Below are 115,343 nucleotides of genomic sequence, written 5' to 3' on the forward strand. Positions count from 1 at the left end.
TCTTTATCTGGTAAGTCAAATCCTGAACCGACGGAACCATCATTAAAGAATTCCGAATGCTTACAGGTTGGACATACATAATGCGGCGGCAGTGGATTTACTTCTGTAATCTCCGTCATTGTTGCAACTAATGATGAACCAACCGATCCACGTGAACCAACAAGATAACCATCATTAAGGGACTTTTTAACCAGTTTATGGGAGATCAAATAAATAACAGCAAACCCGTGCCCGATAATACTTTTTAATTCTTTTTCGAGCCTGGCTTCTACTATTTCCGGAAGCTCTTCACCATAGATACTGCGTGCCATTGCGTAACTCATTTCACGCATTTCTTCATCTGCACCTTCAATACGAGGTGTATATAGATCGTCTTTGATTGGCTTTATTACATCAATCATGTCTGCAATTTTATTTGTGTTGGTAACAACAATCTCTTTTGCCTTCTCTTTACCTAAAAATGAAAAGGCATCAAGCATTTCGTTTGTTGTCCTAAAATGAACATCGGGCAGTTCATGCCTGTTCAACGGGTTGGCCCCGCCTTGGGAATTAACTAATATTTTTCGATAGATTTTATCATTTTCATTTAAATAATGAACATTTCCTGTTGCCACAACTGGAATCCCCAATTTGTCACCAAGGGCAACAATCTTCCCAATGATATCTTCCATCGAATGCTCGTCACGTACCAATTCCATTTCAATTAGTGGGGCATTCACTTCTTTTGGCATGACTTCAAGATAGTCATAAAATCCTGCAAAGCTCTCTACCTCTTCAGGGGATTTTTGCATCATCCCTTCAAACACTTCACCTTTGTTACAACCGGACCCTACTAAAATTCCTTCACGGTACTTTTGCAGGACGGACCTTGGAAGTCTTGGCACTCTGTAAAAATACTCAATATGTGATATAGAGATTAATTTAAATAGGTTTTTTAAGCCTGCTTCTGTCTGAGCTAAAAGTGTACAGTGATAGGGACGGGCACGTTGATAGGCATTTCCTTTACCCATATTATCATTGAATTGATCATGGAACTCGATTCCCTTCTCCAAAGCATCTTTTAGCATTTTCAAAAGCAAATAACCAGTTGCTTCTGTATCATAAATGGCTCGGTGATGCTGGGTTAAATCAATATCAAATTTCTTAGCCAATGTATTTAAACGATGATTTTTAAGTTCAGGATATAAAAAGCGGCCCAGTTCTAATGTATCGATAACAGGATTTTTTGCTTTTTCCAAGCCGATTTGCTTATAGGCTACGTTTAAGAAGCCCATATCAAAGGAAGCGTTATGGGCAACTAATACCGCATCGCCAACCCAATCATAAAAATTCTTAATTACTTCAGAGATTTCTGGAGCGTCTTTTAGCATATCATCCGTTATACTTGTCAAATTAATAATCGTTGCTGACAGACGCCGATGCGGGTTAGCGAATGATTCAAACCTGTCAATGATCTCTCCATCTCTAATCTTAACGGCTGCGAGTTCAATAATGGTATCATATACTGCTGAAAGTCCTGTCGTTTCAACGTCAAATACCACAAATGTATCCTCGGCCAAGCATCGATGGGCATCATTATAAGCAATCGGCACCCCATCATCCACCAGGTTTACCTCTACGCCGTATAGGATTTTGATATCATTCTTTTTCCCTGCACCATATGCTTCAGGGAATGACTGGCCAACAGCATGATCGGTTACGGCAATTGCCTTGTGTCCCCACTTTTTCGCTTGGGCAATCAGGGTACTTACTGGGGTAACGGCATCCATTTGACTCATCGGAGTATGAAGATGAAGTTCAACTCGTTTTTCATCCTCTGGTTCAGTATCCTTTCGTCCCGCTGGTTTGATTTCATTAATATCATTACAAATCATTACAAGGTCACGGACAAATGTATCATTCTGAACACTTCCCCGAACCTTTACCCACATGCCTTTTTTGATAAATTGGAAAAGGGCTGCGTCTTCTTTATCACGAGAAAACATTTTAACAATAATGGAACTTGTATAATCTGTTATTTTAAAAGTTAATAGGGAACGGCCGCTCCTGAGCTCTCTTATCTCAGCATCAAAGATGTACCCCTGTACGACGACACGTCTTTCTTCATCGACAATATCAATCAAACTGCGAAGTTCACTATCATCCTTAATCGTTAGACCAATTTGAAGCGGTCCTGAAGGAGCCTCTCCTCCCGATTGACTCTTATCCGCTTCTTTCTTTTGCATTTCTACAACAGCCATTTTAGCACGTTCTTGATCTTCTTTTTGTTTTGCCAGTAAGAATTGCTGATACTCATCATTTTTCTCTTCATTTTTTAATTCGGTATCAATAGCCAGCATTGGAAAACCAAAGGACTGATAAATATCCCCAATGACAGGGCCATACTTTCTTTTTAAAGCAAGACCCTCCGCTTCGTTTCTAACAGACACAGTCAGTTTATTACCGCTGACTACTGGGATTTGTTCATTTAATAGCTTAACAAGCGGAGGTGAAATACCGTCAATTTGCTGGATACAATAGCTCCAGTAGTCTAGTAAAATTTGCGGTGTGACGGCTTGATTCGTTACTTGTATATTGTAGGAAATGGCTGCGATGCTGGAAAATGCTCTTTCAAGCTGTGTTGTAAACTTGAGATAAACATTGAATGGAAGTATTTTTTCAAATAGGAATTGAAAGTGCCACTTCCTCTCTTTCTTTTCAACAAGAAGCCTTTCAATTTGTGCATTTTGGAAATGTACTACTACAGCATCTTCTACTAATTGGAGCTGCTGGAGCAAGAGTTGGAATCGCTCTTTATTGCCTAAGGCATGTTCGCTCATCGTCTCTCTCCCATCTATATCAAACTATATTTATCTATTTCAAAATTTAATTATACCATAGCTGAACAGGAATCGTCTTATTTCGACAATAACGACAATTTCGCCATTCAATCCCATAAAAATAAGGACCGCAGCAGCGATCCCTATTATGGTAACAAATTAAATTGATCTTTTATAGGAAAAATCTTTGGATATCATTCCAGGTAACGACAAGCATTAGCAGCATGAGGAGCGCAAAACCGATAAAGTGGACCATTCCTTCTTTTTGTCGGTCAATTGGTTTCCCTCTCACCGCTTCCACTGCAAAGAACATTAACCTTCCGCCGTCCAAGGCTGGGATTGGCAATAAATTCATAATCCCTAAGTTAATACTTAAGATGCCAGCCCATTTCATTAAATAGTAAATTCCAGACTTCGCAACCTCATCCGTGGACTTATATATACCTACTGGACCTGACAACGCATCAATTGAGAATTGACCTGTCACTAATTTACCAAGCATGACGAATATTTGTTTTGTCCAGAAATAGGTTTCCGTAAATCCTGACTTTACCGCTTGGACAGGTGATTTTTCCACCGGGCTATAAACACCGATAATCCCCATTTTATCTCCGTCTACCGTCTTTTCTTCTGGAGTTACTTGAATGTCCTTCTCTGTACCATTTCGTGTGATAGAGAAATCAAGTTTTTGATTTGGATTTTTACGGATGATTTCAACTACATCTGTCCAACTTGAAATTTCCGACCCATTAATACTTTCTACAATATCCCCTTTTTGGAGACCTGCAGATTTAGCCGCCCCCTCAGGAGTAATCACACCCAGTTTAGGTTCATTTGAGGGCACACCTTGTAATAAAGCAATAATGATAAAAACAACGAATGCTAATACAAAGTTCATCATTGGTCCCGCGAAGATGGCCATAAATCTTTGTGGTAGAGTCTTAGAGCCGAATTGACGATCAATTGGGGCAATTTGTGATTCAATGCCATTTTCGACAATTACTGCTTTGGAATCAATCTTAAATGTCTGGAAACTTTCATTGTCATCTTCCGGATATCCCTTGATGACTAATTCCTTTTCAATATCCGCATATTCGACTTCCACAATCCGGCATTTAGGAAATTTTTCTTTATTATTTAAAATAATTTTATTGACCTTATTTTCTTGATCAAACATAAGTCCAATCCGGTGACCAGGCTTAATTTCGACCATTTCCGGATCTTCACCAGCCATGCGGACGAAGCCGCCGATTGGCAAGAGACGAATGGTATAGGTAGTTTCTCCCTTTTTATGAGTAAACACCTTTGGTCCCATTCCAATTGCAAACTCACGGCAGAGAATCCCCGCTCTTTTCGCAAAAACGAAATGACCTAATTCATGAAAGAAGACCAATGCGCCAAAAATTACAATGAAGGCAATAACTGTGCTCAAATGTAAAACCACCTTTTTTAGAGGATAGGGAAGTATCTTACCTATAGTAGTGAGTGTACAAATTGTCGTGTCTCTTTGTCAACCTCTTCGATAATAGCTAAACTTGGATTTTCTATAACATTATGTTTATTTAAAGCTTGCTCTATCAAATCCTCTATTTGCAAGAATCGGATTTCACCTTTTAAAAACTTAGCCACTGCTGCTTCGTTTGCTGCATTTAACACCGTTGGCATGGTGCCCCCTTTGTTACCAGCGTAATAGGCAAATTCAAGACAACGGAAGCGTTTTAAGTCCATCTCCTGAAAATGCAGTTTACCGATTTGGGCTAGATTTAAGCGATTCGCCGATTTAAGAGGAAGACGATCCGGGTATGTAAGTGCGAATTGAATCGGCACACGCATATCTGGTGTTCCTAGCTGAGCAATGATGCTCGAATCATGAAACTCAACCATTGAATGGATAATACTCTCTTTATGAAGCAGCACATCTATTTTTTCAAATGGGACTCCAAACAGCCAATGCGCTTCAATTACCTCGAGTCCTTTATTCATCATCGTTGCTGAATCAATGGTAATTTTCGCACCCATAGACCAGTTTGGATGGTTTAAGGCCTGTTCAACGGTAACATCCACTAATTCGGCACGGGTCCGGTCACGAAAACTGCCGCCGGAGGCTGTTAAAATTAATCGTTCAATATTTTTATCCATTTCTCCTTGCAGCGCTTGGAAAATGGCAGAATGTTCACTGTCAACGGGAAGAAGCGGTACATTATTCCTTTTAGCCGCTTCGATTACTAAATGTCCTGCAGTAACTAATGTTTCTTTATTAGCGATTGCAATGACTTTGCCGCATTCGATCGCTTGTAAGGTTGGATGCAGTCCTACACTGCCAAGAACAGCATTCACAAGGATATCCGACTTATCAAAAACTGCAACCTCAATTAACCCCTCATTGCCGAAAGTAAATCTAGTTCCAGGATATTCTGCTTTTAAGGCTTCACAATCACCTGAATCCTGTACGGAGACTAACAGTGGTTTAAATTCAATAATTAACTTTCGAGCCAATTCAATATTTCTTCCGACCGAAAATGCGGCTAATTTAAATTCTTCTGGGTGCTCACGGATAATATCGATCGTTTGAACCCCAATTGATCCAGTAGCACCTAATAAACTAATTGTTTTCAAGCAGTTCAACTCCTAATAAAAAAGCACAACCTTAACTCCAAAGATGGAATAGGTTTAATAATGGTAAAACAAATAATAGACTGTCAAAACGGTCTAGAATACCTCCATGTCCCGGGAGGATGTTGCCGGAATCTTTCACATTAAAATGCCGTTTAAATGCGGACTGTACGAGGTCGCCAATTTGTCCAAAAACAGAAAGCACAACGGTAATCCCCATAAGTGTCACTAAACCGACTGGGATGGTAGTGGAAAATAAAGAGAATAAGACTCCTACTATCACCGCACAAACCACACCGCCTAATGAACCCTCCACTGTTTTATTAGGACTAATTTCTGGCCAGAGTTTTTTCTTACCCATCGCTTTACCGACAAAATATGCACCAGAATCAGTTGCCCAAATGATAAATAGAGAATAAAAAACATAAACAAGCCCGGCCTCACGGGTTTCAATAAAAAAGTAAAACCCAATTCCGACATAAATGGCAGATAAAATGGAAAATGAAACTTCTTCAAAGGTAAAGCGATTTTTTGTTACAACTGTAAAGGCTAGTAACAATAAAATACAGATAATCGCGACCTCAGTTTTCGAATAAAAAAAACTAGAGAATACATGATGATATTGCTTAGGGAAAATAATCACCCAAAGAAATAAAAGTGATATTAGCCCATTTATAGAAAAGATATTCAACTTTTTCATTTTTAATAGTTCATACAGTCCAATTGTAGCAAGAAGGTACGTTAATAGAACAAATGGAAGTCCGCCATAAAATACAATTGGCAAAAATAATGCTGCTGCTACCACTGCTGTAATGATTCTTTGCTTCATCTACTAGTTCAACACCTTTTATGTTCTTAAGAGGGTAATATTTAAGGATTAATTCCGCCAAAACGGCGCTGGCGCTTTTGATAGGCTTCAACCGCCTCGAGGAAATATTCCTCATTAAAATCCGGCCACAATACTTCTGTAAACCAAAACTCAGAATAAGCTAACTGCCATAACATAAAGTTGCTTAAGCGGATTTCACCACTTGTCCGGATTAAAAGGTCCGGATCTTGAAACTCAGAACTCATTAAATAAGAAGAAAAGATATCTTCATTTAATTCCGTCTCCTTCAGTATGCCATTTTTATTATCAATTATGATTTGTTTTACAGCATCAAGAATTTCTGACCTGCTGCCATAATTTAAAGCAAAATTTAGAACAAGTCCTGTATTATTTTTTGTTTCTTCCGTCGCTCTCTCAATGGCATTGAGTGTATGCGGGGGCAATTGATCTTTATACCCCATCATTTTAACTTGAACATTATTCTCTATTAATTCAGGAAGAAAAGTACCTAAAAATTCTTCCGGAAGTTTCATAATATATTCCACTTCATTTTTCGGGCGTTTCCAGTTTTCAGTAGAAAAAGCATATAACGTTAAGGTCTTTATACCAAGTTTATTTGCCAGCATCGTTGTCTTACGGACAACTTTCATGCCTTCGTGATGACCTGCAATCCGCGGGAGTGCCCTCTTTTTTGCCCAGCGGCCATTACCATCCATTATAATGGCAACATGCTCAGGAACAGGTGATTCTTTTATTTCTTCTATTTTATCTCGGAGTGTGGAAGAGTTAGCCGGCTTCTTCCAAAGCCCAAATTTATTTAACATAACATTGCTCCTCAGGTTAATTAATCATTTCCTCCGATAATAAATCAGGTATTCACATATCAAATATGTAAAAGCATTTTAGGTTAGATAATATTATCATACCAAAAAAACTTATAGATATCTCTAAATATAACTTATGTAATATAACAGGAATTAAGAATAATGTTCATAAATATTAACGGTCAATCTAATCATCTAGGGTAATAGTGAAAAAACCCCCATGGATGAGGGTCTTTTAAATCAATTTCTCTAACAGAACGGTATTTGTTTTATTACACTTCTAAAATTTCTTTTTCTTTATCTTTTGTAATTTGATCAATTTTTTGAATGAATTCATCGGTAAGCTTCTGAATATCGTCAGAATAGCCGCGGAGCCCATCCTCTGTAATTTCACCGTTTTTCTCGAGTTTTTTCAAATCATCGTTACCGTCACGGCGAATGTTTCTGATCGCTACTTTTGCTTCTTCTGACTCTTTTTTCACTACTTTAACAAGTTCTTTCCGTCTTTCTTCAGTCAATTGTGGAATGGCAATACGGATAATGGAACCATCGTTTGAAGGATTTAATCCTAAGTCAGATTTCAAGATAGCTTTCTCGATATCACCAAGAATAGATTTATCATATGGTTGGATAACGAGTAAACGAGCTTCTGGAGTAGAGATTCCCGCAACTTGATTGACAGGTGTTGGCGCACCATAATAATCAACAGTGATTCGATCAAGCAATGAAGCACTAGCGCGGCCGGCACGAATGCTGGCAAGCTCACGAGTATATGATTGAACTGCTTTGGTCATACGATCTTTTGTTGCAGCAATGACTTGTTTCGGCATTTAGTTTTTCCCCCTAACAATTGTTCCGATTTTTTCACCCATAACGGCTCTTTTAATATTGCCTTGTTCCATAATTGAGAATACGATCAATGGAATATCGTTATCCATACATAATGATGAGGCAGTTGAATCCATAACGGCTAACCCTTCTTTAATAACATCTAAGAAGGTAAGGTCTTCATACTTAGTCGCATTAGGATCAATTCTTGGGTCTGCAGAATAAACACCATCGACATTATTTTTAGCCATTAAGATTACTTCCGCATCAATCTCGGCTGCCCTTAACGCCGCTGTTGTATCTGTTGAGAAATAAGGATTACCTGTACCCGCCGCAAAAATCACGACACGACTTTTTTCCAAGTGTCTCATGGCCTTGCGTCTGATGTACGGCTCAGCAACTTGACGCATTTCAATGGATGTTTGGACACGTGATTGAATTCCTAATTGCTCTAAACTATCCTGAAGCGCTAATGAATTCATCACGGTTGCTAGCATGCCCATATAATCAGCTGTGGCTCTGTCCATGCCCATTTCACTGCCGATTTTCCCGCGCCAAATATTACCTCCGCCAACGACGACAGCAACTTCAACGCCAAGCTCTGCTACTTCCTTTACCTGTTCAGCAATTGACTTAATTACAGAAGGTTTAATACCAAAACTGGACTCACCAGCAAGTGCTTCCCCACTTAATTTTAATACCACTCTTTTATACTTAGGACCGCTCATATAAACCTCCGTATCTTAAAAGCGCAAGCGCCTTGATTAGGCGCAGGAGCTAGATATATTTATTATATATTTCTCTTCAAAAATAGGGAACACGCCGTGTCCCCTATTTAAAACTTATTTCAGTAACATTCCCTTTAAGCTTTGGTTTTAAGGCTCGAGAATATTTGACTTATTTTTTATTTACTTGGTTCATAACTTCTTCTGCGAAGTTGTCTTCTTTCTTTTCAATACCTTCGCCTACTTCGTAACGTACGAATTCACGTACAGTTGCGCCCTTAGACTCAGCAAATTGACGCACCTTTTGATCAGGGTTTTTAACGAAAGTTTGATCAAGAAGACATACATCTTCAAAGTATTTTCCAAGACGGCCTTCAACCATTTTTGCTACGATGTTTTCTGGCTTGCCTTCGTTAAGCGCTTGTTGTGTTAACACTTGACGCTCATGCTCAACTTCCTCTTGAGAAACTTGGTCACGAGATACATATTTTGGTCTTAATGCAGTAATGTGCATAGAAATGTCTTTCGCAGCAGCTTCTTCAGTAGTTCCTTCAAGAACAGTTAGAACGCTGATACGGCCGCCCATGTGGATGTAAGCTCCAAATGCATCGTTGTCAGTCTTAGATGCAAGTGTAAAACGGCGAAGTGAAAGCTTTTCTCCGATTTTTGCGATTGCAGCGTTGATGTGGTCAGCAACAATTGCACCATTTTCCATTGTTTGAGCAGATGCTTCTTCAACAGTAGCTGGTTTGTTTTTTAGTAAGTGTTGTGCAAGCTCTTGTACTAAAGCTTGGAACGCTTCGTTTTTCGCAACGAAGTCTGTTTCAGAGTTAACTTCAAGGATAACCGCTTCGTTTCCTTGTGCAACAACTGAAGTTAAACCTTCAGCAGCAATACGGTCCGCTTTGTTAGCAGCCTTCGCAATACCCTTCTCACGTAAGAAATCGATTGCTTTGTCCATATCACCATCTGTTGCTGTAAGTGCTTTTTTACAGTCCATCATGCCTGCGCCTGTTTTTTCACGAAGTTCTTTTACCATTTGAGCAGTAACTGCCATTTTAAAATTCCTCCTTTTAATCTATGTACTATTTCTTATCTTTAGCCATTCAAACCTAAGATAAACATTTCTTAAAAAAAGGTGATAAAGGGTCTCCCTCTTATCACCTTTTTGAATAAGTCACTATCTTACGCTTCTTGTGCTACTTCTTCACCTTGTTTAGCTTCAAGGATCGCATCTGCCATTTTACCAGTTAATAGTTTAACCGCGCGGATAGCATCATCGTTAGCTGGGATAACAACATCGATTTCATCTGGATCACAGTTAGTATCAACAATACCTACGATAGGAATGTTTAACTTCTTAGCTTCTGCTACTGCGATACGCTCTTTACGAGGGTCGATGATGAATAGTGCATCAGGAAGTTGCTTCATGTCTTTGATTCCGCCTAGGAATTTCTCAAGACGCTCTTGTTCTTTCTTAAGTTGAACAACTTCTTTCTTAGGTAATACTTCGAAAGTACCGTCTTCTGACATTCTTTCGATATCTTTTAAGCGGCCAATACGCTTTTGAATTGTTTCGAAGTTTGTTAATGTACCACCTAACCAACGTTGGTTAACATAGTACATACCAGAACGAGCTGCTTCTTCTTTAACAGAATCTTGAGCTTGTTTCTTAGTACCTACAAAAAGAATAGTTCCGCCGTTACCAGCAAGATCTTTCACCCAGTTATAAGCTTCTTCAACCTTTTTAACTGTTTTTTGAAGGTCGATGATGTAGATGCCGTTACGCTCAGTGAAGATATATTTCTTCATCTTAGGGTTCCAACGGCGAGTTTGGTGTCCGAAATGTACACCAGCTTCAAGCAATTGCTTCATAGAAATTACTGACATGTGTTTTTTCCTCCTAGTGGTTTGTTTTCCTCCGCTCGTCTCATTTTTAAACAGAAACTGTCGTGACAGCACCATCCATTTAAATCAACAAGCGTGTGTATTAACACCATGAAATAATATAGCATAAGAAAATATAACAATCAAGAAATACTTTTAAAAAATAGGCACTATTAAATTAAGCTGTTGATTTCCGCTCCAGGCGCTCGCTTTCCGCGGGCGTGCCGGGGAGCCTCCTCGGCGCTTTAGCGCCTGCGGGGTCTCCCCTGTCCCGTACTCCCGCAGGAGTCGAGCGCCCTCCGCTTCAATCAACAGAGGTTTAAAACAAAAATGTCATTTTTAAAAGAGTCCAAAAAATAAATCCCCAATTCTCTCAAATTGGGGATGATCTGATATTAATGTGATCTTAATTTATCAAGCTCAACAAGAAACTTATCATTAAGTACCTTAATATACGTCCCTTTCATACCAAGAGAACGTGATTCTATTACCCCTGCACTTTCAAGCTTTCTTAGTGCATTTACAATGACTGAACGAGTGATACCAACGCGGTCAGCAATTTTTGAAGCAACCAACAATCCTTCTTGTCCGTTAAGCTCTTCAAAAATATGCTCAATCGCTTCTAATTCACTATAAGACAATGAACTAATTGCCATTTGAACGACAGCTTTACTTCTTGCTTCCTCTTCAATTTCTTCTGATTTTTCACGTAAAATTTCCATACCTACAACGGTTGCACCGTATTCGGCTAAAATTAAATCATCATCATGGAATTTTTCCTGCAGTCTGGCAAGAATTAAAGTACCAAGGCGTTCCCCGCCGCCGATAATTGGAACAATCGTAGTTAGACCTTCTTTGAATAAGTCTCTATTTTCAACAGGGAAAGCAGTATATGGGCTTTCAAGATCAAGGTTTGAAGAAGTCTCTTGAATATTAAACAACCCTTTTGAGTATTCCTCAGGAAATTGACGGTCCTCAAACATTTTCTTAATACGTTCATTTTCAATCTGCTGGTAAATCGAAAATCCTAAAAGCTTCCCGCGGCGGCTAACAATATATACATTAGCCTCAATTGTCTCACTTAACGTTTCCGACATTTCTTTGAAATTAACAGGCTTGCCTGCTGCCTTCTGTAGTAAAACATTAATACGTCTAGTTTTTGTAAGTAAATCCATCTGTTTCTTCCTCCTAGTAACTACAACCATTATTAAATTTTTTGTAATAATATACCGTCTATGAATAATTTAAGAATGGCGTCTCCTGAAAAATTCAAAAAATCAGCATTCCTAAAGAATGAATTGGCTTAGATCTTTATTTTTAGAAATTGCCCCAAGTTTTTCATCAACATATTGAGGGGTAATCGTTATTTTCTCCATCGTAATGTCCGGAGCTTCAAAGGATAAATCCTCTAATAGCTTTTCAAGGATTGTATGAAGACGTCTAGCCCCAATATTGTCAGTATTTTGGTTTACTTCGAATGCAACTTCAGCGATTCTACGAATAGCATCGTCAGAAAATTCAATTTGTATACCTTCAGTTTCCAATAATGCTTGATATTGTTTAATTAAGGCATTATCAGGTTCAATTAAAATTCTGAAGAAGTCATCCACCGTTAACTTTGTAAGTTCTACACGAATTGGAAAACGCCCTTGAAGTTCCGGAATTAAATCTGAAGGTTTTGCAATATGAAAAGCTCCTGCAGCAATAAATAAGATGTGATCTGTTTTAATGGAGCCATATTTTGTAACAACAGTTGAACCTTCTACCACTGGCAGAATATCCCGTTGAACACCTTCCCTTGAAACATCTGCTGATGATCCGCCGGAATTTTTGCTGGCAATTTTATCAATCTCATCAATAAAGATGATTCCAGTTTGTTCAGCGCGGTAAATAGCCTCTGATGAGACTTCATCCATATCGATCAACTTTGCAGCCTCTTCGCTTGTTAACACTTTTCTTGCTTCGCGGACGGTTAGTTTTCTCTTCTTACGTTTTTTCGGCATAAAGCTGCTTAACGCATCCTGCATATTCATGCCCATTTGTTCAATTCCAGAACCTTGAAGCATATCGAACATAGAAGGGGTTTGCTCTTCTACTTCTACCGTAACAATTTCTTCTTCTAATTGTCCTAAAGCGAGTTTCTCTCTAACAATCTTCCGTTTTTCCTGAACAGAAAAATCATCCTGTTGTGTTTCTGGTTCAGACGAAGTATTCCCGCCCCCAAATAACATTTCAAGTGGATTTTTATAGTTCGCTGCCTTTTTGGCTGATGGAACAAGTAAATCTACGAGCCTGCTATTAGCACTTTCTTCTGCTCGTTCCTTTACACTTTGCATACGGTCCTCTTTTACTAAACGAACAGATGTTTCAGCAAGGTCGCGGACCATTGATTCGACATCACGGCCTACATAGCCTACTTCGGTAAATTTAGTTGCTTCCACCTTAATAAAAGGAGCACCTACAAGTTTTGCCATTCTTCTGGCAATTTCCGTCTTACCTACGCCTGTTGGACCGATCATTAAAATGTTTTTTGGGATGATCTCTTCACGGAGTTTTTCACTTAAAAGACCCCTGCGATAACGGTTTCTCAAGGCAACAGCAACCGCTTTCTTAGCGTCCTTTTGTCCAATAATATATTGATCAAGTCTTTCAACTATTTGGCGGGGAGTTAAATCCGTCGTTTTAACCATTTTTTTGTCTCCTTCCAGTTACAGCTCTTCAACAATAATGTTGTGGTTTGTATATACACATATTTCCGCAGCTATTTCTAAAGAAGCTTTTGCAATTTCTTTTGCAGATAAATGTTCTCCTGCATATTTCTTTAATGAACGGCCAGCAGCTAGTGCGTAATTTCCGCCTGAGCCAATTGCGAGAATTCCATCATCAGGTTCAATTACTTCACCTGTCCCGGAAACTAGTAGAAGACTTTCGCGATTCATGACAATTAACATTGCTTCTAACTTGCGAAGCATCTTATCGTTTCTCCATTCTTTAGCAAGTTCGACTGCTGCTCTCTGGAGATTCCCGTTATATTCTTCTAGTTTTACTTCAAACAGTTCAAAAAGAGTAAACGCATCTGCTACTGAACCAGCGAAACCCGCCAATACTTTACCATTAAAGATCTTTCTTACTTTTCTAGCAGTGTGTTTCATCACAACCGCATTGCCAAATGTCACCTGACCATCACCGGACATGGAACATTCACCATTATGGTGGATTGCAAATATGGTAGTCGCATGGAATTGATTCATATTCTCTTTTCCTCCTTTTGGAGTTATTTCTGTTATAAATGCCAAGTGATATGTAATCTTGGGTCTTTGCCCTACTTATTCTTCCGATAATGAAATCCCTGAAATTAAGTGAAAAAAGGTTCAATTGTCATTCTGCGGAATTATCCGCCATTTGTAAACACCCTGTAATTATGTTTAATAAAACATTCACAAATCACATACCATTTAAATTGCAAGGGCTACTAAATCGTAACATACTTCTATAGCCCTTGCAACAATTTTACAAAACTTTCACAAAGTTCTGAATTGTTTCTAATGCACGGTTAGCATGCTGTAAATTCCGTTCTTGCTTTCCTTTTATTTTCACAGGTAATTCTGGGAATAAACCAAAATTCGCATTCATTGGCTGGAAATTATCAGGATTAGCTGAAGTGATATAACGGGCCATACCGCCAATCGCTGTTTCAGCAGGAAACTCTACGGTTTCTGATCCGGCAGATAGCCGAGCCGCATTAATCCCTGCTATTAAGCCGCTTGCCGCAGATTCCACATACCCCTCGACACCTGTCATTTGCCCGGCAAAAAATAGGTTTTCGTTATTTCTGAATTGGTATGTTGCCTTTAGAACCTTTGGTGAATTAATAAACGTGTTCCGGTGCATTACACCATACCGTACAATTTCAGCATTTTCAAGACCAGGAATTAAGCTGAAAACTTCCTTTTGTGCCCCCCACTTTAAATGTGTCTGAAAACCAACAATGTTATAAAGTGTACCGGCTGCATCATCTTGACGAAGCTGAACGACCGCATATGGTCTCTTCCCTGTTTTCGGATCTTCTAAACCAACTGGTTTTAGCGGTCCAAAAAGCATTGTCTTTTTTCCTCTAGCCGCCATAACTTCTATTGGCATACAGCCTTCAAAAAAGACTTCCTTTTCAAATTCTTTAGTCGGAGCCGTCTCAGCCGAAACTAGTGCCTCATAAAAAATGTTGAATTCTTCTTCAGTCATCGGACAATTTAAGTAAGCTGCTTCTCCCTTATCATAACGAGATTTTAAATAAACCTTGTCCATATTTATACTGTCTTTTTCTAAAATCGGTGCCGCTGCATCATAAAAGTACAGATAGTCTTCACCGGTTAAATTCTTTAGCTGGGCAGATAAGGCTTCACTGGTTAGCGGGCCTGTTGCAATGACAGTTATCCCCTCAGGAATTTCGGTAACTTCCTCATTATAAACTGTTACATTTTCATGATTTTTGACCATCTCTGTTACCTTTGCCGCAAATTCGTGACGATCTACTGCTAAAGCACCACCAGCAGGTACGGAACATGCATCAGCCGCTGCAATAATAACCGAATCAAGTTTTCTCATTTCTTCCTTAAGTACCCCTACTGCATTGGTTAAGTTATTAGCACGCAAGGAATTACTACAAACTAGCTCTGCGAATTTATCTGTGTGGTGAGCAGGGGTTTGTTTGACGGGGCGCATTTCAAAAAGATTTACCTTCACCCCACGTTTGGCTATTTGCCAAGCTGCTTCGCTCCCCGCTAAGCCAGCTCCAACTACATTTATCGTTATATCTTTCAATTAAGTACCTCCTCAATAACTTTCACTAATTATGCTTAATAACCATTTTGGATTAAAAAGTACTAAATATACCTTACCCTCAGAACAAGTCCATCTTGCATTGTACTATACGAATCAGGAACAAAAAAGTTTTTTGTTTTTAAGAAAAGCGGAAGGCGCCCGTTTATCGGCGACAAGCACAAGACGAGCCGGCCGAAAGGTTGTTTTTTAACCTTTTGGACGGATTGGCTTGTGACCTCGAGCCGATGGCGCCTGGAGCTAGACAATTCTCGAAATAGGGAAGCTGGACATTTTTCAAAGTCGATTAATATTTTTTACTTCACAATAAAAGAGTGGGTTATCCCCACTCTTAACTTTGCTGTTCTTCCTTGTAATCGCAATTCACACACTGAACTTGAATACCTTTTTTTAATTTCTTTTCAATCAGCATGCTGTCACATTTAGGACAAGGTCTTGGCAGCGGTTTATCCCATGAAATAAATTCACAAGAAGGATAATTCGTACAGCCATAGAATATTCTACGCTTCTTACTCTTTCGTTCAATAATCTGTCCTTCTTTACAGTTTGGACAAGTAACACCAATCTCTTTAACAATTGCTTTGGTATTTCTGCAATCAGGAAAATTACTGCATGCCATAAATTTACCATATCGGCCCATTTTAAATACCATTGGGTTGCCGCAGTTTTCACAATCCTCTCCGGCCGGCTCATCTTTGATTTCAACCGACTGCATTTCTTGCTCGGCTATTTTTAAATGGGTTTCGAAATCCCGGTAAAATTCATCAATTACTTGAACCCAGCGGACTTTTCCTTCTTCCACATTATCCAAACCCTGCTCCATTTTCGCAGTGAATTCTACATCAAGAATTTCCGGGAAAAATTCAACCATTAATTCGTGGACAATCTCACCGAGTTCTGTTGGAACAAAGCGCTTATTATCCAGTGCAACATAGCCCCTCTTTTGGATCGTATCCAAAGTTGGTGCATAGGTAGACGGGCGCCCGATACCCCGCTCTTCAAGAGTTTTGACCAGTCTTGCTTCCGTATAACGCGGCGGCGGCTGAGTGAAATGCTGTTTAGGATCAATATCCTTTTTAAACACTTCATCGCCTTCTTTAAGGTCTGGAAGCATTTTATTTGGACCATCCACCTGGTCATCCGTACCTTCCACATAAACCTTCATAAAGCCCGGAAACTTGATTTTAGAGCCGGTTGCCCGGAATATGACATTGCCATTTTGCAGATCAACGCTCATGGTATCCATAACTGCCTGTGCCATTTGACTGGCAAGGAACCGCTCCCAAATTAGCTTGTATAATCGAAACTGGTCCCGGGAGAGAAATGCTTTTAAACTGTTAGGATCCCGTAAGGTGCTTGTTGGACGAATCCCCTCATGAGCATCCTGCGCATTTGATTGTTTTTTTTCTTTTCTTTGCTCGTTCTTTAAATATTCTTCTCCGAATTCTTCTTTGATGTAGCTGGCTGCCTCACCTTGAGCAACTTCAGAAATCCTGGTAGAGTCTGTCCTCATATAGGTAATTAATCCGACTGTACCTTCCTTGCCAAGCTCTATCCCTTCATAAAGCTGCTGGGCAAGCATCATTGTTTTCCTTGCACGGAAATTTAACTTCCTTGCTGCTTCCTGTTGGAGAGAGGAAGTAATAAAAGGCGGTGCCGGATTTCTGCGGCGTTCCTTTTTAGTCACAGAGACGACCTTAAATTTATTATCTGCCATCTGTTTCAATACCGCTTGAACATCGGCTTCTGACTTTAATTCCACTTTTTCTTGTCCAGCTAAGGAATGGAAAGCTCCACTAAATTGGTCCTTGCCTTTTAAGAACTCACCCTCAATGGTCCAATATTCTTCCGGGTTAAAATCTTTGATTTCTTTTTCACGATCGATAATTAACCGGACAGCTACAGATTGAACGCGGCCCGCACTCAGCCCTTTTTTCACCTTTTTCCAGAAGAGCGGGCTAATGTTATAACCCACAAGCCTGTCTAAGATTCTCCGGGCCTGCTGGGCATCAACAAGGTCCATATTAATTGGACGAGGGTGTTTAAAGGACTCTTTAATGGCATCCTTTGTTATTTCATTGAAAACAACGCGGCAATCGGACTCGATATCCACATCTAAACTGTGCGCTAAATGCCAGGCAATTGCTTCCCCTTCGCGATCCGGGTCAGCTGCGAGATAAACTTTTTTAGCTTTTTTTGCAGCTGTTTTTAATTCCTTTAATACCGGGCCTTTCCCGCGAATCGTAATATATTTTGGTTCAAAGCTTTTTTCAACATCCACTCCCATTTGACTGCGCGGTAAGTCGCGTACGTGTCCCATCGAAGCTTTGACTTTATACTTATTTCCTAAATAACGTTCTATTGTTTTCGCTTTTGCTGGCGATTCAACAATTACTAGATATTCTGCTGCCATTCTAAATCCTCCTTAAGAGGGAAAGTGTGAAAGCGCCTTGAATACGGCAAAAGCCTGATTCTAAGATGCTTACCATTTGAGAAGTTTTCCTAAATTCCAGTTTATACACATTGAACCGGAGAAAATACTTTACAAAACTGCCAATCCCAAAATATTTAAACTATATGTTAATTTACATAGTATTTAAATTTTTTAATTCTATTCATTTTTTCATTAATCCGTTAAATAGTATTTTAACATCTGTTGGAAAATGTATAACATAATATAAATTTTTGCAACCTTTTTAAGGTAATTTCTCCATTTAATTAAAAATACCTGCAAAAAAAGTGCGTTTTAATTTTAAGTTTGTCTAACTTTTGGCTCATATTTTAATTCTTCTATGATGTCCTTCGCGCTTGTAATAAGTTTTGCCCCTTGCTGGATTAATTCATTCGTTCCACCCGAACAGGGATTAAAAATACTTCCAGGTAAGGAAAATACTTCACGTCCTTCATGAACAGCAAAGTTTGCAGTAATCAGTGAGCCGCTTTTCCGTTTTGCTTCTATAATAAATGTTCCTGCAGATAATCCGCTAATAATTCGATTCCTTGCGGGAAAATGCCATCTAAGCGGTTTGGTATCAGGGGGATATTCGGAGAGGACTAGCTGATGCTTAGTCATCGTTAGAGCAAGAGGAATGTTTTCCTTCGGATAGATATGGTATATACCGCCAGCAATGACTGCTATCGTTCTTCCGCCTAGTTTAATTGTTTCTTCATGGGCGAGGGCGTCTATCCCCTTAGCCAGTCCGCTGACAATCAAAATATCATGTTGGATTAACTCTGGAAAGAGGAGACGGATGGCATTTTTCCCGTATTGTGTTGCTTGCCGTGAACCAACTACTGCTAGTTTTGGTTCACTTGCCAATAGGGCTATGTCACCTCTTGCATACAATGCCCAAGGAGGCTGATAGATTTCTTTTAACGATTGTGGGTATTCTTTATCAAAAATGGTAATGACGGAAATGTCATTGGCTGGATATTGGCGGATTTGTTCGTGGATGAGTTCTGGATGAGAAGAATTGGCAGAGGTTACCTTAGAATCACTGCTTTGGTATGAGAGTAAGGGGTTTACGGCTAATTTGGAAATAGATTGGAGCATTGGATCTCTTTTTAATATTTTATAGACGTTTTCCCAGGTGATATTGGGGTAGTGCAGTAATTGAATAAATCTTTCTTTAAACTCATCCATAATAAAACCTCCAATTATTTTTTGTTTATGATAAATAGCCCCTCAAAAATATTGAGGGACTATATGACAGACTAAGGTGATATTTAGTGTCTAGCTACAGACGCCATCGGCTCGAGGTCACACGCCAATCCGACAAGAAGGTTAAAGAGCAACCTTCTTGCCAGCTCGTCTTGTGCTTGTCGCCGATAAACGGGCGTCTTCCGCTTTTCTTAGTGGGTTTTACACTTATCGTATAAACCTTTTTCTTTTAATACTTCAATTAAAGTTTCGCCCATTACGGAAGGAGTGTCGGCTACTTTAATGCCACATTCGTTCATGATGCGAATCTTTTCATCTGCTGTACCTTTTCCACCGGAAATGATGGCACCTGCGTGTCCCATTCTTTTTCCTGGAGGTGCAGTACGGCCGCCAATGAAGCCAACAACCGGCTTGGTCATGTTTGCTTTCACCCATTCGGCTGCCTCTTCCTCTGCAGTACCGCCGATTTCACCAATCATGATTACTGCATATGTTTCAGGATCTTCATTAAATGCTTTTAAAACATCGATGAAGTTTGTACCGTTCACTGGGTCTCCGCCAATTCCAACCGCAGTTGTTTGACCAATACCAGCTTGTGTTAATTGATGAACAGCTTCATATGTTAAGGTACCAGAACGGGAAACAACTCCAACATGGCCCTTTGTATGGATATATCCAGGCATGATGCCAATTTTACATTCATCAGCAGTAATGACACCAGGGCAGTTAGGACCTACTAAACGAGTCTTTTTGCCTTCCATGTAACGTTTAACCTTTACCATATCTAAGACTGGAATATGCTCTGTAATACAAATAACAAGATCTAGGTCTGCATCGACTGCTTCAATAATAGAATCAGCTGCAAATGGAGCAGGAACATAGATAACAGAAGCATTTGCACCTGTCGCATCAACAGCGTCTCTAACCGTGTTAAATACAGGCACGCCTTCCACTTCTTGACCAGCTTTTCCTGGTGAGGTTCCGCCGACAATCTTTGTACCGTATTCAAGCATTTGCTTTGTATGGAAGCGGGCTGTTCCGCCAGTAATCCCTTGAACAATAACTTTTGTATCTTTATTAATAAAAACGCTCACGTGAATTCCCCTTTCTTTTGATCCTATTTAACTAATGAAACGATTTTTTGTGCACCGTCAGCCATGGATTCAGCAGCAATAATTTCTACGCTTGACTCAGCAAGAATTTTCTTACCTAAATCAACATTTGTTCCTTCTAATCGAACAACAAGCGGAACAGATAGTCCAACCTGCTTAGCTGCTTCAACAACACCCTCAGCAATGACATCACACTTCATGATTCCACCAAAGATATTAACAAAAATACCTTTTACATTTGGATCTGAAAGGATAATTTTGAATGCTTCTGTAACCTTTTCAGCTGTTGCGCCGCCCCCAACATCAAGGAAGTTAGCCGGATCGCCGCCGTAATGCTTAACGATATCCATTGTTGCCATCGCAAGACCAGCACCATTAACCATACAGCCGATATTTCCATCTAAGGCAATATAGCTTAGGTCATATTTAGATGCTTCGATTTCTTTTGCATCCTCTTCTTCTAGATCGCGGTAAGCTAAAACGTCCTTTTGACGATACAGGGCATTTGAATCAAAATTTAATTTCGCATCTAAAGCCATAACCTGCCCATCACCAGTTACCACTAATGGGTTGATTTCAGCGATTGAGCAATCTTTTTCAATGTAAGCATTGTATAAGCCCATCATGAACTTAACAGCTTGATTAACTAACTCATTAGGAATATTAATATTAAATGCAATACGACGAGCTTGGAAAGGCTGTAAGCCGATAGCCGGATCAATTACTTCTTTAAAAATTTTCTCAGGCGTTTTAGCTGCTACCTCTTCGATTTCTGTACCGCCTTCTTCAGATGCCATTAAAACGACACGTGAAGTAGCACGATCTAATACTAGTCCAACATAGTATTCTTTCTTAATGTCGCAGCCTTCTTCAATTAGGAGGCGTTTTACTTCTTTACCTTCAGGACCAGTTTGGTGTGTAACTAGGGTTTTTCCTAGAATTTCACTTGCATATGTACGAACCTCATCAAGGTTTTTCGCAACTTTTACGCCACCGGCTTTTCCACGTCCACCTGCATGGATTTGCGCTTTTACCACACATACTTGTGTTCCTAGTTCTTTAGCAGCTTCTACTGCTTCTTCAACCGTGAATGCCACTTTTCCGTTTGGAACAGCTACCCCGAATTGCTTGAGGATCTCTTTTCCTTGATACTCATGGATATTCATTTCCCATCCTCCTATCAAACTCTTCAAAAAATTGACTCCGTTTTCATTTTATATAATGACAGATACCTTGTCTACCATAAAGCATTAAAATTATACTCATCTTTAAAATATTCAGAATAGTGATCCTTTAGAAACCGTTTTCACAGGGGTTTTACCGCTATTATTTTTTTCTTACAATAATAAAAAAACAGGCAAAATACCTGTTTTTTCATCAACTTATTATGTTGCAATAGTCTTTCACAGGGGCAAAGCTTTTGCGGTGATAAGGAGTTATACCATATTGTTTTATTGCTTCTAGGTGTTCCTTGGTCCCATATCCCATATTTTGCTGGAATCCATAAACAGGATATCTTAACGCCAGCTCTTTCATTAAGTCATCTCTTGCCACTTTTGCAATAATGGATGCTGCCGCAATAGAGATACTTTTTGCGTCACCTTTAATAATCGATTCTGTTGGATAGGGTGTTTCAAGCTTCATTGCATCAATCAGTAAAAAATCAGGCTTTGGATCAAGAGAGACAATCGCGGCCTTCATTGCCTTTTTAGTGGCTTCATAAATATTCACTTCATCAATTTCATCCGCCTGTACCATTGCCACACTATACGCAAGTGCCTCTTTTTTAATAATAGCTGCAAATTCCTCACGTTTCTTTTCGGTTAGCTTCTTGGAATCATCAATACCGGCTAAGAAAAACTCCTCTGGTAAAATAACTGCGGCCGCTGTAACTGGTCCCGCAAGCGGTCCTCTGCCTACCTCGTCTACACCAGCAATGAAACTAAAACCTTGCATACGTAGATTTTGCTCATATTGGTTCATCTCAGCAAACTTTGCACGGAGCCTTTTTTCTTGTTCTCTTTGTTTTTTCCACTTAGTCAAGGATGCTTGGGCACCTTTCCGTTCATCCTTTTCAAGTTCAACAATAAAAAGATCTGTTTCCTCCAGGATATCCACCAGTTTTTCCTCTATCTGTGCAATTGAAAGTTTCTTCATATGTAGTCACCTTATATTAAAAATTGAAAAAAGCAAGCCCTCCGGACGGAGAGCTGGGTTAAGAATTATTTTCCACAGGTAAGGCAATATCTTTCGGTCTTTCAAATGACAGCGGGCCAAATTTTTCAGAGCGAATTTCCCTGACCACTAATTCTGCTACTTTGTCATAATCGACCACCCCACCGCCCATTAAACAGCCTCTAAGCGTACCAATATGGTCAAATACTGCAACAATATCCTCCGGTATCTCATTAAGCTTGTACCTGTCCTGTAATCGCTGTGGATAGTCTTTTTCTAGAAAGCGGAGTGAGTAAACCGTTAAATCCTGCAAATTTAATAAAGTATCTTTTATCGCACCTGTTATGGCCAGCTTCATTCCGACCTCTTGGTCTTCAAATTTTGGCCATAATATCCCCGGTGTATCGAGCAATTCCAGTTCTTTACCAACTTTTATCCATTGTTGTGCCTTGGTTACTCCTGGAGTATTTCCCGTTTTTGCAATATTTTTCTTTGCAAGGCGGTTAATAAGCGTCGATTTACCCGCATTTGGTATTCCTACAATCATCGCTCTAATCGCTCTGGGTTTTACTCCTCTTGCTTTTAACCGATCAAACTTTTCTTTCAGAATCTCGTTTGAAGCCTGTATAATATTTTTCATGCCTTCGCCTGCTTGAGAGTTAATAGCAAGTGCTTTTATGCCTTTCTCAGCAAAGTACGCAATCCATTCTTTTGTCGCATCTTTATCAGCCATATCCGCTTTATTCAATAAAACTAGTCTTGGCTTATGCTGAATGATTTCATCAATCATTGGATTTCTTGAGGAATAAGGTATTCTCGCATCCACTAATTCAAAAATTATATCAACCAGCTTCAGTTTTTCTGTGACCTCTCTGCGAGCCTTGGCCATATGGCCCGGAAACCATTGAATCGTCAAAGTGCCACCTCCTTTTAAAAGCTTAAACTATTCATCTACTTTAACAATGTGGGCATCCTTTATAGGCCAATAAACAACGCTTGTATTTCCAATGACTTTATTCATTGCTACGGTTCCTATATGTCTCGAATCCTTACTAAAGCGCCGATTATCACCCATTACAAATAATTCACCTTCTGGCACGGTTTTTCGGCCAATTTTTTCTTCGAGAGTGAATGAACCTGTTAAGGGACCGTCTTCTACTTGTTTCTTATATTCATCTAAATAAGGCTCCTTATACGCTTTTCCATTGATATATAAGACATCATCTTTATATTCAAGCGTATCGCCCGGAAGTCCAATTACACGTTTGATATAATCCTTGCCCTCAGGTGCATGGAATACAATAATATCAAATCGCTTGGGTTCGCCAATTTTGTAGCTGAATTTATTAACAATCATCCGATCTTGGTCTTTTAAGGTCGGCATCATGGACAGGCCGTCCACAACAATTGGAGCAAACAGAAAATATCGAATAACTGCAGCTAAGGCTACTGCAATTAATAAGGCTTTCGTCCATTCCCATAGTTCATTTTTCTTTTTTGTCATATGATTCCCCACCAATCACTATTAAAAATCTCTTATTAAGCTTATTTTACATAAGTTAAACTTATTTAACACGATGGGATGTTCTTTTTAACCAAACTTTAATAATTGGTTTAAAAAGAGCACTAACAAAACATTTCGATAAATATCATTTACTATGACTAGAGTTGTTATGTATAGAAAGAGTTAGACAAAAAAAGAGCCTGCTTAGAGCAAGCCCTTTTCTGGTTCGTATTATCGAATCTCTTTAATTCTAGCTTTTTTACCGCGAAGGTTACGCAAGTAGTAAAGTTTAGCACGGCGGACTTTACCGCGGCGAATTACTTCTAGCTTCGCAATTTTTGGTGTGTGAACTGGGAAAGTACGCTCAACGCCTACTCCGTAAGAAACTTTACGTACTGTAAAAGTTTCGCTGATTCCACCACCACGACGCTTAATTACAACACCTTCAAATAACTGAATACGCTCACGAGTACCCTCGACAACCTTTACGTGTACACGTACAGTGTCACCAGGACGGAAAGCAGGAAGATCAGTACGAAGTTGTTCTTGTGTAATTTCTTTAATTAATTGTTGCATCGTTTTCAACTCCTTCCAACAGACGCTCATGCATATCTACTTTCGATTTCATTGCAGCGGAACATCGTTATAAGACCACAATCTGAAACTATCAGCTCTGAGTCACAAGAAGTATCATAACATAATTATTACGAGCCTGCAATATTACTTATAATCTTTTTTTACTTCTTTTAGCCATATTTCCTGTTCTTTGGTAAGTTCCATTTTATCCAGTAGATCAGGTCTTCTTAGAAGCGTCCGGCGCAACGCCTCTTTATTGCGCCATTCTTCGATTAGTTTATGGTTGCCTGACAACAGGACATCAGGGACTTTTAAGCCGCGGAAATCGGCCGGTCTTGTGTAATGAGGATGTTCCAGGAGTCCGGTACTAAAAGAATCTTTTTGATGAGATTCTTCGTTTCCTAGTACTTCTGGGAGCAGCCGGACGACACTATCGACTACCACCATGGCACCCAGCTCGCCCCCGGTCAAGACATAATCACCAATTGATATTTCATCGGTTACGACATGTTCCCGGATTCGTTCATCATACCCCTCATAATGACCGCAAATAAAGATCAAATGCTCTTCTTTTGCTAATTCTTCTGCTTTACGCTGTTCATATCGTTCACCTTGCGGGCAAAGCAGAATCACCCTCGGATTTTTGCTTTTTGCTTGTTCCCTCAGTGAGGCCACAGCATCAAAGATCGGCTGCGGTTTAAGCACCATACCTGCCCCGCCGCCGTATGGATAATCATCTACCGTTGAGTGTTTGTTATCGGCAAAATCGCGGAAGTTCACCACATTATACTGTACAGCAGATTTTTCGGCCGCTTTTTGTAGAATAGAATTGCCGAATACCCCGGTAAACATCTCCGGAAATAACGTCAGGATATCAATCTGCATCATGAAAGCAGTCCTTCCATCGGTTCAATCAGGATGACTTTTTCTTGTACATCTACTTTCTTAACTACTTCATGTATATAAGGAATCAAGACATCTTTACCGCCTTTTCCTTTCACTACCCAAACATCGTTAGCCCCAGGCGAGAGAATCTCCGTTACTTTGCCGATTTCCTCTCCTTTTGTTGTGGCAACCAGACAGCCGATAATCTCATGATAATAGAATTCATCTTCTTCTAATTCTTCCAACTGTGCTTCCGGTACTTTTAAGATACCTTCTTTGAATTTTTCAACATCATTTATATTGTTGTAGCCTTCAAATGTAAGTAACTCAAAATTTTTATGGGTCCTGTGGCTTTTTACCGTGAGTTCGATCGGTGTAGTAGATTTTGGCATAAATAAATAGAGGACATTCCCGGCCTTATAACGTTTTTCCGGGAAATCAGTTTTGGATATAACCCGTACCTCTCCTTTGATTCCTTGTGTATTAACGATTTTTCCAACATTAAACCATTTTTCCATTTTGTGTTCACCTTCTATCTTATTTCCTTAATAATACCGTCCTCAATAATGATGGTAGACTGGCCAATCTTATCTTCCCACGAATCACCAACTTGAATCTCTACGAGGGCTTGGACTTCTTTTTCTTGGATTTCACTGCCTAGTGGTAGGATATGTAATTGTTCCATTTGAAAATCAAGAAGCGAAATTTTTTCTTTCCGCATTTGAATTTCTTTTTCGAATTTTTTCTTTACGGCCTCGGAAGAAAAGTTTTTTGTCCGTTCCAACCGTTTGAGTTCAAATAAAAGCTGGTCGCTTTCTTTTTTCAGTTGTAGGATTTTCCCCTGAAACTTTTCAAATAGCTGTTCCTTGCTTTGTTCCGTTAAGACTTGCTTCACCACAACATTTTGAATCAGCTGCATAAAGATCCGCCTCCCTGTGTTCTTAATAGGAACTATGAGAATTGTCTAGCTTCAGCACCTAGGGGCTCTAGTCTTTAGCCCCTGGGCAAGGCGCTCCGCTTTTCTGATAGCAAAAAAGGGAGGAATGATTCCCTCCCTTTTATCTAGATGCAAAAAGCTATTCACCAATTTCTAGAAAAATTTTCTTTTGTTGTGATGATCCTGCTGCATAAACAACAGTTCTAATGGCCTTTGCAACGCGCCCCTGTTTCCCGATTACTTTTCCCATATCCGTTTTATTGACGGATAGTTGATAGGTAATGCGGGTTTCATCCTCTGAGACATCCACATGAACATCTTCAGGAAAATCAACAAGAGGCTTAACAATCGTTTCGATTAATTGTTTCATAATCGATCAGACAATTACTTGCCTAATTTTGCATTATGGAATTTCTCCATGATGCCTTGGTTTGAGAAAAGGTTACGAACTGTATCAGATGGCTTCGCACCGTCTTTTAACCATTTAAGAGCTAATTCTTCGTTGATATCAATTTTAGCTGGTTCAGAAACTGGATTGTAAGTTCCAACGATTTCAATGTAACGTCCATCACGTGGTGAACGAGAATCTGCTACTACAATACGATAGAAAGGAGTTTTCTTAGCTCCCATACGCTTTAAACGAATTTTTACTGCCATTTTAAATAAGCACCTCCGAATAGTTTCACACAAGATAGTATAATATCAATTCTTTTATAGTTTGTAAAGTGTTTTTTCTTTACAACCAGTATTACCATTTTCTTTCAGATTAAACTTAATTTTTTGATTTCCGCTCCAGGTGCTCGCTTTCCGCGGGCGTGCCGGGGAGCCTCCTCGACGCTATCGCGTCTGCGGGGTCTCCCCTGCCCCGTACTCCCGCAGGAGTCGAGCACCTTCCGCTCCAATCAAAAATATTTTAAAACTTAAAAGGAAACTTCATTCCGCCTTTTTTCTTGGCCTTCATCTGCATTCCGGACATTTGTTTCATCATCTTTTTCATGTCTTCGAACTGCTTTAACAGGCGGTTGATTTCGGTTACTGGACGACCGCTTCCTTTTGAAATTCTTTTTTTACGGCTGGCGTTAAGAATTTCTGGGTTATTCTTCTCGGCCTTAGTCATGGATTGAATGATTGCTTCCACATGGGCAATTTGCTTTTCATCAATTTGAATATTATTCAAACCTTTGATTTTATTTGCACCAGGCATCATCTTCAATAATTCATCCAATGGACCTAAGTTTCGAACTTGGCCAAGCTGATCTAAAAAGTCCTCGAGAGTAAACGACGCAGTTCGCATTTTCTGCTCTAACTCTTTTGCCTTTTGTTCATCCACATTGGCCTGGGCTTTTTCAATAAGTGTCAGGACATCGCCCATTCCCAGGATTCTTGAAGCCATTCGTTCTGGATGAAACGGCTCCAATGCATCCATCTTCTCACCGAGACCAACAAATTTAATTGGTGTCTGTGTAACAGCACGGATAGACAAGGCTGCACCACCACGGGTATCACCATCAAGCTTCGTTAAGACAACACCTGTCAGGCCAAGCTGCTCATTAAAGCTTTGCGCCACATTGACGGCATCCTGCCCGGTCATTGCATCAACGACAAGGAAAATTTCGTCTGGTTTTGTTAGTTCTTTAATGTCCTTCAGCTCATCCATCAATGCCTCATCCACATGCAGACGCCCAGCGGTATCAATCAGAACATAATCATGATGCTCCTCTTTCGCTTTAGCAATCGCCTGCTTGGCAATTTCAACCGGGCTTACTTGGTCTCCAAGCGAGAAGACTGGCATGTCCAATTGCTTGCCTAGAGTTTGGAGCTGCTTGATGGCTGCAGGCCGGTAAATATCAGCCGCGACCAAGAGTGGTTTCCGGTTGTACTTTTTACGAAGTAACAGCGATAGTTTCCCTGTGGTCGTAGTTTTACCGGCCCCTTGCAGCCCGACCATCATAATGACCGTCGGCGGGCGATTGGATGCAGCAATTTTGCTTTGCTCGCCCCCCATTAAAATGGTTAACTCTTCGTTTACAATTTTAATGATTTGCTGCCCTGGAGTTAAACTCTTAAGTACCTCTTGTCCAACAGCACGTTCACTGACTTTTTTGACAAAATCTTTGACTACCTTGAAGTTAACGTCCGCTTCGAGTAAGGCAAGACGCACTTCACGCATCATTTCTTTTACGTCCGCTTCCGAGACTTTTCCTTTTCCACGGATCTTCTGGATTGTATTTTGCAGTCGGTCGGCTAATCCTTCAAACGCCATTCATGCCGCCTCCTAATCTAATTTCTCAAGCTCAAGAATCGTTTCTAATAATGCTTCCTTTAATGGGTTTCCCCCGTTAAGCAATTCCTTCAAATCCCTGATAAGTTTGGTGCGCTCTTGAAATTTCTGAAGTAATAACAGCTTTTCCTCATACTCCTCGAGCATTGCCTCTGTCCGTTTAATATTATCATAAACAGCCTGTCTGCTGACATCATACTCCTCAGCAATTTCTCCCAGAGAGTAATCATCTAAATAATAGAGAGACATATAGCTTTGTTGCTTTGGAGTTAACAGCGAATAGTAGAAATCATATAGATAATTCATTCGCGTTGTCTTTTCAAGCATCATGCCAGTATTCCCTCCAATACTATTGTTAAGTGAAAAGCCTTTACAAGAGTAAGTTTACAGGGTCATGACCTATCTGTCAAGATAATACCTTTACAACCTATTCTGTTTTTTCTACCTGGTCCGCAAACAATCCATACACATATTTTTCCGCATCAAATTCTTGCAGGTCATCCATTTTTTCTCCGAGACCTACAAATTTCACTGGGATTTTTAGTTCATTACGAATCGCCAGGACAATCCCGCCCTTTGCGGTTCCATCCAATTTCGAAAGCACGATCCCACTGACATTTGTTGCTTCTTTAAAAGTTTTTGCCTGAATGAGTGCATTTTGACCGGTGGTGGCATCGAGTACCAAAATCACTTCATGCGGCGCACCTGGTATCTCTCTTTCAATCACTCGTTTTACTTTTTCTAACTCTTTCATCAAGTTTACTTTGTTCTGCAGACGGCCAGCCGTATCACATAATAAAATATCTGCTTTACGGGATTTGGCGGCTTGGATGGCATCATACATAACAGCGGCCGGGTCAGAACCCTCAGCCTGTTTAATGACTTCCACTCCCACTCTTTCGCCCCATACCTCGAGCTGTTCAATTGCACCGGCACGGAAGGTATCACCAGCTGCCATTAACACTTTCTTGCCTTCACTCTTAAATTTATGGCCAAGCTTCCCAATGGTCGTCGTTTTTCCCACTCCATTGACACCAACGAATAGGATAACCGTCAAACCATCTTCCTGGATATTTAATTTAGAAGATTGCCCTTCGCCCGCATTATAAATATCAACGAGCTTCTCGGAAATGACACTTTGCACCTCTTCTGGGTTTTGAATATTACGGCGTTTTACCTCCATCTTCAGCTCATCTATTAACTGCATGACTGTATCAAAGCCGACATCTGCCTGGATTAATATTTCTTCTAATTCTTCAAAGAAGTCTTCATCGACTTTTCGGTACCTGGCTACAAGATCGTTTACTTTCCCAGAAAAATTGTCTCTTGTTTTGGTCAAGCCTTCTTTAAATTTTTCAGTGACTGTATCCGTTGATTTTGAAATCTTTTCTTTTAATTTCTTAAAAAAACTCATGTTTTTCACTTCCTTAGATTAAGATTCAACTAATTCTTTTGTATCCTCGAGGCGTACAGAGACAAGTTTTGAAACTCCCGATTCCTGCATAGTAACTCCATAAAGGACATCCGCTTCTTCCATCGTGCCCTTTCGATGCGTAATGACGATGAATTGTGTTTCTTTGCTATACCGTTTTAGATATTGACTAAAGCGGTGTACATTCGCCTCATCCAAGGCGGCTTCCACCTCATCTAAAATACAGAAAGGAACAGGACGGACTTTTAGAATAGAAAATAATAAGGCTATTGCTGTAAGAGCACGTTCTCCGCCTGAAAGAAGCCCTAGGTTTTGGAGTTTTTTTCCTGGCGGCTGGGCAACAATCTCTACACCTGTATTCAATAAATCTTCTGGTTCAGTCAGAACTAAATCAGCTCTTCCCCCTCCAAAAAGGGTGCGGAATGTCGGTTCAAAATGAGCTCTGATCCCCTCAAAGGTTTGTTCAAACCGTCTTTTCATTTCTGTATCCATTTCATCAATCACTTTATAAAGAGTATCTTTTGCTTCCTGCAGGTCGGTTTTTTGTTCATTTAAAAACTCATAGCGTTCAGAAACCCGTTCATATTCCTCGATCGCCCCTAAATTAACATTGCCAAGCTCTTCGATGGCAAGTTTGATCAATTTAACCTTTTTCCTTGCCTCGTCAACCGGGACCGTTAGTGGATACTGCACCTTTGCACCTTCAAATGACAGGAGGTATTCTTCCCTTAGCTGTGCTAACCGATTTTCAAGCTCCACATCTAAACGGTTGATTTTCACTTCCTCATCTTTTAAAACAACTGTCATCCCTTTATGAAGCCGCTTTAACTCTTTTGCATCTAATTCCATATTTTCAAGTGAATCTTGCATCAATAAACGTTCTTGTCTTCTTTCGGTAATTAACTGTAAGGTTGCCTCTTTGTCCTGCTGTTTTCGCTTTGCTGCCGCTTCTAATTGTTCTTCCCCTGAAGAACTATTCGTCATTTCAGATGACAAGAGGTTGAGATCCTCTGTAAAAATAGTCAGCTTTTGCTCACTCTCGTTTAAATCTTCAAGCAGCTGCGAGAAGCGCTCTTTGGCATGAGTAAACTGTTCATTCTTAGAAGCAAACTCTATTTTTAATTCATTTATTTCGTTTATTAAGGTTTCTTTAGAGCTCAAATCATTTGTTTTCTGTTCGGTCAACTTTGCAATCTGGGCATCAAGTTCAGCTATTGTTACCTTATAGGACTCTATGGACTCCGTTAACTCGGTTTTTCTGTTTGAAAGCGACTCTTTTTCATCCAATAATTGTCCTTTTTCAAGGTCATAGAGCGCTAAACGGTCATTTAGATTTTTCTCCTGAAGCTCTGCCTCACGAAGATCGCCTTTGACGGTTTGCTCTCTTAATCTTAATGACTCACCCTTTTGCCGGATTTCCGTCACATGTTTTTCGACTTGTTGAACTTCTGCTTTTAATTTCTTGACAGTATTCTCTAAGCCTGCTGTTTTTTCTTCCATCACGACGAGCTTTTCTTTTAAATTTTCAAGCTCTCCTTTTCTAGTTAACAAGGACGTCGTTTTTTGCTTGATTGCTCCGCCGGTCATTGAACCGCCAGGATTAACAATATCGCCATCCAAAGTCACCATTCTAGCACGATATTGAAGGAGTTTAGCTAATTCGTTTGCTCCTTTTAAGTCCTTGGTAATAACCACATTCCCAAGCAAATTATTCATAATTTCCGTGTATTTCGGATCAAATGAGACTAAACTGACAGCTGGTCCAATTAAAGATGGGTGGTTCTGGATAGAAGACAATTGAACAGATGATAAAGACCGCCCTTTAATGACATTTAAGGGTAAAAAGGTCGCTCGGCCAAATGAATTCTGCTTCAAGTACTGAATAGCTGTCCGTGCATTTTGCTCAGAATCTACTACAATATGCTGAAGGGCTCCGCCAAGTGCTGTTTCTAAGGCCGTTTCATACTCTTTAGGAACAGTCACGAGTTCAGCAACCGCCCCCTCAATTCCTTGTAATTTATGGTCACGCGCCTTTAAGACCTCTTTGACACCTTGAAAGAAGCCGGCAAAGTCTTCTTCCATTTCTTCGAGCATTTCTTTTCTGGATTTTGCCTGCTGAAGGAGTTGATAGGCTTGATATAATGTTTTCTCTTGTTTCTCGTAATTCTTTTTTACTGTCTCAAGCTCACGCTGTCCTTCACGATAGGCTGCTGCCTGATCTGTTAAACTTCTTTGGACCTCGTCAAGACGAGTTTGGATGTCTAGTTTTTTGTTTTGCGCAGTATGGCGTTCCTGCAAATATTTTTCGTTTTCCGCATCAAGACGGACACCTCTTCGTTCTTGCTGTGCTAATTGCTGATCAATATATTTAATTTCATTTTTTGCGCCAGCTTGGTCGTTTAACAAATCAATATATTCACTTTTTAGACCTTCTATTTTTTCTTCCATATTCTCAGAAAATAATGGAAGCTTTTCTTGCCGCACTTTTAAATCAGCTTGTAATTTTTCAACTTGAGCAGTTAGTTCCTTCACCATTTCTGCTTGTATGTCTCGATTTTTCTGTAACTGACTGATTCGATCGGTCAGTTCTCCGATATTGTTTATTAACTGTTCTTTATTTTGTGCAGCATTCTTTTTCCGTTCTTTTAAAACTTCTTTCCTGCCTTCAAGCTTTTCAAGTTCTTCACTGGCCTGCAGGAGGACATTCTGCAAATCAGTTATAGACTCGTCCATCGCCGCAATCTTATCCCTTGTTTCAACGATGGACGCTTCCTTGACTTGCAATTCAGAGGAAAGCTTTAGTTCCTCCTGTTGGTGTCCCTCTAACTGTTTGGAAAGGTGTTCCCAGTTTTGATGAAGGTCCTCGATTTCATAAACGGTTAAGGCCACCTCGATTTTTTCAAGCTCTGATTTTTTTTCTAGGTAGTCCTTTGCCATAGAGGCTTGAATTTTCAGCGGCTCTACTTGCCCCTCAAGTTCATGTAAAATATCATTTACCCGATTTAAATTATCTTGTGTTTCGAACAGTTTTACTTCAGCTTTTTTCTTGCGATTCTTATATTTTAGAACCCCTGCAGCCTCTTCAAAAATGGTCCGTCGTTCTTCGGCCTTGCTGTTTAAGATTTCTTCCACTTTCCCTTGGCTGATAATCGAAAAAGCTTCCCGGCCAAGACCTGAATCCATAAATAAATCAATGATATCTTTTAGCCGGCATGACTGCTTATTAATGAAAAAATCACTATCACCGGAACGCGAAACCCTCCTGGTCACACTCACTTCATTAAAGTCAAGCCCAAGCCCTTGATCCGTATTATCTAGTGTCAAAGTCACTTCTGCAAAATTAAGAGGCCTTCTGGAATCGCTCCCGGCAAAGATAATATCTTCCATCTTGCTGCCTCTTAAAGACTTGGCTGATTGTTCCCCCAATACCCAGCGAATGGCATCGGTAATATTACTTTTACCACTTCCGTTAGGACCAACTACAGCCGTTACTCCCGGAACAAAATCAACTTCAATGCGCTCAGCAAAAGATTTAAAGCCAATAATGTCCAACCGTTTTAAAAACATTTCTTATCCTCCCTATACTGCTTGGGGATTTCTCCTGCCAACATTGTCATTTCTAAGTTGTTTTTTCTTTTAATACTTTCAGGGCCATTTCAGCCGCATGCTGTTCAGCTTCTTTTTTTGATTTTCCTGCCCCCACACCAAGTTCTGCACCATTCAGGGATACTCTAGAAACAAATTCTTTATTGTGAGCAGGTCCTTTTTCCTGAAGGACACGGTATTCAATCATTCCTGCTCCATCGCGTTGAACAAGCTCTTGTAATTGACTTTTGAAATCCATCACATGAGAAAAAGCACCGGCATTTATTTTAGGAAAGACCACTCTTTCAAGGAATTCAACCACCTTGTCAATTCCCTGATCCAAATATAAAGCACCAATGAAAGCCTCAAATACGTCTGCAAGCAAAGCTGGGCGTTCTCTTCCGCCAGTCATTTCTTCACCTTTGCCAAGCAGTATATGTTGGCCGAATTCCAGTTCATTGGCTAGAGCTACAAGTGAAGGCTCACAAACGATTGCAGCCCGCAGTTTCGTTAGTTCCCCTTCCGTCATAGTCGAATATTTTTTAAAAAGGAATTGTGATACCGTTAATTCCAGAACGGCGTCTCCTAAAAATTCAAGTCTTTCATTATCTTCGAATGGCTTCCTGCGATGCTCATTCACATAGGATGAATGAGTAAAAGCTTGCTTCAATAATTTTTCGTTTTCAATCGTCACGCCGATTGAAGCTTGAAGATCCTTAAATTGATTTTCTTTTGCGCGATTTACTTCTTTGTCTTTACCATTCTTGCGCATGATTTCTCCACCTTGCATCAAATTTACAAACTACATAATTAGAGTTTAAAAAAGTTTTAACGAAAACGCAAAGAAACTTGGCAGATAGTTTGCCAAGTTCTATCATACAGAATAAAGCTCCGTTTGAAAACGGAGCTTTTGAATCAATCTAACGGGATTATTTACTGCTATTTATGTAATTAACAGCATCACCAACAGTACTGATTTTTTCAGCATCATCGTCAGAAATTTCCATATCGAACTCATCTTCTAATTCCATTACTAGTTCAACTACGTCAAGGGAATCAGCACCAAGATCATCTTTAAATGAAGCTTCAAGCTTAACCTGAGATTCATCAACACCTAAACGGTCAACGATGATTTTTGTTACACGTTCTAATACCTCTGCCATGCTTGTTCACCTCCCCTCAAGCTATTATAGAGTATTTCACTAAAAAGATAAATCTAAAATAAAATTAATTTTTACATTACCATGCCGCCATTAACATGGAGGGTCTGGCCAGTAATATATGATGCATCATCAGATGCAATAAAGGCGGTTATTTTCGCAATGTCTTTAGGCTCTCCAAGTCGTGCTAAAGGGATTTGTTTTAACATTTCTCCCTTGACGTCTTCAGATAATTTATCCGTCATGTCCGTGGTAATAAAACCAGGAGCGATCGCATTTACGGTGATATTACGTGATGCCAATTCTTTCGCTGTCGTTTTTGTCATGCCAATGACACCAGCTTTAGCCGCCACATAGTTGACTTGACCTGGATTTCCACTTACGCCGACAACCGAAGCGATATTGATAATCCGGCCCACACGCTGCTTCATCATTTGTCTTGTCACAGCTTTTGTACAGAGGAATACACCTTTTAAGTTGGTGTTGATAACATCATCCCATTCCTCTTCTTTCATTCTCATTAATAAATTATCTCTAGTAATACCTGCATTATTAACAAGAATGTCCAGTCTTCCAAAACGGTCTACAGTAGCTTTTACCATTTCAGCGACTTCTTCTGAATCCGCAACATTACATTTTACCGTAAAAGCATCTCTGCCAAGGGCTTTAATTTCATCGACCACTTCATTTGCCTTTGCTTCACTGCCCGCAAAGTTGACGGCCACATTCGCACCTTGTCTTGCTAATTCCAAAGCAATTTCTCTGCCAATACCTCGGGATGCCCCAGTAACTAGCGCAGTTTTCCCTTCTAAAATCATAAGTTTTCCTCCTTTAAGGCGTCCAATACTGCCTGAGCACTTTCCTCATCGGAAACTGAATAAGTTTTAACTGTCTTATCTATCTTTTTGATTAAGCCTGAAAGGACTTTACCAGGTCCGATTTCTATAAATGTATCAACTCCGAGGCTGATCATTTTTGCTACAGAATCTTCCCATAAAACCGGAGAGTATAGTTGTTCAATTAACTTATCTTTAATTTCTAAACTCGCACTAATAGGTTCAGCGGTGACGTTTGCAATAACCGGGATATCGGCATCCTTCATGTCAATCCCATCAAGCACTTCACGCAGTTGATTGGCTGCTGGTTTCATTAAGGAAGAATGGAACGGTCCGCTGACTTCTAATGGCAGGACCCTTTTAGCCCCAGCTTCTTTTGCTTTTGCCCCTGCATTCTGTACACCTTCCCTAGAACCGGAAATGACAATCTGACCAGGACAGTTTAAGTTGGCTAACGAAACAGGCAAGCCAGTTTCATTCACCTCACCGGTTACTTTTTGGAGCTTCTCACGATCTAAGCCCAAAACAGCAGCCATCGAACCCTCACCATTTGGAACAGCATGCTCCATAAACTCCCCGCGTTTGCGGACGGCATAAACCCCATCTTCAAAAGAAAGGACCCCGGCAGCAACGAGTGCAGTATATTCTCCTAAGCTGTGACCTGCCACATAATCAGCATTAACCCCTGAACGCTGAAAGTAGTCTAGGATGGCAATACTTGTTGTTAACAATGCAGGCTGTGTATTATAGGTCTGTGTTAACTCTTCTTTAGGCCCTTCAAAGATCAATTTACTCAAAGGAACATTTAACTTTTTATCGGCTTTTGAAAAATAATCCATAATTTCTGGGTACTTATCCGCTAAGTCTTTCCCCATTCCTAACGCTTGTGAACCTTGTCCTGGAAAAACAAAGGCAATTTTACTCATGTTAACACCTCTATTGTTCTAATTTAACCGCATCTGACGCTTCAACTGCTTGTTGAATCAAATGGACGACATTGTTACCAGTCATTTCCCTTGTCTGTCTGATCGCACTATAAATGGCTTGAGCATTGGAAGAACCATGTGCCTTGATGACAGGCGCTTTTAGCCCAAAAAGCCCTGCACCGCCATACTCTGAATAGTCCATTGTATCTTTTAGGGCCTTAAGGTTCGGCTTTAAGACAGCTGCTGCTAGCTTACTTGTAAAACTGCTCATTAATGCGGACTTTAGCATTTTAAACATCGATAGGGCCGTACCTTCGAGTGTTTTCAACACCATATTACCTGTAAACCCATCAGTGACCACAACGTCGGCCACGCCTTCAAGTAAATCCCGTGCCTCGACATTACCAATAAAGTTCAGATTACTATTTTTCAATAAGGTAAACGCACTTTTTGTCAGCTCATTCCCTTTCTTTTCCTCTGAACCAATATTTAGAAGACCAACTCTTGGATTGTTAATACCTCTAACCTTTTCACTATAAATGGAACCCATGATGGCATATTGAACTAAATGTTCTGGCTTGGCATCTGCATTGGCCCCTACATCGAGAAGCAGGAAGCCTTCTCCGCCAATGGTCGGCATGGTTGGTGCAAGTGCGGGCCGGTCAATTCCTTCAATTCTTCCGACAACAAAAAGTCCAGCTGCCATTAATGCACCCGTATTCCCCGCGGAAATGCAGGCATCAGCCAATCCATCGGCTACTTGTTTTGCGGCTAAAACCATCGACGCATCTTTTTTACGGCGAACTGCCCTTACCGGTTCATCTGTCCCTAGTATGACTTCTGTAGTATGTAAAATGGATATTCTCTCGTGATCCGTAAGTGTTTCCTTGATTTGTTTTTCGTCCCCCACAAGAGTAATATGTATATCAGAAAAGGACTGAACCGCCTTCATCGCACCTAATACAATTTCTTTTGGGGCATGATCTCCGCCCATGGCATCGATTGCTATTTTCATTTATCTCATTCCTTAAATGTTTTTCGAACGATACATTTCAAATTCTCCGGTAAATACTAGTTCATTATTCACAAAACTATTTACTTCAACGGAGGTTCTGCCAGATTCATCAATTTTTGTTACCTTTGCTTTGGCAATGATTCGTTCATTTAAATTAACAGACCGTTTGAATTGGATATTTGATTTTGCTGTTAAAGCCAATTCATCATCTATGACTGCAACCGCAAGCGAGTTAGCCTGAGCAAAAAGATGGTGTCCGCGCGCAATATTATTGCGTTTAAAGACATGTTCTTTTTTTACATCAAAAATAGATATGGCATTTTGGTCTAGTTCGATATGAATGATTTCGCCGATCACTTCTTCTAGTGGTAAGGAGCGTACTTCATCATCAAAGCGTTTCTCCGCAACAGTTTTAATTCGTTCCCGCAGTTCCGGGATCGATAACTCCAAGCGGTCGAGACGGATGGTCTGTACACTTACCTGAAATTTTTCTGCTAATTCCTCATCCGTTATAAAAGGATTATCCTTTATTGTAGAAGTTAATAATTGTTGTCGATCTTTTTTGCTTCTTCTCATGAATTTCACACCGTCCGAGCTCTTATGACTAGGTACTAAGAGTAGTATAAAATTTAAAAAAGCATATTGCAAGAATAAAATTCAATAAGAGCAGAAAGGCCCGTTGCCGGGCACTTATTTCAGATAGTATATATTAACCATCAAACTTAACTATTTAATCTAGTTTTTCCCCTTCCAGCACACCTGATTCCTTAATTTGATCTCGTAAAAATTGATATTCAGGGTCTGTCCAAAAAACTTCCGAACCAATCAGCATGCTCGCGTCATTTCTTGCTGTTTCAAGCGCTCGGTAATCATGCACCATATCAGCTACTTTAAACTCGGGAACACCACTTTGTTTTCTTCCAAAGAAGTCCCCTGGTCCCCGCAGCTCTAAATCCTTTTCACTTAAAACAAAGCCATCATTCGTCTCCGTCATAATGCGCATTCTTTCTTGGCCAACTTCTGATTTAGGGCTTGCAAGCAGGATACAGTACGACTGAGCACTGCCCCGGCCAACACGGCCTCTCAACTGATGTAATTGTGAAAGACCAAACCGCTCTGCATCATAAATCACCATCATGGTCGCATTCGGAACGTTTACCCCGACCTCGACCACGGTTGTAGATACCAAAACTTGTACCTCATTTTCGCTAAACGACTTCATCACTGTGTCTTTCTCTTCTGATGATAGACGCCCGTGCATCAGTCCAACTTTAAAACGATTTTGGAAATAATGGGTTAACGTTGTATGAACATCGATGGCATTTTGAACATCAAGTTTTTCAGACTCCTCAATTAGCGGGCAGATCACATAGGCCTGATGTCCCTTTATCAGCTCTTTTTCAACAAACCCAAGGACCCGTTCAAGCATTTCGGGTTTTGCCCAGTAGGTTTCAATCGATTTCCTTCCGGCAGGCATTTCGTCAATGATCGAAACATCCATTTCACCAAAAACTGTTATCGCAAGAGTTCTGGGAATAGGGGTGGCCGTCATAAATAATACATCCGGGTTTTCCCCTTTTTCACGCAAGACCCGCCGCTGCTCAACCCCAAAGCGATGCTGCTCATCGGTAATAACAAAGCCAAGTTTGTTAAAAGTTACCTCATCCTGGATTAGTGCATGAGTACCAATTAGAATATCGATCTTGCCTTCCCGTAAATCTTGGAGAATTTCTCTCCTATGTTTACCCTTAACGGAGCTGGTTAAAAGCTCGCATCTTACATTGATCGGTTGTAACAGGGTTTTTAAAGATTCTGCATGCTGCTCTGCTAAAATTTCCGTTGGGACCATTAGTGCACCTTGAAAACCTGCGGTTACCGTAGCATAAAGCCCAATGGCAGCAACCACCGTTTTCCCTGACCCTACATCCCCTTGAAGCAGACGATTCATATGATAGGGCGATTTCAAATCGGCCAGTATTTCATTGACAACCTTCTTTTGGGCATTGGTTAACGGAAAAGGCAGGCTATTAATGAACTCTTTTAATTTGGCTAAGTCATATTTTTGTTTAATACCTGGCGAATGCTCTCGTTCAAACTTCCTTAATGCTTGCATTTTCAACTGAAACAAAAGAAATTCTTCGTAAACAAACCGCCTTCTTGCTTGTTTTACTTCCTCGGGATTATTTGGAAAATGCATGATCTTCAGTGCATCTCTTTTGCCCATCAGGCGGTATTTTTTTAAAAAAGTTTCCGGAAGAGACTCCTCTATGTACTGCCCAGATTGTTGAAATGCTAAATGAATAAACTTGCGCATGCCTTTTGTTGTTACCTTGCCCCTTAATGAGTACACGGGTTCAAAATCGGTTGCTTTCATGTTTTGACCCGTCTGAATCTCACTTGCGGTTATCGTTTGCCGGTGAGCATCCCATTTACCTGTCACAGTTATAGTGTCGTTCATATGGATTTTATTTTTCAAATAGGGCTGATTAAAAAAGACAACCTTAATAAGATAAGCACCAACAAACAGCCTGAAAGTTAATTTTGATTTCTTTCTGCCAAAGTAGTTTAGAGAAGGCTCACTATGAACCTTCCCCTCGACTGTTATCTTCTCATCATGCTGCACTTCGGTCAGGTCTCTAAGTGAATAGTCTTCATACCGATATGGAAAGTATTCCAATAAATCTCTGATGGTAAATATCTTCATTTCCGCAAAAGATTCAGCTGTTTCTTCCCCAATTCCTTTTAGGGCGGTAATTGATTGATTAATTTCTATGTTCACTTTTCATTGAGCGGTATACCGAAGATCTTGGCCTCAATTTTTCGACCGGTCGGTGTAGCCGCCAACCCTCCCCCCGCAGTTTCTTTTAAAGCAGTCGGCATAGATTGGCCGATTCGGTACATTGCATCAATTACTTCATCACATGGGATCCGGCTGGTGATTCCTGCTAATGCCATATCGGCAGCAACCATGGCATTTGCCGCCCCCATTGCATTTCGTTTCACGCATGGTACCTCAACAAGGCCGGCGACAGGATCACAGACTAATCCAAGCATGTTCTTTAATGTAATAGCCATGGCCTCTGCACACTGCTGCGGTGTTCCGCCTGCCAGCTCTACGATTGCAGCCGCCGCCATTCCTGCTGCTGAACCTACCTCTGCCTGGCAGCCTCCAGCTGCTCCGGAGATCGATGCATTATTGGCAACAACAAAGCCGAAGGCACCGGCAGTAAACAAAAAGGAGATCATTTGCTCTCTGGTTGGTTTGAGCTTATTTTTAACCGCAAATAAGGTACCCGGTACCACTCCTGCCGAACCAGCCGTTGGTGTGGCACAAATAGTCCCCATTGCTGCATTTACTTCATTAGTGGCAACTGCTTTACTCACTGCATCAAGGATGGTTTGCCCTGATAGAAAATTGCCTTTTTCAATGTACTTTTGTAAAAGAACGGCATCACCGCCAGTTAGGCCAGAGTGAGAAGTCACTCCTTTTAATCCTCTTTCTACAGCCTGCTCCATGACAGTTAAGTTCCGGTCCATAAACGAAAGAATTTCCTCTCTTGTACGGCCCGTGACAGTCACTTCCTGCTCAATCATAATCTCAGAAATTTTTTTATTTTGGCTGACCGCTAATTCTACTAATTCGGCAACATTACGAAACAAAGAACACTCCTCCCCTCTCTATAGAAATTACTCGACAATCTTGGTTACTTTTAGTATGTTTGGAAGCTGCTCAAGTTCAGTAAGAATCTTATCATCCATATTCTGGTCCACTTCAATCGTCATGAGGGCCATCTGTCCAACATCTTTCCGTGCGACTTCCATGTGACCAATATTTATTTCATATTTTGCAAGGGTGTTTGCTACACTGGCAATCGCACCAAACCGGTCATTATGCACAACTAAAATAGCTGGATGATTTCCCGAAAGCTTAAGTTTAAAACCGTTTAGTTCAATGATTTCAATTTTCCCTCCGCCAATGGAGATGCCAGCCAATTCCAGCTCACCAAGTTGATCTCCCATGATAATCCTTGCGGTATTGGGGTGGTCTGTAACGGCATCTTCTTCAATAAAGCGAAGCTTCATTCCTTTTTGTTCAGCAATATCTATGGCGTTAATTATTCTTGTATCATCTGTATCAAAATCAAGCAAACCGCCAACAATGGCAACGTCTGTGCCGTGCCCTTTATAGGTTTTAGCGAAAGAGCCGTATAAAGATATATTTGCCCATTTAGGCTCTCTGCCAAAGAGGCTTCTTGCCACCCTGCCAATTCTCGCAGCACCGGCTGTATGTGAACTGGATGGTCCAATCATTACTGGACCAATGATATCGAACACACTTCTATATTTCATCAGGTCTCTCTCCCTTAGTAGTTCTTTTGATATATTACGCCTGCTTTAATGTAAATGTTTAAGTTTTTAGGCATAAAAAAAGAAGGGAATAACCAAAAAGGCCCCCCTTCTATTTTAACGGTTTATTATTCAATTGAAAAGATATATGAATATAATGGTTGTCCGCCGTCATGGATCTCAACTTCTACGTCTTGATAATTATCTTCCACAAACGCCGTTAAATTTGCTACCTCTTCTTCGGTCACATCTTCACCATAAATAATGGTAAGTATTTCTGAGTCCTCATCAAGCATCTGAGCTAACAGGTCCTCAGCCACTTTTCCTTTATCTTTGTTCTTTACGACAATTTTACCTTCAGCGATACCCATGAAATCCTCTTTTTCTATTTCTAATCCATCAATGGAGGTATCACGGACAGCAAAGGTGATTTGCCCTGTTTTGACATGATTTAACGCTTTCTTCATGGCCGCTTCGTTTTCATCAACAGCTGCAGATGGGTTGAAGGCCAGAAGGGCAGATAAACCTTGTGGAACGGTCTTAGAAGGGATAACATAAATTTCTTCCTCCGCCACATCTTTTGCTTGTTCGGCCGCCATAATAATATTTTTGTTATTTGGTAAAATAAATACCTTTTCGGCATGAACTTCCTTAACCGCTTTCACGATATCCTCCGTACTTGGATTCATCGTTTGTCCGCCTTCAATTACAGCATGGGCCCCGATACTTTTAAATAATTTAGCAATCCCTGAGCCCATTGATACCGTAACAATTCCATATTCCTGTAATTCTTTTTGTGCAGGAGCTGGATTAAGTTTAGGTGCATGGTGTGTTTCTCCCACAATGTTCGTATGCTGCTGACGCATGTTTTCAATTTTCATATTAATTAAGTTGCCATAACGCTGACCGTAGCTTAATACTTCTCCTGGCTGTTCAGAATGGATATGGACTTTTACCACATCTTCATCAGCGATCACTAATAAGGAGTCTCCATAATTACTTAAATCATTACGGAAATTCGTTTCATTAAAAGGATGCTTTGCTATCTTTTCCTGTTCGAAACGAACCATAAATTCGGTGCAATATCCGAAAACGATATCTTCCGTATTAATATGTCCTTGGACGCTCTTATGATGTTCTGCACTAACCAATTCCGCCATTGAGGGCAGCAGATCAGATGCTTCTGGCAGGCTTTCCCCTTTTAATTGGGCTAAAAAGCCTTCATAGACAAAAACAAGTCCTTGACCGCCGCTGTCTACTACGCCAACTTCCTTTAAAACAGGAAGCAGATCAGGTGTCCGTTTCAGGGAAGCCTTAGCTTCCTTCACTACTTCTTCCATAATATAAATGATATCTTCTGACTGTTGAGAAGCGGCAACACCTCTCTTAGCCGAATCTTTAGCTACAGTTAAAATGGTCCCCTCGACAGGCTTCATAACAGCCTTATAAGCGGTTTCTACTCCTGCTTCTAAAGCATGGGCAAAATCGTTTGCTGATATGACGGCTTTTGATTCAACTGCTTTTGAAAATCCACGAAATAATTGGGAAAGAATAACTCCGGAATTTCCGCGCGCTCCCATAAGCAGCCCTTTTGAAAGGGCAGTTCCAACCTTACCAATATGTTCTTGAATATTATTCTTAACTTCCTTTGCCCCGGAGGTCATAGATAAATTCATATTGGTCCCTGTATCACCGTCGGGCACAGGAAAAACGTTTAATGCATCAACCATCTTGGCATTTGCAGACAAGTGATTGGCACCCTGAATCACCATCTCGGCGAAACGTGTTCCATCTAATGCTGTTATTGACACAAACTTTCCTCCTCACTACGGGTTCGTCACACGAACTCCCTGAACGTAAATGTTAACCGAGTCAACGGCAAGTCCAACTGTCTTATCGAGGGTGTATTTAACCTTTGATTGCACGTTGTGGGCAATTTCGGAAATTTTCGTTCCATAGCTGACAATAATGTACATATCAATATGTAATGCCTCATCTTCTTGGCGTACAATCACACCGCGAGTAAAGTTTTCTTTTCGTAGTATTTCCGTGATTCCATCTTTAATTTGGTTTTTAGAGGCCATTCCGACGATTCCATAGCATTCAATTGCCGCACCTCCGGCAATTGTTGCAATGACTTCATTTGAAATATCAATTTGTCCGTACTTTGTTTTTAATTCAATGGACATGAATCGTTCCCCCTTTTGGATAATTGCTCTTTGACTACAGTCATTTTACTATAGTCAATCCAATAATGAAAGCCATTCTTGCTCTGTTACTATAAGACCGTTCAATAATAACCTATGTCAAGGAATTTTTCTTGAAAGGTTTGTACACAAGTATTGCATTAAGGTACGTTGTGTGATAAATTATTAAAGTATCTCAAGTCTAGAAAATTTTTATTATAATTTTCTATATCCAGATGAAACATCTTATTGATGTTGTTTAAGCTTTTGGTAGTTAAGGAGGGAAATCAATATGCCACGTAAATGTGTAGTAACTGGAAAGAAAACCACAACTGGTAACGCACGTTCTCACGCTATGAACGCTAACAAGCGTACATGGGGTGCTAACCTACAAAAAGTACGTATTCTTGTTGACGGAAAACCTAAGCGTGTTTGGGTTTCTGCAAGAGCGTTAAAATCAGGTAAAGTTGAGCGCGTTTAATCATGTGAGCATCCAACTATTTGGATGCTTTTTCTTTTGAAATTAATTCCAAAATTTCGAATAATTAATACCCATTCTTATTAGTATGACCCATTTGACAAATAAAAAGCACCCATTATATAGGGTGCCCACACATTTTTACAGGTCTGTTTCTACTCACCTTTTTTAAAAGCCCCAATCATCGCCCGGACCAGTCCGCCTAAGAATTTCGGCAGTTTAATTGTATAAAATTTCATACTGTCCCTCCTCACCAATCTACCACAGCTTATTTTAAAGCCACTTTTTTCGCACGCCTTACATAGTATTCAAACGGACGAAATCAGTACCATGAATTGCATATTAATCGTTACTTCTTATCACTATTAATATGCCTTTGGAAAATGAAAAAGTACCATAATCATCAATAAGTTCATTACTAATACATAGTGTGGACCCGAGAGAAATATGACGGTTTTTCAGCGGATACTTAAAGCCATCAAGGGTGAGTTCAGTAACATCAAGGGTTAATGGGACAAATGATATATATTTTTTTGAAGCCATTTTTTCTATTGTATAGTGCCCAGGCTCCTTTATAAAAACAATATTTTTTTGATCAATGATATAAACATTGACAGGGTTGTTTGCTTTAATTGGTGTGAGGAGCAAATGGACATTCGCCAATAAATGATCCAGCCTGCCGCCAGTAGCACCAAACAGCCGAATACTTTCAGGCTTTTGTTCTACCGCCCAATTCAGGGCAAGTTCCATATCCGTTTCATCTTTTTCTGGTTTATATTTTTTAATTCCTGTTACCTGATCCTCAATGGCAGACAGTTCTTCTTGGGTGACAGAATCAAAGTCACCAAAAGCCTTAGACGGAATAATGTTCCTTCTGATCAAATGAAAAACTCCCCGGTCAACTCCCACCCAAATGGCATCACTTTCTTGGTAAGCCGTCAAATCAGGCAATAATTCTTCTGGTCCTCCCGCAAGTATATTGATAATCATTAACCATTCCCCTTTTACGTTAAAGGAAAAAAGCCAGCTTTGGAAGCTAGCTTTACCCTCTTAATTGTGAAATTGCTTGTTTATAATCCTCTTGATTGTATACTGCAGAACCTGCCACAAGCACATTGGCACCTGCTTCAATACATTGTCTTGCGGTTACTGGATTGACACCGCCATCTACCTCAATCTCAATTGTCAGCCCTTTTTGGTCGGCCATTTCCTTAACCTGTCTTATCTTCGGAAGAACTTCGGGGATGAAGCTTTGCCCCCCAAAACCAGGATTAACAGTCATTAATAACACCATATCAATATCCCCAATAATATGTTGGATTGACTCTACTGGAGTGGCTGGATTAAGGACAACACCAGCCTTAACACCAAAGGATTTTATACTTTGGATGGTACGGTGAAGATGACGGCATGCTTCTACATGTACTGTAATATAATCGGCCCCTGCTTTAGCGAACGCCTCAATATATTGATCTGGATTTTCAATCATTAGATGTACATCTAACGGCAGCTTTGTAACCGGCCTTACAGCCTCAACAACCAGTGGTCCAATCGTTATATTTGGTACAAAGTGGCCGTCCATTACATCGATATGGATATAATCCGCTCCTGCTTGATCTACTGCGATAATCTCTTCTCCCAACTTTGCGAAATCTGCTGAAAGTATAGAGGGTGCTATTTTCACCATATTAATACCTCGGCTTTCTATCTTTAATCTCTTGTAAAAAATCGGCATAATGTTCATAGCGATATGCCGGAATTTCCCCTGACTCAACAGCTGCCTTTACACCACATTTGGGCTCAGTGACATGAAGACAGCCTCGGAATTTACAATTCTCACTTGCTTTTTGTATTTCAGGAAAACATTGAGTTAAGTCTTCTGTTTCAATATTCGCAAACTCCAAAGAACTAAACCCCGGTGTATCAGCAATAAGACCATTTCCAATCTTTATTAGTTCAACATGTCTGGTCGTATGTTTTCCCCGGCCGAGGTGTGAAGAAATATCATTTGTTTTTAATTCAAGGTCAGGCCTTAACACATTTAACAATGAAGATTTTCCAACACCTGATTGGCCGGCAAATACAGATATTTTGTTTTCTATATGCGGATTTAAAAGATCAATCCCCATTTCAGTTTCCGATGAGGTTAAAATAACTTCGTACCCCGCAGCCCGATATTGGTCCGCATACATTGAGATCTTTTCTTTTTCCTCATTATTAGTGAGATCCATTTTTGTAATGCAAATGAATGGTTCGATGGAGTTAAACTCAACCAATACAAGAAAACGATCTAAGAGAACCGTGCTAAAGTCAGGTTCGACCGCTGAAAATACCAATATTGCTTGATCAACATTGGCAATAGGCGGGCGTACCAATTCATTTTTACGCATCTTTACTTCTAAAATATATCCTTCTAAATCGTTTTCAGCTTGAAAAACAACCTCATCGCCAACCAGCGGGGTGATTTTGTTCTTCCTAAAAATTCCGCGGCCGCGGCACTGGATGAGGTTATCATCGTGAAGAACATAATAAAAACCACTTAATGCTTTGACAATTTTTCCTTCAGGCATAGCCACACTCCTTGCCCTTTTACTTACCTGATAATTTAATATTCTCCTTTAAAATCTACACGATTTCTGTCCTTCTTATACAGTTGAAATAGCAAACTCTAATTTATTCTGTATCAGAATAGTTTTTATTTTCATCAATAATAACCTTGGAATCGCGAATCACTTTGTATCCGGCCTTCTTGCCATATGGGATCATTAACTTGATTTGTTTTTTCGTATTCTCTGTAATATAAAAGGTCTCAGCAGGTTCTGTCATACTATGGGTCATATCCTCAATTAAAATGGTCACTTGTTGTTTTTGGCCTGGTTCCCCGGGTACAGCCGGTTCATATGGAATTTCTAGTTCAATAATTACTTCTTTAGGCGGTTTTTCCTCTTTCCCTTTGGAAATAACAACCTTCACCTTACCGCCCCTTTCAAGTGCCGTCCCTGCAGCCGGACTTTGAGAAATAACCATCCCAGCTGGAATATTTTCATCATACTTTTCTTCTGAAGCGTCTAAGGTCAATCCTACCAAGGAGGCATAGTCCTGAGCACTTTTTAAACTGTACTGGGTTAAATCCTGAAGTACAATTTTTTCAGGACCTTTACTCACTTCAAACTCAAGGACAGTATCTTCTGGAACAACCATATCTCCGCTTGATGGGGTTTGACTAAGAATGGTTCCTGGATCACTATCATCGTTAATTTCTGTTTTCTGTATATCTTTAAAACCCTCATTTTCAAGTAAACGAACCACATCATCATACTGACGGCCTGAATAATCCGACAATTCATATTTCTCTTTACCCGTGCTTACATAGAGGGTAACCTCTGCATTTTCCTTGGCAGTACTTCCACTTGCAGGTTCCGTCTTGATCACGCTGCCCTCTTTCACTTCTTCATCGGTTATTTCTATTTTTTTACCGACCGCTAATCCCTTTAACTTAAGCTTAGAAATGGCGTCATCTACATTCATACCGCTCAAGTCCGGCACCGTAACATCCTTAGGTGCTAACATACGAGGTAAAAATGTAAAAGTTAATATAGCTAGAATGACAAGTATTAAAAAAGTAGATATTAAAATGGCCGGCCACTTTTTTCGTTTTTTTACACTCGTATTCTCTTTTGTTGAAGTATCTTTTGAGTTACCGATTGTTTTTTCATTACCATGGACTAATGTTTCATCAAGATTCTTCAATGGATGGCTGTCCGTTATCACCGGGATGGCTTTTGTGGCATCATCATCTACCGGGATAATAAACTTCGGTTGATCCATCCGCTCAGGATCCAATGCTGAACGCAGATCCTCTTCCATTTCATCTACACTATTATAGCGATGAAAGGGGTCCTTAGCAGTCGCTTTTAAAACAATATTTTCCACACTTTGCGGAATGTTAGGATTCCACCTCCGGACTGAAGGCGTCTCCGATTGAAGATGCTTTAAAGCAATAGACACGGCTGATTCTCCTGAAAATGGAAGCCGGCCTGTCAGTAATTCAAACATGACAATCCCTAATGAATAAATATCTGATTTTTTGTTTGCCATGCCGCCTCTGGCCTGTTCAGGCGAAAGATAATGAACAGAACCTAAGACAGAATTCGTCTGGGTAATAGCCGTTGCACTAAGGGCCATCGCAATCCCAAAATCCGTTATTTTAACATTTCCTTCGTGGTCTACCAAAATATTATGCGGCTTTATATCACGATGGACGATATGGTTTTGATGGGCATGGGAGATCGCTGATGTAAGCTGTCTCATGATACCAATCGCATCCTCCACTCTAAGCGGAGAATATTGTTGTATGTATTGCTTCAGTGTTTGGCCGTCAACAAATTCCATCACAATATAATAGAGGTCGCTTTCTTCACCGACATCAAAAATACTTACAATATTTGGATGAGCCAGACTTGTTGCTGATTGTGCTTCCCGGCGGAACCTGCGGATAAATTCATCATCATTAGCAAAATCGAGCCTGAGCATTTTTACTGCAACATCACGGTCGAGGATCATATCATGGGCCAAGTAGACATTTGCCATGCCTCCTCCGCCAATCATATCCAATATTTTGTAGCGGCCGTTTAATCGTTTTCCAATCATCATCTAACATCATCCTCGCATGTATCAGAAAACTCTACCATCGCCAGTGTAATATTATCCTCTCCGCCATTTTCATTCGCAAGTGAGATAAGCAGTCCTGCTCTTTGTTGTAAATTTTCCTCATTTTGCAGAATTTCGGCCATTTCTGCTTCATTCACTTTATTGGAAAGTCCATCAGAACATAGTAATAGGATATCTCCTTCTTCAAAAATAATGGTCCTAATATCCATTTCAACATTCTTTTCTGTCCCCAATGCACGCAGTAAAACATTTTTCCTTGGATGATGTTCTGCTTCTTCTTTGGAGATTTGTCCGGATCTAACCAATTCATTTACAAGGGAATGATCATCTGTGATCTGTTTAAAGCCGGATTCATTTAAGAGATATCCCCGGCTGTCGCCAATATGGGCGATGGTCGCAAAAGTGTCCGTTAGTATGGCGGCAACAATCGTTGTACCCATCCCGTCACATTCGGTATTATTGGTCGCGTGATCGAGCAATAAAAGATTTACTCTTTTAATCTGCTCATTAAGCCAACTCTCAGCTTCACCCGCCGTTTTAATCCCGTTTGATTCTTCCCATTCCCCTTTTAAAGCAGAGATGGTCATTTCACTTGCTACATCACCAGCACGGTGACCGCCCATTCCATCTGCTACAATGGCAAGGCGGTACCCGTCTTTGTTATTAAATACACCACCGGCATCTTCATTGTGAAGACGCACTCTTCCTCTATCTGTTTGAAATACTGCTTTCATCCCTTCACCTCGTCTCTTCTTTCCGCTCCTTTGCACGAAGTTGTCCACATGCTGCAGCAATATCAGACCCCTGCTCTCGGCGGATGGTAACATTAATCCCTAAATTTTTCAATGTCTTCTCAAAAGCAAAAATTTTATCCCGCGGTGTACGTACATAATCTCTTTCCGGTACATAGTTTACAGGGATTAAATTCACGTGACATTTTATTCCTTTTAAAAGGGCGGCTAATTCTTCTGCATGCTCTGTAGAATCATTTACTCCGCCAAAAAGGCCGTATTCAAAGCTTACACGCCGACCGGTCTTATCGATATAATAACGCACCGCTTTCATTAAGTCATCAAGTTTATATGCCCTATTAATCGGCATTAATCTAGAACGAAGTTCGGTATTTGGTGCATGAAGCGAAATAGCAAAATTAATTTGCGTATTTTCATCTGCAAATTTATAAATTTTTGGAACAATTCCGCTGGTCGAAACGGTAATATGTCGAGCCCCGATATTCAGTGCTTTATCATGATTGATGATCTTTAAAAAGGCCATCATGTTATCATAATTATCAAAAGGTTCCCCAATGCCCATAATAACGACTGAATCAACGCGCTCATTTGTTTCATCCAATGCTTGTTGTACCTTGACCACTTGGGCAACAATTTCACCTGCTTCCAGGTGCCTTTTTAACCCTCCAAGTGTCGATGCACAGAAGGTACAGCCAATCCGGCAGCCCACTTGGGTTGTTACACAAATGGAATTCCCATAATCGTGGCGCATTAGGACAGTTTCAATTGAATAACCATCATGAAGTTCGAATAAAAATTTAATGGTACCATCTGTTGAGGTCTGCTGGATGATTGTATTCAATGTAGTAAATTGAAAAGATTCCTCTAGTTTGTCTCTTAGACCTTTTGAAAGATTGCTCATATCTTCAAACGACTTAATCCTTTTTTTGTAGAGCCAATCGAAAATCTGCTCGGCGCGGAAAGGTTTTTCTCCATTCTCCGCCAGCCAGTCTTTTAATTCGTGAAGCTGAGGTGAATAAATTGATTTTTTCTTTATGTCCAATGTTGTTTTCGTCTCAGTTGTATTTAATTGTTCCAACTGTTACACCCTCTTTCGTAAAACTGCTATATAAAATCCATCAGAACCAATATCCTGTGGGAAGATTTGCAAATCATAACCTGTAATTAAAGGCTGAATGGCTTCAGGCATTCTGCTTTTAAAAGTCGCATCTCCTTCGAATTCTGGATGATTCTCTAAAAACGTCTTAACCGTATGCTCATTTTCCCCTTTATCTACCGTACACGTACTATAAACAAGAATGCCGCCCTTTTTTAGGAGCGGAGTAACCGACTCTAATAAGTCTTGCTGAATAGTGCTTAAACGTTCAATGTCTTGTTCCGTTTTTGTATATTTCATGTCAGGTTTCCTTCTCATGACCCCAAGACCAGAACAAGGGGCATCAAGAAGAATTCGATCAAAAGATTCAAGCTTGAACTTTTCCTGTAAGTGTCTAGAATCGGAAACACTTGTGATTATATTAGATAACCCCAGCCGCTTAGCATTATCATTGATCAATCTCACTTTGTGCTGATGAAGGTCAACCGAGATCACTTCACCGGTATTATTCATTTTTTCGGCAATATGGGTACTTTTCCCGCCAGGCGCCGCACATGCGTCAAGTATATATTCATTCTCATTTGCACCCAATGCATAGGCAGCAAGCATTGAACTCTCGTCTTGAATGGTGAACATTCCATAATTAAAGGAGATTGTCGAAGCTAAGTTCCCCTTTAATGACCTAATCGCCTCAGGGATAAAGGGACTTTTCTCAATTTCAAATCCATCCTCTTCTAATAGCGCCACACATTCATCTCTCGAAATTTTTGTAAGATTCACTCTGGCTGTTTGCAATGGGGCTGTTAAATTAATCTCACACATTTTCTTCGTCTTATCATAACCAAATTGATTCACCCATCTCGTTACCAGCCATTCAGGATGACTAGTTTCCAGTGATAATCGCTTAATCGGATCTGAAACGTCGTTCAGAGATGGCAGCCCGTTTCTTTGAATGTTCCTAAGCACCCCATTTACCAAACTCGCTATGCCTTTATGCCCTCGTTCTTTGGCTATTTCCACAGCTTCAAAAATAGCAGCCCGGTCTGGGATTCGATCAAGGTACACCATTTGATAGAGCGTTAGTCTAAGTAAATGATGAATCCAATTAGCTAATTTCTTATTGTCTTTGACGAATGGATTCAAATAGAAATCCAGCTCCATTCGTCTTTGCAAGGTTCCATACGTCAGTTCAGTTAATAATCCCACATCTACAGCGGACAATTGATTCTTTTCAATTGTGCTGTTAAGCAGTAAGTTGCTATATGATTGATTTTTCTCAATGGTCACTAAAAGATCCATTGCCATTGCACGTACATTATTTTTTGTTCTGGTCATCTTAATCTCCCAGCTTAGTGCCTAATGTGATTTTTGAACCGGCACCTCTTAAAAATTGTTCACTTTGCATCTTAGTTTTACCAGAAGGCTGCAGTTCAATAATTTTTATTGCTGTCTCATTACCTGTTCCAACTGTAAAACCATCGGATTCAATTTTTAAAATTGTTCCTGGTTCGCCCTTTAAACCAGTAACTTTTTTGGACTGCCAAATCTTTAAGACCTGACCTTCCATTGTAGTAAAAGCAACTGGCCACGGGTTTAATCCGCGGATATGGTTATAAATTTCCTCTCCCGTTTTTTGCCAATCAATCTTTTCCTGCTCGCGTTTGATGTTGGTAGCAAATGTGGCTTCCGCCTCGTTTTGGGGCTTAGGAGTAAGGCGGCCTGCAAGTAAAGATGGCAGGGTCTCCGATAGCAGTTCTGCCCCCGCTTGACTTAACTTTTCAAAAAGTGTTCCAACATTATCATCTTCACTGATTGGTACTTCAACACTCGTTAGGATATCACCGGCATCCAGCTTTTCAACCATATACATGATGGTCACACCGGTTTTCTTTTTCCCTTGAATAATGGCGTAATGGATAGGGGCTCCTCCGCGAAGTTCAGGTAACAGCGAGGCATGTACGTTTATGCATCCGAATTTTGGAGCTTCTAACAGTTTTTTAGGTAAAATTTGCCCAAACGCAGCCGTCACAATTAAATCGGGCTCTAAAGCAAGAATTTTGGCGAGTTCTTCTTCTTGGCGGATCTTTTCCGGCTGGTAGACAGGAATACCCTGTTTAACTGCCTCTACCTTTACTGGGGTCGGGGTTAATACTTTCTTTCTTCCTACTGGACGGTCCGGCTGAGTCACTACCCCAATGACTTCATAACCGTCCTTAATGATTTGCTGTAAAACTGGTACTGAAAAATCGGGTGTCCCCATAAAAACTATTTTGGTCATTCACTTTCTACTCCTTTTAACTCATCTTCCTCAAGATATCTTGAAACTTTTGTTGTAAAAAGAATACCATCGAGATGATCGATTTCATGCTGAATGGCTCTCGCCAAGAAACCTTCTGCCTCAAAGCTATACTTTTTTCCTTTTCGGTCAAAAGCTTCAATCTTAACAAAGTTTGGGCGGGTTACCTCGCCATATAATCCAGGAAAGCTCAGACAGCCTTCCGGGTCCGTTTGTTCACCGGATGTGGCGATAATGCGCGGGTTAATCATTTCTATCGTACCGTTCTGGTCATCAATATCTACAATCGCAATTCGGGCATCAAGTCCAATTTGTGGAGCAGCAAGTCCAACTCCATCAAATTCAATCATCGTATCATACATATCATCAAGGATACGTCCTAATTTCTTATCAAAACTCACCACTGCCTTGCAGGACTTCTCCAGAATCTCAGCAGGATGAATTACAATTTTTCTAATTGCCAATATTTGTTCCCCCATTAGTCAAAAGCTAGTAAGCTGTATTTTTTATTTATTGATTTCCGGTAACGTCCGGCTTTAGTGCTTCAGCCCTGCGCCTAAGAGCTTATCTTTTTATCATTTTCACCTAAAATCAAAAAACATAATCTTTATCTTCAGTTATATTAAGCGTGTGCCTACATTAAAATAACTGGATTAACATCGATCGAAACCTGTAACCCGCTTCTTGCATCTTTCTGATATTGGTCGAGTATCGTTTTAAGCGTGTTACTTAGGTTCGGTTCCCGCTTGTATTTTATCAAACATTGATATCGATATCTATTATTTATCCTAGGGATGGAAGATGCTGAAGGTCCTAATACAACCGCCTGTGCTGAAACTTGTGTGCGGACATAGTTCACTATTTTTTCCGTAGTAGAAACGACTTGTATCAAGTTTTCATGACTAACTGTAATCAGTGAAAGATAATAAAAAGGAGGATAGTCACGTAATTTCCGGATCAACATTTCCCGTTGATAAAATAAGTCATAGTCCTGACGGGCAGCAAGCTCAATGCTGTAATGTTCCGGTGTATACGTTTGAATGACCACTTCACCTGGCAGTTGATGTCTTCCGGCTCGACCGCTGACTTGTGTAAGCAATTGAAACGTCTTTTCAGAAGCACGGAAATCCGGTAAATGAAGGCTTGTATCAGCCGAAAGCACACCAACTAAGGTAATGTTTGGGAAATCCAATCCCTTTGCAATCATTTGAGTCCCTAGTAAAATATCTGCTTTTCCATCTTTAAAGTCATTAAGCAGCTTCTCATGGGCCCCTTTTCGGCCTGTCGTATCTACATCCATGCGAATAACTCTAGCCTCAGGCAGGATCTTGCCAAGCTCCTCTTCTACTTTTTGTGTTCCCGTTCCAAAATAACGAATATATTCACTATTACATTCAGGACATGTATTTGGCGTATGGCTTTCATACCCGCAATAATGACATTTCATCTGTTCATTTACGCGGTGGTAGGTTAGAGAAATATCACAGTTGGGACAGTTTACCACATAACCGCAATCCCTGCACATGACGAAAGACGAATGGCCGCGCTTATTTAAAAATAACACCGTTTGCTGTTTTTTTTCGATCCGGTCCTTAAGCATCTCAAACAGCTTTCGGGAAAACATCGAGCGGTTGCCTTCACGAAGCTCCTCACGCATATCAATGATTTCGACAGAAGGGAGCTCTTGGTTATTCATTCTCCCCGGCAAAGTCAACAGGTGATATACCTGCTTTTGTGCTCTGGCGAAAGATTCAAGGGAAGGGGTCGCACTTCCAAGCACAACCGGACAGTTATACGTTTTTGCTCTTTCTATGGCGATATCCCTGGCATGATAGCGCGGCATTTCTTCCTGTTTATAACTTGTTTCGTGCTCTTCATCAATAATGATAATGCCGATATTCTCGAAAGGAGCAAATATGGCCGATCGTGCACCAACAACTACTTTTACTTCCTTTCGTTGAATCTTACGCCATTCATCATATTTTTCGCCTGCGGATAAACCACTGTGCAAAACAGCCACCAAATTACCAAATCTTCCTTTAAACCGGTTGACCATTTGCGGGGTGAGAGCAATTTCAGGGACGAGGACAATCGCTTCTTGACCTTTTTCGATTACTTCCTGGATGGACTGTAAATAGACTTCTGTTTTTCCACTGCCTGTTACTCCATAAAGTAAAAACACCTCATGCTGGTCCTGTTCGATTGAATGGAGAATAGGGCCGATTGCCTGCTGTTGGGAATCTGTTAAGGGAAGAGGCTTAGTCCGTTCAAAGGTCCGATGTTCAAATGGATCTCTGTATACTTCTTTATCAAACTCTATCAATAGTTTTTTTTCTACTAAGGCTTTTATCGTCTGCCTTCCCGTTTGGAGTTCATCCGATAAAGTTTTTAATTCAACCTCATCACCATGCTCTGCAAAATAACGTAAAACCTGCTTTTGCTTTTCTGCATTAGAAGGAATGTCTCGAATAGCCCCTAATAATTCTTCTTTAGTAACGGAAGGACGAACGAATTTCCGTTGTTTCTTTCTAACTCGTTCTTTGACTATATAAACAACTTCTAAATGACCTTTTGCAGCCTCACGCTGTAATTGAGGACCGATCCCCATTTTAATGGCTTCTTCCCAGTCAAGTTCACCCTCATTCTCAAAGAAAGCTTGCAAGTGTGAGGGTAATTCGTTGACAGCCCCCCTGTTTGCAAGCCTGACTTTTTTTTCGTATTTTGCTTTTAAAGCAGCCGGAAGCATCACTTGATAGGCAAAAATCTTAAAACATAGGGTGTGATCTGTCAGCCAGTTACCTAGTTCTAATAATTCCTCATTTAAAACGGGCTTTAAATCCATCGGCTCGATTATTTCTCTCAGCTTGTTGAAGTCAGATTTTGATTTTAAGCCCACGACAAAGCCTTGGATATGTCGCGGACCAAAAGGAACAATGACCCTCATGCCCGGCTGAATGGTTCCGCTCCACTGTTCAGGAATCAGATAATCAAAAGCCCGGTCTGTTTGTTTTGTCGGAACATCGACTATAACGCTAGCTATTTCCATTTGTTTTCATATCCTTAAATAATGAAGTAATTTCTTCAATAATTTTACCAGCAACCTCATGCTTTGACATAAGCGGTAAATGAATAACTTCTCCCGACCGTTTAAAAATAGTGACGATATTTGTATCTGTACCGAATCCGGCACCTTCCGCTTTTACGTTATTGGCAACAATCATATCCGCATTTTTCTTGTTTAATTTACTCTGAGCATATTCTTCAAGGTGGTCTGTCTCTGCAGCAAAACCAACCAGAATCTGATTTTCTTTTCTAACCCCAAGCTCAAACAAAATATCATTTGTCCGTTCAAGCTCAATGTTTGTATCCCCTGCTTGTTTTTTCACCTTATGGTCAAAGGTAACTTTCGGACGGTAATCAGCAACTGCTGCCGTTTTAATAACTACATCTGCTGAGTCATAGCAGGTTAAAACCGCCTGATACATTTCTTCCGCACTCTCGACTATTACAAGCTCTACACCCTGTGGGGATGTTAATGAAACAGGGCCTGAAATCAGTATGACACGTGCCCCCTGTTTAACGGATTCTTCAGCTAACGCGTAACCCATCTTTCCAGAGGAATGGTTCGAGATAAACCGGACGGGATCTATTTTTTCACGGGTAGGTCCTGCCGTTATAACGATTGTTTTACCCTTTAATAACTGTCGGCTTTGTTGACTGAAGTAATTTTGAATTAACTTCACAATATTCTCCGGCTCTTCTAGTCGGCCCTTTCCAACATAACCACAGGCAAGGTACCCTTCACTTGGCTCAATGAATTGGCAGCCATATTCCGCGAGTAAAGCCAGATTCTTTTTAACCGCAGGGTGGTCGTACATATGCACATTCATAGCAGGGGCAATCCACACAGGTGAGGTTGCTGCAAGCAATGTGGTTGTGATCATATTATCCGCAATTCCAGCGGCTAATTTGCCAATTGTGTTAGCCGTGGCTGGGGCGACAAGAATCAAATCAGCCCAATCTGCTAAATCAATATGTGCAATCACTTGTGGATTTTTCTCATCAAAAGTGTCCGTAAACACATCATTCCTTGATAAGGCCTGAAAGGTTAAGGAAGTAACAAATTTCTCTGCCGATTCACTTAATATGACCTTCACGTTAAAGCCTGCCTGAACAAGCTTACTCGTAAGTGCTGCTGCTTTATAAACAGCGATCCCTCCAGTGACACACAATAGGATGTTGCGTACCTTACTCATTTTTAAAGCCCCCACTCTTGTCCATTACTTTATCTTTTATTATGCTAGAAAAGCTCTATTTTTTCATCTATTTACTAACGAAAAAGCTCCATTCATCTCGGAGGTAAAATAAAAAGGCTGACATACAGGCGATTCCCTTTTGTCAGACCTTCGTTCAACTTATTTATGATGCCTGATGGCCGGACGATTACTCACCAGATGTTTCTGCCTTTTTTGAAACACGATATGTTAGTTCCCCGCTATAGATTTCCTCTAACGCTTTTCCTACATACTTGTAGGATACATACTTAGGAAGTCTCTCATCTTTTACCTGTGACATCACGCGTGCACGCTTTGCAGCAACAGATACAAGGGAATATTTTGAATCAATTTTTTCTAATAATGAGTCAATAGACGGATATAACATATTATTCAACCTCCAGCAATTTTTTATAGCGTTGTTCGACTCTTTCTCGGCGGCAGTGTTCTGCTGTTACAATCGCTTTTACGCGTTTGCAGGCAAGCTCCACCTGGTCGTTCTCTACTACATAATCATATAGTTCCATCATTTCAATTTCTTCACGGGCACTTAACATTCTATTTTGAATGATATCTTCTGTTTCCGTACCTCTTGTCACAATCCTGTTTTTCAGTTCAGACAAGCTTGGAGGCATGAGGAAAATAAATAATCCCTCAGGGAACTTCTCTCGTACCTGACGTGCACCTTTTACTTCAATTTCTAAAAAAACATCTTTCCCGGCATCTAATGTTTGACGTACATAATCAACAGGAGTCCCATAATAATTGCCGACAAATTCAGCGTACTCTAATAACTTGCCCTGTTCAATTAACTGTTCAAACTCTTCACGGGTTTTAAAAAAGTAATCAACACCGTCCACTTCCCCTTCGCGTGGAAGGCGGGTGGTCATAGAAATGGAATATTCAAAGGCGGTATCCGGATGAGAGAAAATCTCTTTACGAACCGTTCCTTTCCCAACACCGGAAGGTCCGGACAATACAATCAGCAACCCTTTTTCCTGCATATTATGAAAATCCTACCCTTCATCAATAATTTCATCACGGTCTGTTAAGCGATTGGCAACCGTCTCCGGCTGTACAGCTGAAAGAATGACATGGTCACTATCCATAACGATTACAGCACGTGTCCGCCTGCCATAAGTAGCGTCAATTAATGATCCCCGATCCCTTGCATCTTGAATAATTCGTTTAATTGGCGCAGACTCCGGGCTGACAATGGAAATAATTCGATTGGCAGATACAATATTGCCAAATCCAATATTGATTAATTTAATCGACATGGTTACTCATCCAATCATTAATAATATATTTTGACCGTGTAAAACAGTTTCTAAACAAACCCTATTCGATATTCTGAACCTGTTCCTTCAGCTTTTCAAGTAAACTTTTGATTTCAACCACTTTTTTAGCAATATTTGAATCATTTGCTTTTGAGCCGATGGTATTGGTCTCTCTATTCATTTCTTGAACTAAAAAATCCAGCTTTCTGCCAATGGGTTCATTTTCATCTAACGTCTGTAAAAATTGCTGGATGTGACTTCTTAAACGGGTAATTTCTTCATTAATATCTGCTTTATCTGCAAAAACAGCTGTCTCGGTCAGAATTCTCGTCTCATCGAGCTGCCCATTTAGAAATTCCTGCATTCTTTTGGTCAACCGTTCTTTAAAAGCTTGAACCACCAATGGTGCAAATTTCTGAAGGTCCGTTATATCCGTCTCCATTTGAGCAGTTATCGCGAGTAAGTCTTGTTTAAGTATTTCACCTTCTGCCATCCGCATTTGCTTAAGCATGAGAACAGCTTCTTCTGTGGCTGACAGGACCAGCTTTTCAATCTCTTCATTTCCTGCATCAATTTCTTCAATATGTATGAGCTCTGCTCGCGTCAGCAAATCTTGCAGGGTAATCGTCCCATCTAATCCATATTTACTTTTAGCATCATTGATAAGTTGATAATATTGATCAATCAACTTCCAATCTGCCTGGAGCTTCCTTGAGACCATCCCTTCCCCATCAACACTTACATACACTTCGACACGGCCGCGGCGAATATGCTGACTTAAGATTTTCTTCATTTTATCTTCTATAATTAATAGTTGTCGTGGCATACGGATATTGATCTCAGAAAAACGGTGGTTCACTGTTTTAATTTCAACATTCACCGAAAAAGTCCCTGAGGCTGATTTTCCTCTGCCAAACCCTGTCATACTAAAAACCATCACGTACACATCCAATCTTTGATAATGATCGGCTCTAAATTTTTCAAAAATAACAAAAGGTAATAGAAATGAATTCTATCACCTTTTGGATTATAACACACTTTATTTTGTTTTTCTTAATAAAAATGATCCTGCTAGTAAAAAAGTTGGAACGGAAGACAATCCTAATATCAACAGCCAATCTTTTGCTGAGATAGGAAGTGTGTGGAAAATAGGCTGTAATGGCGGGTAGTAAATAGCAACTAACATTAGTAATAGTGATGAAATAACCGCCCAAACAAGATATTGATTGCCGAAAGGATTTCTCGATAAAACAGACTTCTCACTGCGGCAGTCAAATACATGGATCAACTGAGCCATAACCAAGGTTGCAAATGCCACCGTCTGTGCATATTGCAGCTGCGTCGGATCATTATGGTAAACGATCATAAATGATAATAGGGTAACTAGTCCTATTAGGAATCCGCGAGAGATTACCTTCCAGCCAAGACCTCGCGAGAAAACACCCTCATTCGGACTGCGCGGCCCGCGCTTCATTACATTTTCCTCTGGTTGATCCAATCCTAATGCCATTGCTGGCAGACCGTCTGTCACTAGATTAACCCAAAGAATTTGAATCGGTACGAGCGGGAGCGGAAGGGCTAAAAGCATGGCAAACAGCATGACCAAAATCTCTCCGACATTGGAGGCTAGCAAATATCTGACAAACTTACGGATATTTTCATAGATGTTTCTACCTTCTTTGATCGCAGCTTTGATGGTGGCAAAATTGTCATCTAATAAAACAAGTGCAGAGGCTTCTTTTGCAACATCTGTTCCCGTAATCCCCATGGCTACGCCAATATCGGCTGCCTTAATAGCTGGTGCATCATTTACTCCATCACCCGTCATCGCGACGATATGCCCTCTATTTTGCAGGGCTTTAACGATTTTCAGCTTGTGTTCTGGAGAAACCCTGGCAAATACAGAGACATCATCGACTACCTCTTCTAGATCCTCAACAGACATCTCAGCTAGTGCTTTTCCGTCAAGCACCTTGCTTTTTTTGGTCAAAATCCCCAGCTGGGAGGCAATCGCTTTTGCAGTAATCACATGGTCACCGGTAATCATGACGGTTTTGATGCCAGCATCCTTACATTCTTTTACTGCCGCTTTGACTTCTGGTCTTGGCGGGTCGATCATCCCCTGAACCCCAATAAAGGTTAATTTTTTCTCCGCCTCGTTGTCACTTAAAATGAGCGTGTTGGCGGGGATTGGTTTATAAGCAATGGCAATAGTTCTTAATGCCTGGGAAGCCAGTCCATTAATTGCTTCCTGAACCTTCGTTTGCGTGTCCTTATTTAAGTATTGTGTTCGCTCGTCCCACAGAACGGACTCACAGATGCCTAATACAACATCTGGTGCCCCCTTTGTAACAATGAAGTTCCGGCCTTGTTTATCTTTCACATGGATACTCATCATTTTCCTGGTAGAATCAAAAGGGAATTCATTGACAATCGTAAACTCTTCCAATAGTTTTTGACGTTCAAATCCTGCTTTCATCGCACTGACTAGAAGAGCGCCTTCCGTCGGGTCTCCGTCAAGGATAAAATCGTCCTCTTTAACGGCCAGTTCGGAATGGTTGCATAACATTCCAAAGATAAGCATTTGCTGAAGCGACTTCTCATCTCTTGGCTGTACCGTTTGGTCTTCCCGGTAAAAGTTTCCTTGCGGCTGATAGCCGACACCGTCAACCGTCCACGTCTGCCCACCGCTCCAAAGGTGGGTCACCGTCATTTTGTTTTGAGTCATGGTTCCGGTTTTATCCGAACAAATAACGGATGCACATCCGAGAGTTTCAACAGCCGGCAGTTTCCTGACAATGGCATTTTTCTTAATCATTTTTTGGACACCTAGTGACAAGGCCACAGTTACAATTGCCGGCAAACCTTCAGGTATGGCTGCTACAGCTAAAGAGACCCCAGCTAAAAACATTTCATATAATTCATGTCCCTGGACCACTCCCACAATCACTACCAAGACTGTCAGTGCCAACGCCACGGTAATCAATATTTTTCCAAGCTGCTCTAAACGACGTTGCAGCGGTGTATCTTGGGACTCTGCATTTTGCAATAAATCCGCAATTTGTCCCATCGCCGTTTTCATACCGGTTGCAGTGACCACACCTAATCCGCTTCCACGTGTAATCATCGTCCCCATGAAGGCGATGTTTTCCATATCACCAATACCAGGATTAGGATTGCTGAGCGGATTAATATGCTTGGTAACAGGCACGGACTCACCAGTCAATGCTGATTCTTCTATTTCTAAACTTTTTGACTCTATAATACGTACATCTGCACCAATCCTGTCGCCGCTTGCGAATTTAATAATATCGCCAATCACTATTTCTTTAGAAGGAATTTTTAACCATTGTCCTTCGCGCAGTACGGAGACTTGCGGAGCGGATAACTCTTTTAGGGCTTGCAGTGATTTTTCCGCCCGCCGTTCCTGATAAAAACCCAGGAATCCGTTAATAATCACAATCGCTATGATTGCAATTGCATCGATATACTCGCCAAGCAAGCCAGATATTAATGTGGCAGCTAACAGCACTAAAACCATAAAATCTTTAAATTGGCTGAAGAACAAAAGTAGAGCAGATTGTTTTTCGCCTTCCTCTAATTCGTTTAGCCCGTGCTGTTTAACCCGTTTCTTTACTTCATCCTGCGATAATCCAGAAGAAAAGTCGGTTTCTAGAGCCTTTTCTACTTGATCGATCTTCATTTCATGGAATTTCATCCGACCATCTCACTTCCCCCTTTTATAGACTTGCTCTAAGGAAAGCTTATTCAGGGTCGTCCAAAAAAATGCTAGATGAAATGTTTAAGATAGGTTAAATTAAGACAGATATTATTCAGATAGGATATAATTGAAACATAGCATTTAGAAAAGGATGTTTTCCATGTCATTTGATGGTTTATTTACAAAAGCAATGGTGGATGAATTGGTTCGTTCCCTCAAGGGCGGACGGATTAACAAAGTCCATCAGCCATATAAAAATGAAGTCATTTTAACGATTCGTGCCAACGGAGTGAATCAAAAACTATTATTATCGGCTCATCCAAGTTACGCCAGGGTTCAATTCACGAACGAAGCCTATGACAATCCCAGTGAGCCGCCAATGTTCTGTATGCTTCTTAGAAAGCATATTGAAGGATATATATTAGAGGATTTATATCAGGTCGGTAATGACCGGATCATTGTGTTAGAAATTAAGGGAAGAAATGAAATTGGCGATATCAGCTATAAGCAGTTGATTATCGAAATTATGGGACGTCATAGCAATATTGTCTTAGTGGATAAAACGCGCAATCTCATACTTGATAGTATTAAGCATGTTTCATTTGCGATAAACAGCCATAGGGCGATCCTTCCTGGACAGCCGTATATTAACCCGCCAGAACAAAATAAAGTAGATCCGTTTACCGCAAGTGAAGAGGATGTATTAAAGAAGGTTGATTTTATGGGCGGTAAGCTTGACCGTCAGCTTGTCGACCACTTTGGAGGTGTCTCCCCGCTATTTGCGAAGGAAGTGATCTTTCAAAGCGGACTGGCCAATCGTACCACCGTTCCGGCGACGTTTATCCGTTTTATGAAAAAAATAAGTTCTGGTGATATTGCTCCTTCGATTATGAATGCAAATGGTAAAGAATTATTTTATTTATTCCCGCTCGAGCATGTAAACGGAGATGTACGGACCTTTCCTGCACTTAGTGAAATGCTCGACCGTTTTTACTTCGGTAAAGCTGAACGTGACCGCGTCAAACAGCAGGGAAATGATATTGAAAGATTTATCAGTAATGAAAAAGAAAAGAATGAGAAGAAAATTGATAAACTCCAGAGGACATTGGAAGAGGCAGAGAAAGCAGAAAAGTTCCAACTTTATGGAGAGTTGTTAACTGCTAATCTATATGCGGCCAAAAAGGGTATGAAAGAAATTGAAGTTCTTAATTACTATGATGAAAATGGCGGCATGGTGGTTATTCCGCTCGATACAAGGAAGACTCCATCTGATAATGCGCAGAAGTATTTTTCCAAATATCAGAAGGCTAAGAATTCGATTTCCATTGTGATGGAGCAAATTGAAATGGCACGTGAGGAAGTCGAGTATTTTGATAATTTGCTGCAACAGGTCCAAGCAGCCTCGCCAAAAGACCTTCAAGAAATCCGTGAGGAACTTGTGGAGGGCGGGTATCTCCGCGAACGGCAAAAACGGAATGTGAAAAAGCTTCAGAACGCAAAGCCGGTACTCGATCATTTTGTTGCGTCCGATGGGACAGAGATTATTGTTGGTAAGAATAATAAACAAAATGATTACCTTACGAATAAGTTGGCAGCCCGCGATGAAATTTGGCTTCATACAAAGGATATTCCTGGGTCACATGTGGTAATCCGAAGTAAGGAACCTTCTGAAGAGACGATTCTTGAAGCAGCAAATTTAGCGGCCTATTATAGTAAGGCTCGTAATTCCGGATCGGTACCTGTCGATTTTACAAAAGTGCGCCACGTGAAAAAACCGAGTGGAGCCAAGCCTGGATTTGTCATTTACGATAACCAGCAAACGGTTTATGTCACTCCAGACGAAGAATTGGTTCTAAAACTAAAAAAATGATGCAAAAACGGGAGCTTTTGGCTCCCGTTTTTTATTTACCGGCACTTTTTAATGTTTTATCGGCGCTTTCTTATGTTTTATCGGCACTTTAGCATATTTTATCGGCACTTTTTAAATTCTCTTGTTTAAAAAAATTTATTTTAGCAGTGATGCTGCTTCCTCGAACTTTTTGCTCCATGCAGCTGGATCTTTGCTCCATAATAACAAGCTTTCTTGATTTTCCGCACTTACATAGCCCTTATCAATTGCCACTTCAATCAGTGTAGAAAAATCAGTAATTGAAAAACTCTTAATATTTTCCTCTGCAAATACTTGTTTTCCTTTTTCAAGACCGTATGTAAAAATGGATACGACCCCTAGTACGTCACATCCTGCCTCTTTTAGTGCATCAACGGCCGTTACGACACTGCCTCCAGTAGAAATCAAGTCTTCAACTATGACGACTTTTTGGCCGGCCTCGGCTTTTCCTTCAATTTGATTCCCTTTCCCATGACCCTTTGCTTTTGAACGAACATAGCACATTGGAAGGTCCATAAGGTCACTTACCCATGCCGCATGAGGAATTCCAGCTGTTGCTGTCCCAGCGACTACCTCAGTTCCAGGAAAGTTTTCTTCAATCAGCTGCTTCAGTCCTGCAGCAATAGCTCTCCTCACCTCAGGGTATGAAAGTGTTAAACGATTATCACAATAAATGGGGGAACGAAGTCCTGATGTCCATGTAAACGGCTCCTCAGGTTTTAAGGCAACCGCATTGATTTCTAGTAATTTTTCAGCAATTAATTGTTTCATTGTGTTACTCCCTTCCATGCTTCCATCCATTGTTCATAAGTCTTAACCGGGTCAAGTGATCGTGTAATTGAACGACCTACAACAATCGAGCTTACCCCCATCGTCCGTGCAGATTCAGGTGTTGTCACCCGTTTTTGGTCTCCTACATGATCTGAAGCCATTCGTATACCTGGGCATACTGTTAAAAATGATTGTCCTGTCTTCTCTTTAATCGCAGCAGCTTCCCATGCCGAGCAAACGACACCATCTAATCCTGCTTGTCTCGTATTGGCGGCATAGTGAAGTACCGATTCCTTCAAGGAGACCGGAATAAGCTGCTCTTTTTGCATCTGTTCTTCAGAGGTACTTGTTAATTGAGTGACGGCGATACAGCTTGGTCGTTTCCGTCCAGCAGGGGTTCCTGCCTCAAGACCTTCCAGCGCCGCCCTCATCATTTCAATTCCACCAGCCGCATGAACATTAACTAAATCACATTCTAGCCGGGCTAAACCCTTCATCGCACTTTTCACGGTGTTCGGAATATCATGAAGCTTTAAATCAAGGAAAATTTGGTGCCCTTGTTCTTTTAATTGGTGAATGATGGAAGGGCCTTCCTGGTAGAATAACTCCATCCCTACTTTTACAAAGAGCTCCCTGCCCGCAAATGGTTTTAAAAATTCATTTACTTCTTTGATGCCTGGAAAATCAAGCGCGATGATAAGCGAGTTGTCCATTCGTTTTCCAGCTCCTTCCTGTACATTCACTGATGTGTTCAAATCCTAATTTACTAAGCAGTTCAGGTAACTCCTCAATAATGGTCGGGCAAACAAATGGGTCAACAAAGTTGGCTGTTCCGACCGCCACGGCACTTGCCCCCGCGTAAAAATATTCAATTACATCGGCAGCTGTCTCCACGCCGCCCATACCGATAATTGGGATTTCAACAGCCTGGCTTACTTCGTGAATCATCCGGATTGCAACTGGCTTAATGGCTGGACCTGATAATCCGCCAGTCCGGTTAGCCAGTACAGGTTTTCCTGTTTTTAAATCAAGTCTCATCCCAATCAGGGTATTAATCATCGTCAAACCATCGGCACCACCAGCTTCAACAGCCTTGGCCATTTCCACAATGTTCGTTACATTTGGTGATAATTTTACATAAACCGGTACCTCGGAAACCTCTTTTACTTTACGGGTTAGCTCTTTAGCTGTTTCAGGGATCGTTCCAAACGCAATCCCGCCTGTTTTTACATTAGGACAAGAGATATTCAGTTCTAGTGCATGAACATTAGGCGCTTTAGAAATCTCACGGGCAACACTCACGTAGTCCTCTTCTAGCGAACCAGCCACATTGGCAATAATGGGCACATCATATTGAGACAAAAATGGCAGTTCTTCACTAAGGACTTTTTGAAGACCAGGATTTTGCAGGCCAATGGCGTTCAACATACCCGCAGATGTTTCAGCAACACGCGGTGTTGGATTTCCGAACCTAGGCTCTACTGTTGTGGCTTTAATCATAATCGCCCCAAGGACACTCAAATCATAGAACTGACTATACTCTCTGCCAAACCCAAAGCAGCCAGATGCAGGCATGATTGGGTTTTTTAGGTTTAAGCCTGGTAATTCGATGTTCAAACGACTCATATCAATACCTCCCCGGCTCGGAAAACAGGACCATCGCTGCAGACTTTTTTATAGGCAACTCCTGTTGGATCGTCTTTCTTTTTGCATACACAGGCAAAACAGGCACCAATGCCGCAGCCCATCCGCTCTTCTAAAGATAAAAACACCTTTTTATCTTGATAATTTTGCTCAATCGCTCTTAACATCGGTGTTGGTCCACATGTATAGATACAATCAAATTGCAATTCTTTCATTACATCCGTTACAAAGCCCCTTCTTCCATAAGAACCATCTACTGTCGTGATATAGGTTTCCCCATTTTTCATAAATTCATCTTCGTAGAAGACAGCTGATGCGGTCTGGAAGCCAAGAACATGGATGACCTTAACCCCTTTTTCAACTAATTGATTTGATAGTTCATATAGTGGAGGCACACCAATTCCGCCGCCAACAAGGAGGGCTGTATCCCCTTTGCTGACCTCATCCACAGGAAAGCCATTGCCGAGTGGACCAAGGATGTCGACATTCATCCCTGGTCTTAATTTGGCTAGCATGCTTGTTCCTCTTCCATCTTTACGGTAAATCATCGTTAAATTTTTTTGTTCCAGATCGTACGAAGAAATACTTATTGGTCTGCGCAACAGCGGATCTAAACCATTGGATACTTTGATATGGACAAATTGACCTGGTGACGTGATTTGCGTCACCAGTTCTCCATTAATAGTCAGCTCATAAATATCTGAAGCTATTTCTTTTTGGCTTAGAATTTTGCATAATTCTTTTTGGATCATGCAAATACTGCCTCCTTTTTCATGGCTGTCATCGGTTCTGCTGAGAAGTTCATAGATTCAATCACCTTTAAGATTGCATCAGCTGTATCCAGTGAGGTTAAGCAAGGAACACCATTCTCAACCGCTTCACGTCGGATTCTAAAGCCATCACGTTCTGGCTGCTTGCCTTTTGTTAGAGTATTAACAATGAACTGGGCATCTCCATTATGGATGACATCCAATAGCGTTTTTCCTTCTGAACCAATTTTCCCAACCACTTTTACTCTTAGGCCTGCAGCTTCTAAAACGGCTGCTGTACCGCTTGTTGCCATTAGACGATAACCAATGTTTGAGAAACGCTTCGCAAGTTTTAATGCTTCTTCTTTATCCTTATCGGACACTGTGAACAATACGGTTCCGAATGGCTGGATTTTCATCCCTGAAGCCACTAATCCTTTATATAATGCTTTTTCGAGGGTGGCATCCTTGCCCATTACTTCACCCGTAGACTTCATTTCAGGTCCAAGCGTGATATCTACACTCTTCAGTTTGGCGAAAGAGAAGACAGGAACCTTAACATATACTCCTTCTTTTTCAGTAACAAGACCCGGAATGTAACCTTGGTCAAGGATAGATACTCCAAGAATCGCTTGGGTTGCAATTTTAGCCATTGGAATATTCGTAATTTTACTTAAGAAAGGAACGGTACGGCTGGATCTTGGGTTAACCTCTAGAACAAACACTTCGTCGCCTGCAAGTACATATTGTATGTTTAGTAATCCAATAATGTTTAAGCCTCTTGCTAGTTTCTCTGTATACTCAACAAGGGTTTGTTTGGTTTTCTCACTTAGCGTTTGCGGCGGGTAAACAGCAATCGAGTCACCTGAGTGAACCCCAGCTCGTTCGATATGTTCCATAATGCCTGGGATTAATACGTTGGTCCCATCACAAATCGCATCTACTTCAATCTCTTTTCCTGTTAAATAACGGTCAATCAAAACAGGATGTTCAGGATTTACATTTACTGCGTTTTTCATATAGTAAAGAAGTTCTTCTTCACGGTAGACGATCTCCATCGCTCTTCCGCCTAACACGTAAGAAGGACGGACAAGAACCGGATAACCGATTTCGCCGGCAATCACCAGTGCTTCTTCCACTGACATGGCTGTTTTTCCTAACGGCTGCGGGATATTTAATTGTTGAAGAGCCTGTTCAAATTTATCGCGATTTTCTGCGCGGTCTAAATCTTCTAAGCTTGTTCCGAGAATTTTCACACCGTTTTCTTCAAGTTTAGCTGCTAGATTGATCGCGGTTTGTCCGCCGAATTGAACAACTACCCCTACTGGTTTTTCTAAATCAATGATACTCATTACATCTTCAATCGTAAGCGGCTCGAAGTAAAGCTTATCGGAAATACTGAAATCAGTCGATACGGTTTCTGGATTATTGTTGATAATAATCGCTTCATAGCCTGCTTCTTTAATCGCTTTTACAGAGTGAACCGTCGCATAATCAAATTCAATTCCTTGGCCGATTCGGATCGGTCCAGAACCTAGGACGATCACACTACTTTTCTCTGTCACAATCGACTCGTTTTCCTCTTCATAGGTGCCATAGTAGTAAGGTGTTGCCGATTCGAATTCTGCTGCACAAGTATCAACCATTTTATATACAGGTTTAATCTCTTGATTCTTTCTGGTCTGATAAATTTCTCTTTCCGATACATTCCATAATTCAGCGATTTTTTTATCAGTAAAGCCTTTTTGTTTGGCCTCTAGTAAAATTTCGGTTTCGAAAGGATTGGCTGCGATTGCCTTTTCCAGTTCAATAATTCGTTCCATCTTCTTTAGGAAGAACAAATCGATTTTACTCCATTCATGAATGGTGTCTATTGTTAATCCACGTTTTAACCCTTCTGCGATGTAAAAGAGTCTTTCATCTCCCGCTTTACGGATCCGCTTCTCAAGTAATTCATCATCAATCTCAGAAGCACCGTTTAGTTCAAAGTGATGAACGCCTGCTTCAAGGGATCTGATCGCCTTCAATAACGATTCTTCGAATGTACGGCCAATCGCCATAATCTCACCGGTTGCTTTCATTTGCGTACCAAGTGAACGATTACCCGATTCGAACTTGTCAAACGGCCATCTTGGGATTTTCGTCACGATATAATCAAGCGCTGGCTCAAAGCTTGCATAGGTTTTTCCTGTTACGGGGTTTAACATTTCATCAAGTGTTAAACCGACTGCAATTTTGGCTGCAAGCTTTGCAATAGGGTACCCTGTTGCTTTTGACGCTAATGCCGAAGAACGGCTAACACGTGGATTTACTTCGATAATATAGTAATTATAGCTATAAGGATCAAGAGCAAGCTGGACGTTACAGCCGCCTTCAATACCTAAGGCACGGATAATTTTTAATGAAACATTTCGAAGCAGCTGATACTCACGGTCACTTAATGTCTGGCTCGGTGCCACAACAATCGAATCCCCAGTGTGTACGCCGACAGGATCGATGTTTTCCATGTTACAAACCACAATCGCATTATCGTTTGCATCACGCATTACTTCATATTCTATTTCCTTGAAACCAGCGATACTTTTTTCTAGTAAACATTGAGTTACGGGGCTGTGCTTTAAGCCGCTAGTAACGATTTCTTCTAATTCCTCATCGTTGTGGCAAATTCCGCCGCCTGTTCCCCCTAATGTAAAGGCAGGACGGACAATTACTGGAAAGCCAATTTTTTCAACAAATGCTTTTGCCTCTGATAATTCATGAATGATTTCACTATCTGGAACTGGTTCGTTTAATTCATTCATTAGGCTGCGGAAAAGGTCGCGGTCCTCAGCTTGGTTAATCGCTGAAAGTTTCGTGCCAAGAATTTCCACTTCACATTCAGCTAAAACGCCTGATTTTGTAAGATCAACCGCCAGGTTAAGGCCTGTTTGTCCGCCAAGGGTCGCAAGCAGTGCATCTGGGCGTTCTTTGCGAATGATTCTGCTGACAAATTCAACGGTTAATGGTTCGATATAAACGGCATCTGCCATTTCTGTATCTGTCATAATGGTTGCAGGGTTTGAGTTTACGAGAATAACACGATAGCCCTCTTCTTTTAGAGCAATACACGCCTGTGCCCCTGCATAGTCAAATTCTGCTGCCTGGCCGATGACAATGGGTCCTGAACCGATTACTAGAATGGATTTGATATCTGTACGTTTAGGCATTTGCTGAAACCTCCTGTTTGTGCTTTTCCATCATGTGAATGAATTGGTTAAATAGGCCGTTTGCATCTTCTGGTCCTGGGGATGCTTCGGGATGATATTGAACAGTGAATGCTGGATAATCTAGATGTTTTAGTCCTTCCACTGTACCGTCGTTCACTGCAATGTGAGTAACTTCTAATCTTGTATTTTTAATCGATTCTTCTTCCACTGTATAACCGTGGTTTTGTGAAGTAATCGCAACCTTTCCTGTTGAAAGGTCTTTGACCGGATGGTTTGAACCACGGTGACCGAACTTCATTTTTTCTGTGTTAGCTCCGCACGCTAGGGCAAATAACTGATGACCTAAGCATATTCCAAACAATGGCACTCTGCCTAATACACCTTTTAGCATATCGATTGCTTCTGGAACATCCTTTGGATCTCCAGGTCCATTTGACAGCATAATACCGTCCGGACGTAACTGAAGGATTTCGTCTGCTGTTGTATGATATGGAACTACAACCACATCACAATCACGGTGGTTAAGTTCCCGTAAGATTCCGTGCTTCATTCCAAAATCCACAAGAACCACTCGTTTGCCGCGGCCTGGGCTTGGATAAGCATTTTTAGTGGAAACTTGTTTTACTTGATTCGTTGGAAGCGGAGCTTTTTGCAATTGGCTCAAAACTTCTTGTGGATCTTTTTCGATGCTGCAGATGGCACCTTTAAGTGTACCGTATTGACGGATAATCCGTGTTAATTTACGTGTATCAATCCCTGCAATCCCAGGGATTTTCTTCATGTCAAAGTATTCGTCTAAGGTATATTCATTTCTCCAGTTGGATGGGAAGTCTGCTGCCTCTTTAACAACCAGCCCCTTTACAGCAGGGTTAATAGACTCAAAATCGTCGCGGTTGATCCCGTAATTGCCGATCAGCGGGTAGGTTAAGGTTACAATTTGTCCGCAATAGGATGGGTCAGAAATAATTTCCTGATAGCCAGTCATCCCTGTATTAAAAACAACTTCACCAATTGTTTCTGTATCACTGCCGAAGCCTTTACCAATAAAAATTGTGCCATCTTCTAAAATTAGTTGTTTTTTCATACTAACACACGTCCTTTTTCCCAAGCGATTTCTCCTCCAGCGATTGTCATTTCCGGCCAACCTTTACATTTCCAACCGCCAAATGGTGTATTTTTTCCTTTTGATAAGAATTCCTCTGTATTAATTTCTTGTTCTTTATCTAAGTTCAAGAGAACTAAATCTGCTGCTGCTCCAACTTCAATTCTTCCATATGACAGGCCAAATGCATCTGCCGGTTTGACTGTTAAATAATCGATTAACTGTTCGAGTGTCATTACATTTTTTAAGACAAGGTGCGTGTATAGAAGCGGAAACGCTGTTTCTAGCCCGACGATGCCAAATGGTGCAAGCGTCATTCCCTCTGCTTTTTCTTCTGCTGTATGCGGAGCATGATCGGTTGCAATGAAATCAATCGTTCCGTCTAAGAGCCCTTCTATTAAGGCTTTGCGGTCTTCCGCAGAACGAAGCGGCGGATTCATTTTAAAGTTGGCATCCAAGCCTGGGATATCATCTTCAGATAACAATAAGTGATGCGGTGTTACCTCTGCTGTTACTTTTATTCCTGCTCGTTTCGCATCTCTAACTACCCTGACTGATTCCTTTGTGCTGATATGGCAGACATGATAATGGCAGTCCGCTGCTTCCGCTAACAGCACATCTCTGGCAATTTGAACAGATTCACAGATAGATGGAATTCCATTTAATCCATGCTTCTTGGCAAATGAACCATCATGGACAGAACCCTTGTTGATTAATGTGTTTTCTTCACAGTGAGCGACAATCGCCATATCAAGTGCGGCCGCTTTCTGCATCGCTTCAAGCATCATGTTTGCCGATTGTACGCCAACCCCGTCATCCGTAAAGGCAAACGCGCCATTAGCTTTCAAGCCCTCAAAATCCGTTAACTCCTGACCTAACTGGCGGATGGTGATGGACGCATATGGAAGCACCCTAACCCTTGCAGTCTCCTTAATTCGTTTTTGCAAGTCCTCCATGTTAGTAATGGTGTCAGGCACCGGTCTTGTGTTTGGCATGTTGGCAATAGTGGTAAATCCGCCTCTTGCTGCTGCTGCTGTTCCGGTTGCGATGGTTTCTTTCTTTTCGCCGCCTGGTTCACGCAGGTGTACATGCAGGTCGATAAATCCAGGTGAGACTAATTTTCCTTCAGCGTTCACTGTCCGATCCGCAATTGCATCTATTTTCTTTTCAATCTTTGTAATTACGCCATCTTCTATTAATATATCGCCCTGTTTCTTTTCTCCGTTAGAAGCTATGTAGCATGTGTTTTGAATAAGTAGTTTCATTTTGGTTTCCTCCTTCAAGGCTCTCGATTGATCTTTTGATTGCTGCCATTCTCACGTACACACCGTTTTCCATTTGCTTAAAGATTCTTGAACGCTTGCACTCTACAAGACTATCAGCTATTTCTACATTTCTATTAACTGGAGCAGGGTGCATGATAATGCTGCCCGGCTTCATCATTTTTTCTCTTTCAATAGTAAGTCCGTATTGTTTGTGATATTCATTTGCCGTGAAGCTGCTTTTTTGTTGATGGCGTTCATGTTGAACTCTTAACAGCATAACAACATCCGATTCTTGAATTGCTTGATCAATCGGTCTGTATTTTGACATATCCGCACTGCGGGAATCAAACCACTCTTCAGGACCTGAGAATATCACTTCCGCCCCTAACCTAGTTAGTACATCTGCATTTGAACGGGCCACTCGGCTATGGCGAATGTCTCCAATAATAGCGATTTTCAACCCATCGAATTGACCATACTCTTCATGAATGGTCATTAAATCTAAAAGTGATTGTGTAGGATGATGTCCGCACCCATCACCGCCATTAATAATCGGAATGTTCACTTTCCCTACTAACTCATCAAAGTAGCGGTCCTGGTCGTGACGAATGATCACTGTTTTTACACCGATAGATTCTAATGTTTTAACTGTATCATAAAGTGTTTCCCCTTTTTGAACACTTGATGTCAGGACTTCAAAGTGGATTGCATCAAGACCTAACCTTTTTTGAGCTACTTCAAAACTGCTCTTTGTTCTTGTACTTGGTTCAAAAAATAGGTTGGCGGCAAATATTTTTCCTTCTGGATGCCACTCCATTCCTTTTTTAAAGTTATGAGCATCATTTAAGATTTGATAAATCTCATCCACCTTTAATTCATTCGTGGTTAATAAGTGTTGTAACATCCATTTCCCGCCTTTCGTATTCATAAAAAACACCCTGACTAATGGTCAGGGTGTTTTAGTAGCTGCAATTTAACAAAGATTCGGAAAGATCTCCATCTTTGCATTGCTTCACACCCTTATAAGCCTCTCTGGACTTCCTTTAAAAGGTTCGTTTATTTATGCAGTTTTCTCATTTTTACCCTCTGCTTCAAACATACTTTCTTCTGCTTCAGGTTTTCCTGGCAAGATCACATTTAGCAGGACACCAATAATTGCTGCTAACGCCATCCCTTGGATTTCGATATTGAAAGGAAGCTTTACAATGGCTCCTCCTATTCCAATTACCAAAATGACAGATGAGATGACAAGGTTCCGTTTATCGCCAAAGTCAATCTTACTATCAACCAGCATTCTTAATCCTGATGAAGCGATGATCCCGAATAGCAGGATGGACACGCCGCCCATAACTGGTGTCGGAATCGTTTGGATAAGGGCTGTTACCTTACCTATAAACCCGAAGATAATCGCGAAAATTGCTGCACCTGCGATAACGTACACACTGTACACTCGTGTGATCGCTAAGACCCCAATGTTTTCTCCGTACGTAGTTTTTGGCGGTCCGCCTATTAAAGCAGAAATCATTGTTGCTGTACCATCACCTAATATGGAACGATGTAAACCTGGATTTTTAATGTAGTCACGTCCTACAACTTTGCTAAGAACAAGCTGATGACCAATGTGTTCGGATAAAGTAACAATGGCAATTGGTACTACCAATGCGACTATCCCCCATGAAAACTTTACTTTGTATGAGACAAAAGGAATAATGAATTCTGGCATTTCAAACCAATGTGCCTGTATGACAGGCGTGAAATCGACAATCCCAACAATTAACGCATAGGTATATCCAATCACTATTCCGGCTAAAATCGGAATCACACTTAAAATCTTTTTAGCAAAAATCGAGAATATGATCGTGGCAGCCAAAGTTACTAGTGCTACCGAGAAATGAAGCATACTATATTTGCCTTCAGCATTATTCATTGCATTTCCAACCGCGTTCCCAGAAAGAGCTAGACCAATTACCATGATGACAGGACCCACCACAATCGGCGGCAATAAATTCATGATCCACCGGTGACCTGACCTGCTGATCACTATGGCAACAATCCCATAAACTAGACCCGCAATGAATGTTCCAACCATTGCTGCCCCGGGTCCGCCTGTTTCGTAAAGGATTTTGATTGGAGCTATATAAGCAAAGGATGAACCAAGGTATGCAGGCACTGTCCCTTTTGTAATTAAAAGAAAGGCTAGCGTACCTAATCCACTAGAAATTAAGGCAAGCGCTGGACTTAAACCGATAAGATATGGTACGAGTATCGTTGCTCCAAACATGGAGAATAAGTGTTGTATACTTAAGGTAAACCATTGACCTGGTTTTGGAACATCTCTTACATCTAAAATTGGTTTGTTTTTCATTGCTTTGTTTCTCCCCCATTTAATATGGTTTCTATTTATTGTCTTCTTTTTCGCCATAAAAAAACCCTCATGTTCACATGAGGGTACAAAGAGGGTATAGAAAGGCCATAATTAATGGCTTTCCCCTTTGTCAGCCTCACAGGACTGCCTTTTAAAAGGGCTGCTATTTATTTGTCAAAAATACTTACTTGGTCAACTTTATCGACTTCTGATAATTGAACAACAATTTTTTCATCACTGGATGTAGGTACATTTTTACCGACATAATCGGCTCTCACTGGCAGTTCACGATGGCCTCTGTCAACAAGCACTGCTAGTTGAATCGTTGCGGGCCGGCCGATATCCATCAGTGCATCCAGCCCGGCTCTGACTGTTCTGCCTGTATATAGTACATCATCAACAAGAATCACTTTTTTATCGCTAATTTCAACTGGTATATCTGAACCCTTCACAAGCGGTTCTTGGTTTTCTGTCTTCTTAGTCAAGTCATCCCGATAAAGGGTTATGTCAATCTCTCCGACAGGAATTGGATTTCCTTCAATTTCTTCAATTCTTAAGGCGAGGCGTTTTGCCAAATAGATTCCCCTTGTACGAATACCGACAAGCACACATTCCTCAATACCCTTATTTTTTTCAATAATTTGATGAGCAATCCTTGTTAGTGCCCGACTGATGGCTTGTTCATCAAGGACCAGAGCTTTTTGGTTCATGTTACACCTTCTTTTTATTATCTTAAAATAAAAAACCTCTCACCGATTTTGGCGAGAGGAAGACATGTAAATTCAGCTACAGACCTTGTCCGGTCTATAACAAATCCGTTTCCTTCTCAGCCTCACGGGACTGAATTAAAGGCTTATTAAGTTATTCTCATATTACCTCATATCTGGGCTATCGTCAATAATTATTTACGAAGTTGTTCAAGAAGATGATTAAAATCTTCAGGTAACGGCGCTTCAAACTCTATATATTCTTTCGTTCTTGGGTGTGTAAATCCAAGAATTCCCGCATGCAATGCCTGTCCGTTAATGTCTAACGTTTTCCTCGGACCATATTTGGGATCGCCGGCAAGAGGATAACCAATATATTTCATGTGGACACGGATCTGGTGGGTCCTGCCTGTTTCTAATTGACATTCTACAAAAGTAAAGTCTTTAAAACGCTCAAGCACTTGAAAATGGGTAACGGCATGTTTGCCGTTATCAACAACCGCCATACTTTGGCGATCTTTTGTATCTCGAGCGAGCGGCGCATCAATCGTACCATAATCATGCGGAATAACCCCATGAACGATTGCTTTATATTTACGTGTGACAGTCTTCTCGACCAATTGATTCACAAGGCTTTCATGCGCCATATCATTTTTCGCTACCATTAATAGTCCAGATGTATCCTTATCGATACGGTGGACGATTCCCGGTCTTAACACACCATTTATACCTGATAAATCCTTACAATGTGCCATTAATCCATTAACCAATGTACCAGTCATATGCCCTGGTGCAGGATGAACGACCATCCCTCGAGGTTTATTCACCACTAATACATCTTTATCTTCATAATAGATATCTAATTCCATTTCTTCTGGAATAACATCTAATTCTTCAGGTTCTGGGATTATTATTTCAATAACATCATTTAAGCTGCATTTATAATTCGTCTTCACAGATTGTCCGTTAACTAGGACGTTCCCATCCTTAATCCATTGCTGAACCTGTGTACGTGACCATTCTTCCTCCAACCCAGAAATGACCTTATCAATACGGTCTCCTTTTTGGTCTTCAAGAATGGTGTGTTCCATTTTCTCCATATGATTTCTCCTTTGATCCCCGCTCATCAAGCAGCATTTGAATCATTAACAAAATGACACCGATAACTAAAGCAGAATCGGCAATATTAAATACTGGGAAATTATAGCTGAAAATATACGTATGTATAAAGTCAACTACCTCTTTTCTAAGGACACGATCAATAAAGTTACCAATCGCACCGCCTAACATTAATGCCAGGGATACTCCTAACAGCATTTTCCCGCGTGCAGCTTTGTGCAGGTAATAAATAATCCCTACAATTACCACTATTGTAATAACATAAAAAAGCCACATTTGACCTTGGAGGATTCCCCATGCAGCTCCACGATTACGGTGAGAAGTAATATACAAAACATTATTAATGATTGGTATGCTCTCCCCTAATAGCATGTTGTTTACGATTAACCACTTTGTAAATTGGTCTAATAAAATTACAAAAATTGCGATTAAGTAATAAAACACTCTAAAATACCCCCAGATAAAGTCGACAAGAGTAAGCAGTTAGCTTTTCTAATCTCCTTTGCATTTTAGCATACTTAATCCCAAAACGACAATGAATCATTATAAAAAAGCAGTAGAGAGAGGCTTTTTGTAATAGTACTCTAATTCATCATGGTCCTTTATAGACCTCATGGTAGGAAGCATATTCAATAAATCTTCCGGGATCAGTTCTCCAGAGATTTCACACTGTCCGAAATTTCCATTTTCGAACTTTTGAATAGCTGTATTGATATCGGCTAGTTCTGCCTTGAGTATACCTGTTAACCAAGATTGTTTTGATTTCTTTTTAAGTGAATCTTCGATTTCCTCTTTTGTTTGACGGAGTTCTAAAAACAGCTTTTCCTGCATGGCATTCATAGTTGTTACCTCCGTGATTTGTCATTTGTAATATTATCTCCGCATAACCAATCCTGACACGGTAAAACAATTGACAACGACAACAACAATTAGAGAAAAAGGTAAAAATTAATAGTACTTTTATTATAAATAAGCGTATAAAAGCCCTCTGTTAAAAACAGAGGGCTAAAATTATTAGGCTAAATGGGAATAGTTTTCTTTTACTACTTCAGCACAACGAGGACATAAAGTGCTATGCTCTCCATCCTGTCCCACCTCAGGTGTTACAGTCCAGCAGCGTTCACATGTCTCCCCTTCAGCTTTGGTAACAACAATTGCCGCTGTCTCTAATTTAACGGCATCGTCAGGTGCTTGGTCGTAAGTTCCAGCAACTTCAAAACCAGAGACGATAAATAATTGCTGTAAGTTTTCACTGATGGAATCCAGCAATGTTTTTGACTTTTCACTTACATACAAAGTCACCTTAGCAGTTAAAGATTTACCAATTACTTTCTGGTTACGAGCTTCTTCAAGTGCTTTTAATACATCATCACGGAGCACCATGAAAGCAGACCATTTTTCTTCCAGCGCATCCGCTCCGGCTAATTCCTGATATTCAGGAAGGTCAGTTAATTGGACACTTTCTTCTTTCACAGCCGGGATAAACGGCCAGACTTCGTCAGCTGTATGTGAAAGAATTGGAGAAACCAATTTCGTTAGAGCTAGCAGTGATTCATATAAAACTGTTTGGATGGCACGACGCTCATGGTTATCTGCTGCCTCAATATAAAGTACGTCTTTTGCAAAATCAAGATAAAAGGCACTTAAATCGAGTGTACAGAAATTATTGACTGCATGATAAATGCCGGCAAACTCATAATTTTCATAGGCATTTCTTACATACTTAATTAAATTATTGAGTTTTACAAGCATAAATTGATCCACTTCACGTAAGTTTTCGTAAGCCACTTTGTTTGTTTCCGGATCAAAGTCTGCTAAGTTTCCTAATAAGAAACGGAAGGTATTACGGATTTTACGGTAAACCTCTGCTACTTGTTTAAGGATAGGATCAGACACACGAACATCTGCCTGGTAGTCAACAGAAGCAACCCATAGACGCAGGATATCCGCACCTAATTGATTCATCACCTTTGCCGGTACAACCGTATTACCAAGTGATTTACTCATTTTTCTTCCTTCGCCATCAAGGGCAAAGCCGTGACTTAAAACACCCTTATATGGTGCCTTGCCAGTTACAGCTACCGCCGTTGATAAGGATGAGTTAAACCAGCCGCGATATTGGTCTGAACCTTCAAGATAGAGATCTGCAGGCCGGACTAAATCCTCACGCTCAAGCAATACCGCCTGATGGGAAGATCCTGAATCAAACCAAACATCCATGATATCTGTTTCTTTAGTGAAAGTTCCATTCGGACTTCCTGGATGTGTGAATCCCTCAGGAAGTAAATCTTTTGCTTCCCGTTCGAACCAAACATTGGAACCATTCTCACGGAAGAGGTTAGAAATATGTTCAATTGTTTCATCCGTAATAATTTCCTCACCATTCTCCGCATAGAATACTGGAATAGGAACACCCCAGACACGCTGACGAGAAATACACCAATCACCGCGGTCACGAACCATATTAAATAATCTTGTTTCTCCCCAAGCGGGAACCCATTTGGTTTCTTTTACTGCCTCCAATAAGTCTTCCCGGAAATCTTTAATGGACGCGAACCATTGCGCTGTCGCACGGAAAATAACCGGCTTCTTGGTTCTCCAGTCATGCGGATAAGAGTGCGTGATAAACGATAGCTTTAATAATGCTCCCGCCTCTTCTAAGGCTTGGGCAATTGGCTTATTTGCTGTATCGTAAAATAATCCTTCAAACCCTTCGGCCTCACTTGTCATCACACCTTTATCATCTACGGGACATAACACTTCTAGGCCATATTTCTGTCCAACATAGAAGTCATCTTCCCCATGACCTGGAGCAGTATGAACACATCCAGTACCGGCATCCGTAGTAACGTGTTCCCCTAACATCACTAGAGAATCACGACCGTATAATGGATGGGCAGCAGTGATATATTCTAAACTTGAGCCTTTGACCTTTTGAACGACTTCTGTTTCTTCCCAGCCTGCCTCTTTTGAAACAGCCTCTAATAATGCCTCTGCTACGAGGTATTTCGCACCGTTCACGGAAACCACTACATAAGTTAAATCAGGATGAACAGAAATTCCAAGGTTAGCTGGAATCGTCCAAGGAGTAGTGGTCCAGATGACAATGCTTGTATCTGTATCTAGGACACCCTTACCGTCTTTGACTTTAAAGCTGACGTAAATAGACGCAGATTTTTTATCTTGGTATTCAATTTCAGCTTCAGCCAAAGCTGATTCACTTGACGGAGACCAATAAACAGGCTTTTTGCCTTTATAAATGTAGCCTTTTTTCGCCATCTCACCAAATACTTTAATTTGTTGTGCTTCATATTCAGGCTTAAGGGTGATGTATGGATTTTCCCAATCTCCCCTTACACCAAGACGCTTAAATTGAGTGCGTTGGTTATCAATTTGTTCAAGGGCATACTTTGTACAAAGCTCACGGAATTCTGCCACAGTCATTTCCTTCCGTTTTACCCCTTTATTAGTTAAAGCCTGTTCAATCGGCAAACCATGTGTATCCCAACCAGGGACATATGGTGCATGGAAACCGCTCATTGATTTGTAACGGACAATCATGTCTTTTAGGATTTTATTAAGCGCATGCCCCATATGGATATCTCCATTGGCGTATGGCGGTCCGTCATGCAAGACGAACATCGGACGTCCTTTTGTCCGTTCCTGTACCTTTTGATAGATATTCATTTCTTCCCATTTCGCCTGAAGGTCTGGCTCTCTTTGTGGAAGATTGCCACGCATCGGGAATTCCGTTTTTGGCATTAACAGCGTGTCTTTATATTCCATTTCCTCTTCCTCCTGTAATCCTTGTCATATAATCAGAATAGACAATAAACAAATAAAAAAACCCTCTCATCCCAAATAGGGACGAGAAGGTTTTCCCGCGGTACCACCCTGATAGATAATACACAAATGTATTATCCTCTTTATCATTCGTAACGTGAACAACACGCCTAAGCCTACTGCCCCTTTAAGGGAGTTCAGCCTGGAACTCGAGGGTGATCTTCCAATTTCCCAACTCTATCAGGCTTTCACCGATCCTGACTCGCTAAAAAAGTTTTAGAAAAATTGTACTGTCCCTTTCATCGTCAATTTCCATTCTATTTACTATGTTTGTAAATTATATGCTAATAAAATGTATTTCGTCAAGCTAATGAATCTTCTTCTTCATGAAGTTTTAGTTCTGTCGCATCTACTTCATACTCTAATAAATGGTCCCAATCATCGGTGTTTAACATATCAAGCTGTGCTTCAATTAACATTTTGAAACGGGTGCGGAAAACCTTTGATTGTTTTTTCAAATCTTCAATTTCAAGTGCAATTTTTCTCGCTTTGGAAAGAGATTCATTTACAATACGGTCGGCATTTTTCTCGGCCTCTTTAATAATAAGTTTCGCTTCTTTTTGAGCGTTGCGTTTTACTTCTTCGCCAGCTTCCTGGGCAATGATGATTGATTTATTAAGAGTTTCTTCAATATTGACAAAATGACCTAGACGATCATTCATTTCATTAATGCGCTCTTCTAATTCTCTTTTTTCTCTAAGGACTAATTCATAATCCTTAATCACTTGGTCAAGGAATTCATTTACTTCATCTTCATCATATCCACGAAAACCCTTATTAAATTCTTTGTTGTGAATATCTAACGGCGTTAACGGCATTGAAGCCACCTCCATGCAATCTCTTCTTCGATATGTATAAGCAAATATTCGACAAGTTTTCCAAAAATCCTGCTACAATTTGCAATTATTTTTGTTTTCCTATCGTAATTCTCAATTTTTCTTTTTTTGTTTTTCCATCGAACCCGATCATTTTTGCCCTGCCATGCCCTCTGACTGAGATTATATCACCCTCTTCACAGGAAAAGGATGGATTCTCAATTGTGGTCCAATTAACTTTAACAAGACCATGCTGGATGAGAGCAAGGGATTTTTGCCTTGATAAATGATAAATTCCAGATATCACTGTATCTAGACGTAAAGAAGATAATGTGAGCTCATTCTCATCCCAAACTGAAGCAGCGACAACCGCATCAGCGGTATTGATTTCGACCAATTTTACTCCAGCCCTGCCAATTGATTCGACATTGTTTTTTATATATTGACTTATTTCCGCAGCAGCGAAAAATTGAACACGCCCCTCCCCCACTAAAATGTCACCAAATTTCCCACGTTTCAGCCCCAAAGACATTAACGTCCCTAAAACCTGACGGTGTTCAATAGTGACAAACTTTCGGGGATATTGTATCTCGAATAAACTGATTTGAAAGTCATCTTCATTTGGAACTAAGTAATCAGGAAAAATAAGCGCCCTGTTTCTTTCTAATCCGGAATGACCGCCAAAAAATTGAAATCTAACCTCACCATGCTCACCGATTAACATCTTAAGGATGTGCTGCTCTCTGGGGTCGAGAAAATCTGTTAGTTTAGGGGCGTATTGCTGTTCAACAAAGCTTTTCCATTGTAAGACCTGATCAATATATTCACGTTCCTCAGGCCGGAAATGCTGATATATATTCATCTCAATAAACACAACCTAATATTAGTTTCATCAAGCAAGCCATCGCTCTATACTGCTTAATCCGCTGATAGCAAAATTTAAAACGAGGAAAGCGACAATCGGTGAAATATCCATCATACCGATTGATGGGATTATTTTTCTAAATGGCTCTAAATATGGTTCACAAATTCTGGCCAAAAATCGTCCAATAAAAGATTCTCTTGCATTAGGAAACCAAGACATTAGGATATAAATAATTAAAGCCCATGAATAAATATTAATAATTTGCTGTAATAGATCAAATACAAAAGCCATTCACATTACCACCTTGTAGTTGGGTTATGGTTCTCAGGCAGGAAATCTGTGATATTCCCGGTAACTTCCACATTATCAGGAGTACATAAAAAAATACTTGAGCCAATTTTTTGAATATCTCCACCAATGGCATAGACTACCCCGCTTAAAAAATCAACAATTTGTCGTCCTTGAGTCTGATCAATACTCTGCAGGTTTACTACAACAGCACGGCGATTTTTTAAATGATCAGCAATCCCTGTTGATTCTGAATAAGTGATTGGCTCCATTAGGATCACTTTCGAGGATTTAATTGTATTTGTATTTGATGTACCTGTACTTCCTGTGGCAGCTTGCTTTGGTATGCTTTGGAAACTGACAACATTTTGACTTTTGACAACTGGCTGCTTTTGCTTAATAGGAACTGTTTTTTCTTCCACTTCATCATTGTTATCATCATATTGATCATCTAAAAAGAAAAATGTTTTTAGTTTAGATTTAAGTGTCATTTTCTTCACTCCTCACCGACTAGTGCTGTACCTATTCTAATCATCGTTGCCCCTTCTTCTATAGCAATGGCAAAATCATTCGACATGCCCATCGATAGATGTGTACAAGGTGCAAAATCCAACTGCAGTGTTTGAACCTGGTCACGAAGTTCTCTTAATTTCCGAAAACTATTGCGAAGAATACTTTCATCATTTGTAAATGGAGCCATTGTCATAAGGCCATCGATCACAATATTCTCAAGTTTTGATAGCGACTCGATAAAAGGAACCGCTTCTTCTAATGAAAGACCATGTTTTGACTCTTCACCAGAGACATTGACTTGGACGAGACATTTTGTTTTCCTGTTAGCCCGCTTATTGATTTCTTCCGCCAATGATAGTCTATCGAGCGAATGAATATATTCCACTTTATCTATAATATTTTTTACTTTACGTGTTTGCAGAGTCCCAATATAATGCCATACAGGCTTGTCCCGTAATATTTCCCACTTTTCTAAAAGGCCCTCATCACGGTTTTCTCCTAGATTAATAATACCCGCATCGAGCGCTTCTTTGGCACGATTGATGCTGACATATTTGGTGACGGCAATCAAAGTCAATTCTTCACTGCTCCGATTAACTATTTGACAGGCTTCGTTGATCTTCTGCTTAATTCTATTAAGATTTTCTACTACTTTCATCGTAAATTACTTCTCCTTCCAGCCAATAAAACTCATCATTCTTCCTGTTCTGCCTTTGTCACGGCGGTGAGAGAAAAAATCTTCTTGATTACAGCTCGTGCAAAAATTTGTTTGCATAATATTTGACTCTAAAACGCCGGATGCAAGAAGAATTTGTTTATTCAATTCCTGTAAATTAAGGGTGTATTGCCCTTCATTAAGTAAATTATAGGTTAATGCTCCGCCTTCATCTAGAGTTTTTTCTACAAAGTTAATAACATATTTATCGACAATATAACATTTTTCGCAAATGGATGGTCCAATAGCGGCCAATATTTTCTCTGGTTTTATTCCTTCTTCACCCCAAGCAGTTATCATTTTCTTAGCAATTTGACCAACACTGCCTTTCCAGCCAGCGTGGGCGATGCCAATCATTCTGCGCTCAGCGGCAATAAAAAAAAGAGGGACACAGTCAGCAAAACATAGTGTTAACAGGATTCCCTCTTCATCCGTATAAAAACCATCCGTGCCTTTAAAGGCATGTTCATATGAATCGGATCCAGTACCACGATCTGCTCTCGTAATTTTCTTTATAACGGTTTCGTGTGTCTGTTCAGCCCCTACCCAGGTATTTAAAGGGAACTGCAGGCATTCGGCTACTTTTTCTCTATTTGAACATACATTGGTTATTTTATCAGCAACATGAAATCCAAGGTTTAATGTCTCAAAGTATCCCTCGCTCGTCCCTCCGTTTTTGGTTGTAAAGCCAACCGCCAAATCCGAAAACTGACTCGTCCAGCTATCAATAGATAAAATGGATTGATTTTTTTTTACAAAGGGTTCCATTCTATTACCTCATATGTTTTTCTATAGTTTACCATGAAAAGAAATTTTGGTCACCGCGTAAACGCAAATCAATTCTCTATTTCCTCCCCGGACAATTCGCTGTTGCCTTTATATCTGACCAAAATTACGTCTTGACCTATTTTTAAAATATTCTTCCAGGGTATGATAATTTCCTCATCTTTTCCGAAAAAACCTAATACCCGGCCATTTCCAGAAATGATAACCGCCTCAATCTTACCTGTTGTCAGGTTAATGTCAATATCCCCGATATTTCCAAGCCGTTTTCCATCCGCTACATTCACGACATCTTTTATTTGGAATTCCGAAATTTTCACCTTCCACCACTCCCATAAACATGCTATTACCACTATATGATGCAGCAGGCATTTTTATCTAAAAAAAATTAAAGCTGTCCGGCTGGACAGCTTTAGCTTTGTATATTTTTATTCATTTGTCTAATGGCTGCTTTCTCTAGGCGTGAAACCTGAGCCTGCGAAATTCCAATTTCATCGGCCACTTCCATTTGCGTTTTACCTTGAAAAAACCGCTTTCGTAAAATCAGCTTTTCGCGCTCGTTTAACCGGCGCATGCCCTCTTTAAGGGCAATTTCTTCAATCCAGTTAATATCCTTATTTTTTTCATCACTGAGCTGGTCCATTACATAAATTGGGTCACCGCCATCATTATAGATGGGCTCAAATAAGGAGACTGGATCTTGGATGGCATCGAGTGCAAACACGATTTCCTCATGCGGTACCTCTAAGACCTTGGCGATTTCCTCTGCTGTCGGTTCACGTGAGGTCTCGCTCATCAATCGTTCTCTAACCTGAAGGGCCTTATAGGCTATATCTCTTAAGGAGCGAGACACACGAATTGGATTATTATCACGCAAATACCTTCGAATTTCTCCTATAATCATCGGTACGGCATAAGTGGAAAACTTTACGTTTTGACCTAGATCGAAGTTATCAATTGATTTCATGAGTCCAATACAGCCAACCTGAAATAAGTCATCAACAAACTCGCCACGGTTGTTAAACCGCTGTATGACACTAAGGACTAGGCGTAAATTACCGTTGACAAGCTTTTCTCGAGCATAAATATCGCCCTCTTGCATTTGCTTGAAGAGTATTCTCATTTCTTCGTTCTTTAAAACCGGAAGTTTTGATGTATCTACACCGCAAATTTCAACTTTATTTCGAGTCAATCCTTTTCCCTCCTCACAGGAGCTGCTGTACAAAAAACAGTATCTCCCCGAGAAGGAAAAATATGCACCTGTTCACGGCAAGTGAACGGTGCATAAATGTCGAAAAATGCGATTACATCATGAATTGATTCGTTTTTTTGAGGTGGAAAAATTTTTCTCTTTGCCCTGAATATTTCACTTTTTTCTTTGATTTCGGATTAAACCATTTTGTTGAATTCCTTTCGCAGCCTTTTGATGATTCGTTTTTCCAATCTGGATATATAAGATTGGGATATGCCAAGCATATCTGCAACATCCTTTTGAGTTTTTTCCTCTCCATTTGTCAGTCCAAATCTTAGTTCCATAATTTGTTTTTCACGGTCTGTCAGGTGGTCCAATGCCTTTGTCAGCAGTTTTCGATCGACACTCGCCTCCAAGTCCTTGGTTATAATATCGTCATCCGTTCCCAAGACATCCGATAATAATAACTCATTACCATCCCAATCGATGTTTAGTGGTTCATCAAACGAAACTTCAGACCGAATTTTATTATTACGTCTTAAGTACATAAGGATTTCATTTTCAATACACCTTGATGCATATGTAGCGAGTTTTATTTTCTTTTCAGGATTAAATGTATTGACAGCTTTTATCAGCCCGATTGTACCAATACTAATTAAATCCTCAATATTGATGCCCGTATTCTCAAATTTCCTGGCAATATACACCACAAGACGCAGATTTCTTTCAATAAGTATGGACCTTGCCGCTTTATCACCACCGGGAAGCTTTTTCAATAACACCTCTTCTTCATCCTTACTTAAAGGAGGCGGCAGGGCTTCGCTTCCGCCAATATAATAAACTTCATCCGTTTTTAGTCCTAGTTTCATTAATAATTTATACCAGTAATAAGATAAGCGAATTCTCCATTTTTTCATGTATGTTCCTCCTTCTAAAATATGTTTTTCTGAGTATAGTAATATTAACTTACCTTCATAGACCCTCCTTGCCGCTTAGGTCCCGTCAGCATTTTGGGATGAACGATACATTGAAAGGCATCATCTGCCGATAACTCCTGCATCGTGAAGGATACCAACCCTTTTTCACATAAGTATTCAACGCCATTATGTTCAATTAAGATCAGATCCGGTTTAATGGCTATAACCAGCTGATGCTCTTGTCCAACAACCTTGCACGGAATAATTCTAAGCCTATGCTGCCATTCATTCGGAACATCTTCACTTCCCATGATAAATTGTTCTGGATCAGCTGATGCGATCCTGTTAATCGTCACAGGAACAGTTTCCATCGTTTTATTTATTGAGACGAACATAACGGGGAGTTTAGACAACGGATCATATAGTTGATTGCCGCTGTCGACCAATCCTTTAAAATGTAATGTTTCTTCTTCAATGTGCAATTGAACATTGACAGTTTGTTCAAATTGTATTTTGGTCATTTCCATACCTTCTACATTTTTTCTAGCAAAGTGCCAGGCTAACGGGAAACCAATAAGTACAAACAGCCAGCTAACCGGGTCGCCAAATCCCTTTACACTTTGAGAGAGAACCTTTATAGAAAGTTCTGAATCAGATTGGATGAAGTAATGGGCCCCCATTAATCCACCGCCAATTAAAAACGTGGAAACGTATAACGTCATTAAAGCCTTTAAAAAGAATGATAACCTCTTAAATCCAAAAGCTATCAAGATCATCAACATCGAACAAATAAGTTTCGAAATCGGATGGCTCGTATAGGCATTTAGTGGCGTAAATGATAATAATATGATCAATGAACCGATAAATCCACCTGCAAGTAATCTCCAGATCTGAACTTTCCTCTTTAGAAAAATAGCCGTTAAATAGAGGAGAAGGCTATCAAATAACAAATTAAGAGCCCAAATGATATCTAGATAAATTGCCAAGCGAGCATCCTCCTTAAATCTGCTAATGGCTGATTCAAGTATCTATTCTTCTGTTTACGGAAAAGTATAACTTACTTTACCAGCGGAAGTGTGTCACTTTCTGTAATCAAAAAATCAGAAATTTTCACAAATGCCAACGGAATTTGTCAGATTTAAAACTTTAAAAATATGAAAAAGGCGCAGTCTCAATGACTGCGCCTTTTTCATATTATTTTATCTTCTACGATTTCGATTGCGTAAGAAAGTAGGGATATCTAATGCATCCTCTTGTGAATTAGTTGTGCGGACTGGCTCCTGTTGAGGAGTTTCTTCACGTTTATGTTCTCTCTTTACTGGGGTCGGTGTCGGATTCGGTTTCACTTGTCCAAAAGATGGACGTGTTACTTTTGGCTGTGTAACCTCTTCACTAAACCCAGTTGCAATGACCGTAACAATAATCTCGTCTTTTAGATTTTCGTTAATAACAGAACCGAAGATCATATTTACTTCTTGGTCTGTTGCTGTTGCAACGATATCAGCAGCCTCCTGAACCTCATATAGGCTCAAGTTAGAACCGCCAGTAATATTCATTAACACACCTTGAGCACCGTCAATAGATGTCTCTAGCAATGGGGAATTAATAGCCTTCTTTGCTGCTTCAGTTGCCCGGTTTTCCCCTGCAGCTACCCCAATACCCATTAGTGCAGAACCTTTATTGGACATTATTGTTTTTACGTCTGCAAAGTCCAAGTTAATTAATCCTGGAGTCGCAATTAGATCGGAAATACCTTGAACCCCTTGACGTAATACATTATCTGCCTCACGGAAAGCCTCAAGCATCGGTGTGCTTTTATCAACAATTTCAAGAAGACGATCGTTTGGAATAACGATAAGAGTATCCACTGCTTCTTTCATTGATCCTATACCGCCTGATGCTTGGTTTGAACGTTTTCTGCCTTCAAAGGTAAATGGCCGTGTAACAACACCAACTGTTAGAGCACCTAAATCACGGGCAATTTGCGCGATTACTGGTGCAGCACCAGTACCGGTACCTCCGCCCATTCCTGCCGTAACGAAGACCATATCTGCTCCACGCAGTGCCTCTTCAATTTGTTCTTTACTTTCTTCAGCAGCCTTTTTACCTACTTCAGGATTTGCACCGGCGCCAAGTCCACGGGTCAGTTTGGCACCAATCTGCATTTTTACTTCAGCTTTTGATAGATTTAAAGCTTGTGCGTCTGTATTAACAGCGATAAATTCTACGCCTTGAACTCCATGTTCAATCATACGGTTTACAGCGTTATTGCCTCCGCCGCCAACTCCGATTACCTTTATTGTTGCAAGAGAATCTAAATTTGTATCAAATTCTAACATGACAAATCCTCCTAATTCGTCGATCTGCTTCTTCCATTACTCGAAGAAGTAACCTAGGAATTTTTTTACTTTTGATGACATTTTTTCTTCCGGATGTTTTTCTACTTTATCTTTAGGTTGATGTTGTTTTGGCGCTCTTTTTTCGATTGGCTCTGGATTTGCCACCGCCGAAGAAGCCACGTTGGTTCCACCAGGTAATCTAGCATTCTTATATGCGTACTTAATCAAGCCAACCGCTGTCGTATATTGAGGTTCTCTTACACCTATATAGTCAGGTGAGGCAATACGGACTGGATTTTGGAACATATCCTGGGCAAGTTCCAATACACCTTGCATTTTAGCCGTTCCGCCAGTTAAGACGAAACCGCCTGGTAAATCCATTACACCTAAGCGTTTCAATTCATGTGCAATCAGTTCAAATACTTCTTCCATTCTAGCTTCGATAATTTCAGAGACATAGAGTTGGTTGAATTGCTGATGCTGGTCACTTCCGATGATTGGTACGCTGAAGAACTCGTCTTCTGAGGCATTATCATAGAAGGCATGGCCATATCTTACCTTAATATTTTCTGCATCCTCTGTTGAAGTATGCAAAACTTTAGATAGATCGTTTGTAAGGAGATCCCCGCCGACTGGGATTACACTAGTCGCTTTTAAGAAACCTTCCTCGAACACTGCAATCGTAGTGGACCCGCCGCCGATATCAATTAGAGCAACACCAAGATTTTTCTCATCCTTTGATAAGGCAAAATCCCCTGCTGCCAGTGGCTGCAAGATGATGTCTAAAATTTGAAGACCTGCACGTTCCACACAGCGTAATGTATTGATGATTATTGATTTAGAACCGGTAATCAGGGTACCATCCATTTCTAATCGAACACCAATCATTCCGCGTGGATCATTGATTTCATCCTTACCATCTAGGATAAATTGTTTTCGAATGACACCAATATTTTCCCTTTCCGGCGGAATTGAACCAACATGAGATGCCTCAATTACACGAATAACATCTTCATTCGTTATTTCCCGATTTTGACTAGAAACGGCTACAATACCGTGACAATTTTGAAGCATGATATCTCTTCCAGATATACCCACCACTACTTCACGAATCTCCATTCCGATCATTCTTTCTGCCTGTTCAATTGCCCGCTTAATAGAATGAACGGTATCATCCATGTCGACAATGGAACCTTTACGTAATCCTTCAGATTTCACATTGCCGACACCAATTATATTTAATGTATCTTTTCCAGAGTCATTGACCATTTCACCAATGATTACTTTTACACTGGATGTACCGATGTCAAGACTAACATATATTTCATTGCTGTTCACTCTATGGCACCTCCTTTTAATCTCCTTGGATAGAACAACAATTTTCTCTTTTGTTCCTTACTATTTTCATAGTCATATAAATAAAATTATTCGTCACAACTACATATTTCCCTTTAAAAATTTCAACTTTTTTCTATTTTTTCTTTGTTTGTTGACCATTTTGTCAATAATATTCTCCGTATGACGGCAATATTTTGAAACAATCTGACACCAAACGCAAAAACTGCTGCTAAATACAAGTCTACACCAAGATGAACACCGAGAAAAGCTAAACTTGCAGCAAGTACAATATTAAAAAAGAATCCTGATACAAATACCTTTTCATCATAAATATTTTGCAGGTAAGCCCTAATTCCTCCAAAAAGTGTATCAAAAGCTGCCAGTATAGCAATCGACAAATAATTGGAATATTCCTCAGGGATTCTAATTTCTGTTAGAAAACCAAGGATGATCCCAATGACAAGTCCGATAAATGGAAGCCACATCAGGAATCTCCTCCCTCTTTAATCGGCTCCATATACATCACCCGAATGGAATGATCATAGGCTGGTATAGTAATAGTAGGATTTGAAGAAGAGACCGTAAGTCTTAAGCTTTCTGAAAAAAACTCATCTCTGGCTTTAGATACCTTCATTTGATTAGATAATTTTTCCGCAGTGTTCGTATCCTCCACCCCTACTTTAATCTCAATCGGCAGACCTTTTATCGCATGCCCATCAATTTTTGTTTCTCCATTTATATCTCTGATGACCGTTGTATTGATGACACGTTGGCCGTCGATTGCCACGTATTTAGCTTCATACATATTAAGTTCATTCAACAATCTTTTTAAAAGTTCTGGTGAAACCGAATTCTTAACCGGAGTTCCTAGCTTGACATCCTCAATCACTGGTTCAATTAAAAGCGTGATCCCAGGACCTTTTATCTCTGTTAAGCCTGCCTCTGCTTTTAACTCCTGTAAGGTATCTTTTAACGCCTGTTCTTTACTTTGTTCCCGCTTAGATTCATAAGCTGATAGTTTTTCTTCATTCGAACGAATCTCACTTAGTAAATTGGATTGAAGTTCTTTTTCCTTAAGCAGCGCTTCACGAAGCTGCCAAACATCTCGTGTATCACGCTCAACTGGCTTTTTTACTGTTTGAAATTGAATGGCAATCATAAATCCAACCAATGCGGCTATTAATGTAAAACTTAGATTAACCTTCGGCTTGTCCACTAAATTTCACCTAACCTTCTTCATTCCTTAAACCTTGTGGACCTATTTTAGCTGCCCAAGATAGGATTTAAGACCATTTCATCTTCCTTTTCAAGTGAAAAAACCACATTATCGTTTACTAACTGGTCCTTAACTCCTCCGGTAAGGTTTAAGGCCGAAGTAAGGGCGTCTGGATCTCCTATCGCCGTAATGACAAAGGGTGCAGGATACGGCACGCCATCCACTGTTATAACCGGCCCGTTGCACACGATATAGGAACGGCTTGTCAGTCTCTGTCCATTAATTGCTACTGCGGCTGCTCCAGATATATATAGTTCGTTAACTACTTTAAAAACATGCTGTTCGTGAACAATGTAATTGTTCACATTATCATCCTTTGGATCATAGGCACCGTCTGAAAGAGTAACTTTTACCCCTTTTCCCTTAACCTTTACCTTTCCAAGGTACATCCGATATTTCTCAGCATCCTCAGCCAGATCAAGAAACACTTGAGTTTCCTTAGAAAGAACTTTTTCATTCTTTAATACTTTATCCTGTGTTTGATTTAATTCTTTTTGCAGCTTACGGTTCGTTTCCTCTTGTGCAATTAATTGATTCCGCAATCCCAAGGTTTTTTCGTATTGGCTGCCCGTGAGATTCTGATTTTCATTTTGAAATTTCAGTTGTGTTAAATGATACGAGAAGGCAACCATAAACCCCAGAACTAAACAGACAAGTGACAAGATAAGATGCTTCCCATGCACCTTTATCTTATTCAACGTCTTTTCCCTCCGGAGCAGGCCCAAAAGCCTTAAAATACGAACCAACTTCCAAGTCGATTAACCCTTTTTTGTTAGGATCTAATTGGCTGATGATGGAAGGATAATGAACCATCTTTTCTGAAAAACTTCTAAGCGTGGCGCTGACTTCAAATCCATCGTTCATGAATAAGGAAATATGATACCGATCTGTTTTTTTCGGAGAATAATGTATTTCAGAAATGGAGTTAGTAATTTCACTAGGAAGATCTTGTAATTCTTTAACCGTCAGGTTAAGAACCGAACCTTCCTTAAACGCGAAAAGTATTGGAGAGTTAACTGGAATGATTTCCGTTTTTCTATCCTTTAATATCTTACCGTTTTCCATAATAGGAAGGTAATTTTTTCCATTCTTCAAATAGGCTATGCGATTATGTTCTTTCACTTGAATTTGAACGGTATTTGGCCACTTGATCTGAACACTTGCTTTGTTAATTTCAGATAAATGGTTTAACTTTTGATTAATATTACTTTCTTTGATTTTCCAAATATTCGTTTGTTTTGTAACACCACTCGCCTTAATTATTTCCTTATCCGAATAAACCGCATTCCCTGTTACATCAATGTGTTTTACATGACTTAATGGGGACTGTGAATAGGCCACAACGACTATCATTGTAAAAAACAGAATGAGCAGAAGCACGAGGCGTCTATTAGCCTTCCTTCGTCTTTGCTCCTTCAGTTTTGGTATACGATCTTCTAGAGCAACGATTTTATCATTTTCCATCCATAACTCCTCCAAAAGAAAAGCTTCCCGAGCACATTGGTGCTTAAGATAATAAATCTTGTATGTATCATTGAACTATAAGCAGCTGCCCTAATCCACACTTAAGCTTGTCCTTTTTACATCATTGTCACTAAAAGAGAAACAACGGCACGAAAATTCATGCCGTCACTGATTTTCTTGCCATTATCCACTTATAATATTATCAGTAATTATAACACAATATTTGTCATTCGTAAGGAATTTCTTACAAGAAATGTCTGGTTATTTACCGATAATCTCTACTTCTGTTTCCATCTTTACCCCATATAGATTAAAAATGGTATCCTTCACAAACTGAATTAAAGATAGAACATCCGCAGCAGTTGCATTACCGGCATTTACAATGAAGTTCCCATGCATTTCTGATATTTTCGCACCGCCAATGCTGTGGCCCTTTAAGCCAGCGTCTTCAATCAGTTTTCCAGCATAGTTCGGTAATGGATTGCGGAAAATACTCCCTGCGCACGGGAAATTCCATGGCTGTGTTTCTTTACGGTAATCCTTGTTTTTTTGCATTTGGGCAACAATATTGGCACGGTCACCTTGAGTAAGCTTAAACACAGCTTCTAGAACAATCCCAGGACGCTTCTTCTGAAGAATGGAAGTCCGGTAGGAAAATTCCATCTCTTCATTGGTCAGCCATTCCATCGAACCATCATCAAATAGAATATGGGCTTTTGTTAAAATCTTACTAATATCTGACCCATGTGCACCGGCATTCATGTAGACGGCTCCGCCGACAGAACCAGGGATTCCACTGGCAAATTCCAGTCCAGACAGTCCCTTTTTACTAATAGAAGTGGCTAGACTAACAAGGGAATATCCTCCGCCGACTGTTATTTCGCTTTCATTTATGTCAAGGTGGTCCAAGCCTGAGCCAAGCTTAATTACTGCACCTTCAATCCCTTTGTCTGAGACTAGCAAATTGGAGCCTCTGCCAATCGCCCGCCATTTAAGTCCGTATTTTTCAATCACTGACATAACCTTTTTAAGATTTTCTACTGATGATGGTTCAATAAAAAGGTCTGCCGGACCGCCAATTTTTATTGTTGTATGATTCACTAAAGGTTCATTTTGTTTCACTTTCCCAATATTCAAATTTTGCAATTCGGTTACAATTGCGTCCATTAATACCACCTAACTTTCCTAGATGCGTTTTTTTCAGTTTATGCTTAAAATTTATTTGGGCTACTTTTGATTTGTTTTAACAAGATGTTTCATTACAGCATAAAGCCGCTCGGCCGAATCAGGAACGCCCATTTTTTTAGCCTTTGCTTTCATATCCTTTAAATGTTCAGTATTTAATAAAATACGGTCAATATGATGTACAAGACTTTTATTATTTAAATCCTTTTCTAACACCAATTCTGCCGCACCATGGTCGCTTAAGGATCTGGCGTTTTTTTCCTGATGGTTATTTGTCACATAAGGACTTGGTACTAAGATACTTGGAATGCCTAATGAGGTTAATTCGGCAAGTGTAGTTGCTCCTGCTCTGGAAACCACCAAATCAATCCCAGCAAGTACTTCAGGCATATTATGGATAAACGGCTTAATTACCACGTTTTTCGGATTCCCTACTAAATCTACTTCCTTTTGGACGTTCTCATAATGGACGTCACCAGTAACATAAAGAATTTGATATGGCTTTTCTGCTAATTCTGCCAATGCTTTAACAACCGCTTCATTAATTGGCCTTGCCCCCCGGCTCCCGCCAAAAATTAATACGGCCGGTTTTGTAGCACTAAGTCCCGCTGAGAGCCGTCCTTTAATCCCATCCTTGCCAAGCACCTCTGAAGCTCGGGGATTACCTGTAAAGACCACTTTTTCACTTGGGAAATATTCCTTGGCCTCTTCAAAACAAATAGCAATCTTATTAACATATCGGCTTAAAAATTTATTAGTTAACCCAGGGACACTATTTTGCTCGTGAATAACGGTGGGTATCCCCAGTCCCTTTGCCGCATATACGACAGGACCGCATACATATCCACCTGTGCCAATAACAATATCCGGTTGAAATTCTTTTATAATTCTCTTACTATCCTGAACACCTTTTATAAATCTCAAAATGGTTTTTACGTTCTCAAATGATAGCTTACGTTTAAATCCGGTTATATGAATAGATTTAAAAGCAATATTCTCCCTTGGGACTAGCTGGCTTTCGAGTCCATTTGTTGTTCCAATATATAAAAATTCTGCTTCTTTGTTTTCTTTTTGAATTTCTCTTATAAGTGCAAGGGCAGGATAAATATGTCCACCGGTCCCGCCGCCGCTTACCACTACTTTCATTTTCTCACCTCTATAAAGTTGCTAAACACATTCTACTATAAAAACAATAGAAAATACGCTAGAAAAAACAATGTTAATTAAATGTAATAATGAAAGCGCAAAGCTCCATCTACCCATAGGTAATTTATTAAGGGGATAACCCTTATCAAATAAACATAAAAAGAACCCTGCATGTAAACAGGGTATCGTTTTTAAAGTCTTGAATATCGGCTGATGTTAAGGAGAACACCGATTGCCATTAGCATCAACGTTAAGGAAGATCCCCCATAACTTAAGAATGGCAATGTGATCCCTGTAACCGGCATTAAGCCTGTGACTACACCAATATTAATCATTACTTGGATGGCCACCATGGCAATGATTCCAACTGCAAGAAAACTGCCATATAAATCAGGGGCTCCAAGCGCAATTCGAATGCCCCTCCATAATAACAGGGCGAATAAGAGTAAAATAAATGAGCCGCCAATGAAGCCTAATTCTTCCGATAGGATCGCAAAAATAAAGTCGGTTTGCGGTTCTGGCAAGTAAAAGAACTTTTGCCTGCTCTCACCAAGCCCTAAGCCAAATAATCCACCTGGACCAATGGCATAAAGGGATTGGATGATTTGAAATCCGCTTCCCAGCGGATCCGACCATGGGTCCAAAAACGAGGTGATCCGCTTAATTCGGTACGGTGCTGATGCAATCAAACCTACAAACCCTGCAACACCTAATAGTCCTAAGAAAGCAAAATGACTGACCCTTGCTCCTGCAATAAAAATCATGACAACACAAGTCCCCATCATCACTGTGCCAGTCCCTAAGTCAGGCTGCAGCATGATCATCGCAAAAGCGACAAAGGCTAGGCCAAGAGATGGCATAAGACCCTTCTTAAAGGATGTGATGAATTTCTGCCGCTCAGATAAGTATTTTGCTAGAAAGGCGATCATGGCAAGTTTCATAAATTCTGATGGCTGTATGGAGAAGGCTCCAACCCCTATCCAGCTCCTTGAACCATTTCGAACATTCCCGATACCTGGAATTAACACGAGAACTAATAAAACAAAACAAACAATCAGAATGGTTTTTGCATAGGTTCTCCATGTCCAATAATTTACGTTCATTATAAAAAACATAGCAACAATCCCCACCCCGGCAAATAGGGTCTGCCTTTTTGCAAAGAAAAAGGAATCTTGGAATTTATATTCGGCCCAGATTGCGCTGGCACTGTAAACCATGATGAGCCCTATTGCCAGTAGTGTGAAGGTTACAATCATTAAAATAAAGTCGGGAGTTGTTCTCTTTGTCGGCACCACTATCCACCTCAAACCACGTGTTTTAGGGCTCCGCTTAACGTTTGCTTCCGCTTTTCTGTGTACAAGCCCTTATTTAAGCTTATGCACGGCTTCGATAAAAATGTCTCCCCTGACTTCAAAACTTTTATATTGATCCCAACTTGCGCAAGCAGGTGATAAAAGGATGACGTCGCCAGGTTCGGATAATCGATAAGCTTCCGGAACTGCCTTGTCAACATTATCGACACGGCTAATAGTTTTTATTCCAGCTAGCTCTCCTGCCCGCTCAAGCTTTGGAGCTGTTTGCCCAAACGTGATTAATGCCTTTACATGGCTAAGGTACGGCAGCAGCTCATCAAATTCATTTCCACGATCAAGCCCTCCTGCAAGCAAGATCGTCGGAGTTTTAAAAGCCGACAACGCCTTAATTGTCGCTAAGATATTCGTTGCCTTCGAATCATTATAAACCTTCCTGCCATTGACATCAGCGACATATTGCAAACGGTGCCTGACACCCGTAAAGGTTTTGAGGACTGCTTGGATGGCGCTGTTTTCTACGCCGGATAGTTTGGCTGCTGCTACGGCAGATAGGATGTTTTCGAGGTTATGTACCCCAGGTAGAACGATTTCGCTTATCTCCATTACGGGCTCTTGATTAAAAATCACCCAGCCGTCTTTGATATAAGCTCCCTCTGTCAATTCTTTCTTTGTGGAGAAAGGGACGATGGCAGCTTTTGAGTTTTGTGCAATTGCCATTGTTTCTTCTTGGTCGGCATTAATAATTAAGTAATCATGCTCAGTTTGATTCTTGGTAATATTAGCTTTTGCCTGAATGTATTCCCTTCTTGTGCCATGATAATCCAGATGGGCATCGTAGAGGTTAGTGATAATAGCAATTCTAGGCTTAAAACTCCTAATCCCCATTAATTGGAAAGAGGAAAGTTCGATAACGATAGTATTATCTTTTTCAGCTTTCTCGGCTACCCCGGAAGCCACCGTACCAATATTCCCCGCGATTAACGGCTCTTTTTTCCCCTCATTCAACATTTCATAAACAAGAGTAGTCGTTGTGGTTTTCCCATTTGTCCCCGTAATACCAATAAAAGGGGCCTCAGAAATCTCATAGGCGAGCTCGACTTCAGTGATAACTGGAATTCCCTTTTCTAGCGCTCCTTCAATCATCGGATTGGAATAAGGAATTCCAGGGTTCTTTACGATTAATTCAAACCCCTCATCAAGAAGCTCAATTGGATGTTCCCCACAAATCACTTTGATTCCCTGCTCAAGTAATCCTTGGGCCTCAGGATTTTCGGAAAATGGTTTTTTGTCATTCACTGTAACAAATGCACCAAGATTATGTAACAATGAGGCAGCCGTCACACCACTTTTAGCTAAACCAAGTACAAGAATTTTTTTATAACGATAAGTTTCAATCTGTTTCAATTACAACCACACCTCAATATAGATACCTAGTATCGCGAATATTAAACCTACACTCCAAAACGTTACAACAACCCGCCACTCAGACCAGCCGACAAGTTCATAATGATGATGCAAAGGACTCATTCGGAAGATCCTCTTCCCGGTTGTCTTAAAAGAGGCAACCTGAAGGATAACGGATAAGGTTTCAATTACAAATACACCGCCAATAATAATAAGCAGGATTTCCAGCTTAGTTAAAATGGCAATTGCAGCGATCGCTCCGCCAAGAGCAAGCGACCCTGTATCACCCATAAATACTTTTGCAGGATGAGCATTAAACACCAGAAATCCTAATACTGCCCCTACCACTGCAACAGAGAAGACAGCAATTTCAAATTGGTTTTGGTTCCAAGCCAGAACCGCAAACGCTCCAAATGCAATTGCTGCAGTCCCGGAAACCAAACCGTCGAGTCCGTCTGTAAGATTGACTGCATTTGAAAAGCCCACCAGCCAAAAAATAATTAATAACACATATCCCCAGCCTAAATCAATTGAATAATCCCCAAAAGGAATCTTGATTTCTGTAGATTGACCCGTATGTTTATAAATTAAGTAAAAGATAACAGATATAATAATTTGCCCTAAAAATTTCTGCTTCGATGTTAATCCTAGGTTACGTTTTAAAACAACTTTGATAAAATCGTCTAAAAATCCCAGCAGTCCGAATCCAAATGTCACAAACAGGAGTAAAAAAGCATTTACGGGTGTTTGATCTGAATATTTTCCTATCATGACCAGTGTAGTGATGATAATAGAAAATAAAATCATGACCCCTCCCATTGTCGGCGTGCCTGATTTCTTTTGATGAGATTTTGGACCTTCTTCACGAATACTTTGTCCAAATTTCAATCTCCGTAAGAAGGGAATAAAAATCGGAGAAAGTAAAACCGAAATTAAAAAGCCCATAATTATTGTGAAAAAAATAACTTGCTCCTTCATTTTATCCCCTCCTATCCTGCTTATTTTGTAATGACAGCTTCGCTAATTGCCCAGCTATATCATATGATTGTTTATTTTTATTAAGAAGTGTTTCATTTGAAATGATAAAGTTAGTTCTCTCCATATGCTTGTTCGTTTCTCCATCTAATTTTTCGATATAAAAATTTATAATGTCTTTTATGGCTTCCGCAGGATCATTTGTAAAAAAGACTGGAAACTGACTTGGCGTATAGCGCGGAAGTGTTTCTTCTTTATCCCAAACGGCGGCAATTGCCCCTTTTGAAATGGCCTCTTGCAGCTCTCCGCTTTTTTTATTCACAGGTACAAATAAACCGAGAGGCTGTTTTGCTTCAGCATCATCTGCCACTGTCTGGAACAGCAGGTCATCTAGGATGCCTCGTCTATCGTCAAACAAATTTACCAGGTCTTTCAAAGCTAAAAACATGAGCTTCTCCCCTTAATTGCTTCCCTTGCTACAATCCGGTCATCAAAATCTAAAACTTCCTTGCCAACGATTTGATACGTTTCATGACCTTTGCCGGCGATTAAGATGACATCCCCAGCTGATGCTTGTTTGACGGCTGTAAAGATGGCCGCTCGACGATCTGGGATTACTTGATAGTTTTTCCCGCTCACGCCTGCCTCCATATCTTTTAAGATTGCTAACGGATCTTCGCTTCTTGGATTATCTGATGTCAAAATAGGATCTGTGGCAAACTGGCAGGCAATTTGCGCCATTAATGGCCGTTTCGTCCGATCGCGGTCTCCCCCGCAGCCCACAATAACAAAAACCCTTTTCCGAGCAAAATGCTGAACGGTTTTTAAGACATTCTCTAAACTATCAGGTGTGTGTGCATAATCTACAATGACTGTAAAATCTTGCCCTGCATTGACAAGTTCAAACCTGCCTGAAACTCCTTCAACACTTTCAATCGATTGAATGATCTCGTTAATATCAAGTCCTGAAACCAACGCAGCCGAAATACTTGCCAGAACATTATACACACTAAATTTGCCAATTAACTGTAAACGTATTGGATAGTGAATGTCTCGGACCACAAGCGTAAACGTGGTCCCCTTTGGGGTCATTTGAATGTTTTGTGCTTGAATATCCGCTTTTTTGTCAATTCCATATGTAACAACATGGGCTGCTGTTGAACGGCTGTACATTTCCGACGCTGCGTCATCTGCATTTAGAACAGCGAATTTGGGCTTATTAACATCAAACGTATTCCCAAGCTGTGCAAACAACAAACTTTTTGCCCGTTTATATTCATCCATTGTTTGATGATAATCAAGATGATCTTGTGTAAGGTTTGTAAAGACCGCCACATCATAATCGCAGCCATGAACCCTTCCCAGATCTAATGCATGGGACGAAACCTCCATTACGGCTGTATTCACACCGGCATCCACCATTTGGTTAAATGTCTTTTGCAGTGTTAGACTTTCAGGCGTGGTGTTTTTGGTTTCAATCGTTTGGTCAGCGATTTTGGTATACATCGTACCGATTAATCCCGTCTTCTGCCCAGCATCAGCAAAGATTTTTTCTATTAAATGACTGGTGGTGGTTTTCCCATTGGTTCCTGTTATTCCGATTAAGTGCAGGCTTTTAGTTGGCTGCCCGTAAAAAGCGTCTGCTAATACAGCCATTGCTCTCATTGTATCGTTCACAATTACAACCGGAATGTCTAAATCCAACGGTCTTTCAGCAAGTATGGCTGCTGCACCTTTTTCCACCGCAGATGCCGCAAAGTCGTGACCATCCACTGTATAACCTTTAATGCAAATGAATAAGCTCCCTTTTTGCACCTTTCTGTTATCATTTTCAATTGATGTAATTTCTGGATCTTCCCCGATAAAGGGAACGATCGGATGCAAAGATTTTAGCAGCTTGTGTAACTTCATTTTATCTCAAATCCTCTCATTACCGCACATAGCTAATTACCAGTTTATGCCTAAATATATTCCTTAAGAAAGGTCCATCTTATTTTACATTAAAATATTTTATTTTACCATTTAGTAATGAATCCGTAATAAAAATTTTAGGCGGCGGAAAATATTCCAGCCGCCTTAAATATAGAGATGTTTGATTAATTTATTCTCCCTTACCGAAATAAAGTCTTACTTTCGAACCTTCCTTCACTTTAGTACCTGGTTCTGGTGATTGTCTCACTACGATATCACCTTCTCCACTTGCATCAATGGATAGGTTAATAAGCTGCTCTTGAAGTTCACTTTTTGACATCCCTACAAAATCCGGCAGCTTTACTAATGGTACATCCGGCCATTTAATTTCTTTTTCAATTTGGCCCTTGCGTGGTTGTACACCCATTGCACTTAAGCTGTCTTTCATGATGGCACCGACAATCGGGGCACTGACTGTACCACCAAATGCGGTTACCCCTTTAGGGTTATCAACTGCCACATAGATAACGATTTGTGGGTCATCGGCGGGTGCAAAGCCCATGAAGGAAACAATAAAGTTATTTTCAAGATATCTTCCATTTTGAGCTTTTTGTGCTGTACCTGTCTTACCCCCGACCCGGTACCCTTCAATAAATGCCTTTCCCCCTGAGCCCTTTGCGACAACACTTTCTAAGGCCTCTCTTATTTCCTTAGAAGTCTTTTCGGTAATAACCCGTCTCTTTACTACAGGGGTATTTCTCATCACCACTTCTTTGGTAACGGGGTCAATTAACTCTTTAGCGATATAAGGTTTGTAAAGAATCCCGCCATTGATTGCTGCAGAGACTGCGGTAATCTGTTGAATGGGTGTAACAGATACCCCTTGTCCAAAGGCAGTTGTTGCTTGTTCAACAGGACCTACCCTGTTTAAATTAAATAGGATACCTGTCCCTTCACCTTGTAAGTCAATACCTGTCTTTTGACCGAAGCCAAAATCTTTAATGTACTTAAACAACTTTTCTTTCCCTAAACGTTCACCCAGCTCAACAAACCCTGGATTACAAGAGTTTTCCACGACTTCTAGGAAGGTTTGATCACCATGGCCGCCTCTTTTCCAGCATTTTAGCCTTGCACCTGCCACCTGAACAGATCCCGAATCGTGAAAATGTTCCTCTTCCAAGTTGACTTTCCCCTCATTTAAAGCAGCTGCAAGCGTGATAATTTTAAACGTGGAACCAGGTTCATAGGTCGACCAAACGGGAAGGTTTCGATTGTATACCTCCTGAGAAACATTTCTAAAGTTGGCTGGGTCAAACGTCGGCCTGCTTGACATGGCCAATATTTCACCGTTATTGGGATTCATTGCGATCGCAACAATCCCATCCGGATTGTATTTTGCATCTGCGATGTCCAATTCTCTTTCAACAATGGTTTGTATTTTTGAATCAATGGTTAGCTTTAAATCAAGCCCCTTTGTGGGACTCTCATAATCATCTGCCATGTCATTCATTCTTTCCCCTTTGGCATTGGCATAAAATTTTACCGCTCCTCTTTCACCGCTTAATTCTTTATCATAATACTGCTCAAGCCCCATCAACCCCTGATTATCCACTCCGGTAAATCCAAGGACATGGGACAAGTAACTGCCATTAGGGTAATGCCGTTTGGAGTCTTCCCCAATATAGACTCCTTCAAGTCCAAGAGCCCTAATTTCTTTTGCTTTTTGATGGGAAATTTTCCGACCTTCTTTTATTCGGACAGATGAAGCTCTTTTAGTAATTTCCCTATAGGCCGTCTCTTTTGACATATTTAACACCGATGCCAGTTTTTCCGCTGTTGCTGCCGGATCCTTAATTTGCCGTGGAATGACATAGACAGTCGGGGCACTAATATTTGTTGCTAAAGCTGTACCGTTACGGTCCACAATTTTACCACGTTCAGGTTCAAAAGGGATATTCCGGCTCCAAGAACCCTTTGCCTTATCGGTCAGCATATCCCCGAGAACAAACTGGACATATCCTAGACGAACGTCAATAATCAAGAAGGTCAAGAATCCAACAAATAGTGCAAGCATTAGCCGTTTTCGAACAGTAACATTAGAAACACGCATATAATGAATGATCCTCCTTTATTCCACTTTCATTATCGTTCATTTATATGCTTGTACTTTTTCGATTAGAACGGACAACCAGTCAACCAAATACAAAAGCGCAAGCGCCTTGTTCAGGGGCGACAGGCATAAGACGAGCCGGCGAGAAGGCTGTTCTTTAGCCTTCTTGACGGATTGGCTTATGACCCCGAGCCCCTAGGCGCTGGAGCTGGACGGTATAACCTGTAAAATGTTATACACAATGAACTAGAACACCAGAAAAACCCGCCGATTGGCGGGTTTTTCATTAATCTTGTACAGTCTGCTCTTCCGTATTATCCTCTTCATCTGTATTCTCTGTATCTGTCCATTGTTCTTCTGGAGTTTTTAAATCGACAATAAGATAATCCCCACTTTTTAATGGTTCCTTCGGTTTAATATTTTGGTCGGTGACAAAACCTTTTCCCTTTGAATTTAATTTCAAATTAGCCAAGCTCGCTACTTTCATTACATCACGGAGCGACCAGCCCGTCATATCCGGAGCAGTAAGTTTCCCGCCCGTTTTTATGATAACTTTTTCACCTTCCATAATGGTGCTTCCCGCCTTAGGGAGCTGCCCTGTAACCTTTTTCCCATTACCGAGAATGACCGGCTCAAATCCATCTTCTGTTACACTCTTGATGGTATCCTCTACTGAATCTCCTGTGAAATCTGGCAGTTTATTAATTTCCGCCGTCTCTACCTCGGAAGGTTCTACATTTAAGTATTGAAGACTATTTTTCATAACAGGATTAAAAATAGCAGAAACAGGAATTGCGCCTTGACCAGCCTCAAGCCCTTCAAGTTCAGGCTGTTGAACGGCCACATATACAATTAATTTCGGGTCATCTTTAGGTGCCATCCCTAAAAAGGAGAACATGTAACTATTCACACCGGATAGATATTTCCCATTATCTCCTGGGATGTTAGCTGTACCTGTTTTACCCGCTACACTATAGCCATCAATTTTGTAACGGCCGCCTGTTCCCTTTGGCGATGTTACAACGGTTTCTAAAATGTCACGTACTTCCTTTGCTGTATCAGCAGAAATCGGTGTTGAAACCACTTCAGCTGAAGTCTTTTTAATCGTTTTTCCCGTATCATGATTAACAATTTTATCAATGATATGCGGTTTTAACATTTTCCCATCATTTGCGATTGCCGTTGCTGCTTGAATCTGTTGAATCGCGGTAATCGCTGAACCTTGACCATAGGCTGTGGTAATTTTCTCAATCGGGTAGTGATATTGGATTTTACCGGATGTTTCATCTGGCAGTTCAATCCCTGTCGGTTTGTCGAATCCAAATTTTGTTAAATATTCTCTGTACGTCGTGAAGCCTAACTTTTCTTTAGCAATTTTAGCAAATGCCACATTGGACGAGCGCTGTACTCCTTCAAGATAGGAAATCGTCCCCCATCCTGAATAATTATGATCGTGGATCGCTTGGCTTTTTTCCGTTACTTTATATGAACCAGACTTATAGAGTTCATTTGGATTAAACACCTTTTCCTGAACAGCAGCAGCAAGGGTAAAGATTTTCATTGTTGAACCTGGTTCGTACGATGTTTCAATCGCTTCGTTATGCCAGCTGTTCTCAATACCATCTTTGCTTTCTGGTTCAAATGATGGACGCTGCCCCATTGCTAGAATATCCCCTGTTTTCGGATCAGCAACGATAGCAATAATTTTCTTGGGGTTATAGTCCTTGACGACATCATCCATTGCATCCTCTAGAAAGGTTTGAATTTTTTGATCAATCGTTAAATACACATCGTTACCGTTTTGTGCGGGTTTAATATTTTCATTACCGTCTGGCAGTATATACCCCCATAAATCACTCTCGTAATTTAGTTTCCCATTTGTTCCTGTTAATTGTTTATTTAGGGTTTTTTCAATTCCCATTTTTCCAACAGACTTATAGGTTCCATCATCTTGCTTAAGCCGGTCAGCGTATCCCACAACATGGGAAGCGAAAATACCATTTGGATAAAAGCGTTTAGAGTCACGCGAAAAAGTAATACCAGGAAGTTTTAATTCTTCAATTTTTTTCTTAGTATTGTAATCAATATCTCTTCCTGCCTTCCCAAATTCGACTTGGAAGCGACTCTCCTTTTTCCCGTTTGATAAAATTCTATAAATCTCTGATTCATCTAAATCAATATATTTAGACAACTCACGTGCTGTTTTATTCAGATTGGTTACATGCTGGGGTTTTTTAGGGCTCGTAGTCATTTTCTTATCCAAAATAGCTATGAGGGTGTAGGCAGCTGTATCCTCGGCAATGACTACTTTGTTCCGGTCGTATATTATCCCCCTTGAAGCCGGTAAGGTTCCCACCCGGTTGTATTTCTGCTGCGCCTTGGCAGCAAGCGGCTGTCCATTTACTTCCCCGGATATTTCAATGGAAAAGTACCTAAAAATCAAAACAAAAAAGAGCAGGCCGAATATCCCAAACAATATCGCTGCTCCTGCATTCATATATGGCTGTTTCTTATTCATTTCTGCTGCACAACCTTGACGTTATTTTCATCTTTAATTAAACCCATTTCCTTGGCCTTTGCGAAAATCCGGTCATAAGAGCTTAGTTGACTTACTTGAACCTGCAAGTCCTCATTTACTTTTTCTTGTTCATTAATCTTACCTTGTACCATTTGAAGTTGTTTGTTTGCCTCGTATAATTTAGATTGGGTTGAAATGATATGGGTTGCTCCAAAACAAACCATTCCGGCAAACACCACTCCAATGATTTTTTCACCTGGAGTCAGCCAGTACTTTTTAATTTTAACTTGACGCTTATTTTGAACCGATTGCTCTACTTGTTGCTGTTGCTGCTCTGATACTTTCCTGGCAAGATTACTCAAATACTTCCCCTCCAGATTTTATTATCTAATTTAAATCTTCTTGCATAATCATGTCGTGTATTAGCACATGTGGTACACGTACTAAGAGCTGCTAAATTTTTTCGGCAACTCGAAGCTTTGCAGACCGCGCCCGGTTGTTTTGCTCCAATTCTGCTTCAGATGGAAGAATGGGTTTACGTGAAACTAGCTTCAAAATAGGTTTATACTCATCTGGTATGATGGGTAAACCCGGTGGAAGCGGTGGTGTCTCACTTGCTTTTTTTAAAGTAGCCTTACAGATTCGATCCTCAAGTGAATGGAAGGTAATCACACTTATTCTTCCCTCAGGATTAAGTATCTCAATGGCTTGATTTAGTGATTGTTCAAACACAGCCAACTCGTCATTCACCGCAATTCTAACTGCTTGGAAAACTCGCTTGGCGGGGTGTCCTCCCTTTCTTCTTGCCGGTGCTGGAATGGCATCCTTTATTAACTCAACCAGTTCTCCAGTTGTCTCAATCGGCTTATTCGCTCTTGCACTTTCAATTTTCCGAGCGATTTGCTTGGAAAATTTCTCTTCCCCGTATCGAAAGAAAATCCGGACGAGGTCTTCATAGGCCCAATGATTGATGACATCATATGCGGAAATATCAGCATCATTATCCATTCTCATGTCTAATGGTGCATCATGATGGTAGCTAAAGCCCCGCTCAGGAGTATCCAGCTGTGGTGAGGATACGCCTAAATCATATAAAACTCCATCTACCTTATAAATCCCGCGTTCCTCAAGCTCTTCTTTTAAATATAAGAAATTACTCTTAATAATGATTAATTTGTCGCCATATTCGGCTAATTTTTCTTTTGCGTGAGCAATTGCTGTTTCGTCCTGATCAAATGCATAGAGTCTTCCTTCAGCACCGAGTCTTGAAAGAATGAGAGAGCTATGACCTGCCCCTCCCAACGTACAATCCACATAGATGCCATCTGACTTAATGTTTAATCCTTCGACAGCTTCATTTAATAACACAGTTGTATGTTCAAACATTTACGTACCTTCCTTTTCCAATCGAACGATATATATGAGAAATATATTAATATAACTTTTCCCATTATATATCAAAGCCAATCATATTTTCTGCTATTTCAGCAAAAGATTCTTCAGATTCTGCAAAATAATCCTCCCAAATCTGTTTGCTCCAGATTTCAATTCGATTGGAAACACCCAAAATCACACATTCTTTTTCTAATTTTGCATATTGCAGCAGTGGTGCCGGGATATTAATTCTTCCCTGTTTATCCAGTTCACTCTCAGTTGCTCCGGAAAAGAAGAATCGTGTGAAAGCACGGGCATCTTTTTTTGTCAGCGGCAGTCCTTTTAATTTTTCTTCGATCAGACCCCACTCAAGTAATGGGTAACCAAACAAACATTGATCCAATCCACGAGTGATGATAAACATGTCGCCAAGTTCGTCACGGAATTTGGAGGGCACGATTAGACGGCCTTTCGTATCAATGCTGTGATGGTACTCACCCATGAACATACCCATTACCCCCACTTTCTATTAAAAATGTACCACAATCCCCCACTTTCCACCACCTATTTTTTAACTATTCGCCCCACTTTGTGAAAAATCCTTTTTTAGTCATGATTTTTTAGAAAAAAAAAGAAAAACTCCACCGCTAAGGGTGGAGTTTTTCTCACAGTTTTATAACCTTATGCAAACCGTCGAATTCAAAATGACCTGTCATTAGATGATTGATAAAATTCTGGCCATATTGGTTTAAATAATAGAAGATATTCCATACCCGCTCCTGAGGGAATCCATCAGGACGCAGGGCAAGGTCAACCCTTGCGTATTTTTGTAAGAGGGTATCGTGTCTTAATTTCACTGCTTCCTCTAATTTCGATTGCATAAAACCAATTTCTTTTAACAAGTAATTTTCATTTTTCTTAAGCATCGGTAAGAGACCGCGGCTCAAGCGCTCTGTTTTGGCTTCAAGTAATTTATACTGCGCTGAGACGAGATCAACTGTACTTGCAAATAACTGCTCTAGTTCATGATCTTTGATAGCTTCTAAAAATCTTTCCTGCTCTCTTGCTGTTCCATTGCTTAACACATCGCCCAGCTCTAAATTCAACTCAGTAAGATCTGTTTCTACAGAACGATCTAAGAAAGTTATATTCAGCCGGGGGACGATTGGCGGCATTTTAATTTGAAAATGTTCAAACACCAGTTTAAGCTCTGCCCAGTAAGCAATTTCACCCGGTCCTGCAATAAAGGCGATGGTTGGAAACAGCCATTCTTGCATGAGAGGACGAGTGACGACATTATTGCTTAATACCTCAGGATTTTCATCGGCTAATGATAGTAGTTCCTCTTTAGTAAAAGAAATCGCTCCACTTTTCCCCACAAAGCAATCGTTTTCACGATCGAACTCCAGCAGAAGTCTCTCATTTAATCTTTGGTCATAGTAAAAAAGATTGACCGCTCTATCAGAGGCATCGATTGCTTGTGCGAATCCTTTCTTTTCGATTTGCTTTTGCTGTTCTAATAAAGAGAAAGTAATCACATCGTGATGTTCAATTTGCTGTTTGAAAAACCCTTTTTGGAGCTGACGAAACTCCTTATTACCAGAATCCACTATTAGTAGTCCATAATCTTTAAACAGCTCCATGACAATGTTCGCAAAAAAATCAACAAAAGTGGCTGATTTCGAAATTTGTCCTGCTGCAAATGCTAATAGTGTATTGGTATGTTCTGTTTCACCGAAATTTTTAATTAAATTCTCAGTCCAGGTTAGACAAATATCTTTATTCAGCCCAATATCAGACACCATTTTCTTTTGGAGAACTTTTTCAGGATAAATCCATTTATCTACATTCTGCTTGTTTTGGACAAACACATGATTGACCTCTTGATAGTCATGATCTTCTCCAGCGATCCAAAAAACGGGAATCACAGGAACTCCCAGCAGTCGTTCTTTTTGTTCGGCCAGCTTTATTATTGAGATAATCTTATGTATGGAATAGAGTGGTCCGGTAAGTATCCCTGCTTGTTGACCGCCAATTACAACTAGACTATCAGCTTGTTTTAATTTTTCTATTGATTTCTTTACAGCTTCTGAAGTGGGAAACCTCTCCATAAAGCTCTCTATATGCCGAGCTACCTCTTCTCTTGGAATTGATCGATCATTCAACTCAGACACCCTTTTTAAATCGTCTTGCAAGTCATTATAACGATAATGAAAAAAAGGCTGGATCAGATCAGATTGTTCCAAGTAATTTGATGCAAACCGGTTGGTTGCAGGCAAAGAGAGATTTAAAATCTCCATTCATGTACTTCCTTTCTGTAACCGTGATTCATTCTCTAAAGAGTATAACATTATCTACTCCATTTAAAGAAAACTTTTGCTCTAAATTAGGATGAAAAACTAAACGTGATCGCGCGTGAAACTAAACCATAAAGGGTAAGTAGAAAATAGGCGAAAAAGAATAATATAAAATTAAACCGCCAGTAGCCTTTCCAAACCCGTTTTACGATGATTTCCTGCTTCACCTTCCAATGAACGAAAACAAATACCATTGCTATCATAAGCATTACTAGTATTATTAACCAAAAAAAGGATTTTTCCCATAAAGTAATGATTAAAAAATGAACGGATATGATATATAAAATAGTTGTATAATCAAGAGCCCTATGGAGTGCTTTTTTTGTAGTTTTTAAGGTTATCTTTATAACTGTAAAAACAAGAATGGTCCCTAAAATGGGGATCGCAAAAAAGATGGTTAAAACAGATGAAAAAATAGTACTCACTCTAGGACCTCCCCTTGTTTCTCTTTCCCTTTAATCAGATAAAAAAGCGTTTCAAATGGAGAAGATTTCTTTCCTTGGCTTTCGGCTTTATCGAGTATATATCCTACGATAGCATCCACTTCTGTAAGACGATTACCTTCAAGGTCTTTTAACATGGAGGAACGATTATCAGCGGTTTGTTTACAAATCTTAATCACTTGGCTCCAATTTTCTTGTGGATTTTTGAGATTCAAAATGAAAGTAATTTCGCTAAAGAGATTTTGTAATACCTTAAAATAATAAGGATTATCAATAAGTTCTCCATTTTTTACTTGGAGGATGGCTGTTAATGGATTAATCAGGGCGTTCGCAATTAACTTTTTTTCCAGCATAGGATAATAATCTTCTTGGTATGTCATCGAAAATACGTTAGAAACAGCTTCCAAAAACAATTTTAGCAGCCTGGGATCCCCTCGATATACGGCTGCATTTGTCGTCCCCGCACCATTATGTTTTACAGTGAATGGATTCTGCTTTAAGGCACCGTGCTCAACTGATCCCACAAACAAATTATGAACCTCTAGTTGTTCGAGCTGTTTTAAATGCCCCATCCCATTTTGTAAAAATAATAGGCTGCTAGGGAGTGGGTCTAATTGATTTATTCTTTCAATAATCGGGGCAAGCTGATATTGTTTCACCGTAATAATGGCTAAATCCTCTTCCCCCTTCCAATCTGTTATTGGCAGAGCTTCAACCTTCGAGACCGTTTCACCTGTACCATTAAGCAGGACAATTCCATTTTTATTAATTTCAACTGCCTGTTCCGCAGATCTAGTATAAACGGTAACATTAAAACCACGGCTCAGATAGGCTGCGAATAGTAATCCAATCGATCCCGCCCCAATAATACTAATCCTCATAAAGTTTACCCCTCTTTTAATCAGAAAAATTATGTACCGAACTACTTGCTAATATTCTATCAAATAAAGGTCTCCTGTTAATAGATGCAAAAAAACCTTTTCGAGCTTTTCTCGAAAAGGTTTTAGGTATCAAACAGGATATACAGGATGCTTTCTCTCGCTAAAGGTAATATCTTTTGATTCATAATAAGCGAACCGTTGAATTAGAACTTCTCTTAGTTCAGAAGGAGCGGCAATTTCATCCACAATAAGCTCTGATGCCAGCTTATAAATATCAATATGTTCTTTATACTCTAAATGCTTTTCTTGTACAAAAGCCACCCTTTCCTTTGGATCAGCTATTTCATTTATCTTATTGGAATAAACCGCATTGACAGCTGCTTCAGGACCCATTACCGCAATTTGTGCAGTAGGCAGAGCAATACAGCAATCTGGTTCAAAAGCCGGACCAGCCATAGCGTAAAGCCCCGCACCATATGCCTTTCTAACGATTACGGAAATCTTTGGAACCGTAGCAGAACTCATTGCCGCTATGAATTTGGCACCATGGCGGATAATCCCAGCCCGCTCCACTCTTGTACCAATCATAAAGCCAGGGACATCAGCTAAAAACAATAATGGAATATGAAAAGCATCGCAAAGCTGGATAAATTTAGCTGCCTTATCGGCAGAATCTACAAATAACACGCCACCCTTTATTTTTGGCTGATTAGCAATGATTCCAACCGCTCTGCCATCGATTCGGGCCAAGCCGGTAATAATCTCTGGAGCAAATAACTTTTTAATTTCGAAAAAACTATTATTATCAACTAATCGTTCGATACATTCATACATATCAAAGGGGGCATTCTGGTTTTCAGGAATAATCTCTTCTAATTCCCGTCCCTCTTTTGCGCTTACACCAGCGATCTGTTTCGTCTTTTCTTTAAAGCTGGCAGGAAAAAAGCTGATATATTTTTTCGCTGATTCAATGGCTTGTTCTTCGGTAAGGCTAAGGACATCCCCGCAGCCGCTCACCGTACAATGCATCCGGGCACCGCCCATTTCCTCTAACGTTACCTTTTCGCCAATTACCTTCTCAGCCATTCTTGGAGATCCTAAATACATGGATGCATTTTGATCCACCATAATGACAATATCACAAAATGCCGGGATGTAGGCCCCTCCTGCAGCAGAAGGTCCAAATAAAATACATACTTGAGGAATCATACCGGATAATTTTACTTGGTTATGAAAAATCCTTCCCGCACCGCGCCGGTTTGGAAACATTTCAATTTGATCAGTGATTCTTGCACCCGCAGAGTCGACGAGATAAAATAATGGAACCTTTAACTTCTCTGCTGTCTCTTGGATGCGAATAATCTTCTCAACCGTCCGGGCCCCCCAAGAGCCAGCTTTAATTGTCGAGTCATTAGCCATTACACAGACGGTCTGGCCATTAATCGTGCCAATTGCTGTTACGACACCATCAGCTGGCAGGTCATCAGCTTTAAAGTTAGCAAATTTCCCATCCTCTTCATACTTACCATCATCAAATAACAATGATAATCGTTCACGACAAAAAAGCTTTTTCTGCTCCTTCGCCTTTTCATGGTATTTAGGCTGGCCGCCGGCATCAATCTTTCTCCGATGATGATTTAATTGATCGACCAACGTATTAATTTTTGTCAACATGCTCCCCCCCTTTAAGCAGAAGTTATTCCAGTACTAGTAAGACATCCCCTTCATTTACGAAGTCCCCGATCTCGACCTTTACAACACGGACGATTCCCTCTGTTCCGCTTTCAATTGGTATTTCCATTTTCATTGATTCCAGCATGATTACTTCCTGACCTGGATTTACTTGAGCACCTCTAGCTACGAAAACATTCAGGACAGTTCCTGCCATTGAAGCGGTAATTTCTTTCATCGAAATTCTCCCCTTTATTTATTTTTATTTAAAAAATGGGTGGTATAGTCTCCATTTTGAAAGGATTCATTTTCAAGTATGTTTAAGAAAAGCGGTACATTTGTTTTTATACCGTCAATTTTTACATTTTTAAAGAAGCCTGCTGCAGCCTCTAATGCCTTACCTCTTGATTCACTATAAAAAATGCATTTGGCAATCAACGGGTCATAGAAAGGAGTTACCGTTCCCCCTTCCACATAACCAGAATCAACTCTCGCCCCTTCTTTCTCCGGCCACTGGAGTGTAGTAAGTTTTCCCGGGGAAGGCAAAAAGCGGACAGGATCCTCTGCATAGAGCCGAAATTCAATAGCATTCCCAGAGGCACTAATTTCCGCTTGCTTTAGAGGCAGTTCTTCACCGCTGGCAACTAGTATTTGCCACTTCACCAAATCCAGCCCGGTGATCATTTCTGTGACTGGATGCTCGACTTGAAGACGAGTGTTCATTTCCAAGAAGTAAAAATTCTCATCTTGGTCGACAATAAATTCTATCGTTCCTGCGTTTGTATATTGAACAGCGCGGGCTGCCTTAATCGCTGTTGCAAACATTTTTTTTCGTACGTTGTCGCTAAGAAATGGGGAAGGAGATTCTTCAACCACCTTTTGGTGTCTTCGTTGGATGGAACAATCCCTCTCAAATAAATGAATAATATTCCCATAATTATCCCCAAACACTTGCACTTCAATATGCCGGCTATTTGATATATATTTTTCAATAAAGACATCCTCACAGCCAAAATAAGCCATGGCCCTCTTCTTGGTGGTTTCAAAAGATTTAACGAGCGCTTGCTCATTCTCACAAAGAACCATGCCAATTCCTCCCCCGCCGCCGCTTGCCTTTAGCATGACAGGGAAACCAATCAGTTCTGCTAGATTACATGCTTCTTCGATGGTCTTTATTCCTTGGCTGCTTCCTGGGACGACTGGGACATTGGCCTTTTCCATGGTTTGGCGTGAAACAATTTTATCCCCCATCAACTCAATTGTTTTAGGCTCAGGCCCGATAAAAATGATTCCAGCATTTTTTACCTTTTCTGCAAAAACAGCATTCTCAGAGAGGAATCCATATCCAGGATGTATGGCATCCACATTCTCGCTCTTAGCAATGTCTATGATTTTTTCCATTTGAAGATATGACTTACTAACATGCGGTTCCCCCACGCAAAAAGCCTTCGTTGCTGATTTTACAAAGGGCATATCCTTATCGGCTTCGGAATAAATGGCAATGGTTTCAATTCCCATCATTGAACAGGTTTTAATAATTCTAAGGGCAATTTCGCCTCGATTAGCAATTAAAATTTTTTGCACTTTCCTACCCCTTTCCTACCCCATTTGCGCCTTCCATAAAAGTTTCTACAAACCTTAAAGAATTTCCTGCCTTCATCTGAAAACGCTTCCGAAACTTATTTGAAGAATTTTTCGTCTATTTGATATATAATGAAAGTAATCGATTTCAGGAGCACTCAAAAATTAATTCTCTTCATGTTATTCAAGGGCATATAAATATATACAACAACCTGATCTTAAGATTTTAGGAGGCTGAGATATGGTGTATAAGGTGGAGAAACTAAAAATAAATTTTAAAACACTGGAAGAGTTTAAAAAGTTTAAAGAATACGGCCTTCAGGAATTATCAATGCTTGAAGAATTAGAAGCAAATATAGTAGATAACAATAGTGAATCACCATTTTATGGGGTCTATTTCGGAGACAAATTAGTAGCAAGAATGAGTTTATATCAAATTGACGCAAAGTTTGACCGTTATTTCTTACCGCCCCAAAATTACCTGGAACTTTGGAAACTTGAAGTTCTTCCGGGTTACCAAGGAAAAGGGTTTGGCAAGGCATTGGTTGATTTCGCCAAGAGCTTTGGGCTGCCAATCAAAACAAATCCAAGAGTACAATCTAGCGGTTTTTTTGAAAAGTTAGGTTTTAGCAATGTAGAATATGAAATGGAACGGGACCGTGGAGAAAATCCACTTGTCTGGTATCTAGAAGGTGTCGAAGCACAGCATCATGAAAAATAAATAACCATATAAATAACTAAAGCGGACGTTTAGTCCGCTTTT

At 40.3% G+C, this 115,343-nt stretch carries 109 protein-coding genes and 1 other annotated feature (1 of these 110 cut by a window edge); of the genes, 3 read left to right on the plus strand and 106 right to left on the minus strand.

Features of this window, described 5'->3' with window-relative positions; all coding sequences use genetic code 11:
- The 41 genes from GXK58_RS03695 to GXK58_RS03895 form a co-directional block, all read right to left on the minus strand.
- A protein-coding gene (locus tag GXK58_RS03695) for a PolC-type DNA polymerase III (RefSeq protein ID WP_160719973.1) crosses the window boundary here: on the minus strand, nt 1–2,819 show its 5' portion. 1,507 nt of this gene lie to the left of the window's left edge; only the first 2,819 of its 4,326 coding nucleotides appear in the window; its start codon is at nt 2,817–2,819; its stop codon lies beyond the left edge, outside the window.
- Nucleotides 2,820–2,991: 172 nt separating this feature from the next.
- Nucleotides 2,992–4,251, minus strand: coding sequence for an RIP metalloprotease RseP (rseP, locus tag GXK58_RS03700; protein ID WP_160719975.1), 1,260 nt, complete (start codon nt 4,249–4,251; stop codon nt 2,992–2,994).
- Nucleotides 4,252–4,292: 41 nt separating this feature from the next.
- The gene (gene dxr / locus GXK58_RS03705) at nt 4,293–5,435 is read right to left on the minus strand and encodes a 1-deoxy-D-xylulose-5-phosphate reductoisomerase (protein WP_160719977.1); all 1,143 of its coding nucleotides are present in this window, start codon (nt 5,433–5,435) and stop codon (nt 4,293–4,295) included.
- A gap of 31 nt (nt 5,436–5,466) precedes the next feature.
- On the minus strand, nt 5,467–6,261 hold the full coding sequence (locus GXK58_RS03710; RefSeq protein ID WP_160719979.1) for a phosphatidate cytidylyltransferase: 795 nt from the start codon (nt 6,259–6,261) through the stop codon (nt 5,467–5,469).
- A 41-nt stretch (nt 6,262–6,302) separates the two neighbouring features.
- Nucleotides 6,303–7,085 (minus strand): isoprenyl transferase, encoded by a 783-nt coding sequence (locus GXK58_RS03715; RefSeq protein ID WP_160719981.1) that lies wholly within the window; start codon nt 7,083–7,085, stop codon nt 6,303–6,305.
- 272 nt (nt 7,086–7,357) lie between these two features.
- Entirely contained in the window at nt 7,358–7,915 is a 558-nt protein-coding gene (gene frr, locus GXK58_RS03720; protein WP_160719983.1) for a ribosome recycling factor, read from the minus strand.
- Nucleotides 7,916–8,641 carry a UMP kinase gene (gene pyrH / locus GXK58_RS03725; RefSeq protein WP_160719985.1) on the minus strand — a complete coding sequence of 242 codons (726 nt, stop codon included), beginning with the start codon at nt 8,639–8,641 and terminating at the stop codon, nt 7,916–7,918.
- A 169-nt stretch (nt 8,642–8,810) separates the two neighbouring features.
- The gene (tsf, locus tag GXK58_RS03730) at nt 8,811–9,695 is read right to left on the minus strand and encodes a translation elongation factor Ts (RefSeq protein WP_160719987.1); all 885 of its coding nucleotides are present in this window, start codon (nt 9,693–9,695) and stop codon (nt 8,811–8,813) included.
- A 128-nt stretch (nt 9,696–9,823) separates the two neighbouring features.
- Complete coding sequence (rpsB, locus tag GXK58_RS03735) at nt 9,824–10,528, minus strand: 30S ribosomal protein S2 (protein ID WP_098528709.1); 705 nt, start codon at nt 10,526–10,528, stop codon at nt 9,824–9,826.
- Between the two features lie 392 nt (nt 10,529–10,920).
- Nucleotides 10,921–11,700, minus strand: a complete 780-nt coding sequence (gene codY / locus GXK58_RS03740) for a GTP-sensing pleiotropic transcriptional regulator CodY (RefSeq protein WP_160719989.1) — start codon at nt 11,698–11,700, stop codon at nt 10,921–10,923.
- Between the two features lie 111 nt (nt 11,701–11,811).
- Complete coding sequence (gene hslU / locus GXK58_RS03745; RefSeq protein ID WP_160719991.1) at nt 11,812–13,215, minus strand: HslU--HslV peptidase ATPase subunit; 1,404 nt, start codon at nt 13,213–13,215, stop codon at nt 11,812–11,814.
- Nucleotides 13,216–13,233: 18 nt separating this feature from the next.
- Nucleotides 13,234–13,776 carry an ATP-dependent protease subunit HslV gene (gene hslV / locus GXK58_RS03750; protein ID WP_160719993.1) on the minus strand — a complete coding sequence of 181 codons (543 nt, stop codon included), beginning with the start codon at nt 13,774–13,776 and terminating at the stop codon, nt 13,234–13,236.
- Nucleotides 13,777–14,035: 259 nt separating this feature from the next.
- A complete protein-coding gene (gene trmFO, locus GXK58_RS03755) occupies nt 14,036–15,343 on the minus strand; it encodes an FADH(2)-oxidizing methylenetetrahydrofolate--tRNA-(uracil(54)-C(5))-methyltransferase TrmFO (RefSeq protein ID WP_160719995.1) in 1,308 nt (435 codons plus the stop codon).
- Between the two features lie 349 nt (nt 15,344–15,692).
- Nucleotides 15,693–17,774 carry a type I DNA topoisomerase gene (topA, locus tag GXK58_RS03760; RefSeq protein ID WP_160720008.1) on the minus strand — a complete coding sequence of 694 codons (2,082 nt, stop codon included), beginning with the start codon at nt 17,772–17,774 and terminating at the stop codon, nt 15,693–15,695.
- A gap of 339 nt (nt 17,775–18,113) precedes the next feature.
- Complete coding sequence (gene dprA / locus GXK58_RS03765) at nt 18,114–19,004, minus strand: DNA-processing protein DprA (RefSeq protein WP_160720010.1); 891 nt, start codon at nt 19,002–19,004, stop codon at nt 18,114–18,116.
- Nucleotides 19,005–19,213: 209 nt separating this feature from the next.
- Nucleotides 19,214–20,116: a succinate--CoA ligase subunit alpha gene (gene sucD, locus GXK58_RS03770; protein WP_160720012.1), complete on the minus strand. Its 903-nt coding sequence runs from the start codon at nt 20,114–20,116 to the stop codon at nt 19,214–19,216.
- A 23-nt stretch (nt 20,117–20,139) separates the two neighbouring features.
- Complete coding sequence (gene sucC, locus GXK58_RS03775) at nt 20,140–21,300, minus strand: ADP-forming succinate--CoA ligase subunit beta (RefSeq protein WP_160720014.1); 1,161 nt, start codon at nt 21,298–21,300, stop codon at nt 20,140–20,142.
- A gap of 211 nt (nt 21,301–21,511) precedes the next feature.
- The gene (locus GXK58_RS03780; protein ID WP_160720016.1) at nt 21,512–22,291 is read right to left on the minus strand and encodes a ribonuclease HII; all 780 of its coding nucleotides are present in this window, start codon (nt 22,289–22,291) and stop codon (nt 21,512–21,514) included.
- A gap of 58 nt (nt 22,292–22,349) precedes the next feature.
- The gene (gene ylqF / locus GXK58_RS03785) at nt 22,350–23,225 is read right to left on the minus strand and encodes a ribosome biogenesis GTPase YlqF (protein WP_160720018.1); all 876 of its coding nucleotides are present in this window, start codon (nt 23,223–23,225) and stop codon (nt 22,350–22,352) included.
- Nucleotides 23,226–23,252: 27 nt separating this feature from the next.
- A complete protein-coding gene (gene lepB / locus GXK58_RS03790; RefSeq protein WP_160720020.1) occupies nt 23,253–23,813 on the minus strand; it encodes a signal peptidase I in 561 nt (186 codons plus the stop codon).
- Between the two features lie 231 nt (nt 23,814–24,044).
- A complete protein-coding gene (gene rplS / locus GXK58_RS03795) occupies nt 24,045–24,389 on the minus strand; it encodes a 50S ribosomal protein L19 (protein ID WP_160720849.1) in 345 nt (114 codons plus the stop codon).
- Nucleotides 24,390–24,533: 144 nt separating this feature from the next.
- The gene (gene trmD / locus GXK58_RS03800) at nt 24,534–25,277 is read right to left on the minus strand and encodes a tRNA (guanosine(37)-N1)-methyltransferase TrmD (RefSeq protein ID WP_160720022.1); all 744 of its coding nucleotides are present in this window, start codon (nt 25,275–25,277) and stop codon (nt 24,534–24,536) included.
- The gene (gene rimM / locus GXK58_RS03805) at nt 25,274–25,792 is read right to left on the minus strand and encodes a ribosome maturation factor RimM (protein ID WP_160720024.1); all 519 of its coding nucleotides are present in this window, start codon (nt 25,790–25,792) and stop codon (nt 25,274–25,276) included. Before rimM ends, trmD begins: the two co-directional genes overlap by 4 nt.
- 14 nt (nt 25,793–25,806) lie before the next feature.
- Nucleotides 25,807–26,193, minus strand: a complete 387-nt coding sequence (locus tag GXK58_RS03810; RefSeq protein ID WP_160720026.1) for a YlqD family protein — start codon at nt 26,191–26,193, stop codon at nt 25,807–25,809.
- 157 nt (nt 26,194–26,350) lie between these two features.
- Complete coding sequence (locus GXK58_RS03815) at nt 26,351–26,581, minus strand: KH domain-containing protein (RefSeq protein ID WP_160720028.1); 231 nt, start codon at nt 26,579–26,581, stop codon at nt 26,351–26,353.
- Nucleotides 26,582–26,595: 14 nt separating this feature from the next.
- On the minus strand, nt 26,596–26,868 hold the full coding sequence (gene rpsP, locus GXK58_RS03820; protein ID WP_160720030.1) for a 30S ribosomal protein S16: 273 nt from the start codon (nt 26,866–26,868) through the stop codon (nt 26,596–26,598).
- Between the two features lie 256 nt (nt 26,869–27,124).
- Nucleotides 27,125–28,474: a signal recognition particle protein gene (gene ffh, locus GXK58_RS03825; protein WP_160720032.1), complete on the minus strand. Its 1,350-nt coding sequence runs from the start codon at nt 28,472–28,474 to the stop codon at nt 27,125–27,127.
- Nucleotides 28,475–28,486: 12 nt separating this feature from the next.
- Nucleotides 28,487–28,819 carry a putative DNA-binding protein gene (locus tag GXK58_RS03830; protein WP_160720851.1) on the minus strand — a complete coding sequence of 111 codons (333 nt, stop codon included), beginning with the start codon at nt 28,817–28,819 and terminating at the stop codon, nt 28,487–28,489.
- Nucleotides 28,820–28,919: 100 nt separating this feature from the next.
- A complete protein-coding gene (ftsY, locus tag GXK58_RS03835; RefSeq protein ID WP_160720034.1) occupies nt 28,920–29,906 on the minus strand; it encodes a signal recognition particle-docking protein FtsY in 987 nt (328 codons plus the stop codon).
- An 18-nt stretch (nt 29,907–29,924) separates the two neighbouring features.
- Nucleotides 29,925–33,491, minus strand: a complete 3,567-nt coding sequence (gene smc / locus GXK58_RS03840) for a chromosome segregation protein SMC (protein WP_160720036.1) — start codon at nt 33,489–33,491, stop codon at nt 29,925–29,927.
- Nucleotides 33,492–33,543: 52 nt separating this feature from the next.
- Nucleotides 33,544–34,281 carry a ribonuclease III gene (gene rnc / locus GXK58_RS03845; RefSeq protein WP_160720038.1) on the minus strand — a complete coding sequence of 246 codons (738 nt, stop codon included), beginning with the start codon at nt 34,279–34,281 and terminating at the stop codon, nt 33,544–33,546.
- 157 nt (nt 34,282–34,438) lie between these two features.
- Complete coding sequence (gene acpP, locus GXK58_RS03850) at nt 34,439–34,672, minus strand: acyl carrier protein (RefSeq protein WP_098528750.1); 234 nt, start codon at nt 34,670–34,672, stop codon at nt 34,439–34,441.
- A 71-nt stretch (nt 34,673–34,743) separates the two neighbouring features.
- Nucleotides 34,744–35,487 carry a 3-oxoacyl-[acyl-carrier-protein] reductase gene (fabG, locus tag GXK58_RS03855; RefSeq protein WP_160720040.1) on the minus strand — a complete coding sequence of 248 codons (744 nt, stop codon included), beginning with the start codon at nt 35,485–35,487 and terminating at the stop codon, nt 34,744–34,746.
- On the minus strand, nt 35,484–36,431 hold the full coding sequence (gene fabD, locus GXK58_RS03860) for an ACP S-malonyltransferase (RefSeq protein WP_160720042.1): 948 nt from the start codon (nt 36,429–36,431) through the stop codon (nt 35,484–35,486). The genes fabG and fabD overlap by 4 nt, the downstream gene beginning before the upstream one ends.
- 10 nt (nt 36,432–36,441) lie before the next feature.
- Nucleotides 36,442–37,446 (minus strand): phosphate acyltransferase PlsX, encoded by a 1,005-nt coding sequence (plsX, locus tag GXK58_RS03865; protein ID WP_160720044.1) that lies wholly within the window; start codon nt 37,444–37,446, stop codon nt 36,442–36,444.
- A 12-nt stretch (nt 37,447–37,458) separates the two neighbouring features.
- The gene (gene fapR, locus GXK58_RS03870) at nt 37,459–38,022 is read right to left on the minus strand and encodes a transcription factor FapR (RefSeq protein WP_160720046.1); all 564 of its coding nucleotides are present in this window, start codon (nt 38,020–38,022) and stop codon (nt 37,459–37,461) included.
- Nucleotides 38,023–38,176: 154 nt separating this feature from the next.
- The gene (gene recG, locus GXK58_RS03875; protein WP_160720048.1) at nt 38,177–40,225 is read right to left on the minus strand and encodes an ATP-dependent DNA helicase RecG; all 2,049 of its coding nucleotides are present in this window, start codon (nt 40,223–40,225) and stop codon (nt 38,177–38,179) included.
- Nucleotides 40,222–41,106 (minus strand): L-serine ammonia-lyase, iron-sulfur-dependent, subunit alpha, encoded by an 885-nt coding sequence (gene sdaAA, locus GXK58_RS03880; RefSeq protein WP_160720050.1) that lies wholly within the window; start codon nt 41,104–41,106, stop codon nt 40,222–40,224. The genes recG and sdaAA overlap by 4 nt, the downstream gene beginning before the upstream one ends.
- A 27-nt stretch (nt 41,107–41,133) precedes the next feature.
- Nucleotides 41,134–41,796: an L-serine ammonia-lyase, iron-sulfur-dependent subunit beta gene (sdaAB, locus tag GXK58_RS03885; RefSeq protein ID WP_160720052.1), complete on the minus strand. Its 663-nt coding sequence runs from the start codon at nt 41,794–41,796 to the stop codon at nt 41,134–41,136.
- 125 nt (nt 41,797–41,921) lie between these two features.
- Nucleotides 41,922–43,604 (minus strand): DAK2 domain-containing protein, encoded by a 1,683-nt coding sequence (locus GXK58_RS03890; protein WP_160720054.1) that lies wholly within the window; start codon nt 43,602–43,604, stop codon nt 41,922–41,924.
- Nucleotides 43,605–43,619: 15 nt separating this feature from the next.
- A complete protein-coding gene (locus GXK58_RS03895; protein WP_160720056.1) occupies nt 43,620–43,982 on the minus strand; it encodes an Asp23/Gls24 family envelope stress response protein in 363 nt (120 codons plus the stop codon).
- Nucleotides 43,983–44,271: 289 nt separating this feature from the next.
- On the opposite strand from GXK58_RS03895, the gene rpmB reads away from it, so the two are divergent.
- Nucleotides 44,272–44,460 (plus strand): 50S ribosomal protein L28, encoded by a 189-nt coding sequence (rpmB, locus tag GXK58_RS03900; RefSeq protein WP_066393509.1) that lies wholly within the window; start codon nt 44,272–44,274, stop codon nt 44,458–44,460.
- A gap of 152 nt (nt 44,461–44,612) precedes the next feature.
- Here rpmB and spoVM read toward each other — a convergent pair whose 3' ends face one another.
- The 17 genes from spoVM to GXK58_RS03985 all read right to left on the minus strand — a co-directional run bounded on the left by spoVM (nt 44,613) and on the right by GXK58_RS03985 (nt 62,544).
- A complete protein-coding gene (gene spoVM / locus GXK58_RS03905; RefSeq protein WP_098528769.1) occupies nt 44,613–44,696 on the minus strand; it encodes a stage V sporulation protein SpoVM in 84 nt (27 codons plus the stop codon).
- Nucleotides 44,697–44,799: 103 nt separating this feature from the next.
- Nucleotides 44,800–45,447, minus strand: a complete 648-nt coding sequence (locus GXK58_RS03910; protein ID WP_160720058.1) for a thiamine diphosphokinase — start codon at nt 45,445–45,447, stop codon at nt 44,800–44,802.
- A gap of 52 nt (nt 45,448–45,499) precedes the next feature.
- Nucleotides 45,500–46,144: a ribulose-phosphate 3-epimerase gene (gene rpe, locus GXK58_RS03915; protein ID WP_160720060.1), complete on the minus strand. Its 645-nt coding sequence runs from the start codon at nt 46,142–46,144 to the stop codon at nt 45,500–45,502.
- 1 nt (nt 46,145) lies between these two features.
- On the minus strand, nt 46,146–47,027 hold the full coding sequence (gene rsgA / locus GXK58_RS03920) for a ribosome small subunit-dependent GTPase A (RefSeq protein ID WP_160720062.1): 882 nt from the start codon (nt 47,025–47,027) through the stop codon (nt 46,146–46,148).
- A gap of 103 nt (nt 47,028–47,130) precedes the next feature.
- Nucleotides 47,131–49,110, minus strand: coding sequence for a Stk1 family PASTA domain-containing Ser/Thr kinase (gene pknB / locus GXK58_RS03925; RefSeq protein ID WP_160720064.1), 1,980 nt, complete (start codon nt 49,108–49,110; stop codon nt 47,131–47,133).
- A complete protein-coding gene (locus tag GXK58_RS03930) occupies nt 49,107–49,862 on the minus strand; it encodes a Stp1/IreP family PP2C-type Ser/Thr phosphatase (protein WP_160720066.1) in 756 nt (251 codons plus the stop codon). The genes pknB and GXK58_RS03930 overlap by 4 nt, the downstream gene beginning before the upstream one ends.
- Nucleotides 49,863–49,866: 4 nt before the next feature.
- A complete protein-coding gene (gene rlmN / locus GXK58_RS03935; RefSeq protein WP_160720068.1) occupies nt 49,867–50,958 on the minus strand; it encodes a 23S rRNA (adenine(2503)-C(2))-methyltransferase RlmN in 1,092 nt (363 codons plus the stop codon).
- Nucleotides 50,959–50,961: 3 nt separating this feature from the next.
- Nucleotides 50,962–52,311: a 16S rRNA (cytosine(967)-C(5))-methyltransferase RsmB gene (gene rsmB, locus GXK58_RS03940; protein ID WP_160720070.1), complete on the minus strand. Its 1,350-nt coding sequence runs from the start codon at nt 52,309–52,311 to the stop codon at nt 50,962–50,964.
- 1 nt (nt 52,312) lies between these two features.
- Nucleotides 52,313–53,254, minus strand: a complete 942-nt coding sequence (fmt, locus tag GXK58_RS03945; RefSeq protein WP_160720072.1) for a methionyl-tRNA formyltransferase — start codon at nt 53,252–53,254, stop codon at nt 52,313–52,315.
- On the minus strand, nt 53,251–53,736 hold the full coding sequence (def, locus tag GXK58_RS03950) for a peptide deformylase (protein ID WP_160720074.1): 486 nt from the start codon (nt 53,734–53,736) through the stop codon (nt 53,251–53,253). The genes fmt and def overlap by 4 nt, the downstream gene beginning before the upstream one ends.
- A 170-nt stretch (nt 53,737–53,906) precedes the next feature.
- A complete protein-coding gene (priA, locus tag GXK58_RS03955) occupies nt 53,907–56,318 on the minus strand; it encodes a primosomal protein N' (protein ID WP_160720076.1) in 2,412 nt (803 codons plus the stop codon).
- Entirely contained in the window at nt 56,305–57,528 is a 1,224-nt protein-coding gene (gene coaBC / locus GXK58_RS03960; RefSeq protein WP_160720078.1) for a bifunctional phosphopantothenoylcysteine decarboxylase/phosphopantothenate--cysteine ligase CoaBC, read from the minus strand. Before coaBC ends, priA begins: the two co-directional genes overlap by 14 nt.
- Nucleotides 57,529–57,715: 187 nt before the next feature.
- Nucleotides 57,716–57,934 carry a DNA-directed RNA polymerase subunit omega gene (rpoZ, locus tag GXK58_RS03965; RefSeq protein ID WP_160720080.1) on the minus strand — a complete coding sequence of 73 codons (219 nt, stop codon included), beginning with the start codon at nt 57,932–57,934 and terminating at the stop codon, nt 57,716–57,718.
- Nucleotide 57,935: 1 nt separating this feature from the next.
- Nucleotides 57,936–58,550, minus strand: coding sequence for a guanylate kinase (gmk, locus tag GXK58_RS03970; RefSeq protein WP_160720082.1), 615 nt, complete (start codon nt 58,548–58,550; stop codon nt 57,936–57,938).
- Between the two features lie 12 nt (nt 58,551–58,562).
- The gene (remA, locus tag GXK58_RS03975) at nt 58,563–58,826 is read right to left on the minus strand and encodes an extracellular matrix/biofilm regulator RemA (protein ID WP_101647389.1); all 264 of its coding nucleotides are present in this window, start codon (nt 58,824–58,826) and stop codon (nt 58,563–58,565) included.
- A 61-nt stretch (nt 58,827–58,887) separates the two neighbouring features.
- The gene (locus tag GXK58_RS03980) at nt 58,888–59,763 is read right to left on the minus strand and encodes a YicC/YloC family endoribonuclease (protein ID WP_160720084.1); all 876 of its coding nucleotides are present in this window, start codon (nt 59,761–59,763) and stop codon (nt 58,888–58,890) included.
- Between the two features lie 102 nt (nt 59,764–59,865).
- On the minus strand, nt 59,866–62,544 hold the full coding sequence (locus GXK58_RS03985; RefSeq protein ID WP_160720086.1) for a calcium-translocating P-type ATPase, SERCA-type: 2,679 nt from the start codon (nt 62,542–62,544) through the stop codon (nt 59,866–59,868).
- A 163-nt stretch (nt 62,545–62,707) separates the two neighbouring features.
- Here GXK58_RS03985 and GXK58_RS03990 point away from each other — a divergent pair, with 163 nt between their 5' ends.
- Complete coding sequence (locus GXK58_RS03990; RefSeq protein ID WP_202171290.1) at nt 62,708–64,417, plus strand: Rqc2 family fibronectin-binding protein; 1,710 nt, start codon at nt 62,708–62,710, stop codon at nt 64,415–64,417.
- A gap of 135 nt (nt 64,418–64,552) precedes the next feature.
- On the opposite strand, the gene pyrE is transcribed toward GXK58_RS03990, so the two are convergent.
- From pyrE to GXK58_RS04230, 48 genes are all read right to left on the minus strand, one after another.
- Nucleotides 64,553–65,206 (minus strand): orotate phosphoribosyltransferase, encoded by a 654-nt coding sequence (gene pyrE / locus GXK58_RS03995; RefSeq protein WP_160720090.1) that lies wholly within the window; start codon nt 65,204–65,206, stop codon nt 64,553–64,555.
- Nucleotides 65,203–65,919 carry an orotidine-5'-phosphate decarboxylase gene (pyrF, locus tag GXK58_RS04000; RefSeq protein WP_160720092.1) on the minus strand — a complete coding sequence of 239 codons (717 nt, stop codon included), beginning with the start codon at nt 65,917–65,919 and terminating at the stop codon, nt 65,203–65,205. Before pyrF ends, pyrE begins: the two co-directional genes overlap by 4 nt.
- Nucleotides 65,891–66,832 (minus strand): dihydroorotate dehydrogenase, encoded by a 942-nt coding sequence (locus tag GXK58_RS04005; protein WP_160720094.1) that lies wholly within the window; start codon nt 66,830–66,832, stop codon nt 65,891–65,893. The genes pyrF and GXK58_RS04005 overlap by 29 nt, the downstream gene beginning before the upstream one ends.
- Nucleotides 66,829–67,602: a dihydroorotate dehydrogenase electron transfer subunit gene (locus GXK58_RS04010; RefSeq protein WP_160720096.1), complete on the minus strand. Its 774-nt coding sequence runs from the start codon at nt 67,600–67,602 to the stop codon at nt 66,829–66,831. The genes GXK58_RS04005 and GXK58_RS04010 overlap by 4 nt, the downstream gene beginning before the upstream one ends.
- On the minus strand, nt 67,599–70,805 hold the full coding sequence (gene carB, locus GXK58_RS04015) for a carbamoyl-phosphate synthase large subunit (RefSeq protein WP_160720098.1): 3,207 nt from the start codon (nt 70,803–70,805) through the stop codon (nt 67,599–67,601). The genes GXK58_RS04010 and carB overlap by 4 nt, the downstream gene beginning before the upstream one ends.
- Entirely contained in the window at nt 70,798–71,889 is a 1,092-nt protein-coding gene (locus GXK58_RS04020) for a carbamoyl phosphate synthase small subunit (RefSeq protein WP_160720100.1), read from the minus strand. The genes carB and GXK58_RS04020 overlap by 8 nt, the downstream gene beginning before the upstream one ends.
- Entirely contained in the window at nt 71,886–73,172 is a 1,287-nt protein-coding gene (locus GXK58_RS04025; RefSeq protein ID WP_160720102.1) for a dihydroorotase, read from the minus strand. Before GXK58_RS04025 ends, GXK58_RS04020 begins: the two co-directional genes overlap by 4 nt.
- Nucleotides 73,132–74,100, minus strand: coding sequence for an aspartate carbamoyltransferase catalytic subunit (locus tag GXK58_RS04030; protein ID WP_237389560.1), 969 nt, complete (start codon nt 74,098–74,100; stop codon nt 73,132–73,134). The genes GXK58_RS04025 and GXK58_RS04030 overlap by 41 nt, the downstream gene beginning before the upstream one ends.
- A gap of 132 nt (nt 74,101–74,232) precedes the next feature.
- The gene (locus GXK58_RS04035; RefSeq protein WP_160720104.1) at nt 74,233–75,537 is read right to left on the minus strand and encodes a uracil-xanthine permease family protein; all 1,305 of its coding nucleotides are present in this window, start codon (nt 75,535–75,537) and stop codon (nt 74,233–74,235) included.
- A gap of 167 nt (nt 75,538–75,704) precedes the next feature.
- Nucleotides 75,705–76,247: a bifunctional pyr operon transcriptional regulator/uracil phosphoribosyltransferase PyrR gene (gene pyrR / locus GXK58_RS04040; protein ID WP_160720106.1), complete on the minus strand. Its 543-nt coding sequence runs from the start codon at nt 76,245–76,247 to the stop codon at nt 75,705–75,707.
- A 191-nt stretch (nt 76,248–76,438) separates the two neighbouring features.
- Complete coding sequence (locus GXK58_RS04045; RefSeq protein ID WP_160720108.1) at nt 76,439–77,344, minus strand: RluA family pseudouridine synthase; 906 nt, start codon at nt 77,342–77,344, stop codon at nt 76,439–76,441.
- Nucleotides 77,316–77,807, minus strand: a complete 492-nt coding sequence (gene lspA / locus GXK58_RS04050) for a signal peptidase II (RefSeq protein ID WP_160720110.1) — start codon at nt 77,805–77,807, stop codon at nt 77,316–77,318. Before lspA ends, GXK58_RS04045 begins: the two co-directional genes overlap by 29 nt.
- Nucleotides 77,808–77,906: 99 nt before the next feature.
- Nucleotides 77,907–78,203, minus strand: coding sequence for a hypothetical protein (locus GXK58_RS04055; RefSeq protein ID WP_160720112.1), 297 nt, complete (start codon nt 78,201–78,203; stop codon nt 77,907–77,909).
- Nucleotides 78,204–78,377: 174 nt separating this feature from the next.
- Nucleotides 78,378–81,149: an isoleucine--tRNA ligase gene (gene ileS, locus GXK58_RS04060; RefSeq protein WP_160720114.1), complete on the minus strand. Its 2,772-nt coding sequence runs from the start codon at nt 81,147–81,149 to the stop codon at nt 78,378–78,380.
- A gap of 74 nt (nt 81,150–81,223) precedes the next feature.
- Nucleotides 81,224–81,458, minus strand: a binding site (T-box leader).
- Between the two features lie 50 nt (nt 81,459–81,508).
- The gene (locus GXK58_RS04065) at nt 81,509–82,024 is read right to left on the minus strand and encodes a DivIVA domain-containing protein (protein WP_160720116.1); all 516 of its coding nucleotides are present in this window, start codon (nt 82,022–82,024) and stop codon (nt 81,509–81,511) included.
- Between the two features lie 85 nt (nt 82,025–82,109).
- Complete coding sequence (locus GXK58_RS04070) at nt 82,110–82,883, minus strand: YlmH family RNA-binding protein (protein ID WP_160720118.1); 774 nt, start codon at nt 82,881–82,883, stop codon at nt 82,110–82,112.
- Nucleotides 82,884–82,913: 30 nt separating this feature from the next.
- Complete coding sequence (locus tag GXK58_RS04075) at nt 82,914–83,177, minus strand: YggT family protein (protein WP_160720120.1); 264 nt, start codon at nt 83,175–83,177, stop codon at nt 82,914–82,916.
- Nucleotides 83,178–83,182: 5 nt separating this feature from the next.
- On the minus strand, nt 83,183–83,665 hold the full coding sequence (locus GXK58_RS04080) for a cell division protein SepF (RefSeq protein ID WP_160720122.1): 483 nt from the start codon (nt 83,663–83,665) through the stop codon (nt 83,183–83,185).
- Between the two features lie 5 nt (nt 83,666–83,670).
- A complete protein-coding gene (locus GXK58_RS04085) occupies nt 83,671–84,345 on the minus strand; it encodes a YggS family pyridoxal phosphate-dependent enzyme (RefSeq protein ID WP_160720124.1) in 675 nt (224 codons plus the stop codon).
- A gap of 6 nt (nt 84,346–84,351) precedes the next feature.
- A complete protein-coding gene (gene pgeF, locus GXK58_RS04090) occupies nt 84,352–85,170 on the minus strand; it encodes a peptidoglycan editing factor PgeF (RefSeq protein WP_160720126.1) in 819 nt (272 codons plus the stop codon).
- Between the two features lie 68 nt (nt 85,171–85,238).
- Nucleotides 85,239–85,505, minus strand: a complete 267-nt coding sequence (locus tag GXK58_RS04095; protein ID WP_160720128.1) for a YlmC/YmxH family sporulation protein — start codon at nt 85,503–85,505, stop codon at nt 85,239–85,241.
- 92 nt (nt 85,506–85,597) lie between these two features.
- Nucleotides 85,598–86,377 (minus strand): RNA polymerase sporulation sigma factor SigG, encoded by a 780-nt coding sequence (sigG, locus tag GXK58_RS04100; protein ID WP_160720130.1) that lies wholly within the window; start codon nt 86,375–86,377, stop codon nt 85,598–85,600.
- Nucleotides 86,378–86,574: 197 nt separating this feature from the next.
- Nucleotides 86,575–87,294, minus strand: a complete 720-nt coding sequence (gene sigE / locus GXK58_RS04105) for an RNA polymerase sporulation sigma factor SigE (RefSeq protein WP_160720132.1) — start codon at nt 87,292–87,294, stop codon at nt 86,575–86,577.
- 44 nt (nt 87,295–87,338) lie between these two features.
- Nucleotides 87,339–88,280: a sigma-E processing peptidase SpoIIGA gene (gene spoIIGA / locus GXK58_RS04110; RefSeq protein ID WP_160720134.1), complete on the minus strand. Its 942-nt coding sequence runs from the start codon at nt 88,278–88,280 to the stop codon at nt 87,339–87,341.
- Between the two features lie 213 nt (nt 88,281–88,493).
- Nucleotides 88,494–89,633: a cell division protein FtsZ gene (gene ftsZ / locus GXK58_RS04115; RefSeq protein ID WP_160720136.1), complete on the minus strand. Its 1,140-nt coding sequence runs from the start codon at nt 89,631–89,633 to the stop codon at nt 88,494–88,496.
- Between the two features lie 36 nt (nt 89,634–89,669).
- On the minus strand, nt 89,670–90,971 hold the full coding sequence (ftsA, locus tag GXK58_RS04120; RefSeq protein WP_160720138.1) for a cell division protein FtsA: 1,302 nt from the start codon (nt 90,969–90,971) through the stop codon (nt 89,670–89,672).
- Between the two features lie 122 nt (nt 90,972–91,093).
- A complete protein-coding gene (locus GXK58_RS04125) occupies nt 91,094–91,456 on the minus strand; it encodes a small basic family protein (RefSeq protein WP_160720140.1) in 363 nt (120 codons plus the stop codon).
- On the minus strand, nt 91,456–92,187 hold the full coding sequence (locus tag GXK58_RS04130) for a DUF881 domain-containing protein (RefSeq protein ID WP_160720142.1): 732 nt from the start codon (nt 92,185–92,187) through the stop codon (nt 91,456–91,458). Before GXK58_RS04130 ends, GXK58_RS04125 begins: the two co-directional genes overlap by 1 nt.
- A gap of 47 nt (nt 92,188–92,234) precedes the next feature.
- Nucleotides 92,235–92,945 carry a DUF881 domain-containing protein gene (locus tag GXK58_RS04135; RefSeq protein WP_237389561.1) on the minus strand — a complete coding sequence of 237 codons (711 nt, stop codon included), beginning with the start codon at nt 92,943–92,945 and terminating at the stop codon, nt 92,235–92,237.
- Entirely contained in the window at nt 92,938–93,711 is a 774-nt protein-coding gene (locus tag GXK58_RS04140) for a cell division protein FtsQ/DivIB (protein WP_160720144.1), read from the minus strand. The genes GXK58_RS04135 and GXK58_RS04140 overlap by 8 nt, the downstream gene beginning before the upstream one ends.
- Nucleotides 93,712–93,972: 261 nt before the next feature.
- Nucleotides 93,973–94,878 carry a UDP-N-acetylmuramate dehydrogenase gene (murB, locus tag GXK58_RS04145; protein ID WP_160720146.1) on the minus strand — a complete coding sequence of 302 codons (906 nt, stop codon included), beginning with the start codon at nt 94,876–94,878 and terminating at the stop codon, nt 93,973–93,975.
- A 60-nt stretch (nt 94,879–94,938) separates the two neighbouring features.
- Complete coding sequence (murG, locus tag GXK58_RS04150) at nt 94,939–96,042, minus strand: undecaprenyldiphospho-muramoylpentapeptide beta-N-acetylglucosaminyltransferase (RefSeq protein WP_160720148.1); 1,104 nt, start codon at nt 96,040–96,042, stop codon at nt 94,939–94,941.
- Between the two features lie 191 nt (nt 96,043–96,233).
- Complete coding sequence (gene spoVE / locus GXK58_RS04155) at nt 96,234–97,334, minus strand: stage V sporulation protein E (RefSeq protein WP_160720150.1); 1,101 nt, start codon at nt 97,332–97,334, stop codon at nt 96,234–96,236.
- Between the two features lie 72 nt (nt 97,335–97,406).
- Nucleotides 97,407–98,759 carry a UDP-N-acetylmuramoyl-L-alanine--D-glutamate ligase gene (gene murD / locus GXK58_RS04160; protein WP_160720152.1) on the minus strand — a complete coding sequence of 451 codons (1,353 nt, stop codon included), beginning with the start codon at nt 98,757–98,759 and terminating at the stop codon, nt 97,407–97,409.
- Entirely contained in the window at nt 98,760–99,737 is a 978-nt protein-coding gene (gene mraY, locus GXK58_RS04165; RefSeq protein WP_160720154.1) for a phospho-N-acetylmuramoyl-pentapeptide-transferase, read from the minus strand. It abuts the gene before it with no gap.
- Between the two features lies 1 nt (nt 99,738).
- Complete coding sequence (locus GXK58_RS04170) at nt 99,739–100,182, minus strand: hypothetical protein (RefSeq protein WP_160720156.1); 444 nt, start codon at nt 100,180–100,182, stop codon at nt 99,739–99,741.
- The gene (locus tag GXK58_RS04175; protein ID WP_160720158.1) at nt 100,173–101,645 is read right to left on the minus strand and encodes a UDP-N-acetylmuramoyl-L-alanyl-D-glutamate--2,6-diaminopimelate ligase; all 1,473 of its coding nucleotides are present in this window, start codon (nt 101,643–101,645) and stop codon (nt 100,173–100,175) included. Before GXK58_RS04175 ends, GXK58_RS04170 begins: the two co-directional genes overlap by 10 nt.
- Nucleotides 101,646–101,835: 190 nt before the next feature.
- Complete coding sequence (locus GXK58_RS04180; RefSeq protein WP_160720160.1) at nt 101,836–103,755, minus strand: stage V sporulation protein D; 1,920 nt, start codon at nt 103,753–103,755, stop codon at nt 101,836–101,838.
- A gap of 286 nt (nt 103,756–104,041) precedes the next feature.
- Nucleotides 104,042–106,273 (minus strand): penicillin-binding protein, encoded by a 2,232-nt coding sequence (locus GXK58_RS04185; RefSeq protein ID WP_160720162.1) that lies wholly within the window; start codon nt 106,271–106,273, stop codon nt 104,042–104,044.
- Nucleotides 106,270–106,635: a cell division protein FtsL gene (gene ftsL / locus GXK58_RS04190; RefSeq protein WP_160720164.1), complete on the minus strand. Its 366-nt coding sequence runs from the start codon at nt 106,633–106,635 to the stop codon at nt 106,270–106,272. The genes GXK58_RS04185 and ftsL overlap by 4 nt, the downstream gene beginning before the upstream one ends.
- 91 nt (nt 106,636–106,726) lie before the next feature.
- On the minus strand, nt 106,727–107,659 hold the full coding sequence (gene rsmH / locus GXK58_RS04195) for a 16S rRNA (cytosine(1402)-N(4))-methyltransferase RsmH (protein WP_160720166.1): 933 nt from the start codon (nt 107,657–107,659) through the stop codon (nt 106,727–106,729).
- 64 nt (nt 107,660–107,723) lie between these two features.
- Nucleotides 107,724–108,155 (minus strand): division/cell wall cluster transcriptional repressor MraZ, encoded by a 432-nt coding sequence (mraZ, locus tag GXK58_RS04200; RefSeq protein WP_160720168.1) that lies wholly within the window; start codon nt 108,153–108,155, stop codon nt 107,724–107,726.
- A 157-nt stretch (nt 108,156–108,312) separates the two neighbouring features.
- Complete coding sequence (gene bshC, locus GXK58_RS04205; protein WP_160720170.1) at nt 108,313–109,947, minus strand: bacillithiol biosynthesis cysteine-adding enzyme BshC; 1,635 nt, start codon at nt 109,945–109,947, stop codon at nt 108,313–108,315.
- 86 nt (nt 109,948–110,033) lie between these two features.
- Nucleotides 110,034–110,429, minus strand: coding sequence for a DUF3397 domain-containing protein (locus tag GXK58_RS04210; protein ID WP_160720172.1), 396 nt, complete (start codon nt 110,427–110,429; stop codon nt 110,034–110,036).
- On the minus strand, nt 110,426–111,328 hold the full coding sequence (locus GXK58_RS04215; RefSeq protein WP_160720174.1) for a 2-dehydropantoate 2-reductase: 903 nt from the start codon (nt 111,326–111,328) through the stop codon (nt 110,426–110,428). The genes GXK58_RS04210 and GXK58_RS04215 overlap by 4 nt, the downstream gene beginning before the upstream one ends.
- A 129-nt stretch (nt 111,329–111,457) precedes the next feature.
- Nucleotides 111,458–113,002, minus strand: a complete 1,545-nt coding sequence (locus GXK58_RS04220) for an acyl-CoA carboxylase subunit beta (RefSeq protein ID WP_160720176.1) — start codon at nt 113,000–113,002, stop codon at nt 111,458–111,460.
- A gap of 22 nt (nt 113,003–113,024) precedes the next feature.
- Nucleotides 113,025–113,237, minus strand: a complete 213-nt coding sequence (locus GXK58_RS04225) for a biotin/lipoyl-containing protein (protein ID WP_160720178.1) — start codon at nt 113,235–113,237, stop codon at nt 113,025–113,027.
- Nucleotides 113,238–113,251: 14 nt separating this feature from the next.
- The gene (locus tag GXK58_RS04230) at nt 113,252–114,583 is read right to left on the minus strand and encodes an acetyl-CoA carboxylase biotin carboxylase subunit (protein ID WP_160720180.1); all 1,332 of its coding nucleotides are present in this window, start codon (nt 114,581–114,583) and stop codon (nt 113,252–113,254) included.
- 238 nt (nt 114,584–114,821) lie between these two features.
- On the opposite strand from GXK58_RS04230, the gene GXK58_RS04235 reads away from it, so the two are divergent.
- On the plus strand, nt 114,822–115,301 hold the full coding sequence (locus GXK58_RS04235) for an N-acetyltransferase (RefSeq protein WP_160720182.1): 480 nt from the start codon (nt 114,822–114,824) through the stop codon (nt 115,299–115,301).
- Nucleotides 115,302–115,343 lie beyond the last annotated feature (42 nt).

Origin of the sequence: Bacillus sp. USDA818B3_A (assembly GCF_009928415.1) — a bacterium.
Lineage (GTDB): Bacteria > Bacillota > Bacilli > Bacillales > Cytobacillaceae > Neobacillus.

What these genes read in the sequence shown, in the direction of transcription:
- GXK58_RS04070 (WP_160720118.1), bottom strand. Translation starts at nt 82,883, where the DNA reads ATGAATATATATCAGCATTTCCGGCCTGAGGAACGTGAATATATTGAT.
- GXK58_RS04180 (WP_160720160.1), bottom strand. Translation starts at nt 103,755, where the DNA reads ATGCGTGTTTCTAATGTTACTGTTCGAAAACGGCTAATGCTTGCACTA.
- sigE (WP_160720132.1), bottom strand. Translation starts at nt 87,294, where the DNA reads ATGAAAAAATGGAGAATTCGCTTATCTTATTACTGGTATAAATTATTA.
- GXK58_RS04055 (WP_160720112.1), bottom strand. Translation starts at nt 78,203, where the DNA reads ATGAATGCCATGCAGGAAAAGCTGTTTTTAGAACTCCGTCAAACAAAA.
- GXK58_RS04005 (WP_160720094.1), bottom strand. Translation starts at nt 66,832, where the DNA reads ATGAGTCGTTTGAACATCGAATTACCAGGCTTAAACCTAAAAAACCCA.
- GXK58_RS04065 (WP_160720116.1), bottom strand. Translation starts at nt 82,024, where the DNA reads ATGCCGTTAACGCCGTTAGATATTCACAACAAAGAATTTAATAAGGGT.
- pknB (WP_160720064.1), bottom strand. Translation starts at nt 49,110, where the DNA reads ATGATGATTGGAAAACGATTAAACGGCCGCTACAAAATATTGGATATG.
- rpe (WP_160720060.1), bottom strand. Translation starts at nt 46,144, where the DNA reads ATGGTGAAAATAGCACCCTCTATACTTTCAGCAGATTTCGCAAAGTTG.
- murG (WP_160720148.1), bottom strand. Translation starts at nt 96,042, where the DNA reads ATGAAAGTAGTGGTAAGCGGCGGCGGGACCGGTGGACATATTTATCCT.
- GXK58_RS03990 (WP_202171290.1), top strand. Translation starts at nt 62,708, where the DNA reads ATGTCATTTGATGGTTTATTTACAAAAGCAATGGTGGATGAATTGGTT.
- acpP (WP_098528750.1), bottom strand. Translation starts at nt 34,672, where the DNA reads ATGGCAGAGGTATTAGAACGTGTAACAAAAATCATCGTTGACCGTTTA.
- rsmH (WP_160720166.1), bottom strand. Translation starts at nt 107,659, where the DNA reads ATGTTTGAACATACAACTGTGTTATTAAATGAAGCTGTCGAAGGATTA.
- fapR (WP_160720046.1), bottom strand. Translation starts at nt 38,022, where the DNA reads ATGAGAAGAAGCAAAAAAGATCGACAACAATTATTAACTTCTACAATA.
- GXK58_RS04235 (WP_160720182.1), top strand. Translation starts at nt 114,822, where the DNA reads ATGGTGTATAAGGTGGAGAAACTAAAAATAAATTTTAAAACACTGGAA.
- trmD (WP_160720022.1), bottom strand. Translation starts at nt 25,277, where the DNA reads ATGATGCAGATTGATATCCTGACGTTATTTCCGGAGATGTTTACCGGG.
- GXK58_RS03715 (WP_160719981.1), bottom strand. Translation starts at nt 7,085, where the DNA reads ATGTTAAATAAATTTGGGCTTTGGAAGAAGCCGGCTAACTCTTCCACA.
- GXK58_RS03710 (WP_160719979.1), bottom strand. Translation starts at nt 6,261, where the DNA reads ATGAAGCAAAGAATCATTACAGCAGTGGTAGCAGCAGCATTATTTTTG.
- fabD (WP_160720042.1), bottom strand. Translation starts at nt 36,431, where the DNA reads ATGAGTAAAATTGCCTTTGTTTTTCCAGGACAAGGTTCACAAGCGTTA.
- bshC (WP_160720170.1), bottom strand. Translation starts at nt 109,947, where the DNA reads ATGGAGATTTTAAATCTCTCTTTGCCTGCAACCAACCGGTTTGCATCA.
- hslV (WP_160719993.1), bottom strand. Translation starts at nt 13,776, where the DNA reads ATGAATCAATTCCATGCGACTACCATATTTGCAATCCACCATAATGGT.
- GXK58_RS03815 (WP_160720028.1), bottom strand. Translation starts at nt 26,581, where the DNA reads ATGAAACAATTAATCGAAACGATTGTTAAGCCTCTTGTTGATTTTCCT.
- fabG (WP_160720040.1), bottom strand. Translation starts at nt 35,487, where the DNA reads ATGATTTTAGAAGGGAAAACTGCGCTAGTTACTGGGGCATCCCGAGGT.
- GXK58_RS04125 (WP_160720140.1), bottom strand. Translation starts at nt 91,456, where the DNA reads ATGTGGCTTCCATTTATCGGACTTGTCATTGGGATCATCCTTGGTTTT.
- GXK58_RS04175 (WP_160720158.1), bottom strand. Translation starts at nt 101,645, where the DNA reads ATGAAGTTACACAAGCTGCTAAAATCTTTGCATCCGATCGTTCCCTTT.
- mraZ (WP_160720168.1), bottom strand. Translation starts at nt 108,155, where the DNA reads ATGTTCATGGGTGAGTACCATCACAGCATTGATACGAAAGGCCGTCTA.
- hslU (WP_160719991.1), bottom strand. Translation starts at nt 13,215, where the DNA reads ATGGTTAAAACGACGGATTTAACTCCCCGCCAAATAGTTGAAAGACTT.
- lepB (WP_160720020.1), bottom strand. Translation starts at nt 23,813, where the DNA reads ATGACAAAAAAGAAAAATGAACTATGGGAATGGACGAAAGCCTTATTA.
- remA (WP_101647389.1), bottom strand. Translation starts at nt 58,826, where the DNA reads ATGTCGATTAAATTAATCAATATTGGATTTGGCAATATTGTATCTGCC.
- GXK58_RS04225 (WP_160720178.1), bottom strand. Translation starts at nt 113,237, where the DNA reads ATGAAAGAAATTACCGCTTCAATGGCAGGAACTGTCCTGAATGTTTTC.
- ftsY (WP_160720034.1), bottom strand. Translation starts at nt 29,906, where the DNA reads ATGAGTTTTTTTAAGAAATTAAAAGAAAAGATTTCAAAATCAACGGAT.
- GXK58_RS03780 (WP_160720016.1), bottom strand. Translation starts at nt 22,291, where the DNA reads ATGAAGAAACTTTCAATTGCACAGATAGAGGAAAAACTGGTGGATATC.
- GXK58_RS04080 (WP_160720122.1), bottom strand. Translation starts at nt 83,665, where the DNA reads ATGACACTTAAATCTAAACTAAAAACATTTTTCTTTTTAGATGATCAA.
- GXK58_RS04185 (WP_160720162.1), bottom strand. Translation starts at nt 106,273, where the DNA reads ATGAATAAGAAACAGCCATATATGAATGCAGGAGCAGCGATATTGTTT.
- GXK58_RS04020 (WP_160720100.1), bottom strand. Translation starts at nt 71,889, where the DNA reads ATGAAAAAACAACTAATTTTAGAAGATGGCACAATTTTTATTGGTAAA.
- priA (WP_160720076.1), bottom strand. Translation starts at nt 56,318, where the DNA reads ATGGAAATAGCTAGCGTTATAGTCGATGTTCCGACAAAACAAACAGAC.
- rsmB (WP_160720070.1), bottom strand. Translation starts at nt 52,311, where the DNA reads ATGACCAGAACAAAAAATAATGTACGTGCAATGGCAATGGATCTTTTA.
- topA (WP_160720008.1), bottom strand. Translation starts at nt 17,774, where the DNA reads ATGGCAGCAGAATATCTAGTAATTGTTGAATCGCCAGCAAAAGCGAAA.
- ftsZ (WP_160720136.1), bottom strand. Translation starts at nt 89,633, where the DNA reads ATGTTAGAATTTGATACAAATTTAGATTCTCTTGCAACAATAAAGGTA.
- ileS (WP_160720114.1), bottom strand. Translation starts at nt 81,149, where the DNA reads ATGGAATATAAAGACACGCTGTTAATGCCAAAAACGGAATTCCCGATG.
- GXK58_RS03810 (WP_160720026.1), bottom strand. Translation starts at nt 26,193, where the DNA reads ATGCAGCTGATTCAAAATGTTGTGGTGAAGCAAGTCTTAACGGAACAA.
- rpsB (WP_098528709.1), bottom strand. Translation starts at nt 10,528, where the DNA reads ATGTCAGTAATTTCTATGAAGCAATTGCTTGAAGCTGGTGTACATTTC.
- rnc (WP_160720038.1), bottom strand. Translation starts at nt 34,281, where the DNA reads ATGCGCAAGAATGGTAAAGACAAAGAAGTAAATCGCGCAAAAGAAAAT.
- rpmB (WP_066393509.1), top strand. Translation starts at nt 44,272, where the DNA reads ATGCCACGTAAATGTGTAGTAACTGGAAAGAAAACCACAACTGGTAAC.
- GXK58_RS04035 (WP_160720104.1), bottom strand. Translation starts at nt 75,537, where the DNA reads ATGAAAAACAAACCAATTTTAGATGTAAGAGATGTTCCAAAACCAGGT.
- GXK58_RS04025 (WP_160720102.1), bottom strand. Translation starts at nt 73,172, where the DNA reads ATGAAACTACTTATTCAAAACACATGCTACATAGCTTCTAACGGAGAA.
- pgeF (WP_160720126.1), bottom strand. Translation starts at nt 85,170, where the DNA reads ATGGAACCCTTTGTAAAAAAAAATCAATCCATTTTATCTATTGATAGC.
- rpsP (WP_160720030.1), bottom strand. Translation starts at nt 26,868, where the DNA reads ATGGCAGTAAAAATTCGTTTAAAGCGTATGGGAGCTAAGAAAACTCCT.
- mraY (WP_160720154.1), bottom strand. Translation starts at nt 99,737, where the DNA reads ATGAAGGAGCAAGTTATTTTTTTCACAATAATTATGGGCTTTTTAATT.
- GXK58_RS03830 (WP_160720851.1), bottom strand. Translation starts at nt 28,819, where the DNA reads ATGCTTGAAAAGACAACGCGAATGAATTATCTATATGATTTCTACTAT.
- murB (WP_160720146.1), bottom strand. Translation starts at nt 94,878, where the DNA reads ATGGACGCAATTGTAACCGAATTGCAAAATTTGAATATTGGGAAAGTG.
- GXK58_RS03930 (WP_160720066.1), bottom strand. Translation starts at nt 49,862, where the DNA reads ATGAAAGCAGTATTTCAAACAGATAGAGGAAGAGTGCGTCTTCACAAT.
- rpoZ (WP_160720080.1), bottom strand. Translation starts at nt 57,934, where the DNA reads ATGTTATATCCGTCTATTGACTCATTATTAGAAAAAATTGATTCAAAA.
- spoVM (WP_098528769.1), bottom strand. Translation starts at nt 44,696, where the DNA reads ATGAAATTTTATACAATTAAACTGCCGAAATTCTTAGGCGGACTGGTC.
- pyrH (WP_160719985.1), bottom strand. Translation starts at nt 8,641, where the DNA reads ATGAGCGGTCCTAAGTATAAAAGAGTGGTATTAAAATTAAGTGGGGAA.
- coaBC (WP_160720078.1), bottom strand. Translation starts at nt 57,528, where the DNA reads ATGAGTAAGGTACGCAACATCCTATTGTGTGTCACTGGAGGGATCGCT.
- GXK58_RS04085 (WP_160720124.1), bottom strand. Translation starts at nt 84,345, where the DNA reads ATGAAAGTAGTAGAAAATCTTAATAGAATTAAGCAGAAGATCAACGAA.
- rplS (WP_160720849.1), bottom strand. Translation starts at nt 24,389, where the DNA reads ATGCAACAATTAATTAAAGAAATTACACAAGAACAACTTCGTACTGAT.
- GXK58_RS04220 (WP_160720176.1), bottom strand. Translation starts at nt 113,002, where the DNA reads ATGTTGACAAAAATTAATACGTTGGTCGATCAATTAAATCATCATCGG.
- plsX (WP_160720044.1), bottom strand. Translation starts at nt 37,446, where the DNA reads ATGAAAATAGCAATCGATGCCATGGGCGGAGATCATGCCCCAAAAGAA.
- GXK58_RS04010 (WP_160720096.1), bottom strand. Translation starts at nt 67,602, where the DNA reads ATGATCCAAAAAGAATTATGCAAAATTCTAAGCCAAAAAGAAATAGCT.
- gmk (WP_160720082.1), bottom strand. Translation starts at nt 58,550, where the DNA reads ATGCAGGAAAAAGGGTTGCTGATTGTATTGTCCGGACCTTCCGGTGTT.
- pyrF (WP_160720092.1), bottom strand. Translation starts at nt 65,919, where the DNA reads ATGGACAACTCGCTTATCATCGCGCTTGATTTTCCAGGCATCAAAGAA.
- sucC (WP_160720014.1), bottom strand. Translation starts at nt 21,300, where the DNA reads ATGAATATCCATGAGTATCAAGGAAAAGAGATCCTCAAGCAATTCGGG.
- GXK58_RS04215 (WP_160720174.1), bottom strand. Translation starts at nt 111,328, where the DNA reads ATGAGGATTAGTATTATTGGGGCGGGATCGATTGGATTACTATTCGCA.
- GXK58_RS04045 (WP_160720108.1), bottom strand. Translation starts at nt 77,344, where the DNA reads ATGGAGAAAATGGAACACACCATTCTTGAAGACCAAAAAGGAGACCGT.
- ffh (WP_160720032.1), bottom strand. Translation starts at nt 28,474, where the DNA reads ATGGCGTTTGAAGGATTAGCCGACCGACTGCAAAATACAATCCAGAAG.
- GXK58_RS04030 (WP_237389560.1), bottom strand. Translation starts at nt 74,100, where the DNA reads ATGAATACGAAAGGCGGGAAATGGATGTTACAACACTTATTAACCACG.
- GXK58_RS03895 (WP_160720056.1), bottom strand. Translation starts at nt 43,982, where the DNA reads ATGTCCATTGAATTAAAAACAAAGTACGGACAAATTGATATTTCAAAT.
- pyrE (WP_160720090.1), bottom strand. Translation starts at nt 65,206, where the DNA reads ATGAAACAATTAATTGCTGAAAAATTACTAGAAATCAATGCGGTTGCC.
- GXK58_RS03910 (WP_160720058.1), bottom strand. Translation starts at nt 45,447, where the DNA reads ATGATTATCAATATACTTGCGGGAGGACCAGAAGAATTATTGCCTGAT.
- GXK58_RS03985 (WP_160720086.1), bottom strand. Translation starts at nt 62,544, where the DNA reads ATGAAATTCCATGAAATGAAGATCGATCAAGTAGAAAAGGCTCTAGAA.
- sdaAB (WP_160720052.1), bottom strand. Translation starts at nt 41,796, where the DNA reads ATGAAATATAGAAGTGTGTTCGATATCATTGGTCCAGTAATGATTGGA.
- GXK58_RS04140 (WP_160720144.1), bottom strand. Translation starts at nt 93,711, where the DNA reads ATGGAAAATGATAAAATCGTTGCTCTAGAAGATCGTATACCAAAACTG.
- carB (WP_160720098.1), bottom strand. Translation starts at nt 70,805, where the DNA reads ATGCCTAAACGTACAGATATCAAATCCATTCTAGTAATCGGTTCAGGA.
- fmt (WP_160720072.1), bottom strand. Translation starts at nt 53,254, where the DNA reads ATGACCAAAATAGTTTTTATGGGGACACCCGATTTTTCAGTACCAGTT.
- frr (WP_160719983.1), bottom strand. Translation starts at nt 7,915, where the DNA reads ATGCCGAAACAAGTCATTGCTGCAACAAAAGATCGTATGACCAAAGCA.
- tsf (WP_160719987.1), bottom strand. Translation starts at nt 9,695, where the DNA reads ATGGCAGTTACTGCTCAAATGGTAAAAGAACTTCGTGAAAAAACAGGC.
- GXK58_RS03980 (WP_160720084.1), bottom strand. Translation starts at nt 59,763, where the DNA reads ATGGTTTTTAGTATGACAGGGTTTGGCAGAGGAAAATCAGCCTCAGGG.
- GXK58_RS04170 (WP_160720156.1), bottom strand. Translation starts at nt 100,182, where the DNA reads ATGTTTTTAGCTTTGAAAGACCTGGTAAATTTGTTTGACGATAGACGA.
- GXK58_RS04075 (WP_160720120.1), bottom strand. Translation starts at nt 83,177, where the DNA reads ATGGCTTTTGTATTTGATCTATTACAGCAAATTATTAATATTTATTCA.
- codY (WP_160719989.1), bottom strand. Translation starts at nt 11,700, where the DNA reads ATGGATTTACTTACAAAAACTAGACGTATTAATGTTTTACTACAGAAG.
- smc (WP_160720036.1), bottom strand. Translation starts at nt 33,491, where the DNA reads ATGTTTTTAAAACGGTTGGACATTATTGGCTTTAAATCTTTTGCTGAG.
- rimM (WP_160720024.1), bottom strand. Translation starts at nt 25,792, where the DNA reads ATGGAAAAATGGTTTAATGTTGGAAAAATCGTTAATACACAAGGAATC.
- rsgA (WP_160720062.1), bottom strand. Translation starts at nt 47,027, where the DNA reads ATGCCTGAAGGAAAAATTGTCAAAGCATTAAGTGGTTTTTATTATGTT.
- dprA (WP_160720010.1), bottom strand. Translation starts at nt 19,004, where the DNA reads ATGGATGAGTTTAAAGAAAGATTTATTCAATTACTGCACTACCCCAAT.
- pyrR (WP_160720106.1), bottom strand. Translation starts at nt 76,247, where the DNA reads ATGAACCAAAAAGCTCTGGTCCTTGATGAACAAGCCATCAGTCGGGCA.